A 115,343-nucleotide genomic window follows, 5' to 3' on the forward strand; every position below is an offset into this window, starting at 1 on the left:
CCAACATCATTCCGGTATCTTCATGCTCTAAAAGATGGCAGTGAGCCATATAAGGATGTTGTTGAGTTGCAGGGTGTTTAAATTCGACTAAAATTTCACTCACCTGCCCTTCCACTTTAACAATATCTTTCCAACCTTGGCGATGAGGCTCTACGGCTTGGCCATTTTCTTTTAGGATACGAAAACGTGTTCCATGAACGTGGAATGGGTGCAACATCATATCGCCACGCCCAGAAACGACCCATATTTCTTGTTGATTCATAGGGGCATTGAATGCAGGATGAGTCATTGAAAAAACCTGTCCATTAATGGTATTCGCGTTATGAATATCTAAACCATCAGAACCTGAACCACAATGGCCACCACTTCCCATTTTGCCATTCATATTTCCATGATTCATATTTCCATGGCTCATATTACCCATCATTGCACCATGACCGCCCATATTACCCATGGCCTGGTCGCCATATTTTTCGCGTAACATCATCATACCTTGCATGTCTAAACGCATATCCATCATTAAATGGAAACGGCGGCGATTTAATCCAGCAAGAGAAGGGATCGCAGATATTGCTGCAAGCGTTGATGGCAGGACTCCGTCTCCCTTAGTCAAAGTTGTTTCAATACGCAGTACTGGCAAAGGCTGGTCAAATGGTGCGATTGTCATACCCATTTGCCCGACAGGTAGCGTAACCAAATCGAATGCGCGACCATCGGAGGCGTCAATTAATACTTCAAAACGCTCTCCCATCAAGATAGGCAATTCTGTGACTGCAATCGGTTCAGCCAACAAACCACCATCACTTGCAATGACATACATTTTACGTCCATCACTAGTGGAAATGTTTAAACTTCTCGCATTGCAGCCATTTAATAACCTTAAGCGTAGCCAACCTTTTGGGGCAACATGTTTAGGGTAAACAGCTCCGTTCGTCAACATGATGTCTCCGAACCACCCCACTGCAGCGCTCATTACATCAAGCTGGTAATCAATTTGCCCATCATCTTTTAAGCGTTTGTCTTGCAAAATGACAGGAACATCATTGACCCCCCAATCACTTGGTAAGCCGTGTTTTGTGCTGTCATCATCTTTAATTAATACAAGACCAGCTAACCCCATCGCCACTTGGTATCCGGTTTTTCCATGAGTATGTGGATGAAACCAACATGTCGCTTCACTTTGGTTTACCGTAAAATTCACTTTACGGCTTGCTCCCGGCTGAATTATCGCTTGAGGCCCACCATCTTGTTCACCTGAAATCTCTAAGCCATGCCAGTGAACGGTTGTATCCTCAGCCAATTGATTCACAATATTGATATTAACGCTTTGCCCATTTCTTAAGCTAATCGCGGGGCCCAATAAATTACCGTTATAGCCCCATGTTGTTGTTTTCTTTCCCGGAACAAATTGCGAAACACCTTGTTGGATAGCTAACTGAATGTTGCCTTGTGCATCTGGTTCAACTAGCGGGGGGATCGCTAATTCAGGGTAGTTTCCCGCTGCGACCGCGATGCGGCTCCAAATAGGCAGCGCACTTGCAGCATATGTGATAGCACTTAATTTCAAAAAATCGCGACGTAGCATTGATAACCTTCCTTTTATTTATCAAATCAATAATCATCAGTGGTGTAATTTATGGCAAATTACACTTTCGAAGCAAAACATGGTTTAATGAAGGGATGATAAAGCCTCCCCTTACAGGAAGGTCAATAAAACCACTCTTTAAATGTGGGTTTATTACATGGATTTAAGAAAAATATAGTTGACTAACAATTCTATTCTTATGCTAACGTAACTTGACATAGAAAACAGATAGAATATCGAATGCGCAAATTTATATTGATGTCATGCTTAATGACTCTGTTAGGGATAACCAATTCTGCCAGAGCTCTTTCTCCCAATGAAGCTGAAGATCTTGCTGATCTTACGGCTATTTTTATTTATCTAAAATATGATTGTGGGTATTCACAAATCCCTGATAGGGAAATTGAACGTGCTATCGTTTACTTTGCTAAAAGTAATAAATGGGATCTTAGTAACTATAATGCGGAAAAAATGACCGCTCTTAACAAAGAAAGTTATAGTGACCTAAAAGGAATACCACTCACCGCTGAGTTTAAATGTCAGTCCCTTGCTCGCGATTCGCTAGGCCTTTTTGCTTACGTTAAATAGGCAAATGAGAAAGCCCATCAAGAAAACATGCCTAAACATAGTCTGCATGTTTTCTTTCTTTACTCTAAATTATTATTCCTTTTTTGCCTTCGTTCTTGCCAAAAAAGCACTAGCGATGGAATACTTTGAATAATTACCATTCTGATAATATGGTTTGACATCACAAAGCCGGCATCTAAATTCATCGTAATTGCTGCGAATGTCATTGCTTCCATACTTCCCGGCGCCCAAGCTAACAATAATACGGAAATGTCATAGCCGGTGATCCAAGATGCAAATACCGTGATAAGAAAAGTCAGCACGATATTTACCACCACCACTTGGGCTGAAGAGTATATATTTTTAATCAACGATGAAAGTGGAAAAACAATGAAATGATTACCAATATTCATCCCAATCAAGACCATACTGAGTTCAGTCAGCATCAGTGGGAAATTCAACGGGATATCAACCCAACTTTGAATGAGTGTTGCCGCCGCTAATGACGTTAACATAAAAGGCGCAGGGACTCTTAAACGCTGTAAAATTATCCCTGAAATAACACCGACAGCAACAATCAACAGTAACCACCCCGTTGAAACTAATGTGAGTTCAGGAAATTCGATTATTGGTTGCGGATCACCATCACTACCAACAACAATACCGGCTAATAAAATAAGAATAATTAAGCGAATAGTATGGGAAATAACAATTTTTTGAGGTGGTGTATGGGTATGGTCAGTTAATGCGAGAATTGCAGCCATCGCACCGGGGACAGAGCCAAGCATCGCCTCTTGTTTTGTCCAACCGACTTTTCGGTAAAACCAAAAAAAACTGAACGAAAATTGCACTGCCAAACAGACAACTAGCATCAATAATAAAAGAAATAAATTGTCTGCTTCGTTAAGAGATACTTGATTAAACATCAAGCCGACAGAGGTTCCCAGTGTGACTTGAACAAAGGTAATGGTATGTTTAGGAATAGCGAACGAGATACCAAAACGATGAAAAATGATAATCGCAATGATCGGGCCAAACATCAATGCAAGGGGAATTCCAAGATAGGTAAGCCCACCACCGATTAAAGCACAGATGGAAATCCCGCCTATCATTTTTAGTAATTTCATCATATGGTATTAACCATTACGTCTTTTATCACCCTAATTTATATCACATTATTTAAGCCATATGGCTTTAGTTTTTAATTATTTATCCCCTTAGTGATATCTATCAGTATTTATCCATTTATTAGGTTTTGATCTAGTTATTTTAACTTAGTGTCTAAAAAAACGCTCTAACATAAATTAACATGGCGTAGTAACAAAACTATTTTTATTTTCATCATTTTATATTATCAGCACGAGCTTGATTCATAATCGCTTTGGACATCCATTGGGCTAATTCTGTTACTTGAGCGTCATCCATTTTCCAAATATCTTTTAAGACTAAAAATATTTCAGAACCATAAATAACAGAAAAGGCTCGAATCACTCTATCGATAATTTCTTGCGGATAGTCTGATTTCATTGGCGATGTCACCATCGCAAGGATTTCTTTACGATTACCACGTTCTAGGCGCTTATCTTGAAGACTTTGCGGCGTAGCTCTACCCTGCGCCCACTGCTGTAATGATGCTTGTAACGCAGCCCGTAAAACCCCTTCATGTTCAAACATACGAGGAAAAGCATAGGTCAATAACTCATCAATACGCTCTTCAGTTTGCTCACTTTGCGGACGCCAAGTTAAAATTGGACCTAAACTTTCATTAACCGTTGCGGTAATTAAATCGGTTTGTGTCGGAAAATAACGATAAGCTGTCGCACGAGACACTCCCGCCTCAAGCGCTAATTCCGAGACAGAAGGCATCGCCCCTTTTTCAAATAGGTCTAAAGCTGTCGTAACCAATAATACATAGGTCCGTTTTCGTGTTCCTTTGTACTCTGTGAGTGTGTGAATTTTAGACATTAATTTATCCTTAAAATACTGCCAATTACTATAAATTCAGTTAGCATTAATGAAAACATATAAGTGTGAATAGGTAAATGTACTTGATTGATAATTTGATAAGACTTATCTCAGGAGATGATTTTAAAGATAATAGCAAAAATCATAATAATCACATTTAAATCTTTTAATTTTCCACACATTTTCAAAACACTCAAAACCACAAATAAAAAAATCATAATTTTCAATCAGATAAAAAACAAAATCCAATATCTCTTACAATAAAACAAAAAATGAGACTGCAGTCTCATTTTACAATTAAATCAAATGGTACTATAGTCTCATTTTGATGAAAAATTCAACGCTCGTTTTACTCTGAAAGGGTTGTTCTATGAAAAAACATCCGGGTTTTATTTATGTTGTAACGACGCTTGACACAAAAAGTGCTGAACTATTTTATGTCAGTGAATTAATTAAAAAAGCCGGATTAGCGGTACGCACCGTTGACCTGACAACACAACTCACGCAATTAGAAAAAAACGCAGATATCAGCGCACACACCGTTGCAAGTTTTCATCCGCTAGGTGCTGAAGCCGTTTTCTGTGGTGATCGTGGTAAAGCCATTGAAGCCATGGCACACGCTTTCAGCCTTTATCTTGCCGCACAAACCGATGTCGCTGCTATCCTTGGTTTAGGGGGGTCAGGTGGAACCGCTCTCATAACACCCGCCATGCAAGTATTGCCTGTAGGTATTCCAAAGTTAATGGTTTCCACGATGGCATCAGGGGATATTTCTGGTTATATCGGTGCGAGTGATATTTCGATGATGTACTCCGTTACTGATGTATCAGGTTTGAATATCATTTCCCGCAAAGTATTAAAAAATGCGGCCAATCAAATCGCAGGAGCCGTTTGGTTTGATAGCGAAGAACAACCTCACGACTTAAAACCTGCCGTTGCCCTAACCATGTTCGGAGTAACGACCCCGTGCGTACAGACACTTACAACACAGTTAGAAGCGCAATATGACTGTCTAGTTTTCCATGCAACAGGTAGCGGTGGTAAAGCCATGGAAAAACTGATTGATAGCCAGTTACTGCATTCAGTTTTAGACATTACAACCACCGAAGTGTGTGATTATTTATTTGGTGGCGTATTAGCGTGTGATGAAGACCGTTTTGGAGCCATTGAGCGTACTCAGACTCCGTGTGTGATGTCTTGTGGAGCCTTGGATATGGTGAATTTTGGCCGTCCTTCCAGCGTGCCAGAACACTACCAAAATCGCTTATTTTATCATCACAACGCTCAAGTCACTTTAATGAGAACGACCAAAGAAGAAAATCAGCAAATGGGTCGTTGGATTGCAGAAAAATTAAATCGTTGTCACGGTGAAGTGCGCTTTATCATCCCAACAGCAGGATTTTCAGCATTAGATGTTGATGGTGCTCCGTTTTGGGATCCTATCGCAGACCAAGCCTTCATTGATGCTTTAACCGAAAATCTAATCATAACAGAGAAAAGACAGCTTATTTTGAGTCCTTATCATATTAACTCCTCCGAGTTTTGTGACCAGGTTATTCAGCTACACCAGGAAATTTCGAACAAATAATAGAGGTTAATTATGAAACATAACCGCGCAGATTTATTAAAAAAATTTAGAGACATGATTGCTCGGGGAGAACCAATCATCGGCGGTGGTGCGGGCACTGGGCTATCCGCAAAATGTGAAGAAGCGGGCGGTATTGATTTAATCGTTATCTATAACTCTGGTCGTTACCGTATGGCAGGTAGAGGTTCACTTGCCGGCTTATTAGCCTATGGCAATGCGAATGAAATCGTTATGGATATGGCAAAAGAAGTTTTGCCCGTCGTAAAACAGACTCCTGTCCTTGCAGGTGTAAATGGAACAGACCCATTCTGCCAATTTGATAAATTCCTTGATGATATCAAAGCGACAGGCTTTGCAGGGGTGCAAAACTTCCCTACCGTCGGGCTAATTGATGGTAATTTTCGTGCTAATTTAGAAGAAACAGGAATGGGTTATGGGTTAGAAGTTGAAATGATCCGTCTAGCCCATGATAAAGATTTACTTACCACGCCTTACGTTTTTAGTGCTGAAGATGCCATTGCGATGACTAAAGCCGGCGCTGACATTATTGTGCCACACATGGGGCTAACGACTGGCGGGAATATTGGCGCAGAAACGGCATTGACGCTCAAAGATTGTGTGCCATTAATCAATGAATGGGCAAAAGCGGCAAAAGCAGTACGCGAAGATGTGATTGTTCTGTGTCACGGTGGCCCAATTGCGACACCAGAAGACGCTGAATATATTTTAGCTAACTGCCCTGATTGCCATGGTTTTTATGGTGCCAGCTCAATGGAACGTTTACCAACAGAAGTCGCACTAACCGCAACAACACAAAAATTTAAATCAATAACTCGCTAGGCCTTTTTATTTTTACTTTTTGTATTGCCAACACCAGGCGCCTACTTCGGTAGGCGTTTTTTATTTTTTCGCCCCTGTCATCTTGAGCGTGACATAATAGTTATTTCCCTTTTTCCTGGTAAATAGAACGTCCTTTGCATAAAAAATGCATTAAACAAGCCATAAATATAGGCATACCAAAGTAGAGCACACCAAAGGCAAAAGCTACATGGGGTTTATCCGGGAATTCACCACCACTAGAAATACTCGAATAATAGCCAATCGACCTTAAATATTCAGGCGTTAACCCACCATAAGGCACGAGGAAAGATAAAATTAATACCAAGAAAATACAGAACATAAAATTGAGTGCCATTAATGCTGAATAGCCCATATTTTCTGAACGTTCTTGCTCTGTTCGGCTGGTTAAACCAAAAAGCATTCGATTGGCAACAGTGGCACTGTATAAATATAAAATTAATGGGGAATCACCTAATACTGACATATTTATGGCCAGCGCAAAAAGACCATAAAAAAGAGCAAATAGCGTTAATACTCGCCAATCACGAAATACCGCCATAAAGACGCCTGAGTGAACTAAAATAAATTCAAAAATCAGGATCAATGTCAGGTTATAAATAATTTCTACCGTATAGTATTCAGGGAAAAACCATACCGATAAAATAAAGCCGACATAAAATAATGAAAAGCCGTAATTTATTATTTTAGAAAAAACACGAATAATGCTGAAAGAATACGAATTTTCCTTCACACTTTTTACTGATGATTGTTTTGGGAAAAAACCTTGGTGCTTATCTTTCTCGTTCCTTGGCGGTTTTACCATTACCTCACTCCATGCCATCAATATCACTTTATTAATAAGCTACTTGATAATATAAAAAATAAACAGTGGCTAAAATCTGAATGACAAATTAAAGAGAGGATAAAGTGTAATAAATATCGACAAGATGGCATGAACGTAAAAACGCCATGCCACAGATAAACTAAATTGAAATTAAACCAGTTTCGCGATCAACGTATCTAAGTCACCCTGTAAGAAATTCACGGGTGGTATTTCAATTACAGTATATGCGCCTGCAGCTTGTTTCATCGTTGCACGTGCAGCAGAAACCATAAATTGAGATGTCAGCGCGGGGTTATTAATACGCATTGAATATTCGAATAATTGATTGTGTGTTGCTCCAGAAACCCCTTTATGGGTCATGTGCACACCGTGTCCAACATCTTTCAATGCATCGATACTATCAACTTGGCGAATATGTGTTTCATCAGAAGAAAAATAGCTATCTGCTTTAATCGCTTGAGCCACTTCATCAAACTTCGCACCAGCGTCTAATTCAATGTACACCATACGACGATGAACCCCAGTTCCTAGTGGAATAGTCACGGACAGCGCATCTTTCACGCCATCAATAGCCTTAGCCGCTACACTATGCCCCATACTCATCCCCGGTCCAAAGTTTGTATAAGTCACACCTTTAGGAGCCATGGCTAACATCAATGTACGCATAATTGAATCCGACCCCGGATCCCATCCCGCAGACACAACTGCCACGCTATTATGCTGCTTCGCGACATCATCTAAGCGATGTTTTAAAGCCACGATATCTGAATGCACGTCAAAGCTATCAACCGTATTGATTCCCAAACTTAAAATTTTTGCGGCTAATGGCCCGATTGCACGCGTAGGTGAACAGAGTAGCGCAACATCAATTTTTCCTAGTTTTTCAATATCATCGACCACTTTGTAGGATGAAAGCTCAGCAGGAATATCTTGTGTATTACGACGAACTATCCCGACTAACTCAAAATCTTCAGCGGCCAGAACAGCTTCTAGTGCATAGCGACCAATATTGCCATAGCCCACTATTGCTGCTTTAATTTTTGTCATTTTTGCTCCTATACAGTTCTGATGTTGCTTATTAAATTATTTATAGCGAAATTGAATTTAACAGAATAATTAAAAGTAAACAAAACATTAGCCTCATTAAATCAGATGCATTTTAACCCTATTTTCATTGTTGAAATCCATGTAGAATTAATCCCCCAGAAAGCTTTCCCTAACATTCATGAATATAAAGGTTCTCAATGCATCAATCCGATGTGACTGAGCGGTCACTCTTTTCGCTCAGCTGGCCAATTTTTATCGATATTTTTCTTCATTTGGCCACATTATTAATTAATACCTATATGGTGAGTCACGTTTCTACCGCCTATCTTGCCGCTATGGGGGTAGGAAACCAAGTATTTGATTTATTTATCACTATTTTTAACTTTATCAGTGTGGGGTGTAGCGTTGTTATTGCCCAGTACCTTGGAGCAGGCCGCCGAGAAAAAGCCAGCCAAGCGATTCATATTTCAATCGCTTTTAACTTTATTCTTGGTTTTTCCAGCGCATTAGTTGCGTTATTTTTTGGCTATAGCATTTTAACTATTATGAATATGCCATCACATTTAATGGCTGATGGTTATACCTATTTACGTATTTTAGGGATTTGTTTAATTCCTGAGGCAATTTCAATTATTTTAGCGGCTTGCTTACGAGTATATGGTAAAGCACAACCCGCAATGTGGGTCACATTAATTGCTAATGTGATTACCGTATTTGGTAACATCATTGTTCTTTATGGGTTCTTCGGCTTACCACAATATGGACTTGAAGGTGTTGCTTGGTCAACTGTTGTTGGGCGTATTGTTGCCGTTATTTTACTCTTCTGCCTACTGTTTTATGGGTTAAGGATCAAATTTGTCCCACTGATGTTAATACACTGGTCACGGAAAATGTTGGGTAAAATTCTACATATTGGATTACCCTCTGCAGGGGAAAACCTCGTATGGATCCTCCATTTTATGACTGCATCTGCGTTTATCGGTCTCATGGGAGAAACATCTCTTGCAGCACAAACACTCTATTTCCAATTGTCATTGTTTATCATGCTGTTTGGGATATCTATCAGTATTGGTAATGAAATTATGGTTGGCCACCTTGTTGGTGCAAAGCGATTTGAAGATGCTTTTAGGCGCGGCGTAAAGAGCCTTAAAATGGGTTTTTACGTAACAATTGGTGTTGTTATCGCCTTTTGGTTATTTCGTGATCCTATCTTAAATAATATTACGGATGACCAAGGTATTATTCAGGTACTGCTGCCATTGTTTTTACTCTCTGTTTTCTTAGAGCCCGGCAGAACAATTAATATCGTGATGGTAAACGCATTACGTGCCTCAGGCGACGCTCGCTTTCCGCTATGTACTGCCATTATTTTTATGTGGGGCGTCGCTATACCGTTAGGCTACTTCTTAGGTATAAAAATGGAGATGGGTCTCTTAGGTATTTGGCTAGGTTTCTTTGCTGATGAATGGCTGCGCGGCTTAACCAATGCATGGCGCTGGCGTTCACGTAAGTGGCAAAGTAAACGCCTTGATTTAGAAAACTAACCTTTTTCACTTATCACTGGGTCCTGCCCAATTTCATAGGCAGGACTTTTGTGACCAAGCTCAACGTTAGAAATATTTCATTTTTATAGCTCAAATGAGAGATAATATTTCTCCCCACTCTCTTTAAATCCCCTAACTTAGTGAAGTTTTTCTCCAGACTGTTGTTTAAAATAATAAAAACGAAAAAGAGTTTATTAAGGGGACTTGCCATGCATGCTCAATCACAACCACTACTTTGGCAATATTTTATCAATGCAGTAAAACAAGAAGTAAAACCTGCCTTAGGTTGTACTGAGCCTATTTCATTGGCATATGCTGCCGCCAAGGCCGCCTCATTACTTGATGGATCTGTGATCCGTGTTTGTGCGTTTGTCTCCCCTAACCTCATGAAAAATGGCATGGGTGTAACAGTACCCGGAACAGGTATGGTTGGTTTACCCATCGCAGCAGCCCTTGGTGCAATTGGGGGAGATGCCGAAGCCGGTTTAGAAGTATTAAAATCTGCCTCTGCGGATGCTATTACCTTAAGTAAAAGCATGTTGGCGCAAGGAGCGATTACCGTTGATATCAAGCACCCTTGTGATGATGTCATATACTCCGAAGCCACGGTATATACACAAACTGGATCCGCAACCGTTATCATTGCAGGCTCTCATACGAATATTGTTAAAATAATTCATAACAATCGCACCATATTTGATGCCACGACAGCTCAACCTCATCATGAGTCCCCCGTTGACTGTGCCGCAGACGTCCCACTGCCGCCAGTCAACGCAAAATCGGTTTATCAATTTGCTACCGAAGCCCCTTTAGATGATATTCGTTTTATTCTTGAGGCGGCCCATTTAAACGAAGCCTTATCTCAAGAGGGCTTACGCAATGTTTATGGCTTACATATTGGCAAAACATTGCAAACTCAGCGGGACCGTGGTCTGCTTTCAAAAGACTTAATGTCTGAAATTATGATCCGCACCTCAGCAGCCTCTGATGCACGAATGGGAGGGGCGGTATTGCCGGCCATGAGTAATTCAGGATCCGGTAATCAAGGTATTGCGGCAACCATGCCGGTGGTTGTCACGGCTGATTATTTGCAATCTTCTGAAGAGCAACTGGCTCGTGCGTTAATGTTGTCACACTTAATGGCTATTTATATTCACAATCAACTTCCTGCATTATCAGCACTTTGCGCAGCTACAACAGCCGCAATGGGTGCCGCCGCAGGGATTGCTTGGTTATTAGAATCTCGCTATGAAGTGGTCGCTATGGCAATTTCTAGCATGATTGGTGATGTTAGCGGCATGATCTGTGATGGCGCATCAAATAGCTGTGCAATGAAGGTTTCCACCAGTGCAAGCGCAGCTTATAAAGCCGTGCTAATGGCATTAGATAATAGCTGTGTTAAAGGGTCGGATGGTATTGTTTCTGATGATGTCGACCAGTCCATTGCCAATTTATGTTCTTTAGCGGCGGGTTCAATGAAGCATACTGACGTGCAAATTATTGAAATTATGGCCGCTAAAGCACGTCCTTAACGCCGTAGCGTTGTTGGCTACATTCGCCAACCCTAGTCACATACTTGTGTATGCCCCTAGGGATTGGCTTTTTTGCCACACGGCACTAAGACTTTGAACTTCTTTTTTGAATTGTTCTACTTTGAATCAACGTCTATTTCACTTCCAGTGCCGCAAATTTCTCACGGATCATCTCTTCGGGTAGGTCTATACCAATAAACACCAAGACGCTGCGGCGTTGTTCATCAACTTCCCAATCCCTATCCCAATCTGCGCTATAAAGACGCTGAACACCTTGGAACAATAGGCGTTTTGGCTCATCGACAATAGAAAGGATGCCCTTATAACGCAGCAAATTATCTGCAAAGCTAAGCAATAGATCTTCCATCACTTGAGAAACGGCCATCAGCTCTACAGGATAATCAAATTCGAGAACAATCGAGCCCACTTCATTTTGCTGCTTAGGAGCAAAACGGAATGTCGGTTGTTTGACATTCAGTTGCGAATCCAATAAAAAGCCTTCGATGTCCAATAATAAATTCAGGTCGATATCACCGTGAATAACGGGGTAAATCGGTGCTCTTGCATTAATTCGTTGTAAACGTTCAATTAAAGCTTCGTTATTTGGCTCAATATCCGTTTTAGTCAATAAAATGCGGTCTGCATAGCCAATTTGCGCTTGAGCAATGGCGAAATCATTCAGTTGTTTATCCGCATGAACAGCATCCACTAGTGTAATAATACCGTCTAATACATAACGTTCACATAAGACTTCATGGGAAAAAAAGGTTTGCGTGATGGGGCCGGGATCTGCCATACCCGTGCATTCAATGACAAGACGGTCAAAATCTAATTTTCCATTATCAAGGCCATCTAATAGGTCTAATAAGGCATTTTCTAATTCATTCGAACGACTACAACAAATACAGCCATTACTTAATGTGGTAATTTGTGTCGCACGATCACCAATTATTGCGTTATCAATGGGGACTTCACCGAACTCATTTTCAATTACTGCGATTTTATGGCCATGCTCAGCATGAAGAATATGGCTAAGGAGAGTTGTCTTACCAGCACCGAGAAAACCGGTTAAAATTGTTACGCTAATAGGTTTCATTATTTCCCTCACACTTCATTGATTAACAGCAGCGAAATCCGCCTTTACCGCTACCACCATAACGTGCATCTTGCCTTTCGCGAAAAAACTCTTTGTATGTCATCAAAGGTTTATCTGGGTGATTATCACTCATATGCTGTACATAGGTATCATAATCAGGAATACCAATTAACATTCGTGCTGCTTGTCCAAGGTATTTTCCTGTTTTGCCGAGATTTCCAAACATCAGGCTCTCCAATACAAATGCCCTACATCATGATGTACACAATGTAGGGCGACCTTTCATTTACTGAACACCTTTAGATGTTCAAATTCGTTGAAGGGTGACTTAATGTGAAGATGAAACTTTCACGCCCTCTTTAGGTACAGGAACATAAGGTGTTTCTTTGTCTGTACGCTCTGGGTTTTTGTGTGCTTTCATCCCAACACGGATACCGTAGAAAATGATACCGTAGACAACCACTAAGAATAGAATACTCAGGCCTGCGTTGGTGTAGTTATTAATAATAATGTGATTCATATTAGTAATTTCTTGTGCAGTTAATTCTGCACCACCTGCCGCAATCTTATCTTTATAAGATTTCGCTAAGTATAAGAACCCTTCCAGTTGTGGGTTATCACTGAATAATTTCAGTCCCAATGCCCATGTTGTACAGATTAATAGCCAGACCGCAGGTAAGACAGCCACCATAATGTATTTACTGCGTTTCATCTTAATCAATACAACTGTACTTAAGACTAAAGCAACCGCGGCTAACATTTGGTTCGAGATACCGAATAGAGGCCATAGGCTCTTAACACCGCCCAGTGGGTCAACAACGCCTTGATACAATAAGTAACCCCATAACCCAACACAGCCTGCTGTACCGATGATACCTGCAACCAGTGAATCGGTTTTCTTCAAGAACGGAACAAAGTTACCTAATAAATCTTGCAGCATAAAGCGGCCAGAACGGGTTCCTGCATCCAATGCGGTTAAGATAAATAGAGCTTCAAACAGAATACCAAAGTGATACCAGAAGCCCATATTTGCCGCAGGCATGATTTCATGGAAAACATACGCAATACCTACTGCTAATGTCGGCGCACCACCTGCACGGTTTAACACCGACGGCTCACCAATATCTTTAGCTGTTTGCATGATTTGTTCAGGTGAAATCACAAAGCCCCATGAACTCACTGTAGCAGCTGCATGAACAGATACATCTTTGAGCTGAGCCATGATAGCTGCGCCATCTGGGCCACCCAACTCATGCAAGTTAGGCATTGTAATACCCAACGCTGCCGGTGGTGTATTCATTGCAAAATACAGACCTGGTTCGATAATAGAAGCCGCTACCAGTGCCATAATCGCAACAAATGACTCCATTAACATTGCGCCATAACCGATGTAACGCGCATCTTTTTCGTTTGCTAATAACTTAGGTGTGGTACCTGAAGAGATTAACGCATGGAAACCGGATACCGCACCACAAGCGATGGTAATAAATAAGAATGGGAATAGAGTACCTTTCCAAACAGGGCCGGAGCCATCAACAAATTGCGTGACTGCTGGCATTTTTAATTCAGGGTTTAGAATAACGATACCAATCGCTAAACCAACGATAACCCCAATTTTCAGGAAGGTCGCTAAGTAGTCACGAGGCGCTAAAATCAACCATACAGGTAATAATGCTGAAATAAACGCATAACCCACTAACGCATAAGTGATCGTCGTGTCTTTGAATGTCAGTGCTGGGCCCCAGTATGGGTCGTGAGCAATCACGCCACCAAACCAAATGGAAGCCACTAAGAGAACAATACCGATAACAGAAACTTCACCTACGCGTCCCGGCCGGATATATCGCATATATATCCCCATAAACAATGCGATAGGCACCGTTGACACAACGGTAAAGACACCCCATGGGCTTTCTGCCAAGGCTTTCACCACAATCAATGCTAATACAGCAAGGATAATGATCATGATTAGGAAGCACCCAAAGAGCGCCAGCGTTCCCGGAATCGGGCCAAGCTCCTCTTTAACAATTTCCCCTAATGATGCACCATTACGGCGTGATGAAATAAATAACACCATGAAATCTTGCACCGCACCGGCTAACACAACCCCAGCTAGTAACCATAAGGTACCGGGTAAATAGCCGACTTGAGCTGCTAAAACGGGCCCGACTAATGGCCCAGCCCCTGCAATCGCGGCAAAGTGGTGACCAAATAGAACGTTTTTATTTGTCGGAACATAGTTTAGCCCATCATTGTTAATGACGGCAGGGGTCGCACGTGTTTCGTCCAGCTTCATTACTTTCTTAGCAATATATAAGCTGTAATAACGATATGCGATGAGATACACCGCCACAGAAGCGACAACAATCCACAGCGCACTAATGTGCTCACCGCGTCTGAGTGCAACAACCCCTAAACAGACTGCACCGATTATCCCGAGGATCATCCACGGAATGTGCTTTAAAATACCATTTTTGTTCATAGAACACCCTTCTGAGGTAAAACGAACATGCCATTGATTTTGTATTAACCACCTTAAAAAATGATATCGCTGTGTTTTCGTTGCTTATCATTTATCGTGATGGCTTTTTAATTGGCAGTGGTTGAACTGTATTAAATCTAAAAATTGAGCTCTGCCATGGTCTATATGGTATGAAATTACACACCGCAAATGATTAAAATTAGGCTAAGTGGTGACATAGGGAATTAAGCGGTTTGTTTTTTACTTTGAATGGTTTTCAGGGGGAATAAATGGAGCTAAAAATGTGATCTATATAACTATTTCAATTTGTTTTCAATAAGTTAAAAATTTAGGCTAATATAGTCAAAATGAGTATTATTGTGAATAAACCTAACTAATATCGTAAAAGCCTAAAATTAATTCAGCTAAAACTATATAATATCGATGTACTATATTAGCGTGTAATTGTTGTCCAGTTACCACCAACCCACCAACTGTGTTCACCGTCTGTTTGTATTTCACATCCGATACCCACTTTCGCTTTTCCTGTTTCAAAGGGATACGCGCAATCATAAATTGCATCAATCACTATTTCTCCTGTTATTGCGTCTGCAAAACCGATTTTATCTTCTTTACGTATTCGATATACCCCATCTTGCGCTTCATCAGGCCAATTATCAAAATAATAAAGTTGATAAATTTCTTCTCCTTTCAGGTTAAAAACTGCCGAACCTCCATTAAGTGATTCGCCTAAGCAATATTTGAATGAAGCTTCCGGCGAAAAACATTCAATTTTATCTTTTTCATTCGATAACCATAAGCTAAATTGTTGCTCCAGATTTTGCGCTGTTGATAAAACAGATATGAATCCTAGTGACATTAAACCCACTACATAATAAATCCTCATAACTCTCCTTACTCTACTTTACGCCTAATAGGTGATAAGAAGCTAGGCCTATCTACTTTGCTTCTATTGAATACTTGCTTAATAAAGATAGCGGATATCCTTTTCAGTGAAACTAGGAATAACGGTAAATAACGTTCTATATAAGAATAATCTCAAGACTAAATTTGAGTCGGTAACTAAAAAAATGACGAAGTAACATGCCATAGCAATTTATCAAACCAATTTATCCACATAGAAAACATGATCAAGATTAATTTAAGTGTTAATGATTTCTAATTAATTGGCGTTTTTATCACACACCGTAGTTATTCGTAACACTTTCCCCCCTCGCACCAGGATAGTGTGATATTTAGCTACAAGTTATGTATAAATATTAATTTCAGAATATTAAACTTTTTAAACGCAAAGATAACACGAATCTAAGCATATAAAACCAAAAACCAATCAATGATATCACTTAAGCCAATAAAAAAACACATAACCCATTGAAATAAATATCAATTAACAATTAGAAATCAATTAAAAAAACAGAAATTTGCATTTTCCACCTGTTTGACAACTTATATGAGTATTATTAATATTATCCACGTTCTCTGGTGAGTCAGTATTCACCAAATAAACATGACTACATTTTAAAATTAAGTTTTTTGTGACGAAGTTTATTATTTATCAAATAGCCAATATTAATAATATTATTTATTAATAGGTTATTTAAATAATAAATCCGACTTTCAAATATTAATTTAAAAACTAAAAGTCAATCTTAAATATAAAATTTTAAACATCTATTAATTTAAAAACTACATTCAGTTTTATCACATACTTAGGAATAATGATTATGAAATTTAATAAACTTGCTTTAATTGGTGCATTAACTGTTGCGACTCTTTCTTCTCAAGCTTTTGCAGCACAAGATGCAACTGTTAACTTTAATGCCCGTTTAGTTGCTGCAACTTGTGACATTAGTGCGTCTAAAAGTTTAATTAGTTTAGGAACACACTCAAACAGCAATCTTGATACTACCAAAGCATTATCTGAATCGAATTTTAACTTAGTTTTAAATAACTGCACTAAAGTATATGACGCTGATAACGGTGACAATGCAACTACAAATGCAACAAGCGTATCTATCTTAGCGACTGGTGAAACATTAACAGGCCATTCAGACATGTTTGCTGATGCTCAAGCATCACAAATCGGTGTTAAACTAGCAGCTGGTAAAGCGAAAACAGCAATGACGCCTAATGCAGCAACTGAAATTACAGATATAAAAATCACAGGTACAAATGATTATATCGTACCAATCGTTGCAAGTCTTCATGCTACTGCTGCTGATGCAGTCGCTCAAAACTTAAACGTACCTGTTACTTTTAGCGTAGCTTACGACTAATAAATTAGTTAATTATAGTCTACAATAAGTTTAGAGGATAAATCGGGTAGTACTAGTTTGCTACCCGCAATTTAAATTTAAATATAAGAGAAAAAAAATGAAAAAATTAAAATCTCTACTTTTTATCTTATTAACATTTTCATTTTTTGCTCAAGCGGGTGTCGGTTTAAGTCAAACCCGTATTGTAATTGAAGAAGCAACTAATTCCGCCTCTATTACTGCTCGTAATGAAGATAATAAAGCGTATTTAGTGGCCAGTTTTATTACACAGCAGTTAGATAGCAAAACACCATCCGAAGGTTTTTTTGTTATTACCCCTTCTATTTTTAAATTAGAACCTAAACAACGCAATGTCATTAAAATAAAAGCAATTTCGCAAAAATTCCCAAAAGATCGCGAAAGCATGTATTACTTTCACTCTAGAAATGTTCCTGAATCCAGTAAAGCTGATGGTGTAAAGGTGGGATTAGAAAGTGTGATTAAAATTTTTTATCGTCCTGCTAATTTGTCTATGCTCCAAGAAGATGCATTTAAAAATATAAAAGTAACCCAAGCCGCTAATGGAGTTAAGTTAATCAATAACTCACCTTACTATGTTAACCTGGCAGGGCTAACCGTTAATAAAAAGTCAATCAAACTGAATAAACAAAATAATGTCATTTCCCCTTTCTCTGAAATGACCATCACAAGCCAGAGCAAAACCGGGTCAGTAAAGTGGGCCGTCATCAACGACTTGGGTGGATATAATGAGTATCATGGGATCGTAGAGTAAAAGTATATTTGTGCTGGTCAAGCGATATTGTTCAACTTAGTGATGACACTCAGCAGATACATATTATTCAAAATCAAGTTAAAATCAGTGGTATCTATACAATTTAATTGTGATATTTTTTCGAAACAGAAGATACAACTAAAACGGGTTTTTCACTTGAATCCTGAGATAAAAACAACCAAAATTAACAGATAGTGAGTAATTAAGGAAACTTCTACCTTTCCTTCAATAAGCAAAATATTAGTTATAGAGTTAGTCTAGTGAAACGTAACAATAATGTTAAACCAGACATTTGGGATATTATCAGGATTGATAGACATGAAAAAAATAAAACAGTTATTACTGACTACTCTGATGGTGTTCATGTATTACCCTGCAATGGCGTCAGATGACTATAGCGTACACTACGAATTTTCTGTTTTATTTTTAGCTAAAACTTGTGAAATTGACGTTCCTAATGAAATTATATTGGGTAATTCATCAGGAGTGACGACAGTCAATGAAATTAAAAATGATACAGTTTCAAAAAACTTTCCTATTGGCTTAAGAAACTGTACCAGCACGGATCAAACAACAGCCGTCGTGTATTTAGCATCTGGAAATACCTTAACAGGCAGTAATAATTTCTTTAATGATGACCCTAATGGGGTGATTGGCGTACAATTATTAGATGGAACTCGTGTTATTAGTGTTAATCAAACGCCATTAGCCAAGCCAGATGCATCATCAATTATTTGGGATAACATAAAAACCAGTAGTGAAACAAAAGTGGTCAATGCTAAATTGCGTTGTGCCAAAACAGATTGTGAGCCAGATGAAGGTGATTTTTCTGCAACCTTAACTATTGGTTATTACGCCGATTAATAATTTATGCGGACATGACATGAAAAAAATAATTCAAACCATTTTAGCGACATTTTTTGTATCTCAAAGTGCATTTTCAGCGGTATCACTCGACCATTCTCGAGTCATATTTACTCAAGATGATAAAAGCCAAAGCATCACAGCATACAATAGCGGTGGAAAAAAATACTTATTACAAAGTTTAATTTTCTCAACGTTAGAAAGTGAAAATACACCGAGCGAAAATTTTACGATTATACCGCCGATTGTAAAACTTAAAGAAAACTCAAATACTGCACTAAAAATCATTCCTAAATCATTAGCTTCTCTCCCTAATGATCAAGAGTCCTTGTTTTATGTAATGACCAATTTCATTCCTGAGTCTAAACAAAAAAATAATGATGACAATGATAAGGTAAATACACGATTTAATTTATCAACCAAAATAGTGATAAAAATGTTTTACCGTCCGAATGGAATTGAAGGGCACGTTAATGACTACATTAATAAATTAACAGCGACTCAATCAGGAAATAAAATTATTATCAAAAATCCATCTCCTTATTATTTCACTTTAGTTAACATAAAAATGGATAAAGTGTCTTACGAAAGTGACAGAGCACCAATGGTCGCACCATTTTCTTCCATTGAATTGCCTGCAAATAATAAAGTTTCTCAAATAGAATGGGATATTATTAATGACTATGGCGGAGAAACTAAAGTTGAACCAATTGCATTAAAAGGTACACAAAAATGATAAAAAATAGTCTTCGCGCCCTCTGGTTTTTTATTTTTATTTTTCCACTTGTTGCAGTGGCAAATGGTCAGGCTGGATTTGATTTCGTATTAAAACGTTATGTTTATAACGAAAGTGATTCTGGTGGTATCAATATCGATATGACTAATGGAAATGCGGAAAGTTACTTAATGGAGGCTTGGATTTCCAATGTCGATGAAGAAACTTTGCTTCCTAAAATTGATAACACAAATGAGCGAGTACCATTTATTATTTTGCCTCCACTAAAAAAAATGGACGCAAATACACAAAACTCTTGGAATATTCGTCGAATTAGTAATCAAGTCAATGGCGTAACTCTCCCTAACGATCGGGAAAGTTTATTTTGGATTGGTATAAGAGCAATCCCGAGTGAAGAAAAAAACAAAAAAGAAAATAGCATTAATTTGAATATTGTCCCTAATTTCTACTTTAAACTATTGTACCGACCTAAAGAAATTGAAGAGTTAAAAACAAGTCAATTAGCAAAAGAAGTTAAACTTTCTCGCAAAGGAAATACTTTAACAATAGAGAATCCCACACCATTTTATTTAACATTCGATTATTTAAAAGTCGCTGGTAATATGATTAAAAATGGAGAAAGAGAAATAACTCTAGTGCCTTTTTCTACTCAGGAAATTACCTTAAAAAGTTCAAATCTAGGAAAAATCGAATGGCGTTTTACCGATGAGTATTTACTGGAATTACGTAACGAATCTATTGAGTGAACTTGAAAAATATAACATTCGGCAACAATAAATAACAAAAGGTGATGCAGTGAAAGGGATGAAATTAAACATAATTGCATTAGAGGTTTTTCTTTGCTGCTATGCAATGGCGCCCTCTTTCTCGCCTGCCGAATCATATTTTGACCCAGGCTTATTAATGCATGGGAGCGGGATTGATGTTTCTCAGCTCGATTTAAATGACTTTGCCAATAGCAATACTCTAACGCCGGGTAAATACGATGTCATGGTGAATGTCAATTTGATCCCTTCTGGGGAATTCAATATTGCCTTTGATAAACAGCCCGATGGCCAAATTATCCCTGTATTTACCGTGGGTGAGCTGAAAAAACTGGGGGTGAATACCTCTGCATTACCTAAATTAAGAGATCTTGGCGAAGAGGTTAAGATTGCAAAACTGTCGGACTATATTGCCGATGCGACTATCACGTTTGATGCTCAAACATTAACCGTGAATTTATCCGTGCCACAAATTGCGATGGTGCCTAATTTCGCAGGCTATATTCCCCCTGAATTGCGTGATGACGGTGTGACTGCGTTAGTCATGGACTATGTCTTGAACTACAGTAATAACCGTCAGTTAGCTCAACATAACCAAAAATCCAGTACCAATGATTCCCTATTTGCTAACTTAAATGCAGGGATCAACGTGGGGGCATGGCGCCTGAGAACCAGCTACCTGTACAACTACAGTAAAAGCAGTGGGGACTCAAGCAACAGTGATTCCAACTTCACCAACACGTATGTTTATCGCACCATTAATGCGATTAAATCTACCTTTCGCGCTGGTGAGATTTCAACAGGGGGCAATATCTTTGACTCCATTCCCATGAAAGGGGCAACGCTGAAATCTAACCCACAACTCGACCCTAGCAGCATGCAAGGGTTTGCTCCTGTGGTTGAAGGTTTTGCTAACACCAATGCCACCGTCACCGTGCGCCAAAACGGTAGCGTGGTTTACCAAACCTTCGTCGCACCAGGCCGTTTTATTATTCGTGATATCCCAGCCAGCGGGTTGGCGGGGGACATGGAAGTGACCGTGGAAGAAGAAGATGGCAAACAAACTGTCTTCACCCAAGCCTACTCTTCACTGCCGATGATGGAGCGCCAAGGTTCGTACAACTACGAGGTTTCTGCAGGACGCTACAATGGTGGAATAACGGTGGACTCTGAGCGTAAAACCTTTGCACTCGGTTCATTTAGTGTTGGTCTGCCTCATAATATCACCACCTATGGTGGGTTACTGGTCTCTAACGGCTATAACTCAGTGGTGGGCGGTATTGGCTTGTCTCTGGGCGTGCTTGGGGCGCTGTCCACGGACATTACGCATTCCGATGCCAAATTCTCAGGGAAAAACCTAAAAGGGCAGTCTTACCGTATTCGTTATTCGAAAAGCTTGCTTTCTACGGGAACCTCCTTTGACTTGACGGCGCTGCGTTATACCACCGAGAACTTCTATTCTTTCTCGGATTACAACAACGCGGGTTATGAGTTGAAAGATGGCTTGGCGCCTTGGACGGGCTCACGTCAACGTTACAGTTTCCAGACATCCATCAGCCAATCCTTTGATTCGTATGGCTCCTTATCACTGAGAGCCTCGAAAAATACCTATTGGGGAGGGCAGAGCTCTAATACCTCCGTTGGATTGTCCTATAACAACAACTTCCGAGGTGTTTCTTATAGCTTGGCCTACATGGTTGACCGCGTGAAAAGCTACAACAACAGCTGGCCAGAAAACCGGGTGGTGTCGTTCGATGTGTCGGTACCGTTGAGCCTGTTAACCAACAGTGAAATGGCGCAAACCATGAGTGCCCGTTACGGAATAAGCGTAGATAACCACGGTGATACACGCCACCAAGCAGGTTTAACTGGCAGTGCGATGAGTAACCGCTTCAGCTACGGCTTGTATCAAAACTATGACAGCCGAAATAGCAACTACGGAGGCAGTGTTAACGGGACATATTCCGGTAATAACGCCACGTTATCTGCGGGTTACAGCTACTCCGATACGAATCGCGCTATGAATGGAACACTCAGTGGCGGGTTAGTTGCGCATTCTGATGGCGTGACATTAGCCCCGAACGTTGGGGACACCATTGCTATCATTACCGCGGATGGCGCAAAAGGTGCCGCATTAACCATGGGCGCACAATTTGACCGCTTTGGTAATGCCGTGATCCCTCAGTTAGCCAGCAACACGGCTAACCAAATCGCGGTTAACGTTAATACATTACCGGATGATACGACATTTAAAGATACGTCCATGATGGTGTACCCAACAGAAGGTGCGGTGATTAAACGTCACTTCAGGACCAAAGTGGGTTATCAAGCGATGATTAACTTGTCGAATACGGGAAAAATGCCTCCGTTTGGCGCAATAGCCACATTAATTGCAGAAGACAGTGACGATAGCGATATCAACACCGGTATTGTCGGCTCAAATGGGCAGCTATACATGAGTGGATTACCGGATTCAGGGCGTATTCGCATTCAATGGGGAGGCAAAGCAGGCCAATGTACAGTGAATTATTCGGCATTAGAAAAAATAGCCGTCACTGCGGACTCTCCAGTGAGAACATTAAATACACAGTGCCAATAATAAGCATTACGGGATGATTCGGTCCCGTTTAATAAATGAAAACATGTTAAGTGGTCACTTTAAAATAATCGAAGCAAGCAGCTATTACGACAGTATTGATGGGGCATTTTAAGTAGAGTAAATCATCGTTATTATCTTAATAGACAAGCGCTCACTCAATTAAAGTGAATGAGCAAAACCTTATCAAAATCAACCAGAAACGCACACTGTATTAGCGGTTTTTTTAGCCATATCTAATGCACTTTCAATAGAATCAGCAATCGCCAAAGCAACACCTAGTCGGCGAGTTCCTGCTATTTCCGGTTTACCAAATAACCGTAATTGAGTATCTGACCCTAATGCTGTACCTATATTGGAAAAAACGACATTTTGACTATGTAAATTGGGTAAAATAACAACTGAAGCGCTCGGCCCATATTGGCGAATTATACCTATTGGGAAACCAAGAAATGCACGAACATGTAAGGCAAATTCAGATAAACTCTGTGAAATAAGAGTCACCATCCCCGTATCATGTGGGCGAGGTGAAACTTCATTAAAAATGATATCGTCACCACACACGAATAATTCAACACCAAATATTCCATATCCCCCCAAAGAGGTAACAATTTTCTCAGCAACGTCCTGCGCTTTTTTCAATGCAACCTCACTCATGTACTGTGGCTGCCAAGACTCACGATAATCTCCTTTTTCTTGTCGATGCCCCACTGGTGCACAAAAGTGAATACCATCTACCGCATTGACCGTTAACAATGTGATTTCAAAGTCAAAATTGACCATTTTTTCAACAATAACACGTCCCTGCCCTGCTCGCCCACCTTGTTGTGAGTAATCCCAAGCCTGATCTAATTCATCTTGAGAACGGATCACACTTTGCCCCTTACCTGATGAACTCATTACGGGCTTAACAATACAAGGAAAACCAATTTTCGTTGCCGCGGTGACAAAATCAGGTTTACTATCCACAAATTGGTATTCTGATGTTGGTAGCTTCAGCTCTTCTGCGGCTAATCGGCGGATCCCCTCTCTATCCATAGTCAGAACAATGGCTTTCGCAGACGGGACCACTTTTTGCCCTTGCTGTTCAAGTTCCATTAATACCTGTGTCTCAATCGCTTCAATTTCAGGTACAATAATATCGGGTTTTTCAATTGAAATGACTTGCTTCAGCGCTTCGCCATCAAGCATGTTTATCGTATAACTACGGTGCGCAATATGCATTGCAGGTGCATTATCATAGCGATCAACTGCAATAACTTCGATGCCCAACCGTTGACACTCAATCGCCACTTCCTTGCCTAACTCCCCAGCACCTAACAACATCACTTTTGTTGCTGATTTACACAGTGCAGTACCTAATTGATTCATAATTGATGCCCCTACCGACAAAAAGTTAATGCCAATTATATACGCAATCGTTTGCTTTTACTATCAAGGATAAAAGGCCACAAAACAACAAACTCATAAGTACTTGATAATAATATCAATAAATTAATCTAGTGGTGTTTTATCACGCCCTGTAATAAAGGGTTCTTTATGTGAAAATTTAATATATTGTTTGCGTAAAATAGCGAACACACAAAACATTAAACCAATCCAGATAAGTGAAAAACTGATGCCTTTAACCCAATCAAATAGCTCATTAAATAAAAATACGGCTAATAAAAATTGAATTGTTGGTTCTATATATTGTGCCAATCCGATCACCGTTAATGATGTTCTTTTAATTGCAGCTGTAAAAAAGAGCAACGGAATTATCGTAACAGGAGCGGCCAACATATAAAGAATTTTGATTTGCCAATCGCCTTGTGCTACTTCACTTAAACCATTAGATACTAACCACCACGTGATCGCTATTGCGATAGGAAGTAGCCAAAGTGCCTCTAGAAATAAAGACGTAATCACATCAAATCGAATAAATTTACGAATTAACCCATATATCGCAAATGCACTCCCCATAACTAACGCTAAAATAGGTAACTCGCCATACTGCCAAATTTGGTAACCAACCCCCGCACAAATAAAAATAACAGCCATTTTTTCTGCGAGAACAAGCCGTTCGCGAAGAAACAAAACCCCCAGTAAAATAGAAAATAATGGATTAATAAAATACCCAAGGCTAGCGGCTAACACCTGCCCATGAGTTAATGCGTAGGTAAATGTTGTCCAAGATATCGCCATCACCGACGAACTAAATAAACAGAGGATTATCGACCGTTTATCAGACCATACCTGGCGCCACAAAGATTTGTTTTTAATAATTAAGCGAACAAAAAAAAGTATCGGTACAGACCAGATAAGACGTTGTGCAAGCAGCTCTAAAGGTTCAGCACCGGGAAGTAAACGATAAAATAATGGTGTTATTCCCCATAAGATATAGGAAAAAATAGCAAGAGCTACTCCCGAACGAAGCAACATAATTTATCCACAATACGATCTGATTAAATAATATTAGCTTCGTATCATACGCCAAAATGCAGAAAATAAAACTTCTTAGAAACAACGATTTATTGGTAACTCAAAAAATCAATTGAATAGCAGTTTATTAGGTTTAATTTTCTCAACAAAATTAAAAAGAATCACGTTCTAATAAATCGCAAGCAACATATTCAACACAATTTTGCTGCCGTTCCTCTATGATATGCAAAGCGGCTTGTTGGCCTAACTGATAGTGCGGCAACACAACTGTACTTAATGGTGGATAAAACAGTTCTCCAACACCTATCATATTATCATAGCCAAGTACTGCAATATCTTTAGGGATACGCAAACCATGACTAAGCAGTACTTGATAAGCTAAAAAAGCAATACGATCATTTCCACAAATAATGACATCAAAATCTGGTTTTTTATTATCAAAATGACTATTAATTAAAGCTATCACATCTAAATAGTGTTCATCACCTAACTCTAAATGGTATTGCTGAAGCGATGATAGCGGCAAATTAGCCTTTGTCCATGCAGACTCCACGGCTTCACGGCGCATTTTTCCAGCTAGAGTCTCTTGTGGAATATAAAGACAGAGAGGATTCCGATACCCTTTCTCTATTAAACGATTTACTGCATTAAATTGACCATTAAAATCATCTGGCACATAAGCTGGAAATTGCCCTTTTTTATCTATGCAATTAGCTAACACCAAACGATTATTATGTAATGCTTCAGGAATAGTCACTTCTCGAAGCCCCATTGTTGTATAAATAATACCATCTGGTCGCTGAGATAATAGTTGTCGGACAGCTCTTTCACTGTCTTCACTGGATGTAATATTAACAACAAAGCTACTCCAGCCAAATTGCCTCGCGGTTTGCTCTATGGATAGAATGATTTCCACAGAAAATGGGGTTGTTGCTGTATCCAGGGCCAAAACGCCAACTGTTGAAACCCGAGAACTTTTTCCTCTAATCTTTCGTGCAGAAAAATCAGGAATATAATTGAGTGACTCAATAGCTTGTTGGACCTGTTTCAAGGTTTCAGGTCTTAATAACTCAGGGTTATTAATTGCCCGTGATACTGTCATTAATGAAACATTTGCAAGTCGCGCTACGTCTTTTAAAGAAGCCATTAAGGATATCCACTCATCAAAACTGGGTGAAAATAAATTCTAACATGTTAGATATAAAAAGTACTTAATCTTCGTCAATTCACAAGTTAAGTACAACCACCTAAGAAAATAGCATAAAGTGCACATCTAAGACTTTTTATGACTAATGTTTTAAGATACTATTGATTAGCTTTAACAGTATTTCTGTCTATCACATTATGCTAAAAAACACATTTAATAAGTAAATTCACCTAAAATGTTACACATCATTAATCGAATATTACTCAATGACACAAACTTTAACTATTGTTTCTATTTTTATATTAAATTTAACTAGATGATGTTTTTAATATAAATTAATGTCGGTAATACATTATAAAAAAAACAACGATCAGTAGAAAATATTATTGTGAAATTTAAATTTCACTTTATTTATCTACGTATTTTATCAGATTGATATGAATATCAAATCAGTTTAACAGGAGTATGGTGATGAATAACACCATTCATGTAATTGTAGAAAGTGATAATGTCTTTAAGAATAAACTGAAATTAATGATGGAATCTTTTGGCTTTACCTTTAGATTTTATAATAATGAAGAAGTGTTTGTGAGTAATTATACTTACCCTAATGAAGATAATGTAAAAGAATGCATTTTATTATTCTTAAACAATGATGAAAATCGTATTAGGCGATTAACCAATATAAAGAATTCATTTGGTATTGTTCCCTTCATTGTGCTTGCCGAAGAGCCTTCAGTCAGTTTGTGTCGAGAGAGTTTCAAAGCTGGGAGTTTTGACTTTTTTCCCTTTCCTTTCAAGGAGGTTGAAATTTTAAACTCCATAAATAGTGCAACGGAATTGTTTTTAAGCTTGCATGAAAAGCATAAGAAATATACTCATCTCTCTGATAAGTTTAACCGTCTTTCAGTTAGGGAAAGAGAAATTATGGATATGATCTTAGAGGGCAATACAAGTAAAGAAACAGCTGAAAAGCTGTCTTTATCACCACGAACTGTAGAGGTTCATCGCTCCAACATTTATACAAAATTAGGTATTAAATCGCTACCACAACTTATTCAAGAATACGAATACATCAACACTTATCCTAAATATTTTTAATTCATATGATATGTTTACTTTTTTATAGCGTTATTATTTCTGATGGTTTTATTCTAAACCATCAGAAGTTAATTATATGAGGGATACGAAATATACTATATTTTAGATAAGTATAGATTAAAGTTCTGTCAGTTCTGAAATAAAATTTTATCTTCATATCTGATAAACAACAGCTTCACTCTATTATTGATAAAAAATCAAGTAACTTGATAATTCGAATAGGAATAATAACTGCTAATACTTACAAGATAAAATAATATTTTTTTGGGTTATTGAAATACGATTTAAGATAAAATGTTTTCTATCACACCATTTTTTAGTAAGACAATAACCTTTCTCGCTCCTATTCACCCATCATAAATCTAAAAAAAAAAAGCTAAAAACAACATACTGCTTTACCAAATCTCTGCATAATGAGCATCGTTTTCATTTTCTTTTCTCGATACATCAAGTAACGATATTAGCAGGTAGGTTATGCTTTATTTATCTATTGGCTATTTTTCAAAATGTTGCTATGTCTTGCGCGCTTCGCTATTTTTGCTTTATTGTTGCCCACAAAAATATGCGAAAGCGCTATTTTTTTATTTTTCAAAACACATGAGAGAAGCTATTTGTAGTCTTTAATATTAATTTCGTATTGCTTTAATTTGCGCCATAACGTTGTCCGTCCCATATTGAGGACTTTATGCATTTGCTGAATTTTACCTTTACAAGCTTGCGCAACTTCAATAATCAACGCTTTCTCAACTGAGTGAATATCCAAGTTAGCGAATCGTTGCTCTTGCTTATCGACCTTAAAATTCCCTTGTTCATAATAGTGAAATTTCAATTTTTCACTCACTTCTCTTGCTAAAGATTGCGTAAGCGCTAACAAAACATTGCAACAATTCTGAGTTGAAGATATAGCGACAACTAATACCGTCTCACCTGTGTGTGAATACACTGGCGCTAAATAATAAAAAATTCCATGTAGCTCAATTGGAGCTGCGTATAACCTAACTTGCGCTCCACAAGTTAAATTATCTGATAACAAGTTTGCTATTTCAAAATTACCGCTAAACTCATTACTAAGCCAAAGCGTTTTTCCATCAGCACTAATTAGGGAACTACAAATATTGTTATCATGTAATGAGGCCAATCCATCCTCAATGGTTGTATAAGCAAGCTTCACGATATTTTCGTAATCATATGAATTATAATTACTTTTTATTACAGGTGTTGTAGTTGGAAATGTTAAATGGGTTGACATAGTTATCCTTATTCTTCGATAAGAGTTATCTGATTATGTCAACTTACCATTTAATTTTTATATTCTAGATCAAGTTATTAATTGATAGATTTAAAACCATTGATCCACATCAATTTTACAATTAAAAGCAGTATATCAATGTGCTAAAAAACAAAATGGCTAACTTAATTTACCTAAGTTAGCCACCTAGACTTTTAGAACGCTTTCATCAAATTACGAAGTAACGATACTCCCCCACAGATCATATTCATCTGCATGCTCAACGAATACTTTCACTATGTCTCCTGCGCTAACTCCAAATTCACCATTAAGATAAACCATACCATCAATTTCTGGTGCATCAGCCATACTACGGCCAATCGCACCTTCATCATCAACCTCATCAATAATAACCAAAATTTCTTTACCAATTTTATCTTGTAATCGCTGTGTAGAAATTTGCTGTTGTAATTGCATAAAACGATGATAACGTTCTTCTTTAATCTCTTCAGGGACTTGATCAGCTAACTCATTCGCTTTCGCACCTTCGACAGGACTATACTTAAAGCAGCCCACTCGATCTAACTTAGCTTCTGACAAGAAATCTAATAGCATTTGAAAATCTTCTTCTGTCTCACCAGGAAACCCCACAATAAAGGTTGAACGCAAAGTGAGTTCAGGGCAAATTTCACGCCAACGTTTAATGCGCTCAAGTGTTCTTTCAACAGCACCAGGGCGTTTCATTAATTTTAAAATTTTGGGACTTGCATGCTGTAACGGAATATCTAAATAAGGTAAAACTTTGCCTTCTGCCATCAATGGAATGACATCATCAACATGTGGGTAAGGATAAACATAATGTAAACGCACCCATACCCCCATTGAAGCAAGTTGTTCACATAACCCCACCATGCTGGTTTTTACAGGTTGCCCATCCCAAAAACCTGTTTTATTTTTAACATCAACACCATATGCAGAAGTATCTTGCGAAATAACCAGTAGCTCTTTTACGCCTGAAGCGACCAAACGCTTAGCTTCATTTAACACATCACCGATTGGGCGGCTATCTAAGTCCCCTCGCATAGAAGGAATAATGCAAAAAGTACAACGATGATTACACCCTTCCGAAATTTTTAAATAAGCATAATGTTTCGGTGTCAGTTTTACCCCTTGTTCTGGGACTAAACTCAAGAAAGGGTCATGTTCTGGCTTTGGAACATAGTGGTGCACATGGTTAAGTACCTGCTCATAGCTATGTGGGCCGGTGATCTCCAATACTTTTGGATGCACTTCACGAATTTGGTTCTCTTTCGCACCAAGGCATCCTGTCACAATCACTTTACCGTTTTCATTCAGTGCTTCCCCTATCGCTTCTAACGATTCCTGCACTGCACTATCGATAAATCCACAGGTATTCACAATGACTAAATCAGCATTATCATAGCTTGGAACCACTTGATAACCATCTGTGCGTAATTCAGTTAAAATACGTTCTGAATCAACTAGGTTTTTTGGGCAGCCAAGAGAGACGAAACCAATTTTTGGTACCGGATTAGTATTTTGCGACATAGCTCACTTCTTTTATTGTGTTATAAATATTGTTTTAAAAAATGGGCGAAATTTTACCTGAAGAATAGCGGGAATTGTATAAATTTTTATCAAAAATAATCTGTATTTAGGGCTCAAATAGGAAATGGAAATCTTGCTGATATAGGCGATTTCTACAAAGCACTCTTGTAAAAATCACCTAAAAAATATCAATCAACGATTCACTGAACGAGCAATACGTGAATACGTGTGCCGAACGCCTCGGATCACAATACTATAGTTTAAAATATTCTCAGGTAATGCAATTCCGTTATATCCTGAATCACCAATGTGGTGTAAATCTGTCCCAGCCATTTTGCACATTAATGCAATTTGCCGAATAGTTTGCAGATCTGCACCTTCTTGAGAAGTGCCAATCGCCGTCATTGTCATCACACCTTGAGAGTGACAATAACCCACCATTTTTTGCACAAATTCTAACGAGATCCCAGGGACCGTTCCCGGTGCTGGGAGCAAAATGATATCTGCACCACTGTTAATAAAAGTACGAATATCATCTTCTGTGATGAGTTGCTCAGCCGAGGCATTCAAAACCCCCGCAGCGTGCATTTTTCCTGTGATAAGCACAATATCTTCACCCACAACAGCTTTAAGCTCTTTAAGACTCTGGTTAATTTCCTGATTAGTGACGCCATTTCCAGGGTTTCCCGTTAAAACAATGATATCTGCGCCCATTTCTTTTAATTTCAGGGCATTTTTTACTGTTGCTAATCGCCCTTCTGACATTTTCCACTGCGCATCTTGTGTCGGATTATTAAAGCCCTCAGGTACAGGCTCTAAATTAACACCGATTGCTCGTCCCGTTAAACGCTTAAGTGTGCGAATGATTTCCTCAGGTTCAACCCCTTCGGGCAGACCTTGCATAATCGGTTGATTAACATCAAAAACATTCAGCAACAGGATATCGGCACCTTGGCTTGCGGCTAATTCAGCATTCGTCACTGTCATTAATACGGGTTGAATTGTACCTATGGTTTCAGAAACCAAAATTCGCCCTTCACTTGCTTTAATTGATTCTAATAGGTTCTTTTTATTGAGTTTTGCAATTTCTGAAGCAGAGCAATCAAGATAACGTCGTTGCATGGCTATACCTTTATTTTCAACAAAATGAATGATGTGTTCTTTCGCAATAAAATTCACACCTTCAAAATATATCATGTAGACAATAATAAACTGCCTAATAGAACACATTATTACCAAGTTATTTTTTAAAGAATAATAACTTTTTATAACGCTTAGATTTTTATATAAAAACAACCCTTTTTAGCGGCGAGTCATTTACTTATCGTAAATTACCACTTGTTTTTTAGTAATAGTAATGATTATCATTACAGCTCTATATCACTTATGGTAAGGACGAAAATAATGAAACTCGCCTACAAAGCTGCTGTTTCAGGTCTCGCGTTGTTTTCAATCTCTGCATTAGCTCAAGAGTACCCTCTCGGTCACCCTGTGATCAAAAACGGAATGGAAATCCAAGGTGTTTATCTACAACCCATTACAATGGATACCGAAGAAGGCCATCATGCGATGTCTCACTTAGCGGCTGATAAAGCAGATGTCCACTTAGAAGCAGATATCCACGCGGTTGAAGATAACCCAAATGGCTTCGCAGAAGGTGATTGGATCCCTTACCTAACCATTGAATATTCGGTGACCAAACTCGGTGACAAACCACAAACTCAAACGGGCACATTTATGCCTATGGTAGCCAGTGATGGTCCTCATTATGGGGAGAACATAAAATTAGATGGCAATGGTAAATACCGTGTCACCTATAAAATTTATCCACCATCACACAATAAAGATGTCGCCTTTGGACGCCATATTGACAAAGAAACGGGTGTGGCACCTTGGTTCCAACCTTTCGAAGTCTCTTGGGACTTTGACTACGCAGGTGTTGGCCGTAAAGGTAGTTACTAATTTTAATCGAAATTAGCTAAGGGCTTAACCAAGGACATTTTCTTGCGTAAGCCCTTTTTTGTTTGTACTTATTAAAGGATAAACCAAGCCAAAATGAAAACATTACTGAGTTTTTTACTGGTTATCGTTTGTACAATAATTCCCCTATCTTCATTAGCGGCCGAAAAATACACTGTCGAATTAGAAATGAAAAATGGTGATCTCATCCCACGTGTTCTGGAAGTCCCCGCAAAAACGATTATCCGAATCAAAATTACCAATACAGGCACTGAGCCCGCAGAATTTGAAAGCATTCAGTTAAGAAAAGAAAAAGTTTTAGCACCTGGAGCAAGTTCAGTTGTTGTTATCGCCCCCCTAAAACCCGGTACCTATTCTTTTTTTGATGACTTCCACCTTTCTCACCCCAAAGGCGAGATCATTGCGAAATAAAAGGATTTAATATGGGACAAGTTCTATTTGTTGTTTGGCGTGAAAGCTTTGAGGCGCTACTTGTCATTGGCATTATTTATGCGTGGATTAAACGCCACCCTGACGCACAAAATGGTATGAAATACCTTTGGGCTGGCGTCGCTATCGGGGTTATTACCTCCATCTTACTCGCACTTCTGATTTATGGCGTATTCAATGTCCTTGATGATACGGGGCAATCACTGTTCATGATTTTTATGGAATTACTCGCCTGCGTTCTGATTGTCCAAATGGTGTATTGGATGAACAAACATGGCAGCTCAATGAAATCAGAAATTGAATCAGGAATTAGCCGTAATGCTGCTCATCATAACTGGTGGGGAGCCGCATTGATTATAGCCATTGCCATCGCCCGTGAAGGGAGTGAGATCGTCGTCTTTTTATCTAGCTTTATTATGTCACTCACTACATCTAATGCGTCGGCTTTCTTTATCGAGGTAGGTGGTGGGATTGCAATTGCAGGCCTTACACTTTATATCTTCTTATTAACAAATCGCTTAGTTTCGTGGTCTATCTTCTTTAAAGTTACAGGGGTTATTCTATTATTCCTCGCATTATCTCTGTTACTTAAAGGTGTAGAAGAAAGTGCAAACTTACTAATCGAATATGATTTTACTATCCCTGATTTTTTAATTTACCCCGCTTGGGATACAACTGTATTTCTTGATGATTCTGGTATCGCTGGCAATTTTATCTCTTCCTTCTTTGCTTATCGTTCACAACCTATTTGGCTCAGCGTCATTACCTTTGTCCTTTATTGGGCTATTGTGATCCCATTGTTTGCTCGGAGCAAACAAAATGTCTAGCTCACTGAGACGGAATATCAAATGGATATCTTTTAGCTTAATATTCAGTGTTTCGCTGCCTACTTTGGTTCAAAGTAAAGCACTGAGATCCCCTGTGCAAACAGGGGATAACATCATTATTGCTAAAGGGGATATACCTACTCCAGAAAAATATCAACATGCAATCCAAACCTATCTAATCTTTGCTAATACTGAGCTGGCAAAAATGGTCACACAGTTGGAATTATTGCAACAGAGTTTACAGCAAGGAAAGCTACAACAAGCTCAAACTGCGTATATTCAAGCTCACCAGCACTATGAAACCGTGCGCCCTATCATTATTTTATTTGGTAATACAGATAGGACAATTAATCCAAGAGCCGATTATTTTCTCGATAAAGAAACCGATTACCGATTTACAGGGTTTCATCTTGTTGAGTACCAATTATTTAAGCAAAAAAATGCAAAACTTGCTTTAGTCGCAAACCAAGAGCTATTACTCAAAGGGCGTGATTTATATAAACGAGTAGCAACCGAAACCATTGAAATACCAAAGCTCTTACAAGCCTCAGCTGATTTTATTGAAATGATCTTAGAAACGAAATTGGGTGGTAAAGAAAATATCTACAGTTTGTCTGATTTAACTGATATTGCCGCTAATTTAAAAGGATCACAAAAAATCATTGAGATTCTTAAGCCTTTTATCACGCCAGAGACACTTCAAAAGATACAGAAAAATGACCAACTGATTAACCAAATAATGCAGCCATATCAAGCTTCAGATACCACATATCAACCTTATAGCCAATTACAATTAAAAGACAAAATGGCGCTTTATTCATTACTCACTCAGCAAGCTGAAACCTTAGCGAAATTACGTGCTGAGCTCGATGTCGATGTTTACTATAAATATTAAGGCATATATTTATGCAAGCTAAACTAAGAAGTATATTGCAAACCAACGGAATGTCTCGGCGTAATGCCCTAAAAATGCTCGCAGTTAGTAGTGCCGTTTTGGCAGCCCCAACATTAAAAGCGCAAGGGAAAATCGCCAATTGCCAACTCTCCTATGACAAAACAATTAATTATATTGGGCTGCATCAAGCTGGTGTTTTAACGCCTGAACCCAAAAATGCCACCTTTGTCGCATTTAATATCACGGCGAATTCCGTGGAAGAATTACAGACTGTGTTTACTTTACTAACTCAACGTATTGCTTATTTAACCCAACCCCAAAAAGAGTCTTTAATCAATAATGATAAAATGCCTCCCGCAGAGTCAGGTATTCTTGGAACACAACAACAACCCGACTCACTGACCATCACCGTTGCTTTAGGAAATTCTCTTTTTGATAACCGGTTCGGCTTAAATAAAATTAAGCCTAAACATCTTAGTGAAATGACCAGTTTCCCTAACGATCGACTAGAACAAAAATGGTGTGGTGGTGATCTCCTTTTGCAAATATGTGCGAATAGCCAAGAAAGCGTTATTTATGCATTACGTGATATTCTACGGCATATTTCTCCTTACAGCTTTCCCCTCTGGAAAATCGACGGTTTCTTACCCGCACGAGACATTGATAACCACTCAACTCCTATCAACCTTTTTGGTTTTAAGGATGGGACAGGAAATGCGCCTGCCGATGACAATTCGTTAATGAACGAATTAATATGGATAACAAAAGGTAGCCAAGAACCATCTTGGTGCGACGGAGGGACATACCAAGCAGTACGCCTTATTCGCTTTAATTTAGAGTTTTGGGATAGAACACCATTAGAAGATCAAGAAAATGATTTTGGCCGACATAAAGACTCAGGAGCACCCATCGGCATGAAAAATGAGCATGATGATCCTGAGTTTGAAAAAGATCCTCATGGTGACCGTATTTTATTTGATTCCCATATGCGCCGTGCAGAGCCTCGTAACCCTGAACGTTATACCGCAAAACTAAGGCGAAGAAGTTATAGCTATTCACTGGGGTTAACCGAAACAGGAACTCTCGATATGGGCTTAGTTTTTGTCTCTTTTCAACAAAATTTAAAGACAGGCTTTATTGACACTCAAAAACGGCTCAATGGTGAGCCACTTGAACGTTATATTAAGCCTTTTGGTGGAGGGTACTATTTTGTATTACCTGGAGTCCAATCGGCACAAGACACACTTGCTGAAAAAATGTTTACAGCCTTAAAACAAACTAGCTAATTATATTTATAAAATGGAAGCTCTTATTGCATTTGCCGTAAGGGCTTTATTCGAAGCGATATCATTTCTTTTTAATTAAACACAGTATTATTTTTTACGTTCCTTCACATTCGCTTCAACTTCCTACTTCTAGTCCTCTGGTATTGGCGCAACTATTTGTTTAGCTTCCACCACTTTATTTACAGCACGATAAGCCTTATCGTATCCGGTAGCATTTAAAGTTTTAACACCACTACTTTCTGTATACTTAGTAGTCATATTCTTATATTGATTTCGGGAAAACGATTAATTAAGAATAATTTTCCAATTCAATGCAAATAAGCAAATACATCTATGCCATTACTCTCTTAACCAAATACCATTTTCTCTTACTACATTAATTTCTTGAATAAAATGATTATACTTTCTATTTTCTGCAACAGAATTTGATGCAGCGCTTCGAGCCTGCTCCTGAACTAATTCTGTGATAGCATGGTGGAATTCTTGGTTTAATTCTTTATGAATATTCACATCATCGGTATTTTTTAACTGTGTAACTAACTGAATTAATTTTTCGGCCTTTACCTGTACATCCTCATTATCAAAAGTAACTGTTGGGATTCCGTACATAAATACCACATTGATAGAATCTGTAGCTTCATGATTAGCAGGATCCGGCAATAAATTTTGTCCGTATTCATTATCTAAATAGACAATTAATTCATGTTTATCAAAACACTTGGATTTAATATTTCCATCTAACTTATCATCATAAAGTGTAATTGAATCAGGAAAGTTTTCGCCAATCGGATAGCTACACCTAAATATATTTCCATCAATAAGCGTTGCATTAGAGCTGTGAACCGGTAGCTCAAGCTCATGTCCATTAATCGTAATGGGGTAACTCGCAGGTTTAAACCTATCTTCTTTGCCATCAATGGCATAAACTTCAGACAATGTGTAATAAACAAAATTATTTGGGTTAATAATACCGCCAGAGTTATTTTCAAAAACAAAAAAATCTGTCACATGACCTTCATCACTTTTTAACTGGTGTAACCCACTAGAAAGTAAAACTACCCCTTTATCATCGGGTAAAACGTCATAATCTTTACCATCTAGCGTAAACGTAATAGTGTTTTCACTTGGATTACTATAATAAAACTTGCCTTTACCACTTAAAAGATCCATATCATCACAAGCAGAAAGCAACATAACTGCAAAGACAAAACAGCTATATTTTAGTATAGTATTCATAGTGTTATTCCAAAACTTTTTAAAATTAATTTATTAACTAAAAACACCAGAGCTATCCATGATGCTCTTTAACATATTATTGTCGGTATTAGAGACCATTATTCAGTTATTCGAATAAAATAACTTTACGATAAATGCGATAATAACCAAACCTAGTGGATATATCTCATACGTTATTTTCACGCAATACTTTTAGCAATACCTGAAAAACCTCATTCATTAATGGTGTCGTTTGCTGGCTATTGCGAATTAAAGCGACTGTGCGCGTTAACTCAGGTTGTTGTAATTGCAAAACTTTCAATTCAGGGTCACGTAAATGTACAGTATAAAGCTGAGGTAAAATAGCAATCGCTAATTTCGAACGAACTAAGCCATATAAGGTTTCAATATAATCTACTTGATAACGAATATTTAATTTTAGTCGGTGACTTTCCACCGTAGCAGCAACTAAACGTTGAATATTTCCTTTCGAAAATACGGCAATATCACGATTATTTAGCAATTTCCACGGTAAGTGAAACGCATTAACAGATACAGGGTCATCATGATGAATAACGGCAACAAAAGGGTCATCCTGCAATGGAAAGATATTTAAATTTTGAGGCACTGAGCTATCTAACACACCAATGCCAAAATCAATTTCATGATTGATAAGCTTTTCCACCAAAGCGTCATTCGTTTGGTCATAAAATTCAATATTAAGCCTCGGAAAATATTGAGTTAATAATTCAGGTACTGCTGGAAATAGCAAAGAACTTACGGAAGGAACTAACCCAATACGTAATGTACCATCCCCTCCCTCTACGATGATTTTCTGAATTTCACTAAATGCACGGTGAGAAACACTCAGAATTTGCTGCGCATATGGCAAAATTGCAGCGCCTAGCTCCGTTAATGTTACGGATGAAGCGGTGCGATTAATTAACTTTCCTCCAATAACCGTTTCTATTTGCCGCAAAGCACTACTCAAAGCAGGTTGGCTCACCGCTAGACGATTTGCTGTCTCGGTAAAATGACGCAGTTTTGCTAATGTTACAAAATACTGCAGTTGTTTGAGCGTGAGTGCTGGCAGTCTCTGCCAAGGTTCTATCATAATAATGTACTTTTATTTTTATTGGGTTAGCCAATATATCTGTTCATTATAACCATTTCTTATCGCATGATAAATTTTATCATCTTGGCAAACGTTTGCGTTACTCATAAAGTAACAGTCATAAACTGTAGCAATGGTAACTTTATGTGCATAACAAAACAAAATAGGCGTCATGTCATTCAATCCGCTAAAGGTGAAAAACCTTTTGACCTTTTACTTGCTAATGCCAATATTGTCGATATGGTCACAGGTGAAGTTCGCCTTGCAGATATCGGGATAACCGACAACCTAATTGCTAGCGTTCATCCTACAGGAACTCGTACTGATGCAAATGAAACCCATGATTTATCTGGCTATTTCATTTCACCCGGCTTAATAGACACTCACGTCCATTTAGAGAGCTCACACTTACCCCCTGCTCGTTATGCAGAAATAGTTCTAGCTCAAGGAACAACAGCTGTTTTTTGGGACCCCCATGAACTTGCCAATGTATTAGGTTTAGAAGGTGTACGTTATGCTATTGATTCTAGCCGAAATTTGCCGCTAGATGTTATGGTTGCAGCCCCTTCATCAGTGCCATCAACACCTGGCTTAGAAATGTCTGGTGCGGATTTTGCTGGGAATGAAATGTCAACCATGCTGAGTTGGCCGGAAGTCCGCGGTGTGGCTGAAGTTATGGATATGTTTGGTGTGCTCCATGGCAGTGATAGAATGGAAGAAATTTTAAATGCAGGAATTACATCAGGCAAACTTATAGAAGGCCATGCAAGAGGTTTAAAAGGGGCTGATCTCCAAGCTTATCTGGCGGCTGGCGTCACCTCTGATCATGAATTAACTTCGGCTGAAGATGCCCTTGAAAAGCTGCGTGCAGGTCTTACGTTAGAAATTCGAGGCTCACATCCTTATCTCCTTCCCGATATTGTTGCCGCATTAAAATCTTTACCTCATTTATCATCACAAATTACGGTATGCACAGATGATGTGCCGCCCGACATGTTGATTGAAAAAGGAGGAATTATTGCGTTGCTAAACCTTTTAATCGAGCATGGAATGCCGGCAACTGACGTACTGCGCTTTGCCACATTCAATGCGGCAATACGCCTACAACGCCATGACCTTGGCCTGATTGCAGCGGGGAGAAAAGCAAATTTAGTCATTTTCGATTCATTGGAAATATTAAGAGCACAAGCTGTGTATGTATCAGGACAAAAAATTGCAGAAAACAACCAACTTATTAATACGTTAAGTATCCCTGATAATATTTTACCACCACGCGATACCATGCGACTTTCGCCAATAACCCCAAATGATTGCACATTAAAAATTGATGAAATCAATAATGGTAGCGCGCGTTTACGTCACATTCGTGGAGCACGCTTTACCCAGTGGGGAGAAATTGACGTACAAATCAAAAATAGCGTGGTACAACTGCCGAATAATTTCAGTCTTATTCGAGTTCAGCACCGTCACGGCCGCCACGATGCTTTACCTCAAATAGCCTTACTTGAGGGTTGGGGGGAATTACGCGGAGCCATTGCAACTAGCTATTCGCACGATTCACATAACCTCGTTGTGCTTGGTCGTGATCCTGATGATATGGCCACTGCCGCTAATTTATTAATCGAAAGTGGTGGAGGTATGGCGTTAGTACAAAATGGCAAGGTTTTAGCTCATGTCGCTATGCCAATTGCCGGTATGTTATCTGATTTACCCGCAACTGAACTAGCCGCTCAATTTCGTCAATTACGTGAATTAAGTAGTCAAATCGCAGATTGGGAGCCGCCATATCGAGTCTTTAAAGCCATTGAAGGAACTTGTCTTGCATGCAATGCGGGACCGCATTTAACTGATTTAGGATTAACTGATGGAACAACGCGTCAAATCGTTAACGCAATCATCCATACTGTTAAGCACGCTTAGAAAACTATAAATATCAAAAATAATAATAGGAGAGCCAATTAATGGCTGACAATTCAATAGATAAGCCAACATCAGGGAGTTGGCTGGAAAGATGCTTTGCTTTACGTGAGCGTGGAAGTTCAGTGAAAACAGAGTGTTTAGCCGGAATTACTGGTTTTTTAGCCGCGGCTTACCTTCTTGTGGTGATCCCCGGTTTACTTGCCGCTGGAGGGATGGATAAAGGCGCAGCAACCACTGGAACGATTATTGTCTTCGTTATTGCCAGTTTATTAATGGCATTCTACGCAAACTTACCCTTTATTGTTGGCCCCGGTATCGGAGGCTCTGTTCTTGTCGGAATTACTCTCGCGGGTAGTGAAGGCATTGACTGGCAAATAGGGCTAGGCATTGCTTGTTGGTCAGGGATCTTATTTTTTCTATTAACTAAATTTGGCTTGCGTGAAGTCGTTACACGCTCTGTCCCTCAATCAATTAAACTCGGATTAACTGCATCAATTGGTCTTTTCGTTGCCGTTTTAGGCTTTCGAAATGCAGGATTAGTCCTCGCTAACCCAAAAACAAATGCATTAATGCTTGGTGATTTCCTTTCTCCTGGAGCGTTAGTCGCACTCGCAGGCTTTTTCATTGCCATTGCTCTACAAGCTCGCAAAATACCAGGCGGAATTTTATGGGCAATTTTATTTGCCACCCTTTTGGGTATTCCATTTGGCGTCACAAAATTACCTGAAAGTTTTATTGGTATTCCACATTCTGTTGCCCCTGTCTTAGGCCATGTTGATTTAATTGGCGCACTAAATATCGCGTTTCTCCCTTTCTTATTTGTCTTTTTTGCCGCTGAATTTTTTTCAACGATGGGAACAACATTAGCCGTTGGCGGAGAAGCCGGTTTATTAGATAAAGAAGGTAATATGCCAAATATTAACCGCCCTTTTATCGTTGATTCTATTGCTGCTGCATTAGGCCCGTGGGTAGGTATTCCTGCGGCAACTGCACTCATTGAGTCCTCCGCTGCCGCAGAAGCTGGGGGTAAAACAGGTATGACCGCCCTTGCTGCTGCCTTTATGTTTTTATTAATGCTGTTATTTACGCCTATCGCATTGATGATCCCAGCCCAAGCCACAGCTCCAGCTCTAATTTTAATTGGACTAAATATGTTCAGCGGTTTACGAAAAGTGGACTTAGGCAATTTTACTGATGGCTTACCAGTATTAATGATGGTGATGATTACGCTAATCGCTAATAGCTTTGGTACGGGTATCGCCGGTGGGTTGCTATTCTATATCTTAATTAAAGCCGTTGCTGGCAAGTGGAGAGAAATTCCAATTAGCTTGTGGATCCTTGCAGTACCTCTTGTTTATTATTTCTCAACATTAGTAAAACACTAATACCACGAGTGCCAGAAAAGCCGATTTTTCCACTGTCGGCTTTTCTATTCTAATAAATTTAGTTCAAAACTGCATGAGCTTCTATTTCTATTAACCATTCCGGTAAGGAAAGCCCTGAAACAATAACCCAAGAAGATGCAGGTGGCATATTTGGAAATTTTTCTTTTAATGCTCGCGCAATATCAGCTTGTTCCTCATGGCTATTAAAGCCCTCTTTAATATAAATACGTAGCATAGCCACATGAGATAAATCGCCACCGGCCTCATGCAATACATGTTCAATATTAATTAATGATTGCACGGTTTGTTCGTAAATTCCCCCAGCAACAGTTTCTTCCGCAGCATTCACACCAACCTGGCCTGATAGAAATAATTGTCGGGTTCCCGTTGTTTCTACGGCTTGGCTAAAGCCATACTGCAAAGAATTAAAGACAGATGCTGGATTTATCGATTTTTTAGTCATTTTTGTTCCATCGTGAATAAAACAGTAAGGCAGTATAAGACCTTTTCTTTTCAATTCATTAAAGATCAGGCAAACGTTATTTGATTGGTATTAAAAAAGCATCAAAAGACACACTGGCTATGTGCATCTAAGAATAAACACGAATACGCTCAGCTAAATAGTTCGCACACAAGGTGACTTCCACCTGTTGATTTTCCCAATCAACAGAAATACCAGTTAAATAGGCCTTTTTCGCTACCAGTAACACCGAGGCCAATTCCACTGGCATGAGTTCTATTGCCCAAATGGCAGCCTCATCCTTTGATATAAATAGTCCCGTTTCCATGGTGTACCACATGCGTGCTAATGTCAGTAAAACATTACGCTCATCACCTTTTAGAGATAACTCTAAATTAGGGAGTGAATCTAACATAGCTCGGCGAATATCATGCAGGCCAACAATAGGTAAGCCGTATATTTCCTTGTGCCATAAACTTACTGCTTCTTGTGACGCTTGGGCTAACATTAATGTGAATTCAGGGTCTTGAGTTTGTCCTTCAAATACCCCTTGCTCGTACTCTGTACGTAACCACTCTCCATAAATTAATTCACATTTTGCAGGATAAGAAAGCATGTTTAATTCACTTGTTAAGAATACAACAATTTCCAGTGGTCGCCGGCCTTTTAGATCAATCGGATATAAGCCCGAAATATCCATTAAATCTCGTACAAGTTGTTCACGGCAAAAATCAGTCACGGGGCTATCAATCACCACAAGTAAATCAATATCACTCATTGGCCGTAACCCACTAGAAACAGAGGAACCGTGTAGATAAACTGCAATTAATGAATCAGAAAAATGTTTTCGCAGAATAACCAATGCTTGTTCTGCTTGGGGGGGAGTCACCATCATATCGCTCCTATCATATTTAATGATACTAATACTATTATAAATAGTAATTAAAATAATAATTTTAATAAAAGCAATAACTAAATCACTGACTTATTTTTATGATATAAATAAATTGGTTAAAAACCAAGCTATAATATTTAAATAGAATTACACTATTATTTTAATGGATAATATTCGCATTCGTTTCACTGAGGTTAAAAGCAATTAATCGTTCAGATACTGAGCCCAAATGACATGTCCAAGACATCAATTTTCATTTGAATTATTAAATAAACTAAAAGCTCATTCTACATCATGTAGCATTACTCCTCTTCTTCTACAATTGCTAAGCGTCTTACATGCGACACATCACACTTCTCATCATTTATATTGAATACGGCTTTATAACCACGAGATAAAACCAGTGCAAATATTAATCACCACATAAATGATACCCAAATACACACAAAACAGAAAAAACCATAATTAACAACTAGTTAAATTAAAAACAAATAATTTACTACGGGATTTAATGACTCGACAAATGAAAAAATAAGAATGTCGCAGTTAACTAAAAGTTATAGATACCCAAACAAAACTCATTGTTAAACAAAAGTTACGCAAAGTAATTTAATTTATCGCTAATGTTAAATAACAACGGTGAAAGTTCTGGTAAACTAACTTGAGGTAAAATAATGATCCTAGATGCCAGCTACACTTTATTAGTCGCTTGTTTGGCGCTATTGATTGGTATGTTTGTTGTAAAATACACTCCTTTTCTACAAAAAAACCATATTCCTGAAGCCGTTGTTGGCGGTTTTATTGTTGCTATCATCCTATTAATTGTCGATAAAACAGCAGGATACTCATTTACTTTTGATGCTTCACTACAAAGCATTTTAATGATTACGTTCTTTTCATCAATTGGATTGAGCTCAGATTTTTCGCGTTTAATAAAAGGCGGTAAGCCACTTGTCTTATTAACTATTGCGGTGACTATCTTAATTACGATTCAAAATACCGTTGGTATGGGAATGGCAGTCATGCTTAACGAAAGTCCATTTATTGGTTTAATTGCAGGCTCAATCACACTTACGGGTGGTCACGGCAACGCAGGAGCTTGGGGACCAATACTGGCTGATAAGTATGGCGTGACTGGTGCTGTTGAATTAGCTATGGCATGTGCAACCCTAGGTTTAGTATTAGGTGGGTTAATTGGCGGCCCTGTTGCTCGTCATTTATTAAAAAAAGTTTCAATCCCTAAAAGCACTGAACTCGAAAAAGAAACAATCGTCGAAGCTTTCGAACAACCAAGTGTTAAACGAAAAATTAATGCCAATAATGTTATTGAAACCATCTCAATGCTGATTATCTGTATTGTTGTCGGTGGCTATATTAGTGAGTTTTTTAAAGATACTGTCATGCAATTACCAACCTTTGTTTGGTGCTTATTTGTCGGTATTATTATTCGTAACGTCTTAACCCATGTATTTAAGCATGAAGTTTTTGAACCAACTGTTGATGTTTTAGGTAGCGTTGCCTTGTCATTATTCTTAGCAATGGCGCTAATGTCCTTAAAATTCGGTCAACTAGCCAGTATGGCAGGCCCTGTTCTAATTATTATTGCCGTACAAACCGTGGTTATGGTTCTATTTGCAACGTTTATTACCTTTAGAATGATGGGCAAAGATTATGATGCAGTTGTTATTAGTGCTGGGCACTGTGGGTTTGGAATGGGAGCAACACCAACCGCAATAGCAAATATGCAAACAGTCACTAAAGCATTTAGTCCTTCTCATAAAGCCTTCTTAGTGGTACCAATGGTCGGTGCATTTATTGTCGATATTTCAAATAGTATCTTAATTAAAATCTTTCTCGAAATTGGTACGTACTTTACCTAGCGCACAATCATAAAGGCCAGGCTATAACCTATGTATATAGCCTGGCCTTCGCTTTTTTATCTCTTTTTAATTTATACCGCCAAATTTCCTTCACCATTTTCAGTACAAAATGAAGAGTTGTTCAGATTAATTTGTATTAATTCGGTAGAATATGCGAATTAATACCAACAGTCGGTTTCTGTGAGTAAAGGCAAATAATAGGTTTCTGAAAATGAAATTAAGGCATCTCGATATTTTTTATGCGGTCATGACCTGTGGTTCTTTAACCCGTGCAGCGGAGGTTTTACATATATCACAACCTGCGGCAAGTAAGGCCTTAAAACATGCAGAGCAACAACTTGGCTTAGTCTTATTCCAGAGAATAAGAGGAAAATTAATTCCGACTGCTGAGGCAAACCTACTATTTGAGGAAGCCAAAGAAGTTTATCATAATTTAGATAGGCTCAGAATTTTAGCACAAAATTTATCACGTGACCCACAAGGTAAATTAGCCATTGGCTGCTTACCTAGCTTAGGGCTGAACTTAGTACCTGAAGTAACCGCACAATTTATAAAAAAACATCCCAATATCAAACTCACGATCGGTACACATCATACAACGGATATTCTACAACTATTAACTCAACAAGATCTCGATATTGGTATTGGCTTTAATCTTGAAATTGAAGGGGGGATTACTGTTCTACCCATTGCGGATATCCCATTGGTTTATGTGGATAGCAAATTACCACTACACTCCCCTGTGTCCCTCACTGATATCGACCAAGAGCGTTGGATCCACCCTGGGTCTGATTCCTTATCTCAGCTATTACAAAAACGTCATGAGTTTGCAGAGTCAAATATTAGTGTGCACACCTACCATATGGCAGCAGAATTTGTCCAAGCTGGATTAGGCTGCAGTATTACCGATATTTTTTCAGCCGAGCACACATTACCTGAATCGATGATTTATCCATTACAGGAAGGTTTACACCTTGCCGTATCTGTTTTTCATCGAGCTGATAAGCCATTAACCAAAGCCGCACAGAATTATGTTAACACCTTGGCATCCACACTCGAAAAAAGAAATAAAGTAGTTAACTAAAAGTTATACTCTGGTAATGAAAACTCAATTGTTTAGTTAGCTTATTCACCGTTAAATAATAACATCTTGGTTTTTATAGGTTACGGATTATTATGACTAAACATGTGGTGGTTATTGGCGCAGGTGTTATTGGTTTAAGCACCGCCTATGCATTAATTAAAGCAGGCCAAACCGTAACATTAGTTGAATCAGATACCGATGTCGGTATGCAAACCAGTTTTGCTAACGGTGGGCAGCTCAGCTATCGCTATGTATCTCCCCTTGCTGATGCAGGTGTTCCTTTACAAGGCTTACGCTGGATGGGAAAAAGTGACTCACCTTTAAATTTAAAAATAATGCCTTCATTACAACAATGGTCTTGGCTAGCGCAATTCACATTAGCTTGTAACCGTAAAACCAATAAAGTTAATGGTGCCCATCTTTTACGTTTATCACTCCTGAGCCAAGAAATAATGAATAAATGGCGTAGCAATGGTGATATCGCTGATTTTGCTTGGGAGAAATCAGGGAAATTAATTATCCACCGTGATAATAAAAGTTTCCAAAAAGCCAGTGAAACGGTTAATAAACAATTTCAAAAAGTATTAACGCCCGCTGAAATTGTTGAACTAGAGCCTTCTTTAAAAAATATACAGTCTCAGCTAGTAGGTGCAATATATGCCCCTGATGATGAGAGCGCTGATTGTTATTTATTCTGTAAAAATCTACTGCAATATTTACTCACACAACCTAAATTTAAACTTTGTTTGCAGCACAGTGTTAAATCTTTCATTACACAAAATAACGAAATCACTGGAATAGCGACTCACCAGGGAACGATCCAAGCTGACGATTTTATTGTTTGTGCAGGAAATGGCAGCCGCGAATTATTAAAACCACTGAATATTAATGCTCCTATTTTAGGGTTAAAAGGGTATAGCCTCAGTGTTGAATACCCACAAACTGAGCATATTGTTCCGAAAATTAACGTTACCGATTACGCCAATAAAATTGTCTATGCCAAACTAAATGACCAACTACGCATTGCTGCAATGGTTGATATTGGCTATGACAATCAAGGTTTACGTGAAAATAGAATACAAGCACTCAAAAATATTATAAAAAATACCTTCCCTGAATTACCCCAAATTAACGATGCTGAAAGTTGGTGTGGCTTACGCCCCTCAACACCAAAAGGCCCTCCTCTATTAGGAAAAACTGCCTATAAAAATTTATGGCTTAATATTGGACACGGTAGTTTAGGGTTTACTCTTGCCGCAGGCAGCGCGGAAATATTAACCCAGCTGATAACAAAACAAACATCCCCCATTTCTTTAACTGGATTAACGAGGTAATCATGTCCATCAAACGTAACAACCCGAAACCACGATTAGCAGACAGCGTTGAATATGCAGGGGTAGTTTATTTATCAGGGCAAGTACCTAATGACCTAACCGGTGACATAACTCAACAAACATTTGAGGTTTTAGCGAAAATTGATTCTTTACTTGCTGCAAGCGACAGTAATAAAACTCGAATTCTATCTGCTCAAGTTTGGATTAAAGATATGGCAAGGGATTTTTCAGCGTTTAACGCTGTATGGGAAGCATGGATGCCCGTTGAAAACAGCCCAGCCCGCGCTGCTGTTGAAGCTAATATGGCTCGAGACCAAGTGCTTGTTGAAATAATGGTAACAGCCGCTAAATTTTAATATTACATTTAATAATAGCAGTGAGGTCTTATAATAAAAATCTACTGCTTTTATTCGTTCTTTTTTAATTCATCCTATCAAATAGTCCCTCACTATATTTTAATTTAACAAATATACTCAATCCTATTACGAAGAATAATATTTTATTATTTCTCTCATTAACTAGTATTATTTTTATAAACATAAAAATCACAAGACTGTTATTAATTAATAATTGGAGAAATAAAATGAACGAAACTGTGATTGAATATATTTTATCTAAACTATATGACTTAGGAATTGAAGATATTTTTGGTGTACCAGGTGATTATTCCTTTCCTATTAATGATACGGTTTGTACAACGCCTTATTTACGTTGGGTTGGTAACTGCAATGAGCTCAATGCAGCCTATGCCGCCGATGGGTATGCAAGAATAAAAGGAATGGCCGCATTATCAACAACATTTGGTGTTGGCGAGCTAAGTGCGCTAAATGCAATAGCGGGCTCTTTTGCAGAAAGATTACCGATATTTCATTTAGTTGGGATGCCACCAAGTCAATCACAACAAAACCAACGCATTGCTCATCACACACTAGGAAATGGAAACTATGATGCATTTTATAAAATGAGCCAGCATATTGTCTGTGCTCATGCCATCATTACCCCTGAAAACTGTATTGAAGAGACTGAACGGTTAATCATATGCGCCTTACATGAACGCCGACCAGTTTATTTTGGATTACCTGCTGATTATGCAATGCAGCCTATTATCAAACAAACTAATACATCCTTATCATTTGCCCCCAAAAGCTGTTTAAAAACGTTAAAAACGACAGTTAATCTGATAATTAATAAATTAATTAATAGCAAACAAGCCTGCCTATTAGCTGGCTCTATCTCTTTACGTTTAGGGTTAGAAAAAAATTTACAAGACCTGATTGAACATACCCAAATTCCCTATACAACCCTCTTTATGGATAAGAGCGTGTTAGATGAAACTAACACACAATATATGGGAATGTATGCAGGTGATTTTATCAATCCACAAGTGACTTCATTTGTAGAAAGTTGTGATTGTATTTTAAATTTCGGCACAATTATGTCAGATTTTAATACGGCTTGTTATACCTCAAATATTAAAGCTGAAAACATCATCCATATTATGGATAACTACGTAATTATAGATGACCAATGCTACAATAATATTTATATGAAGGATATTCTTCTAGCCTTAAAGAATAATCTAATATCTCCTACTCATTATCCTTTTAGTCAAAATTCATTCCCAAGAGCACAATCACTTGGGGAGCCAATAGTTTCAGCCACAAAAGAAATAACGGAAACATTCTTATACCCTCGATTAGAAAAAATGCTCAAACCTAACGATATGATATTTGGTGATATAGGCACATTCACCATGGGCTTAGCATTTGCACTTTTACCTAAAGGGGCGTCTTTTCAAACGCAATCTTTATGGGGATCAATTGGTTGGGCGACGCCTGCCGCATTAGGTGCAGCCTTAGCATCTCCCTCTCGTCGTATTATTTTAATAACCGGTGAAGGTGCTCATCAATTAACTATGCAAGAAATTAGTCAATTTTCACGATTTGGATTAAAACCCATTATTTTTGTTCTAAATAACGATGGCTACCTTATCGAGCGACTATTTTGTCGAGAACCTGAATATTATTATAACGATGTTGCTAAATGGAATTATGCACAGCTACCTTCGGCACTTGGGTGTGATGATTGGTATTGTAAAAAAGTAACAACCTGCGAGGAACTCAATGACACCTTACTGCATATTGAAACTCTGGAGACCGCAGCTTACATTGAAATAATTACCGATCGGTATGATGCATCAAAATATTTGGTGAAAATGGGAGAGGCGATTACCTCCATATATTAACTACATTATTTGTAGTTAGCTCCGCCATCTAAAATGGCGTGAGCTATTAGAAATAAAATTACGTTATATTAAATAGTTAATTTATACCCATCAATTTCTTAGTTTTATATGCAGTCTCTGATGAGGTCACGCCATTTTTATAAGCAACGATGTCGGCCATTATCGCTAAAGCAATTTCAGGTGGTGTTTTGCTACCTATCGGAATACCAATGGGGGCATGAATACGCTTTATTTCCTCTTCCGTCATCCCACCAGATGCTATAAGACGTTCACGACGACGAGCACTCGTTCTTACTGATCCCATTGCACCAATGTAAAAAGCCTCTGTATTAACCGACTCCATCAGAGTTAAATCATCAATTCGGGGATCATGGGTTAAGGAAACAATGGCAGTATTTGGAGAACAACCTTGTTCTTCTAAATAGCGGGCGGGAAATAAAGAAACAACCTCAACTTGGGGTGGAATTTGTGGTGCAAACCGCGCTATTTCGTCTTCTCGGTGATCGCAAATAATGACCTCAAAACCCAATGTTAAGGCAAAATTAGCGCAATAGGCTCCGACAGTAGAAATTCCTGCGATAATTAACCGAGGAGGAGCTGCAATATATAACTGAATTTTATCGCTATCACGCGCTATCTGTGTTGGTTGCTCTGATTTATTAGCTATATGAATTTCACCGCTCTGCGGCAAAGTGACTTTCTTGATAATGGCCGAATAACCCAATAGCGCATTGTGGATCTCAACAAGGTAATGAAGCGATTTTTCATTATTGGGTAAATATTCGATCAAAACATCTAAGCTGCCATCACAGGGCAAGTTGACTTTAGTTTCAATCCCACCTCTCCCATAACGAACAACTTGGCTGTGACTAACATAGTCAATATTTTTGATTCGTTGAATAAAATCTTCCTCAATACAACCACCTGATAAAGAACCAACATACTGACCATCTGCCTTTGCAACAAGAAGTGAACCTGGGCTACGAGGGGAAGAACCATATGTACTTAGCACCGTACACAACCATATAGGCTCTTTTTTTATCCAAGAAAGGGCTTGAGAGATAACAAAAACATCTTCACGCAACATATTCGTTCCTTAATCGTTATCAACACTCGGATAATCAATATCTTTTACAACATTTTCATCATTTATGTTTAATTGATAAACAAGGTTGCGACGTAATATTGATTTCGCACCATCATCACCTACTAGATTAATTAATTCCGTATAATACTTCGCAGATATTCCCACCGGATGGCCTGGTAAACCATTATATACTGGCCTGACTAATGTATGGTGTTTTAATTTATTCGCTACACGGGTAAATAAATGACTATTGATATATGGCATATCCGCCAAATGAATTATCCACCCATCTAAATTTGAAGTGTTTTTAACACCAAATGCGATTGATTCACCTAGCCCATTACTATTTATCAACGAGTATGGAATATTAAATTGTAAACAATTATTAATAACACCTTCATTCTCAGGCCGTGTCACTACATGCACAGGAAGCTCACTATCGATTGAATTTAATAGTGTTTTCTCAAAAACTGTATTTTTTTCAAGCATGAAATTCAATTTACTTCCTGTACCTCCAGCATTTTGAAAACGTTCACTTTTTCCTGCTGCCAATATTAAAATACCAATATTCATAGTTTTTATTTTAAATCGATATACTGATTGCGTATCCCATAAATAAAGTATATTCAGTAAGATCACAAGAACTACTTATCATTAATTTGAAAATTATTAAGAGAGGTATAATATAAATGTGACACGAGTAATTTTTTCGATGTGACTATAAAAATAAAAATACCGATGTAATAATAATAAGTGTAAGGGTGTATTATGAGCAAAAGCAATGTCGAACTCTCCCGCAGACACTTTCTAAAATGTGCCGTTATAGCGGGAATATCTGTTTATTTAGCCCCTTTGTATAGCCGTGCTTTTGATGTGCTATTCGAAGAAAAAATCCTTCAATCTCCTGACTGGAACCCGGTCGACAAACAAATCAAATTTCGTATTGATGGGTTTGCCAAAGTCCAAGGGGAGAAAGTCTTCGCCAGAGACATCCGTGCACGAGATATCCCTCACTGGCCAAAACAGCAAGGTCATGCATTTTTACTCCGCGTGACTCAAGCCGATAAAATTTACCAAGGCTTTAACCTTGATCGACTAAAAAATGGCCTGATGCCTGACCGCATCGTAACCGCAAGTGACTTAGAAAAAGATGGCGTTGCTTTTCCTGAATTTTATGGTGATGATTTATTGCTTCCAGAAGGGAAAACTCCCGCTTACCTTGGCCAAGCCGTCGCATTATTGATTTATCATGATTTTGCTAAATTCCGTTTTGCCAAAGAAACCTTAAAATTCCGTGACGATGTTATCCAATACGGCGCAGTAACTGGCCCATTAGAACGAGACCCATGGGGAACCTACCGTGGCGTGCGAATTGGCAATGAAAATCCTTATGAGCCAGATATTTATTCAAGCCTAAAAGATATGCCAATCTCCCCTATTGGCATGAAAAAGCACTTACCCGTTTGGCCTGAAGGTCGCGAAGGCGGAAAATTAGATCAACAAGGCATGCTATATGCTGATGAGCTCGCTAAACAACTGGAAAACCCACCGGAAGACTGGTTAGTGCTCAAACGAAAATACTTTTCTCAATCCATTGATACTGCTGCCTTAGAGCCTGATAACGCTAACGGTTGGTACGACGCCAAAACACAGTCATTCCATCTTGTTATTCCGACACAGTCCCCTCAGGAAGTTGCGGAATCATTACCAGAGATGTTGGCAAAATCGCATTTCCCAGTTAAACAAATTTTCCTACACCCTTGTTTTACCGTTGGTTATGGTTCTAAAGACCACACTCCATTCCCCTATTATGGTGCGATGGCAACATTATATGGGGACGGAGTTCCTATTCGTCTAGCTAATGACCGTTATGAACAATTTCAATCCACCATCAAACGCCATGCTTTCGATATGGATTACACCTTAGCGGTTAATAAAAAAACGCATAAAATTGAAGCCCTTTCAGCTTCTTTCATTGGTGACGGCGGTGGTCGCTGTAATTTTACGCCTTCCGTTGTTATGGTCGGGGCTACAGGTGCCCAAGCTATCTATTATATTCCCCGCAGTGATTTATCTGCAGTCGGTATTGCATCAAGAGCGGTCGATGCGGGTTCAGCTCGCGGTTATGGTACTTTACAAGCCATGGCAGCAACCGATATGTTAATGGAAGAAGCCGCAAAACTCCTCAAAGCTGATCCCATCGAGTTCCGTCTTAAAAATATCATCAAATCTGGGATGAAGAATACCCAAGGGGCAATTCCTGGCGGCGCAATTCGTGCCGATGAAGTGTTAACCCGCTGTGCTGCGCACCCAATGTGGACTGACAGAGCCAAACGTAAAGCCGACTTCGAAGCGAAAAATAGCGGTAAACTATTCGGTACAGGGATTTCTTGTGTGCAAAAAGACTTCGGAACAGGCGCGGAATCCTCCTTTGCTCGCGTAGAACTTACCCCCGAGGGTAAAATTGCCATTTACCATAGTGGTGCAGAAATTGGTACAGGTATGTCTACGTCCCAATCGGTGGTTTGCGCTAAATGGTTAGGAAAGCCTGCGGAACAAGCTCACTTTTCCGTTGTTGATTGGTCAATTTTACCGATGATCTCAACAGGTAACCCATTTGCTATGTCACAAGATGAGCAAAACCACTTAGCACAAAACCCATTATGGACACCGAACTACTGCTCACCTGCGAGTGCCAGTAATTCCGCCTATTATTTCACCCATAGCACCGAAGCGGCAGCGCGTCTTATATTCGAACATGGGTTATGGCCAGCGGCTATGTCAATTTGGCAAGAAGGCATTGGTGGCGGGCAAGCTGCTCCTCTCGTTGTTCGCCGTGAGGATGCTCGTTGGGTTGCTGAAGGCTTAACCGCTGATGGGCTTGAGGTGCTTAGCTTACCGCGCTTAATTGAACGCACTTTTGCAATGGGCGGGGTAACTGGCGCAGTGTGCCACGTATTTAACCGCTGGCAATGGGCTGAAGCCGATTTTCCTATTCAGGGTGAAACCCGCCGTTTACCGATTGATGGGCTATCGCTACGATTTGCCGATAAAGAATACCAAGTTTGCCACCGCGAAAAAGCGTATTACCCTGATACACAAAGAAATAATGCCGGAGTCACTTACTACAGTGCCGTCGCTACCGTTAGCGAACTATCCATTGATAAAGCGACTGGGCAAGTCGAATTGCTGAATCACCATAGCGTGGTGGAGTGCGGTAATCTTATCGTTCCACAACTGGTTTCAGGGCAAATTCAAGGTGGATTAGCAATGGGTATCGGCCATGCGCTCCATGAATATTTACCTCTCTACGAAGATGGCCCTGGTAATGGGACATGGAACTTCAACCGTTATCATCTCCCGCTTGCCAGTGACGTTGCTGTTTGGCAACAAACCAACGAAGTCTTACCCGGACTTTCGGACACTGACCCGCCGAAAGGCGTTGCTGAGGTTGTTATGATCCCGGTGGTTTCATCCATCGTCAATGCCATTGCAGATGCAACTGGTCATCATTTCTTGCATTTGCCTGTACGCGCAAAAGACATTTTAGAGGTAATATCATGAGCCTAAATTTCCTTCCCCTTACCTTAACCATTAATGGCCAACAGTATGGACCAATGGACGTGCCTGAAGGCCTCATGATGATCGACTTTCTTCATGAATATGTTGACCTAACAGGTTCTCGACTAGGCTGTGGTCAAGGTATCTGCCATGCTTGCGTTGTTATCTTAGATAATCCATCCGGTACCAGCGAAGAGATCCGTACCTGCATTACTGGCGCACATTTTTTCAATAATAAAAGCATCCGAACTATCGAAGGGGCTGCCACCAAAGAAGAAAACGGGGAGGTAAAACTATCCCCAGTTCAACAAGCTTTTGTTGAACATTTCAGTTTTCAGTGTGGCTACTGTACCCCAGGTTTTGTAAATGCAGCGACCGTATTTATTGAAGAACTTCAGCGAAACCCGATTGCAGAAGCAGACTTAGAAGAGGCTATCAAACAAGCTCTAAATAACCATATTTGCCGTTGTACGGGCTATGTCCGCTATTATGAAGCGGTACGCGATGTGGTTCTGGCGACTCCTGGTCTTATTAAGGAGGCAGTAAAATGATCAAACGAATTATTTTATGGTTGATAGCCATCGCTATCATCGTTTGGGCGGTGCTCTACTGGTATGAAAGCCGTACCTTAGATGGCCCGGTACAAAAAGTCACCGCGACTCCCCAAGAAATTGAGCGAGGTCGTTATCTCACATTGGCCGGTGACTGCGCTGCGTGCCACACCAGTGCTGATGGCGCACCATTAGCCGGTGGTTTTCCACTCGATACCCCATTTGGTACCATCTACAGCAGTAACTTAACGCCTTCAGCTGACTTTGGTATCGGCCGCTGGACAAAAGATGATTTTTATAAAGCACTGACCCAAGGTATCTCTCCACCGAGTAAAAATCTTTATCCGGCAATGCCTTACACATCCTATAAAGGGATCACTCGTGAAGATTCTGATGCTATTTACAGTTATTTGATGAGCCAACCCGCTGTTGATGTCGCGCCACCTGAAAATTCATTGCCATTCCCACTAAACCAACGTATGGCTATGATTGGCTGGAATTTATTGTTTTTTAACGATAAACCACTCCCCGATAGCTCACAAGGTAGCTCCTCTGAATGGCTACGTGGCCGCTATTTAGTTAATGTATTAGAGCATTGTGCCGAATGCCATACCCCAAGAGGGAAATTGGGTGAAATGGATTTGGATAACTTTATGAAAGGCGGTGCATTAGGCCGTTTTATGGCTCCAGATATTACCCCGAAAGCGCTTGCAGAACGAGGATGGACAAAAGAAGATTTACAGCAGTTTTTCATGACTGGGCTCACGCCGCAAGGTTCCGCCTACAGTGATATGCACCCTGTAATTTACCTGAGTTCACAACATTTAACTCCAGAAGATAATAGTGCCATAGCCACCTATTTAATGGGCGATAACCCACCAGCCACTTCACCATTAAGGATGGGGGAAGGTAACGCACAAGGCCGCCAAATTTATTTAGAAACCTGCTCCGGCTGCCACTCCTATGATGGTAGCGGCAAACCGAATGTGGCGGTGGCTATGAAAGGGAATTCAACATTACGTGATGCGGATAGCACTAACCTAATTAACGCTATTTTAGATGGTTTGCCTGAACAACCGTTTCCTAATAACCAAAACATGCAAAGCATGCCGGGGTTTGCTAATAAGCTAAATGACCAACAAATTAGCGAGTTAGTGAACTTCCTTCGCGTTCAATGGGGAGGACAGCCTGCCGATGTCACCCCTGAGCAGATTAAATCTTTACGTCAATAATGACAAAAAATGAACTATCGGGCTTGTTCGTATTTAACGAGCCCAATAGTTTTCTATTTAATAACCGAATACAAATATACTTTATATAATTAAATGCATATTGATTTAATTATTCATTAATAAGAATTGATGTCATTTACATAAATTATATTCTAATAAAGCTCAGTTATTTTATTCAACACTGTCATATTAAGATGACTCCAACAATATTATTCACTTTGTTTTATAAATCCCCTTATTGATTCTTGATATATCATTATAGATACCCATAATATTTGTGTAACTTACTGAGCTATCTGATATTAGCCATCGAATTGTGAGCTAATTTAGTCGAAATAAAACAACCTTATAGTACATGGCTAAAAAGTATTATTTATCTCCATTGTTCATAATAAAAACCCTAAAAATATAATCAGGGAGCACACCATGTCGGGACATATTTCTAGACGCAATTTCATCAAACTAGGCACTATTGCGGGTATTGCAGTGATGGTCGGCAAACTCCCTTTTGCGATAGCAATGGAGCTCGATTCTGATTCTCCATCAACGGATTGGATTGGTCAAAACGGTAAAGCACGTTTTCGTTGGGATGGCGTTGAAAAAGTCACTGGGCGTAAAAATTTTGCTCGTGATTACCGAGCTAAAGACATCCCCGGCTGGCCCAAAAAACAAAGCTATGCCTTTATGTTAAAAGCGACAGAGGCAGATAAAACCTTTGAAGGCATTGATATTTCAATGTTAGGGCCAAATCTACAACCTGATAAAGTTGTTTTACAAGAAGACCTTATCCGTGATGGCTTAAATATCCCTCAAGACACCAGTATGGGGAAAGGCTTCTATGGCACCAATATTTTAGTGCCCCTAGGAGATACCCCACCGATTATTGGCCACCCTGTTGCTATCTTGATTTATCATGATTTCGATAAATACAGTGCGGCACAGCGGATGTTACGCTTTGCCACAAACACCGTAAAATATGGAACGGTGACAGGGCCAAAACCGCCTGCTAACTACGGTGCAGCACGGTACGTGCGTATCGGTGGTGACACCCCACTGTCGCCTTCTATTTTTTCTCCTTATCAAGATTCAGGAATTAAAGGTGGGTTTGATGGCAATACCCCTATTTGGCCACCTTATGACCCCAAACACGCCATTTCTATTCCACCCGTCATCCGTAAAGATCGTGGTGGCGGCTTTATTCAAGCCCTACATCAGGCAGAAAAGAGCCCTGATAAACAAGAAAAAGCGATGGATTACGCACGGCAAATTGAGCAAGAAATCGCAGCCGCTCGCCAGAACCCTGATAAGTTTGTGATTGAACGCCATGGTTTTTCACAATCCATCGATCCTTGCGCGATGGAGCCTGATAACTGTAATACTTGGTATGACGCACAAACCAAAACGCTGCATATCTTAACCGCAACACAATCTCCTGCCGGTGTCGTCAATGCTGCTGCTGAGCTATCTAAACACAACAAATATTTTTCCGTCGAAAACATTGTGTTATTAACCGGTTCTACTGTTGGTTACGGCTCAAAAGACTATTCAGTTTTCCCGTTCTATTCGATGGTTGCCAGTTTCTACGCTGATGGCTTACCTGTTCGCATGGCAAATGACCGCTATGAACAATTCCAAATGGGGATGAAACGCCACTCTATTGAGATGGATGTCACCATTATTGGTGATAAAAAAACCGGTAAATTTGATGTTTTAAAAGGCACTTATAACTGCAATGGCGGCGGCCGTGAAAACCTCTCCGTTGCTGTATCCCACGTTGCAGTACGTGGCGCCCAATCTATTTATTATTTCCCTAAATCAGACCTCACCGCTCTCGCCATGGCCACTCCGGCTGTCGAAGCGGGCTCAATGCGTGGCTTTGGTTCCTTGCAATCGATGGCTGTCACTGAATTGATGGTCGATGAAATCGCTCACAACCTCAATATTGACCCAATCGAACTACGCCGTCGTAATGCCATTTTAGAAGGTTATCCGAATACACAAGGCGGTGTTATCGCCGGTGACCCTCGCAATGTCGAAATGTTAAACCTCGCGGAAAAACACCCGATTTGGGTCGAACGTGAGAAAAACAAAGCCGATTATGAAGCGAAAAACCCCGGTAAGCTATACGGTGTTGGATTCGCACAAGTGCAGCAAGTTTATGGCTCTAGTGGCGTCCCAACCATTCTTTCCCTCGAATTTGATATCAATGGCAAACTAACAATGCGCCATTGTATGCAAGAGATTGGTACCGGTGGTACAACCGCACAGCAAGTGATGGTGTGGCAAGCACTCAGCAAAGCCCCTGATGTGGTTGAGTTTGGTGTAACGGAATTTGAAGAACTCCCACTCAAAACCAGTTGGGCAGATCAGAAAAAACAAGACGAGTTGTCCAAAACGGATCCCTATTGGACGCCGGCTCTGATCCCTGACATGAGTTCATCGAGCGGTGTTTATTACATTGGGTTCGGCACGCGCCAAGCGGGTCATTTTTTATTGGAAAATACCCTCTGGCCTGCGGCCAAAAGTATTTGGAGTGAAGGCCCCGGCGGCGGTGCGTTCAACGGCCTAAATGTCGAGTTTGCGGATATTCGTGTCGGCCCAGAAGGTATTGGCGGTGGCGGAATGAAGCCCATTCCTTTTGACATTTTAGCCAAAAGAGCCCATGAGATGGGGCTCATCACCGGGGTTGCTGTTCACGGCTATTCCAGCTGGCAGTGGGCTCGTGCAGAGTTCGATATCCCAACTGTGGGCTTAAAAAATCTGCCTCTTGATGCGATATCCGTTCGTTATGGCGAGGGTGCGCCACAAGAGCTGAAAAAACAGATGACAACTGGCGGTTACCATTTTATTAAACGTAAAATTGCCTATTATCCACCCACACAACGCGCAAAAGCAGACCCCACAACGGTCACACCCGCTTCTTGCCTCGTTGAACTCAACGTCAACACGATGACGGGTGAGGTCGATATCATGCGCCACCATATGATTATGGATCCCGGTACGATGATTGTCCCTGAATTGGTTTCAGGCCAAATTCAAGGAGGTACAGCAATGGGTATCGGCCATGCATTGATGGAAGAATTACCACTGTATGAAGATGGACCAGGTAATGGGACATGGAACTTTAATCGTTATGTCCTACCGCGCGCAAAAGATGTGGCAGTTTGGCAGCAAACCATTGATTACTTACCTCCTCTCTCAGAAACTTCGCCACCAAAAGGCATGGCTGAACTGGGGATGATCCCTATCTTACCTGCGACGAGTAATGCATTAACTCATGCGACAGGCAAGCGTTTCTACGAATTTCCTATCACGGTAGATAAAATTAAAAAGGCACTCTCATGAAAATCAACAATGCCGTTCCGATTATTGAGCGCAAGCCACTAACACTGACCATTAACGGCCAAAAAGTTGGTCCTATTGATGTCCCTGTTGGGATGCCAATGATTGAGTTTCTACATGAATACCTAGACCTCACTGGCACCCACTTTGGTTGCGGACAAGGGATCTGCCATGCTTGCACCATTATGGAAATCCAGCCCGATGGCACAACGGTTGAAAGCCGCACCTGTATCTTTGGTGCCCATTATTTCAACAATAAAAATATTGTGACCATCGAAGGGCAAGCCAAACTGGATGAACAAGGCAAAGTTGTTGAATTAACGCCAATTCAACAAGCTTTTATCGAAAACTTTTCGTTCCAATGCGGTTATTGTGCGCCCGGTTTTGTCACGGGCGCGACGGTATTTCTTGATAAACTTAAGAAAAACCCAGTGAAACGTGACCAACTCGAACATGCGATTGAAGAGGCTCTCAATGAGCATATCTGCCGTTGTACAGGTTATGTACGCTACTATGAAGCTGTGAGGAAAGTCGCTCTCGACACTCCTGGCTGCGTGATCGACTAGGGGGAAACATCATGGCTAAATCCAGCTCTCTACGTAAAAGCATTTATATTATTATCTTATTATTCATAATATTAATGCTTGCGATCCTGTTTGGCGCTTTTCGTACCTCCAGTATCGGCCCTGATTTAGATAAACCGCTGACCTCAGAAGAAGTCGCCAAGTTACTGCCTAGAGGGCAAGAACTGGCAACCGCTGGGGATTGCTTTGGTTGCCACTCATTACCTGAAGGCCCATTGGCTGCGGGTGGTCGTGCTATCGGAACCCCTTTCGGTACCATTTACTCCACAAATATAACGCCTGATAAGCAATTTGGTATCGGTAACTATACCCGTGCTGATTTCCATCGTGCTTTAAAAGACGGAATTGGCAAAGAGAGAGGTAATCTCTACCCTGCGATGCCGTTTGTATTTACCCATATGACCACATCGGAAGATATTGATGCCCTGTATGCTTATGTGATGTCACTTCCACCAATGGCGGTGCCAAACAAAGAAAATACCGGGGTATTTGTCCTACCCGTTCGCCCATTTATGAACTTCTGGACTTTGCTCAACTTTCCTAAACAAAATGCGCCCCATGACCCCCAACGCTCTGCCGAGTGGAACCGTGGCGCGTATATTGTCGAAGGTTTGGCACACTGCGGTGCTTGTCACTCACCACGTAACCTAATGATGGGCGTCGAGTTTTCACGGTCACTCCAAGGGGGTGAAGAAGCGGGTTTAGCGATCCCTGATATCACGGCCGAAGCGCTTTCTAAGCATGGGTACGATACCGCCTCTTTGAGCCAGTTTTTACTGACAGGCAATGCCCCACAAGGCTCTGCATTTGCAGACATGAGCACAGTAACCCACTTTTCCACCAGTCAGATGAAAAAGAGCGATGTAGATGACATGGCGATTTATTTGATGACCGATAAACACGGAAAAATACTCGGAGCCAAAGCCCCACCTGCGCCATTACCGGAGGCAAGTTCACCAGAAGTGGGTGATGTCAGTCAAATCATGGAAACGGGCCGCTTGATGTATATGTCTACCTGCGCAGGCTGCCACGGGATCACCGGAGAAGGTGTGCCAAATGGTATTCCAGCGTTGAAAGGTAATGCCATCCTAGCCATGGATAGCCCTGAAACCTTTATCAGTGTGGTATTAACCGGTATTCCAACCACCACCTTCCCGAATGGACAACGTATGTATGCCATGCCAAGTTTTGCCGATGATTTAACGTCTCAAGAAATGGCAGATTTAATTTCATGGGCACGTGCTGAGTGGGGAGGGCAAGGTAAACCCGTCACCGCCGAACAAGTTGAAAAACTGAAAAAAGCGGCTCAGTAACTAAAATACTCCTCGGCGACTTATATTAGTTCAAAGAGGAGATATTACATAATTTACCATATCACTTATTCAGCGCTGGCACCGCCAATGGTTAGAGAATGTTTACGAGTGGGCAGGTCAATTACGCACAGTGAATATTAGCCAAATTTAGTCGCAGATGTGATGGCGGTACAAGCTGGTTTTCAGCCGTTAGATTACGAAAGTTGGACTCAACACCCCGAGCAGTACATTGCAGCAATCCACGCAGGGTTAAACCTTAACTATGAACCTATGAAATATTGGGTTAATAAAGCCTTGAAAGCGAACTAAATCGCCAGTTTCAAATGTCCAAACTTCTCACGTTTCGCTTTCATTTCTTCTTCAAGGCGACGAGACTCCTGCCCTGTTTCAATCGCTGTAGAGGTTACTACCGAACGAATGAGCTGGGTGCGAGTTGGTCTTGTTGCTTGAATTAATTCATTCTTTTTCATGGTAGTCTCACTTCAAACTGGTGATAGTGCGTTTTATCACCGTTGTTTTATATGGCAACATAAAGCTCGAAGTTAGATTTTTCTCTTCAGATATGGCTCTGATGCTATCCATATAACATTAAAATAATACTTATCAACATTAAATATTTTTTATATATTAGAATCACTTAATACAGATAGTAAATCAGTGCTAATTCCATATTTCTTGAATTCTTGCTCTAAGATAGCTAACTGGCGGCCTTTAATATCATAATTGTATCCATTGGCTAAACATGCCCACTTCATCTTGCTGGGTAAATATTGCAATCCTGTACCTATCTCAAAAGAACGGCTCCCCACTTTGGCAGTTTTATACGCTTGTCGATATTCAATAATCAATGGCATTTTGCTAATTATCTTGACGCCCACATCCATCAAATGGGAGATAAAATTAACTATGCCACTACAAAACAGTAACGCCTTATCACGTTCCCCTGAAGTTAGATACATAAAATTTAGGATAAGACAAAACCTAATTTACCTTATCTTAATTTGACGATATATTTATATTCAAAATATTTACCAACTCAAACAATGTGCAGTAAAGCATCTTTGTTTTCCAACCAAGATAGTCATAAATATATTGCCAACGATAAAAGGGAATTTGAATGAGTCACGAAACGCGTTGTATTTTTTCCGAAGGTAGTGTCATTCTACCTGAGGGCTACAAGGAACAAACCGTCAATATCCTAATTTCCCCCACTGGCAATGCAGTTAACATTTCTCGGGATGACAAACCCACTGATGAAACCTTTGATGACTATGTTGCTCGCCAAAAGCAACTTTTGCAACGCGCCTTGAAAGATTAGCAACTCCTTGAAGAAAAGCCTTCCGTGCTCGGTGAGGATGGTATTCACGGCCATCTTATCAGTTCACGCTACCGTCCGAACAAAAAGCAGCAAGTCTATCAAATTCAGGCCGTTTACCCTTTCAGTAATACCCAAACCCTGATTTTTACAATGTCATCGCCTAACGCCTTTAACGATGAGCAATGGGCATGGATGAATACCCTGCTACTTAGCTTTCAACCAAGAGGGTAATCGCCATGCCAGAAGCGGCCAGAGTCGGGGACGTCATCGGTCACTCCAAATCAATGTGGGGCATGCTTGTCGGTACTGTATTAGGTGCCGCTATCGCCATTGGCGGGGCTATGCTTTCTGGTTTTTTGATGGGCGTCGGTATTGCTGCAAGCTGTATTGGGGTCGGTGTGCTTGCCATTGGTGCTTCACTGGCAGTCGGCTATGGCACGGGGCTACTGGCAGAATGGGTACGGGATAAGTGTGTTGAAACGGGGTCTAAATCGTTAAGTCCCTGTGGAGAAATCAAAACTGGCTCTCACAATGTTCGCATTAATGGTAAACCCGCCGCCATGTCCACGCGCAGTCAGGTCAACTGTGACAAAGAAAATAGCCTGCGTCAAATGGCCGAAGGCTCCGGCTCGGTGTACATCAATGGGTTTCCCGCTTCTCGGGTCGGTGATAAAACCACCTGTGATGCCACAGTGATGGAAGGCTCCCCCAATGTCAGAATTGGCGGCGGTACGCAAGCAACCGAAAATATTGAGCCTGAAATTCCCTATTTGCTCACCACCGCCTCTGACCTCACTATGTTATTCGCCGGCTTTTTGAGCTTTGGTGCTGGCACAACGAAAGGCCTCGGGGCAATAGCGAAGTTATGGAACAAATTACCAGGCAGTGCCAAAATAGGCCGCTTCTTTTGCCGTTACGGCAAGGTGATTGCAGGTTTGGGGATGGGAATACCCGCTTTGGGCATCCTGTTACGTCCCGTCGAAGTCATTGGTGGGCAAAAAGTATTAAACGGTGAAGAGGAGCTGGATTTTACCTATGAGTCTGAATTACCGCTTTACTGGCAACGCAATTATTTAAGTAGTTATTGTTATGACGGCGTACTCGGTCGAGGCTGGAGCTTCTTTTGGGAAAGCCGATTAATTAAAACTGAAGACGGCTTTGTTTGGCAAAACCTGTCGGGGGATATCCTCCCATTTCCAGATATTCCACTCGGGTACCGTAGCTTTTGTGAGGCTGCCCAAGGGTGGATAATCCATAATGATGATGACAGTTGGACGTTTCAGGATGCGGGTGAGCTACGTTACCATTACCTCCCTTTTGATAACGAAGGTCAAAGTCGATTAAGCCATATTGTTGATAATGTGAGTAACGAGCAGCGTTTCCACTACAATGAGCAGCATCAACTGATTCAAATTACCGGTTGCGGTGACCTGAATATCACTTGTGAATATCAATCCTTTGAGCTTGAAGAGACCACAGTATCACGCCTCACTGCCGTGTATCAGATGAACGCCAATCAAGTACGTCGTCGGCAATGTGCTTATTTTTATAACGAGCACGCTCAATTGGTGCGTGTCGAACAGCGCACTGACCACCCTTACCGCCAATTTGGCTGGACAGATGCAGGTGTCATGGCTTGGCATACCGATAAATATGGCTTACGCAGTGAATACCGTTGGGAATTCACCAACGATAATCTCTGGCGTGTGATTGAAAACAGGACCAGTGAAGGGGAGTGTTACCGCCTCGAATACGATGATATCAACCTCACACGAACCGCATACTGGCAGGATGGCACAACTGCCTGTTGGCAACTCAATGATGACTATCAGATTATTCAGTATACTGACCGTACAGGCATCCAAACCGAACTCCTGTGGGATGAATTCGGGCTACCGTGTGGCTGTCGCAACGCTGAAGGGCATACCCAAACCAGCGAATGGGATGAGCTCGGGCGACTACTCAGTTTAACTGATGGTAATGGCAACCAAACCCGCTGGCAATATCAAAATGAACGCGAACGCCTTATCACTGCCTTCTGGCCTGATGGCACTGAATCGCGTTTAGACTATGACCGTTTTGGGCGGTTAATCAAAGAAATTTCGCCTCTGGAGCAAACCACCGAATACCGCTATGACTTTAACAGTACGCTAAGGCCAACTGCTCGCATCGATGCCAAACAAGGCCGCAGCGAATTTCTTTGGACAAAGCGGGGGCAAATATTGCGTCACCTTGACTGCTCGGGCAAACAACATATTTGGCGTTATGATGATGAGGGGCGCGTTGTTTCTCAAACCAACGCCTTGCAGGAAGCTACCGAGTACCAGTACGATGAGGCGGGGCGTCTCATTCGCATCGTGTTGCCCGATGAGTCAACCGTACAACTCGCTTGGAATGCCGCGGGGCTCCTCACCCATCACCAACGCAATGACAATACCCCGCGTCAATGGCAATACAACGCCTTCGGTCGCGTCACAACGGAAATTGATAAACTCGCTCGGCATATCCATTACCATTACAATGCTGAGGGGGCATTAATTTCAATTGAAAATGCCAATGGCGGACGCTACCTACTTAACCGTGATGCCGAAGGCCGGCTCGTCGAGGAAACCCGACCGGATGATACGCTACTGCAATATCGCTATAACAGTTTCGGACGTTTAGCCGAGGAAACTCGCCTAGGCGACCGCGTGTTCCCTTCCCCTGCTCGCACGGTGTTGTTGCAGTATGACCCCGCTGGCAACCTTGCTAAACGGGAAACCTTCACCGATAGCTATCAATACCAGTGGGATAGCCTAAACCGCTTATTGGTGGCGTCGAGGCAACCGAATCAACTCGGCCTTGAAATGGGCTTGCAAGCGAACCGAGTTCACTTCACCTACGATGCCCTTGGGCGTATTACCCGTGAGCAAACGGGCGATGATATCGTCGAATTTGCTTACGATGAACTCAATAACCTGAGCCGTCTGACGTTACCTCAAGGTGACAGCCTCAACTGGCTCTATTACGGTTCAGGGCATGCGACTGCCATCAATCACCTTGTTGAGGGTACACCGCACTTAATCACCGAATTTGAACGCGATAACCTGCACCGTGAAATCAGCCGTACCCAAGGTACTCTGACACAATATCGACAGTACGATAAACTGGGGCGGACGATAAGCACCTTCAGCTCACGCGATAAACAGCATCCACTCAACGGCATTGCCTCATCACGAAAATGGTTCTATGACGAACAAGATAACCTTGGCGCGATGGAAGACCATTATCGGGGCTGGGTGGAATACCTGTATGACTCGGAACAGCGACTGAAAAAAGTCGCCAGTGGCGAAAACATGGATGCAATGCTGTTCTATGACCGTGCGGATAATCTGTTAGAGCGTCCTCAATCAGAAATCGAAGCTCAAACGCCAGATCTAAGCCCACAAGGGGATAGGCTACTTCAATTCCAAGGCTGGCAATATCGCCATGATGCCTATGGTAACGTGATTTCACGCGGACACCCTAACCAAGCCAAACAAACTTATCAGTATGATGGGGATAACCGTTTAATTATCGCCCAGACCAGTGACATGAAAGCCCAGTATCACTACGATGCACTGGGTCGCCGTATTCATAAAGTGGTCGAATCACGGGCTCATGGCAAGCTAACACGCCACGAAACTCATTTTGTCTGGCAAGGGCTGCGATTGCTGCAAGAGCAGGATATCAATACCGGTAAACACCAAACCTATTGCTACGAAGAACACGGCAGCTATACCCCACTCGCCGTTATCGTGAAGCAATCCGCAGGCTACCGTTATTACTGGCACCACAGCGACATTAACAGTGCCCCACTCGACGTCACCAATGCACAAGGCAATACGGTGTGGTCAGGGAAATATGAACGCTTTGGTTTTGTTCGCAGTAGCCCATTGAGTTTCTACTCTGACCCAGAGCGCAAAATGGAGTCCTTTGAGCAGAACTTACGCTATGCCGGACAGTATTTTGACACTGAAACAGGATTGCATTTTAATACCTTCAGATTCTACGACCCACAAATAGGCCGTTTTATCATGCCTGACCCAATTGGATTATTGGGTGGGATAAATCTGTATCAGTATGCACCTAACACTCTGGGATGGATTGATCCTTGGGGATTATGCCGACGTGGTAATGCAGCGACTAAATCACATATGGATGATGTGCGGGATCAGTTTAAGAGAGATAATTTCGATTCTGTTAGTCATACACGAGGGGGGCGAGATGCGGTGAGTGGCGCAGAACAACCCGAAACCTATTTAAAACCATTAGACCCTGCCAAAACCGGTCGCAAAGGTGGTTCTTATACAGATATGACGTTTACCGATGCTAAAGGTCGTACCGTTTATATTCAGACGGTAGATAAAGGTAATATAAACGGAATGACTCAACGAGAATGGGATAATGCTGTTCGCATAACCCAACAAAACCCAAATGCAATCGTCATAACCGTACCTAAAGGTAACACTTTACAGCCGGGAGCACTAAATACAGATAATATGGTCCCTGGGACCGTGACTCAACGATAAGGTATAGTATATGCCACCAAAAAATAAAGTGGTTGCAATTGAAACATTCATGACCAAAAAAGATGAGGCTGATTTTTCTTTAGCGCTTATCTCATCGTTCAATGGTATAAAGTTCATTGACAATCACCCTTGGAGCACTCCTCAACCGCAACTTAAAGACTCAATTTCTTCTTGCTATGCTGCGTTGAACTCTATGGTTACTATTTTAAATGAAAATATTATTGATTTAGATAGTTATAGCAAATATTTGGTTAAACAAAGCTCAAGTGGCTCATGTTATACCGGCGCTTCAATAGGTAAGGGATTAATAAAATTCTTGCATTCAAAAGAAGCTGATTATGCAAAAGGGGGGTTATCGAATGGAAGTATTGATGCTTCTTATTTCCCTGAAACTGATCCTGAAACAGACATATTCGTTAAATCGGTTTGGAAAATATTTAAAAAAGGTGCCAAAAAAGTTTATCTGATAGATCCTGAAACAGGAGAATTAAATACGAAGCCTGAGACCCGTTTCTTTGCTTGGCCTGATGCTGCAAAGACTTATGACGGAACAGATGGTCGCTATTTAACAAATCATGCCTTTGCTTATTTTGTCGCTAAACCTTAGTTTTTTCTAAAACAATAGCATTTTTACCCAGCACGAAACCCATTTTGTCTGACAAGGGCTGCGATTGCTGCAAGAACAGGATATCAATACAAGTAAACGCTAAACCTATTGCTGAAGTGATCCCCAATAATTGGGCTACCAATTACTGGGGTCTTTTTGTGTCAAAATACAGCCGTGATTTAAACATTATCATTGCTAACCAATATCTCGCTAGTTTCGCCTATTACGTGTTTGTTATATTCATTAAGATCGCATTAAGGAAACAAAAAATGAATACATTGCCCACTTGAACCTTAGCGCCTCAACCATCAATTTCTCGCACGAGTGCAGACTCATAGTAATAAGACTTATCTTGCAGTCTAGATTTTTATCTTGAATTTGCATATTCCTAATATGAGGTAAAATCCAGAACAACATGCCTACATAAATTTCATTTTTAGTCATCAATTTTACCTTTGTATCACTAATACATATTTCAGACACTTTATCACCAAATGCACGTTGCTCCCGATAACCTCAACGTAATACCATAGAGAAATCCATGGCTAACTCGTTTGCCTACTCTCATTTGAGACGATCTGTGGTATTTTAGTCTCTGAACACCTCACAGAATTTAGTTAACTCAATACGTTAGAACAGACAACATTATGACTGATAAGCAAAGTTTCGAATCCCACACACCAATGATGCAGCAGTATCTAAAACTAAAAGCACAACATTCAGACATACTGCTGTTTTATCGCATGGGTGACTTCTACGAACTGTTTTTTGATGATGCTAAAAAAGCGTCTCAACTGTTAGATATTTCCCTCACCAAGCGAGGTCAATCCGCAGGGCAGCCGATCCCTATGGCGGGTGTTCCTCACCATGCTGCAGAGGGTTACTTAGCTAAATTAGTACAAATGGGTGAATCCGTCGCCATTTGTGAGCAAATTGGCGACCCAGCGACCAGTAAAGGGCCAGTTGAGCGCCAAGTAGTACGCATTGTGACACCAGGCACCATTACCGATGAAGCCCTATTAAATGAAAGGCAAGACAACCTTTTAGCCGCGGTATGGCAAGACCAACAAGGTTTTGGTTTCGCAACATTAGATATTACCTCCGGTCGCTTTATTATTAGTGAAATTGCTGACGAAGAGGCATTACAAGCCGAACTGCAACGCACCCGACCTGCTGAACTTCTATACCCCGAAGATTTCGGCAGTATGGCATTAATTGAACACAATAAAGGCTTACGTCGCCGCCCATTATGGGAATATGAGCTTGATACTGCAAAACAACAGCTCGGTTTACAGTTTGGCACGAAAGATTTAATCGGTTTTGGGGTTGAAGATGCCCATAAAGCGCTCAGAGCCGCAGGTTGCCTATTGCAATATGTAAAAGATACTCAGCGTACTTCACTGCCCCATATTCGCAGTATTGTGATGGAAAAACAAAATGATAATGTCATTTTGGATGCAGCGACTCGTCGCAATTTAGAAATCACGCAAAACCTTGCCGGTGGTACAGAAAACACACTTGCCGCCATTTTAGATATGTGTGTGACCCCAATGGGTAGCCGTATGCTAAAACGTTGGCTACATGCCCCATTGCGTAATATTCAAGTATTAAATAACCGCCAACAAGCTATTAGTGCATTGCAAGAATGCGGTTTTGAATTGCAACCATTTTTGCGCCAAATAGGGGATTTAGAACGTGTATTAGCACGCTTAGCACTACGTTCCGCACGCCCACGCGACTTAACTCGTATGCGTTACGCATTCCAGCAATACCAAGATATTCATCAAATACTAAGCCAATCAAGTTGTTCGTATTTACAAGCTCTTCAAAATCGTATTGGTCAATTTGATAAGTTACAAGACTTACTTGAAAAAGCGATTATTGATGCGCCACCTGTATTGGTACGCGATGGCGGTGTTATCGCCCCGGGTTATAATAGTGAACTCGATGAATGGCGCGCTCTTGCTGATGGGGCAACCGACTACCTCGATAGACTCGAAATTCGTGAAAGAGAAAAGCTGGGGATCGATACCCTAAAAGTCGGTTATAACGCAGTTCATGGCTACTATATTCAAGTTAGCCGCGGTCAAAGCCATTTAACGCCTATCCATTACGTCCGTCGCCAAACGTTAAAAAATGCGGAACGCTATATTATTCCTGAACTCAAAGAGTATGAAGATAAGGTATTGACATCAAAAGGAAAAGCACTCGCTATTGAAAAAGCGCTGTATGATGAGCTGTTTGATATGCTATTACCTCATCTTGCTGCGTTGCAAACCAGTGCTGAAGCACTCGCTGAGCTAGATGTCCTAGCCAACCTTGCGGAAAGAGCACAAACTCTAGGCTACGCTTGCCCACAACTGACTGAGAAACCGGGTATTCAAATTACCGAGGGTCGCCACCCTGTAGTAGAACAAGTGCTTAGCGAACCGTTTATTTCCAACCCATTATCGCTGTCACCGCAACGTCGTTTATTGATCATCACAGGTCCAAACATGGGCGGTAAAAGTACCTATATGCGCCAAACCGCATTGATTACCCTGTTAGCGTATATCGGTAGTTTCGTCCCTGCCAGCAAAGCAGTGATAGGCCCAGTCGATCGCATTTTCACCCGTGTCGGCGCCTCGGATGACCTTGCATCTGGCCGTTCAACATTCATGGTGGAAATGACAGAAACCGCTAATATTCTTCATAATGCAACAGAGAATAGCTTAGTGCTAATGGATGAGATTGGTCGCGGGACTTCAACCTATGATGGTCTTTCTCTTGCTTGGGCTTGCGCTGAGAATTTAGTGAATAAAATCAAGGCAATGACATTATTTGCAACCCATTACTTTGAATTAACAACACTCCCTGAGAAACTCGAAGGTGCGGTCAATATCCATCTCGATGCTATTGAACACGGTGATACCATTGCTTTTATGCATAACGTTCAAGACGGTGCCGCTAGCAAAAGCTATGGCCTTGCTGTCGCTTCTCTTGCCGGTGTACCAAAGGATGTGATTAAACGGGCAAAACAAAAACTTAGAGAACTTGAAGTTATCTCAAACAATGCCAATGCGAGCCATGTGGATAGCGCACAACTGAGCTTTTTAACCACAGAAGATGTCGAGCCATCACCAGTATTAACGGCTCTAGCTGAAATTGATCCAGATAAACTCACTCCACGCCAAGCCCTAGATTGGATTTATCGGTTAAAGGATATGGATAACTAACATGGATGAGTATGCACAGTTACTCGCACCAATCAGGCAGTTTCTGCAATGTGAAACACCTGATGCGTGGGTAAAAAAAGCGAGTTTGCCTGAAAACTTGCCCATTATCTTAAAAGACCATTTATTATGCGAGTTAAAGGCCGCGCAAAGTGCGATGTTTTTAATTCGCAAGTATGCTGTCGATAAAGACAGTGCTGCAGTGCTACTTGAATGGTTTAAACCTTATGAATCATTTGCTTATGATAGGGTTGGTGACATCCATACATTAAGAAACAAAAATCAGGTTTCTAAACAAATATTGGCAAAAAAACAATCACCTTATAGTCAAGATTTAATTGATAAAATGGTCCTGCTAATCAAAGAGGAACTTCATCATTTTTACCAAGTTCTAGAGATTATGCATGAACGTAATATTCCATACGATGGCATCACTGCAGGCCGTTATGCTAAAGGGTTGTTGAGCCATGTCGACCCCCATGATCCAAAAACCTTAGTTGATAAACTAATTATTGGAGCTTATATCGAAGCACGTTCTTGTGAGCGTTTTGCTAAATTAGCCCCATTTCTTGATGAGCAGCTGGCAAATTTTTATATTTCATTATTACGCTCAGAAGCTCGCCACTATCAAGATTATTTGCACTTAGCACAATTAATTAGCAAACAAGATATTACTGAACGAGTTAATTATTTTGGCATTATTGAAGCTGAATTAATTTCAACACCGGATGACGATTTTAAATTTCACAGTGGTGTTCCCATTAATTAAGCTCACTCTCTATTCTTTACATATAAAAACCCCTATAAACATTAGCTTATAGGGGTTTTTAACTATCGAATCAACATCTACATATTAAATATCGACTCTAAGGTCAGCTCTTCTCCATGTAAAATATCTTTCAATCGCTTTAAACCTTCGACTTGGATCTGGCGAACACGTTCTCTTGTTAACCCTATTTCACGGCCAACTTCTTCTAGAGTTTCCGCTTCATAGCCTAAAAGCCCAAAACGTCGTGCTAAAACCTCCCTTTGTTTTGGGTTCAATTCATATAACCACTTAACAATATTTTCTTTTAAGTCATTATCTTGAATTGTATTTTCTGGACCTGAATCATTATCATCAGACAATACCTCAAGCAAAGATTTCTCTGAGTCCCCTGCAATTGGCGTATCAACAGATGTGATACGTTCATTTAAACGTAACATCCTACTGACATCTTCGACAGGTTTATCTAGCTGCTCAGCGATCTCTTCAGGGCTTGGCTCATGGTCCAACTTCTGGGCTAATTCACGTGCAGTACGGAGGTAAATATTGAGTTCTTTAACGATATGAATAGGAAGGCGAATAGTTCGAGTTTGATTCATGATAGCGCGTTCGATCGTTTGACGGATCCACCACGTTGCATATGTTGAAAAGCGAAACCCCTTTTCTGGATCAAACTTTTCAACGGCACGAATTAACCCAAGATTTCCTTCTTCTATCAAATCGAGTAATGCAAGGCCTCGATTATTATAGCGGCGTGATATTTTTACAACGAGACGAAGGTTGCTTTCTATCATACGCTGTCGTGATGCGATATCACCACGCAATGCACGTCTTGCATAGAAAACTTCTTCTTCTGCTGTAAGGAGTGGTGAGAACCCAATTTCACTAAGATAAATTTGAGTGGCATCCAGAACACGCTGACTTGTGTTCTGGAGTAAATCCATTTCGTCATCTAGCTCAGTAACCAGATCCTCTTCTTTAAACTGACTCTCATCAAAAGTGTCATTTAAATTACTTTCATCGAGGTCATTGTATAACTCGTTAACTTTCAGCGAACTTTGGCTCATCAGTGACTCCTACCCTAGATAATGCGGGTAGAATGCCAAAACACTCTACCCAGTTTATCGCTGCGGCAAATAGCGCAACGGGTTTACTGATTTTCCCTTGTAACGAATTTCAAAGTGTAGTCTAACCGAACTAGTTCCAGTACTACCCATAGTGGCTATTTTTTGACCCGCAGTGACGTCCTGCTGATCACGCACAAGCAATGTATCGTTGTGAGCATAAGCACTTAAGTAGTCATCGTTATGTTTTATAATTATTAGATTTCCGTATCCACGCAAAGCATTACCTGCGTAAACGACTTTTCCTGGCGCAGCAGCAAGCACAGCTTGACCACGAGAACCGGCGATATCTACCCCTTTGTTCCCGCCTTGAGCATCAGAGAAACCTTCAATCATTTTCCCTTCTGCTGGCCAACGCCATTTTATTGACGAATTATTTGTACTGCTGACTGCAGTAGAAGCGGTTGTTGTCGAGGTTGTTGTTGTCGTTGAAGCCTGTGTCGCAGGTTTCTTATTATTAGGCAACATCTTACCTGAATTTTGACCACCACTGTTTGCAGGATACTCATTAGTTGTTCGAAGATCAACCGCTTGCTGATGACTATTTGATGAATTTGCCGCTAATTGAGTGTTCGAGTTCACATTTGTGTTACCAATATTAATAACCTGCCCTACATTTAGACTGTAAGGTTCTGGTATATTGTTTCTCGATGCTAACTCACGGAAATCATTACCGGTTAAGTATGCAATATAGAATAATGTATCACCACGCTGGACCGTATAACTATTACCGCTATAACTGCCTTTTGGAATACTGCCATAGTCACGGTTGTATACTATGCGCCCTTCACCATTAGTTGTTACCGGTGCTGAACTGCGGCTTACAGGCTGAGTATTTGTATTACTTGATAAATTTGGACGAGACGATGGCATTGCCGTGCTCATACCCGTATTTGGTGACGAGGCCGGTGTCGTCCTTTGCACCGTTGGCTGGCTAGATTGGCTATCATTCACACTCGAAATAGGTGCTGCTGTATGATACGGTGTAGAACAACCTGCCAATAGCGCTCCGCTAAATGAAAAGATGACGGCCCATCGAATTCTGCTTATAGGGCTAACAATTTTCATGCTTCTTCTCCCGTGAAGAAAAATCTGACGTAACAATTCAAAATAATGTCAGCAATAGAGTTATCATAAAATATTTCACTTATTAAAGCAGAAATACAAAATAGTGAACAAGTTAAATATATTAAAAATATAACAATTTGAGAAAATGACTAACAGTTTAAGCTATTCCCTCAAATTCAGCTGGGTAAAATATCATATTTGGAATAGTTTTACTGCTATTTGCGTTAATGAAACCTTTACAATGATATTTAATTTAAATCGATTATTTTTATAATCATTTTTTTAAATACCATTGCAAATAGGTTAAAGGAGGTCACCGGCAACCAATGGGACAAAACGAACTTTTTCAATAAAATTCGTATGGTAATCATTACCACGTCGAGTAATTAGCTTCAGCGCTTGTTCTTTATCACCGACAGGTAAAACCATTCGCCCACCATCTTTTAATTGCCCCAATAGTAGAGTTGGTATTTCTGTTGGTGCCGCAGTAACTATGATGGCATCAAAAGGCCCTTTTGATTGCCAACCTTCCCAACCATCACCATGGCGTGTTGAAATATTATGTAAATCAAGCTGTTTCAGGCGCCGCTTTGCGGCCCACTGCAAGCTTTTTACCCGCTCAACAGAAAAAACATGCTTAACCAAGTGTGCCAATACTGCAGTTTGATACCCTGAGCCTGTCCCTATCTCGAGAACGTGATCATCCGGTGCTAAAGCCAATAGTGCCGTCATTTTAGCAACAATATACGGCTGTGAAATAGTTTGCCCATGACCAATAGGTAATGGGATATTATCATAGGCTTTATGGGAGAGCGCTTCATCCACAAACCGTTCCCGAGGAACGAGTGAAATGGCATCTAATAGGCGCTCATCGTGAATTCCCTGTTGGCGTAATTGAGCCAAAAGTTCTTTCATGAGCCCTGTATTCATTTTACTGACACTCCTGATTTTTCAAGCCACTCTTCCACTAATGAGTGTGCTTTATAAGCGGTTAGGTCAACTTGTAATGGGGTGATTGAAACATACCCATTTTTCACGGCTTCAAAATCCGTTCCAGGACTGGCATCACGAATTTCCCCAACGGGACCTAACCAATACAATGTATTCCCTTTCGGGTCCTCTAGGCTATATACCTCAGAAGCGGCATGACGACTACCACAGCGAGTGACTTTGATACCTTTAATTTCTTCGTATGGGATATCAGGCACATTAATATTTAAAATATTCCCTGCTCGCAATGGGTTCGTCTGCAAAAGAGCGAGGATCTCGCATGTCACTTTAGCCGCACTTTCATAATGCGTTTCCCCATCTAACGATACCGCAATTGACGGTAAACCTAAATGGCGGCCTTCTGTTGCCGCTGCAACCGTGCCTGAGTAAATAACATCATCCCCTAAATTAGGGCCACAGTTGATACCAGATACAACAATATCAGGACGTGGGCGCACCACTTTATTCACCCCAATATAGACACAATCTGTTGGTGTGCCTTCCTGTACAGCAAGGTCGCCATTACTTAGTGTTTGAATTTTAAGTGGTTTATCTAATGTTAATGCGTTCGATGCCCCACTACGATTGCGATCAGGCGCAATCACCTGAACATGATAATATTGGCGTAGTGCAGCTGCAAGAGTTTGAATTCCCGGCGCATTTACCCCGTCGTCATTACTCAATAAAATCTTTAGCATCGACATTATCCTGCCCATTTTGATTAATAATTTCTCTCACAACACTGGTTGCAAAACAACCCGAGTTTAAGAAAAAATTCAGTTTTACCGTCGAGTCATCCAACCATTCCCACTGTAAGTCTTGTGGCTTAACAACTATCGCCCTTCTAGCTGAAGAAACTCGTTCGCGCTGCATTAAAGAGATAAAGGGTTGGTAATCCGCTAAACACTGAGTTTCAAATGCCTGAGCTTCATCCTGAGTTCCCAACGCACCATCACCGGGTAATGGCGCGGTAATGCTTAACTCGTTGGACTCTAAGCGAGGTTGCAATGTAGCAAACTCATCTTGTGTCGCGACAAACCAACTCCCTCTGCCCGTTAATTGCAATGCATCACCTAACATCACGTGTTGGGCAGTATTATTTGCAATACGTTCACTTGCCACATGATTAAACATGGCACTACGCGCAGCAGAAAGATAGAAGCTACGCTTGTTGCGTTCACGCACGTTGATTTCTTGGTTTGCCCAACGCAACGCTTGCGTTAAATTTTGCCCGTCACGTCCAAAACGTTGTTCACCGAAGTAATTAGGTACCCCTGATAATGCAACTTTCTGTAAACGTTGTTCGACATCCTTCGCATCCGAAATATCACGCAAGGTTATTTCGAACTGGTTTCCTTTCAAGGAACCAATACGTAATTTACGTTTTTGCCGAGTGACAGCCAGTATTCGGCAGCCTTCGAGTTGCCAATTCGAAAAAACAGGCGTTTCTTTACCTGGCATTTGCAAACAGAACCACTGCTCCGTTACTGCATGCCTATCTTTTAAACCTGCGTAACTGACCGCTCTCGCTGAAATTTTAGCAAATTTTGCGAGTTGTTCAGCAACAAACACTGTATTGCAGCCTGTTTTTTCCACACGAACCATAACATGTTCGCCTTCGCCATCTAGCTCAAAGCCCAAGTCTTCTTTGACGATAAAATCTTCTGGGACACTTTTTAATGTGCCAGAAGATAATGGCTTACCATGCAGGTACTGAACATTCATTACTTTCATTACTATTATCTTTTATTAAAAGAACAACCGCAGCACAGGCAATGCCTTCTTTACGACCCACAAAACCTAATTGTTCTGTCGTGGTCGCTTTCGCATTGACATCATCCATGTGGCACTCAAGATCTTCGGCGATATTCACACGCATTTGAGCTATGTGTGGCAACATTTTTGGCGCCTGAGCCATGATAGTAATGTCAATGTTACCAATACGATACCCTTTAGCACGTACATGGCAAAATGCGTCTCTCAATAGTACTCGGCTATCCGCCCCTTTATAGGCAGGGTCAGTATCAGGGAATAATTTACCGATATCCCCTAATGCAGCTGCGCCGAGAATTGCATCGGTTAACGCATGCAATACCACATCACCGTCAGAGTGCGCAAGTAAACCTTGTTCATAAGGGATACGCACGCCACCAATGATGATAGGGCCTTCGCCACCAAATTTGTGTACGTCAAAACCGTGTCCGATTCTCATTTTTTTTTCCTTAATTGTTCATTCTTGAAAGATAAAATTCCGCTAAAGTGAGGTCTTCTGGGCGCGTCACTTTTAAATTATCAGCGCGGCCAGCCACTAACATCGGTTGATGGCCGCAATATTCTAGCGCAGAAGCTTCATCGGTGATTACTGCGTTTTCTTTCAAGGCTTTACTTAGACAATCCCGTAATAATATTAACGGAAAAAATTGTGGTGTAAGGGCATGCCATAACGCTTCACGTTCAACGGTATGGTCAATTAATTGACTGGCTGTTGAGCTGCGTTTCATGGTATCACGCACTGGGGCAGCGAGGATCCCACCACAACAATTTTGTTCCGCTGCTAATTGAATAATTTCATTTAAATCTGATTGATGAAGGCAAGGACGCGCAGCATCATGTACTAATACCCAGCAATCTGAAAAGTTGGGGTTAGTGATTAAAAAATCCAGACCTGCTAATACTGAATCGGCACGCTCTTTGCCACCAATAACCGTCGTCACACGAGGGTCATTAGCAATTGCAAGTTGCTGAAAATAATCGTCTTCCGCACTTAAAGCAACCACAATCTCTTGCACTTTATCATTTTCAAGCAATGCGCTTATGGTGTGTTCAATGATTGTTTTACCTGCAACCTGCAAATATTGTTTTGGGCACTCTGCATTCATACGGCTACCGACCCCAGCCGCAGGGATCAATGCAACAATTTGCGGGAGATTGTTTTGTGGGGCATGGTTTGGATTTGTCATTATTGAATTCTTACATCAGAAATTATCAGGCTAATGGGTATACTATTTTGACATCATATTATTGTGTCTATTTCTGGTTATTACTTTCTTTAACCATTCGATAAAATGACTCTCCGGGTTTGATCATCCCAAGCTCAGTTCGAGCTCGTTCTTCAATCGCATCTTGGCCATCATTTAAGTCATTGATTTCAGCGAATAGCTGTTCATTACGCATTTTTAAGCGCGAATTTACAATTTCCTGAGCAGCGACATCATCTTTGACTTGTACGTAGTCATGTATGCCATTTTTGCCTAACCATAAGGAATACTGTAACCAAGCTAATATCGCAATTAATAGTAGCGTTAATTTACCCATTTTGCCCCCTGAAATGATTTGCTAATCATCCCATAACTCAACGATTGACGCTACTGTGATACTAAAATTGTGATAAAAAGTCAGATTAAGTCGGTTTTTGATCCGCAAAATACCGCCTTATTTTACCATCGGATAAAATAAAGGGGGTATTTAAGCTGTATTAATAATCTAGTTGAATGACATGATTGCGCAATAAAAGCGCAATAATTTGGGAAAGGGAATCCGAAATCGGTTGCTGCCCATCCAGATGCAGCTCAGGGTGTTGCGGTTCTTCATAAGGGGAGTCAATTCCGGTGAATTGTTTAATTTTCCCTTCCCGCGCTTGTTGATATAACCCTTTAGGGTCTCGCTGTTCACAAATACTTACCGGGGTATCCACGTACAACTCAAAAAATTGATCGGGTTCAAATAAGTCACGGACTTTCTGCCTATCGTCTTGAAAAGGTGAAATAAAGGCAGTAGCAACAATTAACCCTGCATCAACCATTAGCTTCGCCACCTCCCCCACTCGACGGATATTTTCTTGCCTATCAGCCTCATTAAACCCTAAGTCGCCGCATAAACCATGGCGAATATTATCGCCATCCAGTAAATAGGTTTTCATTCCCATGGACGTAAGTTGGTGCTCTATTGCCCCCGCCAATGTTGACTTTCCTGAACCTGATAACCCCGTGAACCACAACACGGCACCTTTGTGGCCATTATTACTCTCACGTAACTGGCGAGTTACTGCATGTTGATGCCAAACAATATGGTTTTCTTTTGTCATCCGTGCTATTTCCCACCCAATACATCGCGCGCACCCCAATGTGGGAAATGGCGGCGAACTAATTTATTTAGCTCAATTTCAAATTCACTAAAATCGCTGGGTTGTTCAAAGACAGGGGCTTGTGTTTCACGGACTAAGCCCGCTCCGACAGTCACATTGGTGAGTCTATCAATAAAAATCATTCCGCCTGTGTCTGCATTGCGTTGATAGTTTTCCAGTAACAATGGTTCATCAAAGGAAAATTCCACTAAACCAATCCCATTTAACGGCAGCTCTGTCGCCACTTTCTGCGTTAAATTATTGATATCAATTTGATATTGAATATTTTCCACTTTTGCCCGACTGCGTTTTCCTGCAATTTTAATATCCAGTTGCTGGCCTTGAACTAACGACTGTTCAGACATCCATACCACATCGACAGAGGCATGCTGTGTGCTTTGTAAGATTTCATCTTGTGCGACAATCAAGTCGCCACGACTAATATCAATTTCATCCTCAAGCACTAATGTAATCGCTTCCCCTGGCACCGCAAAATCTTGTAACCCTGAAAATGTCACAATTTCTTTGATTGCTGAGGTAGCACCGGATGGCAATACTTTGACCTTTTGTCCCACTGCCACAACCCCTGATGATAATGTTCCGCTGTATCCACGAAAGTCTAAATTTGGGCGGTTCACATATTGCACAGGGAAACGCAAAGCTTGCTCCGAGGCTTTTTGTTCCACTTGGACATTTTCCAATATCGATAATAATGTATCACCTTGATACCACTTAAAATTATCGCTAGCATTCACAATGTTATCGCCATCAAGGGCTGAAATAGGGACAAACCATACCTTTAAATCAACCGGCAATTCCGTCGCAAACTTTTGGTAATCCTGCTTTATTTTGTCAAAAGTGGTTTCACTGTAATCCACTAGATCCATTTTATTGACAGCAACAATAAGATGGCGGATCCCAAGTAATGTGCTAATAAAACTATGTCGACTCGTTTGCTCCTGTACCCCTTTTCGAGCATCGATCAACAAAATAGAAAGTGAGCAAGTTGATGCGCCTGTCGCCATATTGCGCGTATATTGCTCATGGCCGGGGGTATCCGCAATAATAAACTTGCGCTTTTCTGTTGAAAAATAACGATAAGCTACATCGATTGTGATCCCCTGCTCACGTTCAGCAGCAAGGCCATCCACCAGCAAAGCAAGATCAAGCTTTTCCCCTTGAGTCCCTATCCGCTTACTGTCACTTTGCAGAGTTGACAGCTGATCTTGGTATATTTGGCGAGTATCATGCAGTAAACGGCCGATTAAGGTGCTTTTACCATCATCCACATTGCCACAGGTTAAAAAACGCAATAATCCTTTTTGTTGCTGCGCCAATAAATAAGGCTCTACACCACCTTGCTGTTCAATTTGATGAGCGATTGATTCATTATAAACGGCTTGTGCCATGATTTTTCTCCTGACTTTGCGTATTCACCTTGCCCACTAAAAATAACCTTGGCGCTTTTTCAACTCCATCGAAGCGGATTGGTCGCTATCAATCAGCCGCCCCTGCCGCTCACTTGTCGTGGAAATCAACATTTCTTCTATGATCTCAGGCAGCGTTTGTGCTTCTGATGGCACAGCTCCAGTCAGTGGCCAGCAACCTAATGTCCTAAAACGCACTTTTTGCTGGCTAACCACTTCGCCAGGTTGTAGGTCAATACGGTTATCATCTACCATTAATAAAGTCCCATCCCGCTGAATAACTGGTCGTTCTTTTGCAAAGTACAGGGGAACAATGTCGATATTTTCCAAATAGATATATTGCCAGATATCGAGTTCAGTCCAATTTGATAGTGGGAAAACACGAATACTTTCTCCTTTATTGACCTGCCCATTGTAGTTATGCCATAGCTCAGGCCGTTGGTTTTTAGGATCCCAACGATGAGATCGGTCACGAAAAGAGTAGATCCGCTCTTTTGCACGTGATTTTTCTTCATCACGACGAGCACCACCAAAAGCAGCATCAAAACTGTACTTATCCAAAGCCTGCTTTAAGCCCTCGGTTTTCATAATATCAGTGTGCTTAGCACTGCCATGCACAAACGGGTTGATCCCTAATTTTTCCCCTTCAGGGTTACGATAAACAAGTAGCTCAAAACCATATTTTTCTGCCGTTGCATCACGAAATTCGTACATTTCACGAAATTTCCACCCTGTATCAACATGTAAAAGAGGAAATGGGAGCTTTCCTGGATAAAATGCCTTGCGTGCTAAATGCAGCATCACGGAAGAATCTTTACCAATAGAATACAGCATCACTGGGTTAGCAAATTCGGCGGCAACTTCACGAATGATATGAATACTTTCTGCTTCTAACTGCTGTAAATGAGTTAATTTTTTGTCGTTCACGATAGCCCCTTACTTAAGCCAGTTCCAATACGGCACTGCGCCATCTTATATCTTCAGTTTGCGAACCAAACCATGCGAGTTGTTGGTGCAATGCAGCCACTTCACCGATCACTATCAAAGCAGGAGCAGGAGCCTGCTGCGCTAATGTTTCGAGCTCATACAATTTGCCAGTTACGACTTTTTGTTCACGTCTTGTACCACAGCCGATAACCGCTACAGGGGTATTTTGAGCTCGGCCGAATTGGATTAATTGCTCACTGATTTTCGCGGCCTTCACCGTCCCCATATAGATAGCTAAGGTTTGATTTCCTCGGGAAAGTGCCTGCCAATCGAGTTCAGTTCCATTTTCACGGCAATGCCCCGTAATAAATGTAATGCTTTGTGAATGTTCACGGTGAGTCAGCGGAACCCCCGCGTAAGCGGCTGCACCAATTGCTGCGGTCACACCCGGAACCACTTGAAATGGGATCCCCGCTTGCGCTGCAACTTGTAGCTCTTCTCCCCCTCGCCCAAAAATGAAAGGGTCCCCCCCTTTAAGGCGCACGACTTTTTTACCTTGTTGAGCAAATTTCACGATCAGCGCATTGGTTTCTTCTTGAGAAACGCTATGAGCCCCTGCACGTTTACCTACGCAAATCTTGTCTGCATCACGGCGAACTAATTCAAGAATTTCTTCGCTAACTAAATGATCATATAAAACCACTTCCGCGCTTTGTAAAACCCTTAGCCCTTTTAACGTGAGCAACCCTGCATCCCCCGGCCCAGCCCCCACTAAAGTTAATTCACCGTGGTTATCTGGCTCATACAGTTGTCGCTCCAGTTGTTGCTCCGCTTCGCTGAATTGCCCTTTTTCAACTAAGGAGGCAAAACGTCCACTAAAACTTTTTTCCCAGAAACGTTTTCTTTCACGCATATTCATTAACGTTTCTTTGACTTTATGACGCCAGCGGCCGGCTATTTCCGCCATTTTCCCCAAAGACGTTGGCAACATCGTTTCCAATTTTTCTCTGAGTAAACGTGCTAATACAGGCGCAGTCCCCCCTGAAGAGATCGCCACAATCACTGGCGAGCGATCGATAATAGAAGGGACAATAAATGAACATAATGGTTGGTCATCGACGACGTTAACGAATATTTTTCGCTCATTCGCATCATAGAAAACCTTTTCATTCAGTAATGCATCATCCGTTGCAGCAATAACCAGAAAAGCATCATCTAAATGAATAGTTTGGTAATCTTCTGCTAACCAAACAAATTTATTTTGTTGATATTCAGTTTGAAGCGGAGTACATAACGTTGGTGAGATGATCACTAAATTCGCTTGTGCTTTTATTAGCAATTCTGCTTTTCGTGCCGCGACCACACCGCCGCCAATTAACACGACCTTTCGCGTGCGGACATCGACAAATAACGGTAAATAATCCATCTTGCTCACCCATCGTTATATAAACTGATTATAAGAAATATAAAGTTGACTATATGGTTTCAGACAATAGGTTTGAAATGACAAAAAGCTCTTTCTTGTAACTGAAAAGCATAAGCCAGAAAATTCACATAAAAACCATCAAAATAAGTTAATTTTAAACAAAATACACAAAACTTAACGCAAACTGCTAATTTTCATAATAAAAACAAAAATAATAAAAATAAAGAGATGCTTATTTTTAATAAAAACCATCCCTTTGTAATTAAACAAATATTTCATCAAGTCTGCTATTATTTACAATCTAAACTCAATTCATGGCTTAAAGAATGATTAACCAACAACGCTGTGGGTTGAATTATGACGAATATTTAGTTTTCATGAAGCCCACACTCACGCTTTAACCCAAAAAAGCGCGTATCTTCTTCATTCATTCCCTCTTCCCATTTGCGAGTCGTATGCGTATCACCAACCGATAAATACCCTTGCTCCCACAGAGGGTGATAAGGTAAACCATATTTTGTTAGGTATTCATAGACTTGCTTATTGTTCCAATCAATCACGGGTAAAACTTTAAAAATCCCTTTTCCGATACCTAACACAGACAAATTTGCGCGGCTTGCTGACTGCTCTCGCCGTAACCCCGAAAACCAAGTTTGTGCCTGTAACTCATTTAAGGCCCTTTCCATTGGCTCAACCTTATTAAGCTGATTGTAGCGTTCGATGCCCTCAAGGCCTTGCGTCCAAAGTTGTCCATACAGTGCTTCTTGCCAAGCAGGTGACTGCTTTGCTCGATACACCTGTAAATTTAAATTCAATTTATCTGTTAACACTTCAATAAACTGATAGGTCTCTGGAAACAAATAACCGGTATCCGTTAAAATAACCGGGATATTAGGCATAACCTGCGTCACCATATGCAATGTCAGTGCCGCTTGGATCCCAAAACTGGAAGACAACACAAACTCAGTCGGTAAGTATTCAACCGCCCACTCAATGCGCTGCAATGCAGTCATGGCATCTAACTGGGAATTAAACTCAGCGAGATAAGCGACTTGGTGAGGCCTATCGAGCTCGATGAATGTTGTTAGTTCAAGTCGGCTCATACCGCCTCCTTAACCTCATAAAAATCAACAGCAGAATTCAATACGGGCTTAACAACATGGGTACGAATAACAAAATCGCCAAATCCTTCATTAGGTAGACGGTTTTTCGCCCAATTACCGATTAACTCATCCAAAATAGCTAAAATCTCTGTACTAGTGATATTTTCACGGTACATACGCGGAATGCGAGTGCCAATGCGATCCCCACCTAAGTGTAAGTTATATCTATCCATCGCTTTACCGACCAGCCCTACTTCCGCCAGCATCGCTCGTCCACAGCCATTAGGGCAACCCGTTATCCGTAGAACGATATGTTCATTGGCGACTTGATGAGCGGCCATGATATTTTCCACATGACTAATAAATTCAGGTAAAAAACGTTCCGCTTCTGCCATCGCAAGTGGGCAAGTTGGAAATGAGACACACGCCATGGAATTTTCACGTTGCGCTGTAATTTCATCACTCATTAACCCATGAGCTCTGGCAATCGCTTCAATTGCCGCTTTCTCACTTTCGGGGACACCCGCAACAATTAAATTTTGGTTTGCAGTTAAACGAAAGTCCCCTTGGTGAATACGTGCAATTTCAGCCACGCCGGTTTTTAATGGCTTATTTTCTAAATCAATCAATCGGCCATTTTCAATAAACAATGTTAGGTGCCAGCGATTATCAATTCCTTTAAGCCAACCAATCTTGTCACCGCGTTCAGTAAATTCATATGGACGAATAGGTTCGAAAACTACGCCTGAGCGCCTTTCGACTTCAGCTTTGAAAGTATCAACTCCCACTCGCTCAAGGGTGTATTTGGTTTTTGCATTTTTACGTTCAGTACGATTTCCCCAATCCCGTTGGGTAGTCACTATCGCTTCTGCAATCGCTAACGTTTTCTCTAATGGAATAAACCCAAACTCACTGGCTAAACGAGGAAATGTTGCGGTATCGCCATGAGTCATCGCAAGGCCACCGCCCACCAGCACGTTAAAACCGATCAATTCCCCATTTTGGGCAATCGCGACAAAGTTCATATCATTTGCATGTAAATCCACATCGTTTAATGGCGGGATCACGACAGAGGTTTTAAATTTTCTTGGCAAATAAGTTTGCCCTAAAATGGGCTCTTCATCCGTTGTCACTATTTTTTCTTTATCTAACCAAATTTCCGCGTAAGCACTTGTGCGCGGTAATAAATGTTCAGATATTTTCTTTGCCCATTCATAAGCTTGTTGGTGCAATTCAGATTGCACTGGGTTAGAGGTACATAACACGTTACGGTTAACGTCATTCGCCGTTGCAAGGGCATCTAAACCAACGTGACTTAACATTTGATGGGCAGGCTTTACATCCCCTTTTAAGATGCCATGGAACTGAAATGTTTGCCGATTCGTAATGCGCACACTGCCATACAGCGTGTGGTCCGTGGCAAACTTATCAATATCCAGCCATTGCTTGGGGGTAATAATGCCCCCCGGTAAACGACAACGCAGCATCATTGCATGGCGAGGCTCGAGTTTTTGTTCCGCCCGCTCGGCACGAATATCACGGTCATCTTGTTGATACATACCGTGAAAGCGAATCAATAAGAAATTGTCGCCTTCGAAACCACCTGTTAACCCATTTTTGAGGTCATCTTTAATTGTTCCACGTAGGTAATTACTGTCTTGCTTCATGCGTTCGCTGTCTGCAAGTTTACCTTCGACAATTAAGGGCTTTTGTTGTTGTTCATTGCTCATTAATAAACATCCCTCTGATAACGGCGCATTACGCGCAACTCACTTAAAAATTCATCGGCTTCTTCACTGTCCATGTTCCCGTATTGGCTGACGATATCTAATAATGCCTGTTCGACATCTTTGGCCATGCGGTTTGCATCACCACACACATAGATGTGGGCCCCTTCTTGTAACCATTGCCAAACTTCTTCACCTTGTTCACGAAGTTTATCTTGTACGTAAATTTTCTCTTGCTGGTCGCGAGACCACGCTAATGAAATATGGGTTAATAAACCGTCTTTGACATAGCGCTGCCATTCCACTTGGTAGAGAAAGTCGTCAACAAAATGTGGGTTACCAAAAAATAACCAGTTTTTGCCTGTCGCACCGTCATTGTCACGCTGCTGTAAAAAAGCGCGAAATGGCGCTATCCCTGTACCAGGGCCAATCATGATCACAGGCGTATTTGGGTCTTGTGGTAGACGGAAGTTATCATTGTGCTCAATGAATATACGGAGTTCATCATCCTCATTTAAGCGATCAGCTAAGAAACCCGAAGCACCGCCAGTTCGCGCCTTACCATCAATCTCATAGCGGACAACGCCAACCGTTGCATGAACTTCATCTTCCACCTCGGATTGGGAAGAAGAAATCGAGTACAAACGAGGGGTTAACGGGCGCAGTAGGTCAACAAATTCTTGGGCAGCAGGCTGAGATGCCGCTTGGCGTACCATATCGACGATTGGCGTATTTTGTGCGTAGTGCAAAATAGCGGCTTTATCGCTAATTAATGACAATAGTGCATCGTCTTTTGATAACTGAGCGTATTTTTCGACAATCACTGGGGTATTTTGTGTCAGTTCTAATTGATAAATCAGCGCATCACGGAATGAATGACGCTGTGAGCCAATAAAGACTTCTTCATCACCTTGCAGCCACAATAAAGCCACCAGCTCATCAACTAAAGCGGGGTCATTATCGAACCAAACACCTAGCGCATCACCCGGTTGATAACGTAAACCAGAGTCACCGAGGTCAATTTCAATATGGCGAACATCTTTTTGTGAGTCGCGGCTGGTGATCTTTTGATTGCTCAGTAGCGATGCAGTTAATGGTGCCGTTTTACTATAAGGTGATGAATGAATTTCATTGATACTTCCTGTTTGAGTCGCCAATAATTGGCTATCACTTTGAGCAGGAACGCGAGCTTTTAAAATCTGCGTGAGGTTTTCAACCCATTCATCTGCAACCGCTTGGTATTCAACATCTGCATCAATTCGTTCCGTTAATGATATCGCCCCTAATGATGCAAGCTGAGAATCGAAATCTTTACCCGCTTGGCAAAATTTTTCGTAAGAGGAGTCTCCCAGCGCGAAAACCGCATAGCTAGTTTGTGATAAATTAGGCGCTTTTTTAGAATGAAGGTATTTGTACAACGCAACCGCCTCTTCGGCGGGTTCACCTTCACCCTGCGTTGAGGCGACAATAACCAACACTTGCTCTTGGTTGATTTGTTTGAATTTATAATCCCCTGCATTCACCAAATTCACACTAATTTTCTCCCCCACCAAGCGCTCTCTGAGCTGCTCAGATAGGCGACGTGCATTTCCTGTCTGTGACGCAGAGATAATAGTGACGGTATCTTGAGTAACAACAAGCGTACTGGCTGATACATCAACTTGCGTGTTCTGATTTACCACTCCCCACAAATAACCAGAAAGCCATGCGAGTTGATGAGATGAAAAATCATCAACGGCTGTCTGTAAACGTGTTAATTGCTCAACAGATATTGGCAGCGCCGCTAATGGCGGCTGTTTTTTTGTCATTATCTTGTAACCCCAGCGTTATTCATCTTTGATTTAAAAAAACGATGCCATGTCATTACCCAAAAAAGACTGACAACCTAACACCTACTCATTTCCCCAAATAATTAGGGTAATAAAGCAAAAAATACCGCAGTACCTGAAACATATAGGGTATGCAGTTAGGTTATAACAACCCTAGATATTGGGATAAGAAACGATAGCCATAATTAATAACTAAAAAGCCTAAAGCAATTAACTGATGGATCATATTGATAAAAGCGGTTAACGCTATTTTGGTAATTAAAGATATTTTCACCTAAAAATGCAGTACAATACGCTGTTTATTCACAACAAGGAGCCACATATGAGCACAACAATCTATAAAGATTTCACTTTCGAAGCCGCCCATAAACTTCCCCATGTTCCAGAGGGTCATAAGTGCGGCCGCCTCCATGGGCATTCTTTCATGGTGCGTTTAGAAATCACTGGTGAAGTCGACTCACATAGTGGTTGGATTATTGATTTTTCCGATGTAAAAGCTGCATTTAAACCTATTTGGGAACGCTTAGACCATCACTATTTAAATGATATCGAAGGGTTAGAAAACCCAACGAGTGAGGTATTAGCCCAATGGATTTGGCAACAAACTAAGCCTTTACTACCCTTATTAAGTGCGGTTACCGTAAAAGAAACCTGCACAGCAGGCTGTGTCTATCGTGGAGAAGCTTAAAAGGACAAGCACTAAACAAGTCATATAATATAGGGATACACGCTCCTCAGGCCGCTGACTTAGTGGCAAGCCTAATAGGTTTTGAACATAAATGAGGGGTAAATCCCTATATCCTTTACCTTTGACTCATTACCAATATCAACGCCTAACGCTGCATAGAAAGTTTCCTAATTACCTTTAATAGCCGAAATTCGAAAAAACCATACGTTATTAAGGATGAGGTTAAGGCAAGAAACAAATAGTGGCTAGCATTTCTCCTTTTAACATTAAGGACATAAAAACTTTAATTTGACATAGTGCATTAAATTATAACCTGATCTATTATTTACCATTATTTACTTTTAATAAGGCAGGGAAAATGCATTTATTTCAGCAAACACCAAAATCCAGAAGGCGTTATGGACTGGCCGCATTTATTGGTCTAATCGCTGGTATCGTTTCTTCATTTGTCAAATGGGGGGCTGAAGTCCCATTACCGCCAAGAAGCCCAACGGATATGTTCAATGCAGCTTGTTCGCCAGAGACGCTGATCCGTGCAGCGGAACAAATAGACTGCTCACGTAACTTCCTCAATCCACCTTATATATTCTTAAGGGATTGGTTAGGCATTGCCGACCCTAACTCTGCAGTTTACACCTTTGCTGGGCACGTTTTTAACTCTGTGGGGGTTACTCACATCATATTTTCTATCGTATTTGCTGTCGGATATTGTATCGTTGCTGAAATATTCCCTAAAATTAAGTTATGGCAAGGGTTGTTAGCGGGTGCACTGGCGCAATTATTTGTCCATATGATTTCATTCCCTCTTATGGGGCTAACCCCTCCACTTTTAGACCTGCCATGGTATGAAAATGTTTCAGAAATATTTGGTCATTTAATTTGGTTCTGGTCTATTGAAATTATTCGTCGTGACTTACGTAACCGTATTACTCACGAACCAGATCCTGAAGTACCATTAAACCAACCTTTTAGGTAATTTAAAGCCCCCCAATGCGTGTTTTTTAGCGCTTGGGGGTTACTAAAAATCATTGCTATTTTTTATTATTGAATATCCAAATATTTATGTGTTTGAATCGATAAACGCCAGTTGCGTTGAATACAGGTTTCAATACACAATTTTGTTGCTGCCGCTTTTTGGCTGATTGGCTGTAATGCTACTACAGGAGGCGTTTCGGCAATACGTAATGCTAAAATTTTCTCAAGTGCTTCTATATCTTTTTCGCGAGCAACAGGGTGTTTAATTTCATTGGCCCGATTCACTGCTTGGCTGATCACCTGTAGTCCTCCTTTCATACCGACTTTTGGTGATACAGTAACCCATGTGTTATCAGTGCATTGAATAGGGTATGTGCCACTAGTTTCAATTTGGCATTGATATCCATGCTGTTCTAATGTCTCAGTCAATGGCTGTAAATCATAAATACAAGGCTCACCGCCTGTAATAACAATATGCTGTGCGCTGAAGTGCTTTTCTTTCATTAACTGAATCAATGCCTCACTATCTGACATCGCCCATGCATCTGAATCAATCGTTTTAAGTGCGATATCCCCTAGGGTAGATTCTTTATCTTGTTCTATTTCCCATGTTTGTTTGGTATCACACCAACTACATCCAACTGGGCAGCCCTGCAAACGAATAAATACGGCTGGAACACCAGTAAAAACCCCCTCTCCCTGAATGGTTTGGAAGATTTCATTAATTGGGTATTTCATATCACTCCTAAAATAGTTAGCTGAGCACGCATTATATTGCAGATATCTATCTCACGAACAAGGAAGTTTGTGATAATGTAGCCACCTTAGGGTTCAATAAAGTACGTCCGACTTAATAAACAATACCGAAAGCCTATTCGGAACAATATATCGAACGAAGAAAAAGACAGGAAAAGACATGCAAAGTAGTGAACAAAATCAACTCAGAAAGGGACTGAGTGTTCGGCACATTCGCTTTATGGCTTTAGGATCAGCGATTGGTACCGGCTTATTTTATGGTTCTGCTTCCGCAATTCAAGCGGCAGGGCCTGCAGTTCTCCTCGCTTATATGGTCGGTGGTGCTGCTGTATTTATGGTCATGCGAGCCTTAGGCGAGATGGCAGTGCATCATCCTGTACCCGGTTCGTTTTCTCACTACGCTAGCCATTACATGGGCCCCCTCGCTGGTTTTTTAACTGGCTGGAACTACGTATTTGAAATGTTGGTCGTCTGCTTGGCCGATATTACCGCTTTTGGGATGTACATGGGGTTCTGGTTCCCACATGTCGACCAATGGGTGTGGGTATTAAGTATCGTGCTATTTATTGGTGCGCTCAATTTATGCCATGTTAAAATTTTCGGTGAAATGGAATTTTGGCTGTCTATCGTGAAGGTCTCCGCTATCATCGCAATGATTGTTGGTGGTACCTTCTTAATGTTCTACGGTTTCGGCCAAGAAACTGACCATGCGGTGGGTATCCAAAATCTATGGGTGCACGGTGGCTTTATGCCAAATGGTATTGAAGGCGTTATTGCGTCTTTAGCCATAGTCATGTTCGCATTTGGCGGTATTGAAGTGATTGGTATTACTGCCAGTGAAGCGCAAAATCCAGAGAAAACCATTCCAAAAGCAATTAATGCCGTTCCAATCCGTATCTTACTATTCTATGGGTTAACATTGTTCATTTTGATGTGTATCTATCCGTGGAATCAAATTGGTCAAAATGGTAGTCCATTCGTCCAAATTTTTGATAGCTTAGGCATTCAATCAGCGGCAAATATCTTAAATATCGTGGTGATCACTGCGGCAATTTCAGCGATTAATAGTGATATTTTCGGTGCTGGTCGCATGATGTATGGTATGGCACAAGACAAACAAGCACCAAAAGTCTTTACCAAGTTGACTAAAAGTGGGGTACCTTGGGTCACTGTACTGGTGATGTCTGTTGTCATGTTATTAGGCGTTTATTTAAACTACCTACTTCCAGAAAAAATCTTTGTGATTATTGCGTCAATCGCAACCTTTGCGACCGTTTGGGTCTGGTTAATGATCCTGCTATCTCATGTCGCAATGCGCCGCCAAATGAGCCCTGAAGAGGTTAAAAAACTGAAGTTCCCAGTCCCATTTTGGCCAGTTGGCCCTGCAATTACTATCGCATTTATGGTCTTTGTTATCGCACTACTTGGCTTCTTTAAAGATACACAAGTTGCCCTTTTAGTTGGGTTTGCATGGGTCGCGATATTGAGTGTGACCTTCTTTGTCATGCGTAAATTTCAAAAATCTTAATCGACTAAAGTATTCGTAGAGTAAATTTAGGCCCTATATTTATATGATATAGGGCCTTTTGTTACCTATTTTGGTATCAAATGAGCGCTTGCCTAATATCGGCAATCAAATCATCAACACTTTCTAATCCAACGGATAAACGAATAAGCCCATCACTAATCCCATACTGTTTTCGTTCCTCTGCAGTATAAGTAGAATGGGTCATACTTGCAGGGTGCTGAGCCAATGACTCACAATCACCTAAGCTAACCGCACAAGAAAATAGCTGTAGACGGTTCAGAAACTGCTTACCCGCCTCAAGTCCCCCTTCAAGTTCGAAAGCAATCATCCCTCCAGGTAACTTCATCTGCTTTTGAGCTAATGCATATTGTGGAAAACTCGATAAACCCGGATACATCACTTGAGAAATCTCAGATAGTGAAGCCAAATATTCTGCAACTTTCTGTGCATTCTCAACCACTCTTTCCATTCTGATTGGAAGTGTTTTCATTCCTCGCAATATCAGGTTTGCATCGTGAGGGGATAGGCATGCTCCAGTCATATCTTTCAGCCCAACCAATCTGATTTGTTTCGCTAATTCCTCAGTTGTTATAACAGCGCCAGCCATCACATCACCATGTCCATTCATATATTTAGTCAATGAATGAACAACAATATCTGCCCCAAGCTCAAGGGGTTTTTGAATGTAAGGGGTACAATAGGTATTATCTACAGTTATCAATATTTCTTGGTTATTTGCAATATTATATTGGCGAACGATATTACTCACTGCACTAATATCAACTAAACGCATGTTTGGGTTTGCAGGTGATTCGAAAAATATCATCCTTGTTTTTTCAGTGAGCTCTTGTGCCACATGATTTGGATCACTCATATCAATGTGACGAACTTTGATACCAAAACGAGCCAACCCATGATGAAAGAACGCATATGTACAGCCATAAACCGTCATGTCAACTAACAACTCATCTCCAGGGCTCAGTAATGTCCAAAGCGTCGATGTTATTGCCCCCATCCCTGAAGAGAATGCAATTGCTGCATCTCCCTCTTCTAAATCAGCAAGTCGCTTTTCCAATAAACTTAATGTCGGATTATTTATTCGTGTATAAATATAACCATTCGATTCACCGCTAAAGCAGGCTGCACCTTCTTCAACACTATTAAATACGTAGGTTGAAGTTTGATAAATGGGAGAAGCTAGTGCCCCTAAATTTTCAGCTGCATCATAGTAATTATGTATCACACGCGTATCAAAAGAATACTGTCTATCTAATATCATACCACCTCCGAAATATTACCCCTCTTGGGGTGAAGATAATCGAGAACCCATTATTTGCAAGGTTCGTAAAACGGTACTAATTCCACGTAATGTATTTGGATCTTTTAATAAAGCATATACCGAGCGAAAATTTGGATTTTTACTATTATATACCTCTTCCATTTTAGCCATATTATAAGCCGTACCGAACTCCCATATCGGTGATAAAGTATCCTCAAATGAATTTGCCAGTTTTTCTACCGTGCTATTATCAGTAATGTCAATAAGGTCAGAAATTAGAGAAAGTAAATCAACAATATTATCTAAACGATTCAATTGTAAAAGCGGTGCTAATTTGTCTGCGAAATGATCACCCGACTCAGAATTAAGAAGTTCAATTAGTTTACTTTGATTTTCATTATTAGACATTTTGATTTCCTCCTTAAACTAAGCCACGAATAGCAGCCCAATAAATACCTCTATTAAAGCCATTTCTGAGTAATCCTCCTAATTTAGTCGGAGGTGTAGGAATAACATCGTGTTTATAATCGTATTGTAAAGGCATTCCTGCTGTTAATCCCATTTGAGCAACGGCTTGAACTCGCCCATCATAGATAGCCGCGGGATAACCATAAATTAATTCACCACAAATATTATCGGCTATAATCGCAGCTTGATTATGGCAGCTTCCACCCGCTTTACTGATCGGTAAATCAACGGTGTCACCAATAACATAAACACCATCGACACCATAAACTTGCATTGTTTCGTGGTCAGTTGGTAACCATCCTTCACCATTATTATGTTCACTCAATCCTGTATTAATAACCGCTTCAACCGCAGTAATAGGAGGAGTACTAATCAATAAATCGAAATTTTGCTCGTCCCCTTCCTTCGAATAAGCTATTTTCTTATCTGGATCAACTTTATCTAAAGTAAATCCTCTCTGTGCCTTAATATTTTTAGCAGTGAATACTTCGGGAATAACTTCACAAACAGGTTGCTGCATAAATAAACAGTTACGTAATAATTGTGAAACGGTTGGATATGTATAAACGATTTCAATATTATCCCTGACTCGACGTTTTCGTAAAAACTCATCAATCATTAACGTTGTTTCCATCGGTGCGATACCACACTGATGAGGCACATTAGGTGTTTCAGGGAATGATACCGTAATAAAAATTCGACCTTTTTCAATCTTAGCAAGTTGGTCAGCTAGCTTTCTTGATGCTTCATAAGCATAAAAATGGTTACCGATATCTTTTAAACCTTGAATACGCTCAGGTTTAGGTACGCAACCTGTCGCTATCACAAGAAAATCATAATTATATTTTTTTCCATGTGTTGAGTTTAGCTCTTTATTTTTAAAATCAAAGTATTCTATTTTATCAATGGCTAACTCTATTTCAGGCCTTAACAGCTCTCTTTCTGGACGGCTTAATTCATCCTTAAAAAATAAATTAAAAGCAACATACATAAATGCAGGTTTATAATAATGGATTGGATTATCCGTAATTAATGTTATTTTTATTTTCTTTGAAAAAATTTCTTTACTCAATTTTCTAGCGAGTGTATTTGCTAGCATCGTCCCGCCCGTTCCACCGCCAACAATAACTATATTTTTCATCACATTAACCACCATTTATTTATGCTTTATACTCTATACAATTAACCCTTCATTTATAAATATAGTTCAAGGTAAATTAATGCTAATATAATAATTAGAATATAATTTAAAAAATAACAATTAAAACTAATCACTTACATATATAAAACCTCTTGAATAAGTTGATTTTAAAAATTATAATCTAGGAAATTATATTATATAAAAACCATCTCACTTAATAAGAATAATGTCCAACAATATCCCAACGAAATAAAACATCTTCAAAGACTTGGCCATATCCAATATTGTGCATCACTAAATAATTCTGTGTATTTGATGACTTTCTCGAAGTTACAACACCGATATGTGGCCGACCATTATCCAAACGCCAAGAGACAATATCGCCAGGAATATAATCACTGGCATTCTTTGATATAGGCTTATTTTTCCCTTTTCGTGAGAAAAAAGCCTCTAAATTAGGTACGCGACGATGATCAATATTTGTATCTGGCTTACGCAATCCCCACATTCGTTGACTGGGGTATTGGCGAAAATTTGCTTTCATGTCTTCATGAACTAATTGTTGCAAATCAATACCAATTTTTCGGTAGCTTCGTATAACCACATCAGAGCAGACACCGTATTGTTCGGGCACATCACCATTCGGATAAGAAATTTGTCGATAAGATGGGTCATAAATAACTAAACGAGGCAACTGTTCCGCATGTTTAGCTAACAATAAGCTAGACCCATTAGCTATTTGTGCAAAAAAGAAAAAGATATATAAAAGCGATAATTTCAATCTGATGTCCCCAATAAAAAGAGTTCATCAAATCTATAATTAAATGCGAGGGAAAATAAGGGAGATAATCTTAATTACTTAGAAAGCGTAAATTTGGTCATAATAGGGTTATGATCAGATGCATCTGTCGGTAGTACAGTGCTATCTTTAACCTTCAATCCACGATAAAACACGTAATCCAAAGGACGCCCAAAAGCCTTAGTCCGGTAATCATCACTAAATGCTATTTCTTTTAGACCCACACTACGAATAAACCGTTTTAATGCATTTACCCGTTGTCTACTCCATGCATTAAAATCCCCCGCAAGGATCACTGGCCCCACATGTTTAGCAATATGAACACCCAATTTATTTAGTTGTCGCGTATATACATCCACACCAAAACTGAAGTTAATTGCATGAACATTCGCGACCATCAAGTGCTTCCCATCTGGTAACGGGTATACTGTAATCAGCGCAGATTTAGCCAGTCGTAACAGTGGTTCTTTTTCTCTTAAAGGACAGCAATATATCGGATGTGAAGCAGCGAGCGTCATCACGCCAGCTGGATGAGGTGAAAAAGGTAATGCAGGTACTTGGTCAGCAATTAATTTATGTGATGCAGCAAAAGATATTAGCTCAGGTGACATTTGAGCCTCTTGCAACAAAATAAGTTTTCTATCCTTCACTAACTCATTAAGAGTGGGCTTCCAATTTGGCCTCTGCTGTTTGTAAATATTCCATGTAACCACATCAAGAGTTTCACCCGCAGCGAATAGAGGTAAACCTATTGGAAGTGATTCACCCAACATATGTACAGACATAGGCTGAATTCGTTTAGCGGGCTCACCTGCAATATACCGAACAGAATAGGTTCTTTTTGCCAAATTTGAAGTCCCTATATCACAGAAAAATAATGAAAATCTTACACTTTTTGATTAATTACTGGTTGTAGTATATCAAATTTGAGTAGTTATAGCTTATCAAATTTATCCCAATATCCACCCTACTCATAAGGTTTTTAACCTTTTTCACTAAAACGTTCTGTTCTTATCTGACTTTCTTACGAAATGATAACTATTTAATTATTCGCTACTTTATACCCCCTCAATCGGATCCACCATCTAAATAAACCTGGAAACACCCACTCTAATTTATTTTTCTCTCATTTTATCTCCCCCTTATACTCCTTTGCTACCAAAAGAGATGTGAGCTGTTACTTACTAGTTTATATCCAGAGCTTCCATTCATGATCACAATACCACCGAGTGTTATCTACCAATTGCTTGACTTAATTCTCTTAACTCATGCTGCCTAACCCCACACTCAGCACTTGTCTCCGCGCACTTTTCAACATGTGAGCTGTTACTTACTAGTTTATATCTAGACCTTCCATCATGGCGCTAGTAGATAATCACTACCACACCATATCCAGTTAATTTTATTGCAATTATGAACACTAATTAAGGAACAAGTGAGTTGTTACTCACTACTTTAGTTTCAGACCTTCCATTCACAGTAGTAATAGATAACCACCACATCATATCCCGTTAATTTTACTGGGATTAACTACGATTAAATCAATAATACGTGAGCTGTTACTCACTATTTTGGTTCCAGAGCTTCCATTCACAGCAGTAATAGATAACCACCACCACACCATATCCCGTTAATTTTATTGTAATTATGCACACTAATTAAGGAAAAAGTGAGTTGTTACTCACTACTTTAGTTCCAGACCTTCAATTCACAGCAGTAATAGATAACCACCACCACACCATATCCCGTTAATTTTATTGCAATTATGCACACTAATTAAGGAACAAGTGATCTGTTACTCACTACTTTAGTTTCAGAGCTTCCATTCGAAGTAGTAATAGAAGGAACAAGTGAGTTGTTACTCACTACTTTAGTTCCAGACCTTCCATTCACAGCAGTAATAGATAACCACCACCACACCATATCCCGTTAATTTTATTGCAATTACGCACACTAACTAAGGAACAAGTGAGCTGTTACTCACTACTTTAGTTCCAAACCTTCCATTCATGATCACAATACCACCGAGTGTCATCTACCGATTGCTTGACTTAATTCTCTTAACTCATGCTGCCTAACCCCACACTCAGCACTTGTCTCCGCGCACTTTTCAACATGTGAGCTGTTACTCACTACTTTGGTACAAACCGTTATATTCGCTTCAATAATAGGTAATCACCAGCTAATTACATCCAGTTAATTTTACTGGAATTAACTACGACTAAATCAATAATACGTGAGCTGTTACTCACTACTTTGTATCATGAACTTCCATTTGCGATAGTTATCTTCATGATTACGATGGTTATATTCATGACTAATCGCCCTGCGTAGAAGGATTAAATTAAGTGAGTCGTTAAGTTGGAGTTGGGAGTTGGGAGTTGGGAGTTGGGAGTTGGGAGTTGGGAGTTGGGAGTTGGGAGTTGGGAGTTGGGAGTTGGGAGTTGGGAGTTGGGAGTTGGGAGTTGGGAGTTGGGAGTTGGGAGTTGGAACATTAAGGGACTTCACTTCTAACATCAACAATTAGTTCATTACCCCTAAACGCAAAAAAGCCACCCAATGGGTGGCTTCTTCACTAATTTAATGTCTGGCAGTTCCCTACTCTCACATGGGGAGACCCCACACTACCATCGGCGCTACGGCGTTTCACTGCTGAGTTCGGCATGGGGTCAGGTGGGACCACCGCGCTATTGCCGCCAGACAAATTCTGTTTGTTTCCGTTTAATGTCACTTTTATGCACTAAACCAGAACCTCAATCTCAAACAAGCTGTGTGTCCTTCACCTCTCGGCTTCTCACTCGCTATCAAAAACAACCCAATCTCTCTAAAACACCTTCGGTGTTGTCAGGTTAAGCCTCACGGTTCATTAGTATTGGTTAGCTCAACATATCGCTATGCTTACACACCCAACCTATCAACGTCTTAGTCTTAAACGTTCCTTTAGGACCCTTAAAGGGTCAGGGAAGACTCATCTCAAGGCAAGTTTCCCGCTTAGATGCTTTCAGCGGTTATCTCTTCCGCACTTAGCTACCGGGCAATGCCATTGGCATGACAACCCGAACACCAGTGGTGCGTCCACTCCGGTCCTCTCGTACTAGGAGCAGCCCCTTTCAATCTTCCAACGCCCACGGCAGATAGGGACCGAACTGTCTCACGACGTTCTAAACCCAGCTCGCGTACCACTTTAAACGGCGAACAGCCGTACCCTTGGGACCTACTTCAGCCCCAGGATGTGATGAGCCGACATCGAGGTGCCAAACACCGCCGTCGATATGAACTCTTGGGCGGTATCAGCCTGTTATCCCCGGAGTACCTTTTATCCGTTGAGCGATGGCCCTTCCATTCAGAACCACCGGATCACTAAGACCTACTTTCGTACCTGCTCGAGCCGTCACTCTCGCAGTCAAGCTGGCTTATGCCTTTGCACTAACCGCATGATGTCCGACCATGCTTAGCCAACCTTCGTGCTCCTCCGTTACTCTTTGGGAGGAGACCGCCCCAGTCAAACTACCCACCAGACACTGTCCGCACCCCGGATAACGGGGCAACGTTAGAACATCAAACATTAAAGGGTGGTATTTCAAGGTTGGCTCCACGCAGACTGGCGTCCACGCTTCAAAGCCTCCCACCTATCCTACACATCAAGGCTCAATGTTCAGTGTCAAGCTATAGTAAAGGTTCACGGGGTCTTTCCGTCTTGCCGCGGGTACACTGCATCTTCACAGCGAGTTCAATTTCACTGAGTCTCGGGTGGAGACAGCCTGGCCATCATTACGCCATTCGTGCAGGTCGGAACTTACCCGACAAGGAATTTCGCTACCTTAGGACCGTTATAGTTACGGCCGCCGTTTACTGGGGCTTCGATCAAGAGCTTCTCCTTACGGATAACCCCATCAATTAACCTTCCAGCACCGGGCAGGCGTCACACCGTATACGTCCACTTTCGTGTTTGCACAGTGCTGTGTTTTTAATAAACAGTTGCAGCCAGCTGGTATCTGCGACTGGCTTCAGCTCCATCCGCGAGGGACTTCACCTAGCGCCAGCGTGCCTTCTCCCGAAGTTACGGCACCATTTTGCCTAGTTCCTTCACCCGAGTTCTCTCAAGCGCCTGAGTATTCTCTACCTGACCACCTGTGTCGGTTTGGGGTACGATTAATGATAATCTAGAGCTTAGAGGCTTTTCCTGGAAGCGGGGCATGAGCTACTTCATCACCGTAGTGACTCGTCATCGAACCTCAGCATGTAGTGAACCGGATTTGCCTAATTCACCTGCCTACATTCTTAAACCGGGACAACCGTCGCCCGGATAGCCTAGCCTTCTCCGTCCCCCCATCGCAATTATCACCAGTACGGGAATATTAACCCGTTTCCCATCGACTACGCATTTCTGCCTCGCCTTAGGGGTCGACTCACCCTGCCCCGATTAACGTTGGACAGGAACCCTTGGTCTTCCGGCGTGCGGGTTTTTCACCCGCATTATCGTTACTTATGTCAGCATTCGCACTTCTGATACCTCCAGCATACCTCACAGTACACCTTCACAGGCTTACAGAACGCTCCCCTACCCAACAATATTTACATATCGCTGCCGCAGCTTCGGTGCATAGTTTAGCCCCGTTACATCTTCCGCGCAGGCCGACTCGACCAGTGAGCTATTACGCTTTCTTTAAATGATGGCTGCTTCTAAGCCAACATCCTGGCTGTCTGAGCCTTCCCACTTCGTTTCCCACTTAACTATGACTTTGGGACCTTAGCTGGCGGTCTGGGTTGTTTCCCTCTTCACGACGAACGTTAGCACCCGCCGTGTGTCTCCCGTGATAACATTCTTCGGTATTCGTAGTTTGCATCGAGTTGGTAAGTCGGGATGACCCCCTAGTCGAAACAGTGCTCTACCCCCGAAGATGAGTTCACGAGGCGCTACCTAAATAGCTTTCGGGGAGAACCAGCTATCTCCCGGTTTGATTGGCCTTTCACCCCCAGCCACAAGTCATCCGCTAATTTTTCAACATTAGTCGGTTCGGTCCTCCAGTTAGTGTTACCCAACCTTCAACCTGCCCATGGCTAGATCACCGGGTTTCGGGTCTATACCCTGCAACTCATTCGCCCAGTTAAGACTCGGTTTCCCTACGGCTCCCCTATACGGTTAACCTTGCTACAGAATATAAGTCGCTGACCCATTATACAAAAGGTACGCAGTCACCCCACCCCAAAGCACATTCACTGCTTGTTTTGTGTGTTGGGCGTCGCAAAAAGCGCTCCGCCAACGCGTGTTGAATGTCACTTCAAAGTTGTCCTCAACACCAGAAAATGCTTTGGTGGTGGGGCTCCCACTGCTTGTACGTACACGGTTTCAGGTTCTATTTCACTCCCCTCGCCGGGGTTCTTTTCGCCTTTCCCTCACGGTACTGGTTCACTATCGGTCAATCAGGAGTATTTAGCCTTGGAGGATGGTCCCCCCATATTCAGACAGGATAACACGTGTCCCGCCCTACTCGTCGAGTTCACAACACTAACACCTTCGGATACGGGGCTATCACCCTTTACTGCCGGACTTTCCAGACCGTTCTCCTGATGCTAATGCTGATTAAGACTCTGGGCTGCTCCCCGTTCGCTCGCCGCTACTAGGGGAATCTCGGTTGATTTCTTTTCCTCGGGGTACTGAGATGTTTCAGTTCCCCCGGTTCGCTTCGTTTGACTATGTATTCATCAAACGATAGTGCAACGAATTGCACTGGGTTTCCCCATTCGGAAATCGTCGGTTGTAACGGTTCATATCACCTTACCGACGCTTATCGCAGATTAGCACGTCCTTCATCGCCTCTGATTGCCTAGGCATCCACCGTGTACGCTTAGTCGCTTAACCTCACAACCCGAAATTGTTTCAACGTTCACCTTACTGTCATGGCTGTGCGTGCATTCCTTCTTTGTTGGGCAGTGCTCGCAATGCTCACATACTTATGTATGCTGCGCTTGCTGTGCGCTGGCCGCCGCGAAGGACTGACTGCTCGCTCATGCCACTCGCTAAAGTGACCGAAAATTTCAGGTCTGAAATTTTGAGAGACTCTCACATTGTTTAAGCGATAAACAATGTGCGTTGTTTTCAATTTTCAGCTTGTTCCAGATTGTTAAAGAGCATAATTATTCGCAATAGACTAGTTGACTAATCTATTCTGAATAATCAGAAAAATTTATGGTGGAGCTAAGCGGGATCGAACCGCTGACCTCCTGCGTGCAAGGCAGGCGCTCTCCCAGCTGAGCTATAGCCCCATAAAGGTATTTTCGGTATCGTCTTTTTCTTTTTATGAAAGAAATCAGTTATAAATTGAATTCAGGCAAGGCATAGATTGGCGAAGCTTACGTGGGTAAGCGAGCTAATCTATAACGAAGCATCAATTCAATTTTGGTAGGCCTGAGTGGACTTGAACCACCGACCTCACCCTTATCAGGGGTGCGCTCTAACCACCTGAGCTACAAGCCTATCGATACCGCTACTCTATTTCATCAGACAATCTGTGTGAGCACTTCACAAAAACACTTCAATGGTAAGGAGGTGATCCAACCGCAGGTTCCCCTACGGTTACCTTGTTACGACTTCACCCCAGTCATGAATCACAAAGTGGTAAGCGCCCTCCCGAAGGTTAAGCTACCTACTTCTTTTGCAACCCACTCCCATGGTGTGACGGGCGGTGTGTACAAGGCCCGGGAACGTATTCACCGTAGCATTCTGATCTACGATTACTAGCGATTCCGACTTCATGGAGTCGAGTTGCAGACTCCAATCCGGACTACGACGTACTTTATGAGTTCCGCTTGCTCTCGCGAGGTCGCTTCTCTTTGTATACGCCATTGTAGCACGTGTGTAGCCCTACTCGTAAGGGCCATGATGACTTGACGTCATCCCCACCTTCCTCCGGTTTATCACCGGCAGTCTCCTTTGAGTTCCCGACCGAATCGCTGGCAACAAAGGATAAGGGTTGCGCTCGTTGCGGGACTTAACCCAACATTTCACAACACGAGCTGACGACAGCCATGCAGCACCTGTCTCAGAGTTCCCGAAGGCACCAAAGCATCTCTGCTAAGTTCTCTGGATGTCAAGAGTAGGTAAGGTTCTTCGCGTTGCATCGAATTAAACCACATGCTCCACCGCTTGTGCGGGCCCCCGTCAATTCATTTGAGTTTTAACCTTGCGGCCGTACTCCCCAGGCGGTCGATTTAACGCGTTAGCTCCGAAAGCCACTCCTCAAGGGAACAACCTTCAAATCGACATCGTTTACAGCGTGGACTACCAGGGTATCTAATCCTGTTTGCTTCCCACGCTTTCGCACCTGAGCGTCAGTCTTTGCCCAGGGGGCCGCCTTCGCCACCGGTATTCCTCCACATCTCTACGCATTTCACCGCTACACATGGAATTCTACCCCCCTCTACAAGACTCTAGCTGACCAGTCTTAGATGCCATTCCCAGGTTAAGCCCGGGGATTTCACATCTAACTTAATCAACCGCCTGCGTGCGCTTTACGCCCAGTAATTCCGATTAACGCTTGCACCCTCCGTATTACCGCGGCTGCTGGCACGGAGTTAGCCGGTGCTTCTTCTGTCGGTAACGTCAATCGTTGTTGATATTAGCAACAACGCCTTCCTCCCGACTGAAAGTACTTTACAACCCTAGGGCCTTCTTCATACACGCGGCATGGCTGCATCAGGCTTGCGCCCATTGTGCAATATTCCCCACTGCTGCCTCCCGTAGGAGTCTGGGCCGTGTCTCAGTCCCAGTGTGGCTGATCATCCTCTCAGACCAGCTAGGGATCGTCGCCTAGGTGAGCCATTACCCCACCTACTAGCTAATCCCATATGGGTTCATCCGATAGCGCAAGGACCGAAGTTCCCCTGCTTTGCTCCTAAGAGATTATGCGGTATTAGCCACCGTTTCCAGTGGTTATCCCCCTCTATCGGGCAGATCCCCATACATTACTCACCCGTCCGCCGCTCGTCAGCGGGAAGCAAGCTTCCCCTGTTACCGCTCGACTTGCATGTGTTAGGCCTGCCGCCAGCGTTCAATCTGAGCCATGATCAAACTCTTCAATTAAAAGTAGTCTGATGCTCAAAGAATGTCTTACTGACCGTAACGTTCTTTTGTTCGGCTAACTTTGTCGGCTTCGCATCGCTTCCCCTCGCCGTACCTAAGTACTGCCTCGGGTTATCTCTGCTTGCCTTCGCGTTATCCTTCCAAAATAAGCGTTACTACCTTATTTCATATATATGAATTAACGTGTTAGTCACTCTTCAAGACTTAAAATCAAATATTTTTTTGATAGTGTCCTGTGAGTGCCCACACAGATTGTCTGATAAATTGTTAAAGAGCGTTGCGACTAAATCTTTCGATTTTCGACTTCGAGGTCGTTGTCGCGAGGAGGCGTATATTACGTTTTCCTCCGTGAGAGGAAAGCAATTTTTTGCTTTTTCTTTTCAGAATCTCTCGCTGCCGTTTCAGTGTTCATCGCGCTTTGCGTTGTCTTGTTCCCGGTCAGTGGATGCGCATTATAGGGAGTCAGAAAAATCTGGCAACCCCTTTTTTCATTTTTTTATTCAACTGCTTGCTTATCACTCAAAACGACTACTTTTTGATTCTTTTTAGTGCTTCTGGCAGTTCGGCAATACTATTAATAACAAGGTCTGCATTATTAATTGCCTCATCTGTGACTGGCTCGCCACTTTTTACTAATACGGTCGTACCGACGTTAGCACCTTTACCTGCTAACATATCAGCCAGTTTGTCACCGACCATAATGGATGAAGCCATATCTATCTTTAAAAAGTCTTGTGCATCTAATAGCATTCCAGGTTTTGGTTTACGACAATTACAGTCTTGGCGATATTCTTCTACTGTAGCTTCAGTATGATGAGGGCAAAAATAAATACCGTCTAAGTCAATACCGCGATCTGCTAATGACCAATCCATCCATTCTGTTAGTTGCATAAACTGGTCTTCTGTATAAATTCCCCGACCAATACCTGACTGGTTGGTTACGATAACTAATGCATAGCCCATCTTTTTTAATTCAAGCATTGCTTCAATTGACCCTTCGATAAATTCGAAGTCATCAATTTTATGCACATAGCCATGATCGATATTAATTGTTCCATCTCTATCTAAAAAGACTGCTGGGATCCCGTTACTCACCTGTTTGCTCCTAAAATTTAGTATTTTTTTAGTATCTCATGAAAAGAAATAAAAGGAGAATAGAATAAATAGAACAATCTTTATTGACTTAGACGTCTAGACGCCTTAACATCCAACCTTATTAGATACACTATCTAAAAACAATTCAGATAAAGTTAGAAACTATAAATGATAAAGCTCTCAAATATTAATAAAGTTTTCCAGCAAGGAAGCCGTAACATTCAAGCACTTACTGATATTAGCTTGCATGTGCCTGCTGGTCAGATCTATGGCGTTATTGGTGCTTCAGGTGCAGGTAAAAGTACGCTTATTCGTTGCGTAAATATGCTTGAACGTCCAACTTCAGGCCAAGTTATTGTCGATGGACAAGATTTAACATCGATGACTGAAAAAACGTTGACGAGAGCACGTCGCGGCATTGGCATGATTTTCCAACATTTTAACCTGTTATCTTCACGTACTGTTTTTGATAACGTCGCTCTTCCTTTAGAACTAGATAATACGCCTAAAGAAAAAATTAGAGAGCGTGTGGATGAATTACTCGATTTGGTTGGGTTAACTGAAAAGAAAGATGCGTACCCAGCAAACCTTTCTGGCGGGCAAAAACAACGTGTTGCTATCGCTCGCGCATTAGCTAATTCGCCTAAAGTATTGCTCTGTGACGAGGCAACAAGTGCATTAGACCCCGCGACAACTCGTTCAATTTTAGAATTATTGAAAGATATTAACCGCCGATTAGGCCTAACTATCTTATTGATTACTCACGAAATGGATGTTGTAAAACGTATTTGTGACCAAGTTGCTGTAATCAGTGGTGGGCAATTAATCGAGCAAGACAAGGTGAGCGAAGTATTCTCTCACCCGAAAACACCTGTCGCTCAAGCGTTTATTCAATCAACATTAGTGATTGATATTCCAGATGATTATAAAGAACGATTAAAAACAGAGCCTGGTAAGGACTCATCACCATTACTCAAGCTTGAATTTACAGGGCAGTCTGTTGATGCGCCTTTAATTTCAATGGCTGTACGCAAGTTTGATATTGATATTAATATTTTAAGTTCACAAATTGACTACGCGGGTGGCGTAAAATTTGGGGTGATGTTAGCCGAGCTACATGGCATTAATGGTGGCATTGAATCCACAATTGCATTTCTGAAAGAGCATCACGTGAAAGTAGAGGTTTTGGGTTATGTCTGAGAGAATGATTTATCTGCTGATTAACGGCACAATTGACACTATCACAATGACCTTTGTTTCCGGCTTTTTGGGTTTTGTTTTAGGTTTACCATTAGGTGTATTGCTCTATATTACACGCAAAGACCAGGTCATGGAAAATGTAGGGTTATATCGAGCTCTTGCCGTTGTCGTAAATATTTTCCGTTCAGTGCCATTTATTATTTTACTGGTTTGGATTATTCCATTAACTTCGTTTCTTGTTGGGACGACTATTGGCTTAAAAGCGGCAATCGTTCCTTTAACAATTGGCGCTGCACCATTTATCGCTCGTATGGTTGAAAATGCGTTATTAGAAATTCCAAGCGGTTTAATTGAATCAGCCCGTGCGATGGGTGCAACTCCTCTTCAGATTATTCGTAAGATTTTGATCCCAGAAGCATTGCCAAGTTTAATTAATGCAGCCACTATCACGTTAATTATGTTAGTCGGATATTCTGCAATGGGTGGCGCTGTTGGTGCCGGTGGTTTAGGTCAAATCGCACTACAATATGGCTATCAGACCTATAACCCTGTAGTGATGAATACCGTTATTGTTCTCCTCGTCATTTTAGTAAACCTTATTCAGTTTGGTGGCGAGTATTTAATGAAAAAAGTTTCACATCGATAGTTAGTAAAATAGCTGCGCCATTAAGGTGCTTATAACGTCCGTTTTAAAGGGGTAAACCAATGTCTATTAAATTAAAATCTATCGCAGTTGTCGGCGCGCTATTAGGCACACTCATTCTCACTGGTTGTGGTGAAAAAGAGAAAGATGCCAACAGCATCAAAGTTGGTGTGATCATGGGCAAAGAATTAGAAGTTGCTGAAGTCGCACAAAAAGTTGCTAAAGAAAAGTATGGTTTAAATGTTGAGCTCGTTTCATTTAATGACTTCGTTTTACCTAATGAAGCGTTGAGTAAAGGCGATATCGATGCAAATGCATTCCAACACAAACCTTATCTTGATCAGCAAATTAAAGATCGTAATTATAAATTAGTTCCTGTCGGAAATACCTTTATTTATCCAATTGCGGCTTACTCTAAAAAAATCAAGTCGGTAGATGAACTCGCTGATGGTTCACAAATTGCGTTACCAAATGACCCAACTAACTTGGGCCGTTCATTACTGTTACTACAACAACAAGGGTTAATTAAATTAAAAGATGGTACTGGCTTAATGCCGACTGTTTTAGATGTGGTTGAAAACCCGAAAGACCTGAAATTTGTTGAGTTAGAAGCGCCTCAATTACCTCGTGCTTTAGATGACCAAAAAATTGCATTAGCGATTATCAATACAACTTGGGCAAGTAGTGCTACACCTAAATTAACCCCAGCAAAAGATGGTTTATTTGTTGAAGATAAAGATTCTCCATACGTAAATATTATTGTTGCTCGTGAAGATAATAAAGATAACGAAAATGTGAAGAAATTTATTCAAGCATATCAATCGGATGAAGTTGCAAATAAAGCAAATGAAGTCTTCGATGGTGGTGCAGTTAAAGGTTGGTAATCTTTTTTATTATTTAAAAAACGATTAAAATACTAGACGGCTTAACGCCGTCTAGTATTTTTTGTAATTTATAGACTATAAAAACAACGCGGCATTATTTTGAATAATATAAGAAAGGTATAACTTATGAGACTGTTATTGCTCACTTTGGTAACATTTGTGTTAGCCGGGTGTGGAATTAACCAATACACGAGTCCAGGGCAAAATAAAGGTTTCACTAGTATGAAATTGTCTAAACCTGTACCGAAAGTAGCAGAGCCAGACACAGCAAACGTTAAATTAATGAACAGCCCAGAAGAGTTATTAGGGATGCCTTTCAAAGATTTGGGTGTTGTCTCCGGTGAATCTTGTCGAGAAAGCGTTCAAAGCCCTCCGGCAAATTTAAATACCGCAAAAAAAAGCATGTTATCACAAGCTGCCTATATTGCTGCTGATGCCGTACTTTTACATCAGTGCCAAACAATGACCTCTCCGGGTTGCTATCAGGCAACAATTTGTGAAGGCAGCGCATTACAAATTGTTGAATAAATATCTTATGCAATCTTTTCAGTTTAATGTTATTGGGCACATTGAATCTCCGTATAAAGAAAAGTTTGCAATCCCTCGCCAACCTGGACTTGTTCAGGCTGGTGTGGGCCGCTTACATTTGCATTCGCCATTTAACGACCCTAATTCAGTACGAGGACTCAATCAATTTAGCCATGTGTGGGTTTTATTCGTTTTTCATCAAACGATGGAAAATGGTTGGAAACCACTCGTGCGTCCTCCAAGACTCGGGGGGAATGAAAAAATGGGTGTTTTTGCGACTCGTTCAACTTTTAGGCCAAACCCAATAGGTATGTCACTTGTTGAATTACGTGGAATAACAATCAAAAACAACCAGGTGATCCTTGAGCTTGGCAGCCTTGATTTAGTTGATGGCACCCCGGTTATCGATATAAAACCTTATTTACCTTTTGCTGAAGCAGTATCAAACGCAACCGCAGGATATGCACAAGACACACCTTCAGATGATATGCAGGTTATATTTACCCCACAACTAGAAACTGAATTAGATGTTTATCAAAATCAGTATCCGGGTATTAAACAATTTATTTCACAAGTCTTAATGCAAGACCCTCGCCCCGCATACAAAAAACAATCTACTGAAACACGTGACTATGCCGTTCATTTATTAGATTTTAATATTCGTTGGCGAGTAATTGATGGTGTGACTGAAGTATTCGCTATCGAACCATGCGAAAAATCACCTTAACCCCTTTTGGCAAGCCTCCGTCACTGGTAGACTAGCTCACTATATACCTTGGCAAATAAATCGTTTGCCATAACTTATTGTTCTAATGGAACCTATACAATGCGTACTAGCAAATATCTGCTCTCAACTCTAAAAGAGACCCCTGCGGATGCAGAAGTTATCAGCCATCAGCTGATGCTGCGTGCAGGAATGATCCGTAAACTTGCTTCTGGTCTGTATGACTGGTTACCCACTGGTGTGCGTGTTCTACGTAAAGTAGAAACCATCGTCCGTGAAGAAATGGAAAATGCAGGCGCTATAGAGGTATCTTTACCCGTCGTTCAACCTGCAGATTTATGGCAAGAAAGTGGTCGTTGGGAACAGTATGGTCCTGAATTGCTGCGTTTTGTTGATCGTGGTGAGCGCCCGTTTGTTCTCGGTCCGACTCATGAAGAAGTGATTACAGATTTAGTGCGTAACGAAATCACGTCTTACAAACAATTGCCATTGAATTTATTTCAAATTCAAACCAAATTCCGTGATGAAGTTCGCCCACGTTTTGGCGTGATGCGCTCGCGTGAATTTATTATGAAAGATGCGTACTCTTTCCACACTAGCCAAGAATCATTGCAAGAAACCTATGATGCGATGTACGAAGCCTACAGCAAAATTTTTACGCGTATTGGCTTTGATTTTCGTGCTGTTCAAGCTGACACTGGCTCTATCGGTGGTAGCGCATCCCACGAATTCCAAGTATTAGCGAAAAATGGTGAAGATGACGTCATTTTCTCTACTGAATCTGATTACGCAGCTAACATTGAATTTGCAGAAGCATTAGCACCAACAACACCACGTTGCGCTCCAACAGAAGAGATGCGCTTGGTGGATACGCCAAATGCAAAAACAATCGCAGAGCTTGTTGAACAATTCAATTTACCTGTTGAAAAAACCATTAAGACATTGATTGTTCATGCGAAAAAGGATTCAGGCCATTCACTTGTCGCTTTGCTAATTCGAGGCGACCATGAGTTAAATGAAATCAAAGCAGAAAAACATCCTTTAGTCGCTAGCCCATTAGAATTTGCCTCTGAAGCTGAAATTAGAAATGCGGTGAATGCAGGCCCTGGATCTTTAGGCCCTGTAAATATGCCACTGCCGATTGTTATCGACCGTAGCGTTGCAGTGATGAGCGACTTTGGTGCAGGTGCAAATATTGATGGAAAACACTATTTTGGTATCAACTGGGAACGTGATTTAGCATTACCACAATCTTTTGATTTACGTAACGTAGTTGAAGGTGACCCAAGCCCAGACGGTAAAGGTGTACTGCAAATTAAACGCGGTATCGAAGTTGGTCATATATTCCAATTAGGCACTAAATATTCAGAAGCAATGAAAGCTTCAGTCCAGAATGAGGATGGACATAACCAAATAGTCACTATGGGCTGTTATGGCATCGGTGTAACGCGTATTGTTGCTGCTGCTATTGAACAAAGCCATGATGACCGCGGAATTATTTGGCCGGATGCAATTGCTCCGTTCCAAGTGGCTATTTTACCGATGAATATGCACAAATCTTATCGTGTTAAAGAAGTTGCAGAAAAACTTTATGCGGACCTAAAAGCAAGCGGTATTGATGTGATTTTCGATGACCGTAAAGAGCGCCCAGGCGTGATGTTTGCCGATATGGAGTTGATTGGTGTTCCATACACTATCGTTATCGGTGACCGCAACTTAGACAATAACCAAATTGAATATAAATCACGCCGTAGTGATGATAAAGAACTGGTTGGCCTAGAAAATGTCATTAGCTTCCTAAAAGGTAAGCTCGGTAAATAAAATAGGTTAAAAGCTAGAAAATAAAGCCCAAATTTCAGTTAATCCATTGAATTTGGGCTTTTTCTTTAAATATCTCGGTACGAACCAATCTTAAAACCATCCACCAAAATCTGTGATTTTAAACGCTCAGATGTTAATACTTCCAATTCATTTAAACGTGGATAAGCATAGTTACTTTTTAGTAATTCATTATCAATAAAAGCAGGATGGCTCATAACTTCAATAGAGTTATTCCCTTGTGCTTTAGCTTCATTAATAATCTTCAAAAACAATGCTTCTGAAATTTCATCACCATAAAACTCACTGCTGAAACAGTCAGTGCTTGCCACTTGATATGATAATGGCGGCCAATTTTTCTCTAATTGGCGGTCAACTCGCAATGCAACGCCCTTTTCTTGGGCGAAAGCAACAACAATCGGAAAAATACCTTCTATCATATGGATATGATGATGACTATCAATATGGCTCGGTTTTCGACCAAAAATTTCGATAAATTTTTGATATTGCAGATTTAGCTCTTGTTCAATTTCAACCAATGGTAAATCATTAATATCAATATCCCAGAGCCATTTGCCCAACATCCCACCACGGCTAAGTGTCGGCATTGATGAGAAAGGCTTTCCCGCAGTTAAAACAAAATGCATACCCACAGCTAAATTCGGATTTTCTTGGCTTAATTTAGCCGCATGGGATATTGCGGGCATATTCATCATCGCGCTAGTCGAATGAACAACTCCATTACGATGAGATTCGATTATGCCGTAATTAACCGCTTCACAAAGTCCAAAATCATCGGCATTCACAATAAGTAATACAGCCATATGCTCTCCCTTAATACGATAAGCTATTTCGCTTATTAACCTTCTTGCTCAAGCTGTTGTATTGCTTTAGCAAAGTTCGGTAGATATTTTTTATGGGCGATAAGTAATTCCTTAGAAATTAAACGCGCATCGTTATCTGAGTGAATCAATGGGTTTAAATTCATCGCCAGTAACACATCATTAAACTGGCCATTTACTGCGGCTTTGCTAGTCGCAACTTCAAAATTTTTTAAGGTATAAATTAAGCCAAGGACTTTATCATCAAAATGTTTTACACGTGGATGCGGTTTTGCACCATCATGACCTAATATGCATGTCATTTCGACTGTCCAGTCTTCAGGGATATTACCAATATGTCCATAATGTGGAATATTAACGTAGTGCTCAGTTTGTTTGTCATTGTATATCGCATTGATGACTTCACAAGCCGCATCTGAATAATAAGCTCCACCTCGTAATTCAAGCTCTTTAGGTTTTACATCTAATGTCGGGTTTTTATATAGTTCAAATAATTGGTGCTCAACTTTTTGTACAATCTGTGCCCTAGCACCACCTTTATAATACTCACCAAGCTCAATCGCTAGCATTTCCTTCGGTTTAAAGTAATACAATAAATAGGAACACGGGATCAGATTTAACCCTCGAATTAACCCTTCATCAAAAGCAAGGTCAGTAATATTTTTAACTGAATTTGCACTTAACGTTCCAGAGGCAATACCCTCTAATAATTCATTAAAGCGCGATGAACCATTTACAATAACATCTTTGATAAAAACCATATGGTTTAAACCAAATAAATCGATAGATAATTCATCACTATTGGATAATTTTAAAACATCGGTAATAAACATTTTCATACCGATTGGGATATTACAAACACCAATAAAACGTTTGAAGTTGGTATGGCGATATACCGCCTCAGTTACCATCCCTGCTGGGTTGGTAAAATTAATTACCCATGCGTTAGGGCAAATCTCTTCGACATCTTTAATAATGTCAAAAATTACAGGTATAGTTCGTAGCCCTTTAAATAATCCACCAGCACCATTGGTTTCTTGTCCTAAATAACCATGTTTTAAGGGGATTGATTCATCTAATTCACGTGCTTTTAATTGCCCAACTCTTAATTGAGTTGTGACAAAATCAGCGTTTTTTAATGCTTCTCGCCTATCAAGCGTTTTAAATATTTTGAGTGGTATATTGGCATGTTTAACCATTCGCTCGCATAAATTATAGATAATATCTAATTTTTCTTTACCTTCTTCAACATCCACTAACCACAATTCAGTAATAGGTAATTCATGGTAACGTTTAATAAAACCTTCCAGTAATTCAGGAGTGTAGCTACTCCCTCCGCCAATAGTGACAACTTTTAATTTCTGTTTCTGAGTCATATTAACCTCATTGTACCTTTATAATAGACATAGAAAAGCACACCATCTTTATAAAAAAGATGGGTATGCTAGAGATTTTTAGAAATGGAAAGCTTATTTAGGTAATAATTTAACCTACCATTTTTTGTTCAACACTAAATAGATTTTTTCGATAATCACTCGGTGTTAATGAAGTTAGTTCTTTAAATTTTTTCACAAATAAACTTGGACTGCTATAACCTGATTCAAAAGCAATATCTGTAATTGAATAGTTAGTTATTTCAAGTTGCTTTTTAGCAAAATTAATTCTGATATCATTAATAATCTGCATTGGCGTTTTGCCATAATAACGTTTTGTTGCTCGGGTTAAGTATTCTTGTGATTTCCCCGTTATAGCGATCATATTTTGTAGAGCGCTTTCACTAAACATAGCGATATCATGCATTTCTTCCAATGTACTTTTTAACCACTGAGGTGCATCATCTCGCATACTTTTTTCACGATAATGACGTAATCGATTTACCACATTAAATGTAACTAATTCAATAAATTCATTAAATTCACTGTCGCGAAAATTTAACGATGCGATCACAGACTCTATATAAGCCATAAATTCATTTTTCAATTGATAGCCTTGTGATGCAACAAAGCAACTTGGTAATAGTGGTAAATAATGTTTATCAAAAAATGATTTGCTAATACCAACATTCAATATTCGTGTTGGCCCAAAATCATAAGCGCTTTCGTGATAAGAGCCTATCGGAAGAAAAATAAAATCCCCTCGTTCTAATAAAACTTTTTTTCCATTAATTATTTGGTAACAACGACCCGTTAAAACGATCATATACTCATAATAATCATGTTGATGCAGTCCACTTGCACTCTCAACTTTATTATAAATAAAGACATGAAAGGTTTTATTATTAAAAAGCTCACTTTCTTGAACTAGTTTAACTTCAGCATTAGTGTCGGTTCTATTCATCAGTGCCTGCATCATGGCTCCCTCTCTAATGGTTTAATTTTTCATGTAACTCAATTAACTCTGTAATTAATTCACGGGCTAACATGGCATTCATTAAATGATCTTGTGCATGAACAAGGACTAAGCTAACTTTGATCCGTCCTTCCCCCATATCACTTTCAATCAATTGAGTTTGCACTTTATGCGCCTCATTCAGCGAAGAGTGCGATTGCGCCATTAAACTTTTTGCTGTCTCATAGTCACCTTCTTTCGCCTTTTTTAATGCGGTATAAGCTAAGCTTCTTGCTTGCCCCGCATTAATAATCAGTCCCATAACAACTTCTTCAAGCTCATCCGTAGCGGTATCGTCTTGGATATCATTAAGTTCAAACATATTTTTATCTCTTTTTAATGGGAGGAGCACGCTCCTCCCTATTTTAAAACTTCAGTGCGTTAGCAATATCTTCTTCACTTTCTTCTTCATCGATTGTGTTTTGTGCTTTATTCGAAATCACAACGAATGGTAGATAAACGAGTACCGCCACACCAAGGTTAAATAATGCAAGTAATAAGGCAGCGATACTACCATTAGTATTGAAGAATGCAGCTAGCCCTGTTGGCATTGTCCATGGCGCGATATTCGTCACGGGTGGGATAATCCCTAAATAATAAGCTGCGACCATTATTCCAGCCAATAGAGGCTGAATAAGAATAAATGGAATAAACATGACTGGGTTCATAATGATCGGCAGACCAAAGATAATCGGCTCATTAATTTGGAAAATACCTGCTGGTAATGCTAATTTCGCAACCTGGCGATGATCGGCACGACGAGATGCAATAAAGATAGCAATAATTAATCCTAATGTAGCCCCGGTTCCACCTAAGAATACATAGGAATCAAGCATCGGTTTTGCCCACATATGGAAAGATTTACCCGCGGCAATCGCAGCGTCAACTGAACCATACTCTGCATATAAAGACACGTTTTCTAATGCCCACGGTGTCATTATTCCACTGTCTAATGCGGTTAATGCAAGAGAGCCGTGAATACCAAAGAACCATAAGAGAGACGTAAATACTACATATGCCCAGCCAACAACATTCCCCATAGAAGCAAGTGGTGTGGATACTGTGTCCATAATGATTTGGTGGAAATTACTACTAATGCCACTTAGTGCCCACGACACAATTCCCATAATCGATAAGATAATAAAACCAGGAATAAGTGCAGAAAATGAGCGTGAGACGGATGGAGGTACGCTATCTGGCAATCTAATCACCCAATTACGGCGAACAATAAAAGCGAACATTTCAGCAACGACTAGACCAAGAATGATCCCTGAAATGATATTTGCCCCACCGAGCCAATTAGCGCCAACAGCATAAGCACCATTAACGTCATAAGGCGTGACTGTCATAAAAGAAGCAACAGCCAACAAACCAGCAGCGAGTGGATCAACTTTTCTCTCTTCTGCAAGTGCCATTGCAATGAAGAAAGGCGCCATTAAGGACATAATCCCCAATGTCCCGTTATAAACATTTCCACCGATAACTTTAAAACCATTTAGTGTTTCTATCGTTGATGGCTCTAGTCTAACCCCCAAAGAATAGAAAAATGACCCTGTATCAAAACTCAGAAAAACATTATTAATTAACACAAACATCGCCCCAACTAAGGTCAGAGGCATAATTCGAATAAAACCATTCTTTATTGCATTAACATGAGGTTGCTTTCCCAATCTAACCGCGAATGGAAGGAGTACCTTTTCAAGCGAAGTGATAAAAAGACTCATAAAAATACCCTCAATTTTTTGAGTGTGCTCCATTCTTAACTTATTACGTTGTATTCATAGCGTTAGTATTGATGGAGTTATTATGTTGTAGAGGTAGTAAATAGCTTATGGGTATTAACTTGCTGTTTGTTTTTTTATAATTGCAACGGCGGCTTTTAGTACACCAAGCCCATCCACTTTTCCGTATAAGAGTGAATCAATGACTTCAACTGGCTTATTAGGTAATAATTTCTGAATATCCGATAACATCCATGCAATTTGCGGGCCCAGCAATATGACATCCGCATCGACACCTTTTTCTGAAGCTAAGCTTTCAGGGAAGGCTTCTATATTGACAGGTACATCGTATTTTTCTGCTTGCTGTCTCATTTTGTTAACTAGCAGTGAGGTAGACATTCCT

General features: G+C 40.8%; 94 protein-coding genes, 2 tRNA genes, 3 rRNA genes and 2 pseudogenes (2 of these 101 running past the window's edge). 45 read left to right on the plus strand and 56 right to left on the minus strand.

From position 1 onward, the window contains the following. Positions 1-1,585 carry the 5' portion of a multicopper oxidase CueO gene (cueO, locus tag M1E86_RS14785; RefSeq protein ID WP_213913865.1) on the minus strand. The gene continues 17 nt to the left of window position 1, outside the view, so only the first 1,585 of its 1,602 coding nucleotides appear in the window; the start codon lies at positions 1,583-1,585; the stop codon falls past the left edge of the window. 240 nt (positions 1,586-1,825) lie between these two features. Here cueO and M1E86_RS14790 point away from each other — a divergent pair, with 240 nt between their 5' ends. After that, entirely contained in the window at positions 1,826-2,173 is a 348-nt protein-coding gene (locus M1E86_RS14790) for a YacC family pilotin-like protein (RefSeq protein WP_125891610.1), read from the plus strand. A gap of 59 nt (positions 2,174-2,232) precedes the next feature. Here M1E86_RS14790 and M1E86_RS14795 read toward each other — a convergent pair whose 3' ends face one another. After that, positions 2,233-3,282 (minus strand): AbrB family transcriptional regulator, encoded by a 1,050-nt coding sequence (locus M1E86_RS14795; protein ID WP_213913863.1) that lies wholly within the window; start codon positions 3,280-3,282, stop codon positions 2,233-2,235. Between the two features lie 211 nt (positions 3,283-3,493). Then, positions 3,494-4,117 carry a TetR/AcrR family transcriptional regulator gene (locus M1E86_RS14800; protein ID WP_125891612.1) on the minus strand — a complete coding sequence of 208 codons (624 nt, stop codon included), beginning with the start codon at positions 4,115-4,117 and terminating at the stop codon, positions 3,494-3,496. A 370-nt stretch (positions 4,118-4,487) separates the two neighbouring features. Here M1E86_RS14800 and M1E86_RS14805 point away from each other — a divergent pair, with 370 nt between their 5' ends. Next, entirely contained in the window at positions 4,488-5,705 is a 1,218-nt protein-coding gene (locus M1E86_RS14805) for a Tm-1-like ATP-binding domain-containing protein (RefSeq protein ID WP_125891613.1), read from the plus strand. 12 nt (positions 5,706-5,717) lie between these two features. Beyond that, positions 5,718-6,545, plus strand: a complete 828-nt coding sequence (locus M1E86_RS14810) for a phosphoenolpyruvate hydrolase family protein (protein ID WP_213913862.1) — start codon at positions 5,718-5,720, stop codon at positions 6,543-6,545. Positions 6,546-6,645: 100 nt separating this feature from the next. Here M1E86_RS14810 and M1E86_RS14815 read toward each other — a convergent pair whose 3' ends face one another. After that, the gene (locus M1E86_RS14815; protein WP_213913861.1) at positions 6,646-7,368 is read right to left on the minus strand and encodes a hypothetical protein; all 723 of its coding nucleotides are present in this window, start codon (positions 7,366-7,368) and stop codon (positions 6,646-6,648) included. Between the two features lie 171 nt (positions 7,369-7,539). Beyond that, positions 7,540-8,436: a diaminopimelate dehydrogenase gene (locus tag M1E86_RS14820; protein WP_125891616.1), complete on the minus strand. Its 897-nt coding sequence runs from the start codon at positions 8,434-8,436 to the stop codon at positions 7,540-7,542. A 197-nt stretch (positions 8,437-8,633) separates the two neighbouring features. Here M1E86_RS14820 and M1E86_RS14825 point away from each other — a divergent pair, with 197 nt between their 5' ends. Then, a complete protein-coding gene (locus M1E86_RS14825; protein ID WP_125891617.1) occupies positions 8,634-9,980 on the plus strand; it encodes an MATE family efflux transporter in 1,347 nt (448 codons plus the stop codon). A 209-nt stretch (positions 9,981-10,189) separates the two neighbouring features. After that, complete coding sequence (locus M1E86_RS14830) at positions 10,190-11,512, plus strand: L-serine ammonia-lyase, iron-sulfur-dependent, subunit alpha (protein ID WP_213913860.1); 1,323 nt, start codon at positions 10,190-10,192, stop codon at positions 11,510-11,512. 133 nt (positions 11,513-11,645) lie between these two features. Here the strand turns inward: M1E86_RS14830 and yjiA are convergent, their stop codons facing one another. From yjiA to M1E86_RS14850, 4 genes are all read right to left on the minus strand, one after another. After that, entirely contained in the window at positions 11,646-12,608 is a 963-nt protein-coding gene (gene yjiA / locus M1E86_RS14835; protein WP_125891619.1) for a GTPase, read from the minus strand. A 22-nt stretch (positions 12,609-12,630) separates the two neighbouring features. Then, entirely contained in the window at positions 12,631-12,834 is a 204-nt protein-coding gene (locus M1E86_RS14840) for a YbdD/YjiX family protein (protein ID WP_125891620.1), read from the minus strand. 102 nt (positions 12,835-12,936) lie between these two features. Further along, positions 12,937-15,090, minus strand: coding sequence for a carbon starvation CstA family protein (locus M1E86_RS14845; RefSeq protein WP_213913859.1), 2,154 nt, complete (start codon positions 15,088-15,090; stop codon positions 12,937-12,939). 433 nt (positions 15,091-15,523) lie between these two features. After that, on the minus strand, positions 15,524-15,976 hold the full coding sequence (locus M1E86_RS14850; RefSeq protein WP_213913857.1) for a WG repeat-containing protein: 453 nt from the start codon (positions 15,974-15,976) through the stop codon (positions 15,524-15,526). Positions 15,977-16,814: 838 nt separating this feature from the next. Here M1E86_RS14850 and M1E86_RS14855 point away from each other — a divergent pair. The 6 genes from M1E86_RS14855 to M1E86_RS14880 all read left to right on the plus strand — a co-directional run bounded on the left by M1E86_RS14855 (position 16,815) and on the right by M1E86_RS14880 (position 23,101). Further along, positions 16,815-17,366, plus strand: a complete 552-nt coding sequence (locus M1E86_RS14855; protein WP_185746885.1) for a fimbrial protein — start codon at positions 16,815-16,817, stop codon at positions 17,364-17,366. A gap of 97 nt (positions 17,367-17,463) precedes the next feature. Next, positions 17,464-18,138, plus strand: a complete 675-nt coding sequence (locus M1E86_RS14860) for a fimbria/pilus periplasmic chaperone (RefSeq protein WP_213913856.1) — start codon at positions 17,464-17,466, stop codon at positions 18,136-18,138. 318 nt (positions 18,139-18,456) lie between these two features. Beyond that, on the plus strand, positions 18,457-19,002 hold the full coding sequence (locus tag M1E86_RS14865) for a fimbrial protein (protein WP_213913854.1): 546 nt from the start codon (positions 18,457-18,459) through the stop codon (positions 19,000-19,002). 19 nt (positions 19,003-19,021) lie between these two features. Beyond that, positions 19,022-19,738, plus strand: a complete 717-nt coding sequence (locus M1E86_RS14870; protein WP_213913853.1) for a fimbrial biogenesis chaperone — start codon at positions 19,022-19,024, stop codon at positions 19,736-19,738. Next, positions 19,735-20,484 carry a fimbrial biogenesis chaperone gene (locus tag M1E86_RS14875; protein WP_213913852.1) on the plus strand — a complete coding sequence of 250 codons (750 nt, stop codon included), beginning with the start codon at positions 19,735-19,737 and terminating at the stop codon, positions 20,482-20,484. The genes M1E86_RS14870 and M1E86_RS14875 overlap by 4 nt, the downstream gene beginning before the upstream one ends. A 58-nt stretch (positions 20,485-20,542) precedes the next feature. Then, positions 20,543-23,101, plus strand: coding sequence for a fimbria/pilus outer membrane usher protein (locus M1E86_RS14880; protein WP_426099146.1), 2,559 nt, complete (start codon positions 20,543-20,545; stop codon positions 23,099-23,101). Positions 23,102-23,290: 189 nt separating this feature from the next. Here the strand turns inward: M1E86_RS14880 and purT are convergent, their stop codons facing one another. From purT to M1E86_RS14895, 3 genes are all read right to left on the minus strand, one after another. Continuing rightward, positions 23,291-24,469, minus strand: a complete 1,179-nt coding sequence (purT, locus tag M1E86_RS14885; protein WP_213914287.1) for a formate-dependent phosphoribosylglycinamide formyltransferase — start codon at positions 24,467-24,469, stop codon at positions 23,291-23,293. Positions 24,470-24,592: 123 nt separating this feature from the next. Beyond that, positions 24,593-25,519 (minus strand): EamA family transporter RarD, encoded by a 927-nt coding sequence (gene rarD / locus M1E86_RS14890; protein WP_125894004.1) that lies wholly within the window; start codon positions 25,517-25,519, stop codon positions 24,593-24,595. A gap of 151 nt (positions 25,520-25,670) precedes the next feature. Further along, positions 25,671-26,666: a LacI family DNA-binding transcriptional regulator gene (locus M1E86_RS14895; protein ID WP_125894002.1), complete on the minus strand. Its 996-nt coding sequence runs from the start codon at positions 26,664-26,666 to the stop codon at positions 25,671-25,673. Between the two features lie 471 nt (positions 26,667-27,137). Here M1E86_RS14895 and M1E86_RS14900 point away from each other — a divergent pair, with 471 nt between their 5' ends. Next, positions 27,138-27,767, plus strand: a complete 630-nt coding sequence (locus M1E86_RS14900; RefSeq protein WP_125894000.1) for a response regulator transcription factor — start codon at positions 27,138-27,140, stop codon at positions 27,765-27,767. Between the two features lie 607 nt (positions 27,768-28,374). Here the strand turns inward: M1E86_RS14900 and M1E86_RS14905 are convergent. The 3 genes from M1E86_RS14905 to M1E86_RS14915 form a co-directional block, all read right to left on the minus strand. Continuing rightward, positions 28,375-29,016: a helix-turn-helix domain-containing protein gene (locus M1E86_RS14905; RefSeq protein ID WP_213914288.1), complete on the minus strand. Its 642-nt coding sequence runs from the start codon at positions 29,014-29,016 to the stop codon at positions 28,375-28,377. A gap of 213 nt (positions 29,017-29,229) precedes the next feature. Continuing rightward, positions 29,230-30,564: a 30S ribosomal protein S12 methylthiotransferase RimO gene (gene rimO, locus M1E86_RS14910; RefSeq protein WP_213914289.1), complete on the minus strand. Its 1,335-nt coding sequence runs from the start codon at positions 30,562-30,564 to the stop codon at positions 29,230-29,232. Between the two features lie 192 nt (positions 30,565-30,756). Beyond that, entirely contained in the window at positions 30,757-31,686 is a 930-nt protein-coding gene (locus tag M1E86_RS14915; RefSeq protein WP_125893994.1) for a haloacid dehalogenase-like hydrolase, read from the minus strand. A 282-nt stretch (positions 31,687-31,968) separates the two neighbouring features. Between M1E86_RS14915 and M1E86_RS14920 the strand changes: the two genes are divergently transcribed. From M1E86_RS14920 to efeB, 5 genes are all read left to right on the plus strand, one after another. Further along, positions 31,969-32,526 (plus strand): iron transporter, encoded by a 558-nt coding sequence (locus M1E86_RS14920; RefSeq protein WP_004913787.1) that lies wholly within the window; start codon positions 31,969-31,971, stop codon positions 32,524-32,526. 93 nt (positions 32,527-32,619) lie between these two features. After that, positions 32,620-32,955: a cupredoxin domain-containing protein gene (locus M1E86_RS14925; RefSeq protein ID WP_125893992.1), complete on the plus strand. Its 336-nt coding sequence runs from the start codon at positions 32,620-32,622 to the stop codon at positions 32,953-32,955. A gap of 11 nt (positions 32,956-32,966) precedes the next feature. Further along, the gene (locus M1E86_RS14930; RefSeq protein WP_213914290.1) at positions 32,967-33,800 is read left to right on the plus strand and encodes an FTR1 family iron permease; all 834 of its coding nucleotides are present in this window, start codon (positions 32,967-32,969) and stop codon (positions 33,798-33,800) included. Then, on the plus strand, positions 33,793-34,695 hold the full coding sequence (locus M1E86_RS14935; RefSeq protein WP_213914291.1) for an imelysin family protein: 903 nt from the start codon (positions 33,793-33,795) through the stop codon (positions 34,693-34,695). Before M1E86_RS14930 ends, M1E86_RS14935 begins: the two co-directional genes overlap by 8 nt. An 11-nt stretch (positions 34,696-34,706) precedes the next feature. Continuing rightward, positions 34,707-35,981 (plus strand): iron uptake transporter deferrochelatase/peroxidase subunit, encoded by a 1,275-nt coding sequence (gene efeB, locus M1E86_RS14940; RefSeq protein ID WP_213914292.1) that lies wholly within the window; start codon positions 34,707-34,709, stop codon positions 35,979-35,981. Positions 35,982-36,320: 339 nt separating this feature from the next. Here the strand turns inward: efeB and M1E86_RS14945 are convergent, their stop codons facing one another. Beyond that, the gene (locus M1E86_RS14945) at positions 36,321-37,217 is read right to left on the minus strand and encodes a hypothetical protein (RefSeq protein WP_125893985.1); all 897 of its coding nucleotides are present in this window, start codon (positions 37,215-37,217) and stop codon (positions 36,321-36,323) included. A 166-nt stretch (positions 37,218-37,383) separates the two neighbouring features. After that, positions 37,384-38,310, minus strand: coding sequence for a LysR family transcriptional regulator (locus M1E86_RS14950; protein ID WP_125893983.1), 927 nt, complete (start codon positions 38,308-38,310; stop codon positions 37,384-37,386). Positions 38,311-38,454: 144 nt separating this feature from the next. Between M1E86_RS14950 and M1E86_RS14955 the strand changes: the two genes are divergently transcribed. Further along, positions 38,455-40,230, plus strand: a complete 1,776-nt coding sequence (locus M1E86_RS14955) for an adenine deaminase (RefSeq protein WP_213914293.1) — start codon at positions 38,455-38,457, stop codon at positions 40,228-40,230. Positions 40,231-40,271: 41 nt separating this feature from the next. Continuing rightward, positions 40,272-41,615, plus strand: coding sequence for an NCS2 family permease (locus M1E86_RS14960; RefSeq protein WP_213914294.1), 1,344 nt, complete (start codon positions 40,272-40,274; stop codon positions 41,613-41,615). A 58-nt stretch (positions 41,616-41,673) separates the two neighbouring features. On the opposite strand, the gene M1E86_RS14965 is transcribed toward M1E86_RS14960, so the two are convergent. Together M1E86_RS14965 and M1E86_RS14970 are read right to left on the minus strand one after the other, a co-directional pair. After that, positions 41,674-42,078 (minus strand): Rid family hydrolase, encoded by a 405-nt coding sequence (locus M1E86_RS14965; RefSeq protein ID WP_213914295.1) that lies wholly within the window; start codon positions 42,076-42,078, stop codon positions 41,674-41,676. Between the two features lie 127 nt (positions 42,079-42,205). Continuing rightward, positions 42,206-42,970, minus strand: a complete 765-nt coding sequence (locus M1E86_RS14970; protein WP_213914296.1) for an aminoglycoside adenylyltransferase domain-containing protein — start codon at positions 42,968-42,970, stop codon at positions 42,206-42,208. Positions 42,971-43,644: 674 nt separating this feature from the next. On the opposite strand from M1E86_RS14970, the gene gltS reads away from it, so the two are divergent. From gltS to M1E86_RS14995, 5 genes are all read left to right on the plus strand, one after another. Further along, a complete protein-coding gene (gene gltS / locus M1E86_RS14975; RefSeq protein WP_213914297.1) occupies positions 43,645-44,850 on the plus strand; it encodes a sodium/glutamate symporter in 1,206 nt (401 codons plus the stop codon). A gap of 211 nt (positions 44,851-45,061) precedes the next feature. After that, positions 45,062-45,934 carry a LysR family transcriptional regulator gene (locus M1E86_RS14980; protein WP_125893971.1) on the plus strand — a complete coding sequence of 291 codons (873 nt, stop codon included), beginning with the start codon at positions 45,062-45,064 and terminating at the stop codon, positions 45,932-45,934. 92 nt (positions 45,935-46,026) lie between these two features. Next, complete coding sequence (locus M1E86_RS14985; protein WP_213914298.1) at positions 46,027-47,268, plus strand: D-amino acid dehydrogenase; 1,242 nt, start codon at positions 46,027-46,029, stop codon at positions 47,266-47,268. A 2-nt stretch (positions 47,269-47,270) separates the two neighbouring features. After that, positions 47,271-47,624 (plus strand): Rid family hydrolase, encoded by a 354-nt coding sequence (locus M1E86_RS14990; RefSeq protein WP_213914299.1) that lies wholly within the window; start codon positions 47,271-47,273, stop codon positions 47,622-47,624. 227 nt (positions 47,625-47,851) lie between these two features. Further along, on the plus strand, positions 47,852-49,513 hold the full coding sequence (locus M1E86_RS14995) for an alpha-keto acid decarboxylase family protein (protein ID WP_213914300.1): 1,662 nt from the start codon (positions 47,852-47,854) through the stop codon (positions 49,511-49,513). 76 nt (positions 49,514-49,589) lie between these two features. Here M1E86_RS14995 and M1E86_RS15000 read toward each other — a convergent pair whose 3' ends face one another. Beyond that, positions 49,590-50,600, minus strand: coding sequence for an XdhC family protein (locus M1E86_RS15000; protein WP_213914301.1), 1,011 nt, complete (start codon positions 50,598-50,600; stop codon positions 49,590-49,592). Between the two features lie 9 nt (positions 50,601-50,609). Continuing rightward, positions 50,610-51,173 (minus strand): nucleotidyltransferase family protein, encoded by a 564-nt coding sequence (locus tag M1E86_RS15005; protein WP_213914302.1) that lies wholly within the window; start codon positions 51,171-51,173, stop codon positions 50,610-50,612. Between the two features lie 195 nt (positions 51,174-51,368). On the opposite strand from M1E86_RS15005, the gene M1E86_RS15010 reads away from it, so the two are divergent. The 7 genes and pseudogenes from M1E86_RS15010 to M1E86_RS15040 form a co-directional block, all read left to right on the plus strand. Then, positions 51,369-54,164, plus strand: coding sequence for a xanthine dehydrogenase family protein molybdopterin-binding subunit (locus M1E86_RS15010; protein WP_213914303.1), 2,796 nt, complete (start codon positions 51,369-51,371; stop codon positions 54,162-54,164). Then, positions 54,161-54,712 carry a (2Fe-2S)-binding protein gene (locus M1E86_RS15015; protein WP_213914304.1) on the plus strand — a complete coding sequence of 184 codons (552 nt, stop codon included), beginning with the start codon at positions 54,161-54,163 and terminating at the stop codon, positions 54,710-54,712. Before M1E86_RS15010 ends, M1E86_RS15015 begins: the two co-directional genes overlap by 4 nt. Then, positions 54,709-55,944, plus strand: coding sequence for a c-type cytochrome (locus M1E86_RS15020; protein ID WP_125893957.1), 1,236 nt, complete (start codon positions 54,709-54,711; stop codon positions 55,942-55,944). Before M1E86_RS15015 ends, M1E86_RS15020 begins: the two co-directional genes overlap by 4 nt. A gap of 426 nt (positions 55,945-56,370) precedes the next feature. Beyond that, on the plus strand, positions 56,371-59,289 hold the full coding sequence (locus M1E86_RS15025; protein ID WP_213914305.1) for a molybdopterin cofactor-binding domain-containing protein: 2,919 nt from the start codon (positions 56,371-56,373) through the stop codon (positions 59,287-59,289). Next, on the plus strand, positions 59,286-59,852 hold the full coding sequence (locus M1E86_RS15030; protein ID WP_213914306.1) for a (2Fe-2S)-binding protein: 567 nt from the start codon (positions 59,286-59,288) through the stop codon (positions 59,850-59,852). Before M1E86_RS15025 ends, M1E86_RS15030 begins: the two co-directional genes overlap by 4 nt. A gap of 11 nt (positions 59,853-59,863) precedes the next feature. Beyond that, positions 59,864-61,183 carry a cytochrome c gene (locus M1E86_RS15035; protein ID WP_426099147.1) on the plus strand — a complete coding sequence of 440 codons (1,320 nt, stop codon included), beginning with the start codon at positions 59,864-59,866 and terminating at the stop codon, positions 61,181-61,183. A 55-nt stretch (positions 61,184-61,238) separates the two neighbouring features. Continuing rightward, positions 61,239-61,492 (plus strand): annotated as a pseudogene (locus M1E86_RS15040) (hypothetical protein); the annotation flags it as partial. Here M1E86_RS15040 and M1E86_RS15045 read toward each other — a convergent pair. Next, positions 61,489-61,653 carry a hypothetical protein gene (locus M1E86_RS15045; RefSeq protein ID WP_185746940.1) on the minus strand — a complete coding sequence of 55 codons (165 nt, stop codon included), beginning with the start codon at positions 61,651-61,653 and terminating at the stop codon, positions 61,489-61,491. The pseudogene M1E86_RS15040 and the gene M1E86_RS15045 overlap by 4 nt on opposite strands. A 150-nt stretch (positions 61,654-61,803) precedes the next feature. Next, positions 61,804-62,037, minus strand: a complete 234-nt coding sequence (locus M1E86_RS15050; protein ID WP_213914307.1) for a hypothetical protein — start codon at positions 62,035-62,037, stop codon at positions 61,804-61,806. A gap of 263 nt (positions 62,038-62,300) precedes the next feature. Here M1E86_RS15050 and M1E86_RS15055 point away from each other — a divergent pair. The 5 genes and pseudogenes from M1E86_RS15055 (at position 62,301) to miaE (ending at position 71,639) form a co-directional block, all read left to right on the plus strand. Next, positions 62,301-62,732: pseudogene (locus M1E86_RS15055) on the plus strand (DcrB-related protein). Positions 62,733-62,737: 5 nt separating this feature from the next. Then, positions 62,738-67,051: an RHS repeat-associated core domain-containing protein gene (locus tag M1E86_RS15060; RefSeq protein WP_426099148.1), complete on the plus strand. Its 4,314-nt coding sequence runs from the start codon at positions 62,738-62,740 to the stop codon at positions 67,049-67,051. Between the two features lie 10 nt (positions 67,052-67,061). Then, on the plus strand, positions 67,062-67,658 hold the full coding sequence (locus M1E86_RS15065; RefSeq protein ID WP_125893949.1) for a hypothetical protein: 597 nt from the start codon (positions 67,062-67,064) through the stop codon (positions 67,656-67,658). Positions 67,659-68,305: 647 nt separating this feature from the next. Continuing rightward, the gene (gene mutS, locus M1E86_RS15070; protein WP_426099149.1) at positions 68,306-70,873 is read left to right on the plus strand and encodes a DNA mismatch repair protein MutS; all 2,568 of its coding nucleotides are present in this window, start codon (positions 68,306-68,308) and stop codon (positions 70,871-70,873) included. Between the two features lies 1 nt (position 70,874). Then, positions 70,875-71,639, plus strand: coding sequence for a tRNA isopentenyl-2-thiomethyl-A-37 hydroxylase MiaE (gene miaE, locus M1E86_RS15075; RefSeq protein WP_125893910.1), 765 nt, complete (start codon positions 70,875-70,877; stop codon positions 71,637-71,639). 77 nt (positions 71,640-71,716) lie between these two features. Here miaE and rpoS read toward each other — a convergent pair whose 3' ends face one another. The 15 genes from rpoS to cysJ all read right to left on the minus strand — a co-directional run bounded on the left by rpoS (position 71,717) and on the right by cysJ (position 87,359). Further along, the gene (gene rpoS, locus M1E86_RS15080) at positions 71,717-72,703 is read right to left on the minus strand and encodes an RNA polymerase sigma factor RpoS (RefSeq protein ID WP_125893908.1); all 987 of its coding nucleotides are present in this window, start codon (positions 72,701-72,703) and stop codon (positions 71,717-71,719) included. Between the two features lie 54 nt (positions 72,704-72,757). Then, entirely contained in the window at positions 72,758-73,828 is a 1,071-nt protein-coding gene (gene nlpD / locus M1E86_RS15085) for a murein hydrolase activator NlpD (protein ID WP_125893906.1), read from the minus strand. A 303-nt stretch (positions 73,829-74,131) separates the two neighbouring features. Beyond that, positions 74,132-74,758 carry a protein-L-isoaspartate(D-aspartate) O-methyltransferase gene (locus tag M1E86_RS15090; protein WP_213914309.1) on the minus strand — a complete coding sequence of 209 codons (627 nt, stop codon included), beginning with the start codon at positions 74,756-74,758 and terminating at the stop codon, positions 74,132-74,134. Then, a complete protein-coding gene (gene surE, locus M1E86_RS15095) occupies positions 74,755-75,516 on the minus strand; it encodes a 5'/3'-nucleotidase SurE (protein ID WP_125893903.1) in 762 nt (253 codons plus the stop codon). Before surE ends, M1E86_RS15090 begins: the two co-directional genes overlap by 4 nt. Beyond that, positions 75,494-76,552 carry a tRNA pseudouridine(13) synthase TruD gene (truD, locus tag M1E86_RS15100; protein ID WP_213914310.1) on the minus strand — a complete coding sequence of 353 codons (1,059 nt, stop codon included), beginning with the start codon at positions 76,550-76,552 and terminating at the stop codon, positions 75,494-75,496. Before truD ends, surE begins: the two co-directional genes overlap by 23 nt. Then, positions 76,518-77,030 carry a 2-C-methyl-D-erythritol 2,4-cyclodiphosphate synthase gene (gene ispF, locus M1E86_RS15105; RefSeq protein WP_004260732.1) on the minus strand — a complete coding sequence of 171 codons (513 nt, stop codon included), beginning with the start codon at positions 77,028-77,030 and terminating at the stop codon, positions 76,518-76,520. The genes truD and ispF overlap by 35 nt, the downstream gene beginning before the upstream one ends. A 10-nt stretch (positions 77,031-77,040) precedes the next feature. After that, the gene (ispD, locus tag M1E86_RS15110; RefSeq protein ID WP_125893899.1) at positions 77,041-77,778 is read right to left on the minus strand and encodes a 2-C-methyl-D-erythritol 4-phosphate cytidylyltransferase; all 738 of its coding nucleotides are present in this window, start codon (positions 77,776-77,778) and stop codon (positions 77,041-77,043) included. 67 nt (positions 77,779-77,845) lie between these two features. Then, positions 77,846-78,133: a cell division protein FtsB gene (gene ftsB / locus M1E86_RS15115; protein WP_004260736.1), complete on the minus strand. Its 288-nt coding sequence runs from the start codon at positions 78,131-78,133 to the stop codon at positions 77,846-77,848. A gap of 160 nt (positions 78,134-78,293) precedes the next feature. Continuing rightward, positions 78,294-78,902: an adenylyl-sulfate kinase gene (gene cysC / locus M1E86_RS15120; RefSeq protein WP_125893897.1), complete on the minus strand. Its 609-nt coding sequence runs from the start codon at positions 78,900-78,902 to the stop codon at positions 78,294-78,296. A 5-nt stretch (positions 78,903-78,907) separates the two neighbouring features. Next, entirely contained in the window at positions 78,908-80,350 is a 1,443-nt protein-coding gene (gene cysN, locus M1E86_RS15125) for a sulfate adenylyltransferase subunit CysN (RefSeq protein WP_426099150.1), read from the minus strand. Positions 80,351-80,386: 36 nt separating this feature from the next. Next, positions 80,387-81,295: a sulfate adenylyltransferase subunit CysD gene (gene cysD / locus M1E86_RS15130; protein ID WP_125893893.1), complete on the minus strand. Its 909-nt coding sequence runs from the start codon at positions 81,293-81,295 to the stop codon at positions 80,387-80,389. A 13-nt stretch (positions 81,296-81,308) separates the two neighbouring features. Further along, positions 81,309-82,721, minus strand: coding sequence for a siroheme synthase CysG (gene cysG, locus M1E86_RS15135; protein ID WP_125893891.1), 1,413 nt, complete (start codon positions 82,719-82,721; stop codon positions 81,309-81,311). Positions 82,722-83,089: 368 nt separating this feature from the next. Next, on the minus strand, positions 83,090-83,824 hold the full coding sequence (gene cysH, locus M1E86_RS15140; RefSeq protein ID WP_213914312.1) for a phosphoadenosine phosphosulfate reductase: 735 nt from the start codon (positions 83,822-83,824) through the stop codon (positions 83,090-83,092). After that, on the minus strand, positions 83,821-85,554 hold the full coding sequence (gene cysI, locus M1E86_RS15145) for an assimilatory sulfite reductase (NADPH) hemoprotein subunit (protein ID WP_213914313.1): 1,734 nt from the start codon (positions 85,552-85,554) through the stop codon (positions 83,821-83,823). The genes cysH and cysI overlap by 4 nt, the downstream gene beginning before the upstream one ends. Next, a complete protein-coding gene (gene cysJ, locus M1E86_RS15150; protein WP_213914314.1) occupies positions 85,554-87,359 on the minus strand; it encodes an NADPH-dependent assimilatory sulfite reductase flavoprotein subunit in 1,806 nt (601 codons plus the stop codon). Before cysJ ends, cysI begins: the two co-directional genes overlap by 1 nt. A gap of 343 nt (positions 87,360-87,702) precedes the next feature. Here cysJ and queD point away from each other — a divergent pair, with 343 nt between their 5' ends. Next, the gene (queD, locus tag M1E86_RS15155; RefSeq protein ID WP_125893883.1) at positions 87,703-88,068 is read left to right on the plus strand and encodes a 6-carboxytetrahydropterin synthase QueD; all 366 of its coding nucleotides are present in this window, start codon (positions 87,703-87,705) and stop codon (positions 88,066-88,068) included. A 358-nt stretch (positions 88,069-88,426) separates the two neighbouring features. Beyond that, a complete protein-coding gene (locus M1E86_RS15160) occupies positions 88,427-89,044 on the plus strand; it encodes a YagU family protein (RefSeq protein WP_125893881.1) in 618 nt (205 codons plus the stop codon). Between the two features lie 65 nt (positions 89,045-89,109). On the opposite strand, the gene queE is transcribed toward M1E86_RS15160, so the two are convergent. After that, entirely contained in the window at positions 89,110-89,781 is a 672-nt protein-coding gene (queE, locus tag M1E86_RS15165) for a 7-carboxy-7-deazaguanine synthase QueE (RefSeq protein ID WP_213914315.1), read from the minus strand. Positions 89,782-89,959: 178 nt separating this feature from the next. On the opposite strand from queE, the gene M1E86_RS15170 reads away from it, so the two are divergent. Then, the gene (locus M1E86_RS15170; protein ID WP_213914316.1) at positions 89,960-91,327 is read left to right on the plus strand and encodes an amino acid permease; all 1,368 of its coding nucleotides are present in this window, start codon (positions 89,960-89,962) and stop codon (positions 91,325-91,327) included. 76 nt (positions 91,328-91,403) lie between these two features. Here the strand turns inward: M1E86_RS15170 and megL are convergent, their stop codons facing one another. From megL to gmhB, 11 genes are all read right to left on the minus strand, one after another. Continuing rightward, entirely contained in the window at positions 91,404-92,606 is a 1,203-nt protein-coding gene (gene megL / locus M1E86_RS15175) for a methionine gamma-lyase (RefSeq protein WP_248466923.1), read from the minus strand. 15 nt (positions 92,607-92,621) lie between these two features. Next, positions 92,622-93,014, minus strand: coding sequence for a hypothetical protein (locus M1E86_RS15180; protein ID WP_213914318.1), 393 nt, complete (start codon positions 93,012-93,014; stop codon positions 92,622-92,624). Positions 93,015-93,027: 13 nt separating this feature from the next. Then, positions 93,028-94,215, minus strand: coding sequence for an NAD(P)/FAD-dependent oxidoreductase (locus M1E86_RS15185; protein WP_213914319.1), 1,188 nt, complete (start codon positions 94,213-94,215; stop codon positions 93,028-93,030). 214 nt (positions 94,216-94,429) lie between these two features. Beyond that, the gene (locus M1E86_RS15190) at positions 94,430-94,975 is read right to left on the minus strand and encodes a DUF1287 domain-containing protein (RefSeq protein ID WP_413776253.1); all 546 of its coding nucleotides are present in this window, start codon (positions 94,973-94,975) and stop codon (positions 94,430-94,432) included. 95 nt (positions 94,976-95,070) lie between these two features. After that, positions 95,071-95,862, minus strand: a complete 792-nt coding sequence (locus M1E86_RS15195) for an endonuclease/exonuclease/phosphatase family protein (RefSeq protein ID WP_213914321.1) — start codon at positions 95,860-95,862, stop codon at positions 95,071-95,073. A 1,737-nt stretch (positions 95,863-97,599) separates the two neighbouring features. After that, positions 97,600-97,715 (minus strand): 5S ribosomal RNA (gene rrf / locus M1E86_RS15200). A 144-nt stretch (positions 97,716-97,859) separates the two neighbouring features. Next, positions 97,860-100,877 (minus strand): 23S ribosomal RNA (locus M1E86_RS15205). A gap of 328 nt (positions 100,878-101,205) precedes the next feature. Continuing rightward, positions 101,206-101,281: transfer RNA gene (locus tag M1E86_RS15210), tRNA-Ala, on the minus strand. A gap of 134 nt (positions 101,282-101,415) precedes the next feature. After that, positions 101,416-101,492, minus strand: a tRNA-Ile gene (locus M1E86_RS15215). Positions 101,493-101,557: 65 nt separating this feature from the next. Continuing rightward, a 16S ribosomal RNA gene (locus M1E86_RS15220) occupies positions 101,558-103,097 on the minus strand. Together the 16S, 23S and 5S rRNA genes with 2 tRNA genes alongside form the textbook arrangement of a ribosomal RNA operon. A gap of 528 nt (positions 103,098-103,625) precedes the next feature. Next, positions 103,626-104,192 carry a D-glycero-beta-D-manno-heptose 1,7-bisphosphate 7-phosphatase gene (gmhB, locus tag M1E86_RS15225; RefSeq protein ID WP_004915273.1) on the minus strand — a complete coding sequence of 189 codons (567 nt, stop codon included), beginning with the start codon at positions 104,190-104,192 and terminating at the stop codon, positions 103,626-103,628. Between the two features lie 168 nt (positions 104,193-104,360). Here gmhB and metN point away from each other — a divergent pair, with 168 nt between their 5' ends. From metN to proS, 6 genes are all read left to right on the plus strand, one after another. Next, positions 104,361-105,392 (plus strand): methionine ABC transporter ATP-binding protein MetN, encoded by a 1,032-nt coding sequence (gene metN, locus M1E86_RS15230; protein ID WP_213914632.1) that lies wholly within the window; start codon positions 104,361-104,363, stop codon positions 105,390-105,392. Continuing rightward, positions 105,385-106,038: a methionine ABC transporter permease MetI gene (gene metI / locus M1E86_RS15235; RefSeq protein WP_004257375.1), complete on the plus strand. Its 654-nt coding sequence runs from the start codon at positions 105,385-105,387 to the stop codon at positions 106,036-106,038. The genes metN and metI overlap by 8 nt, the downstream gene beginning before the upstream one ends. 59 nt (positions 106,039-106,097) lie before the next feature. Beyond that, a complete protein-coding gene (locus M1E86_RS15240; protein WP_213914633.1) occupies positions 106,098-106,919 on the plus strand; it encodes a MetQ/NlpA family lipoprotein in 822 nt (273 codons plus the stop codon). 126 nt (positions 106,920-107,045) lie between these two features. Next, positions 107,046-107,447, plus strand: a complete 402-nt coding sequence (rcsF, locus tag M1E86_RS15245; protein ID WP_125890266.1) for an Rcs stress response system protein RcsF — start codon at positions 107,046-107,048, stop codon at positions 107,445-107,447. A gap of 7 nt (positions 107,448-107,454) precedes the next feature. Further along, entirely contained in the window at positions 107,455-108,174 is a 720-nt protein-coding gene (tsaA, locus tag M1E86_RS15250) for a tRNA (N6-threonylcarbamoyladenosine(37)-N6)-methyltransferase TrmO (RefSeq protein ID WP_213914634.1), read from the plus strand. A gap of 99 nt (positions 108,175-108,273) precedes the next feature. Further along, a complete protein-coding gene (gene proS / locus M1E86_RS15255) occupies positions 108,274-109,992 on the plus strand; it encodes a proline--tRNA ligase (RefSeq protein ID WP_213914635.1) in 1,719 nt (572 codons plus the stop codon). 65 nt (positions 109,993-110,057) lie between these two features. Here proS and chbG read toward each other — a convergent pair whose 3' ends face one another. From chbG to M1E86_RS15285, 6 genes are all read right to left on the minus strand, one after another. Further along, a complete protein-coding gene (gene chbG, locus M1E86_RS15260) occupies positions 110,058-110,813 on the minus strand; it encodes a chitin disaccharide deacetylase (RefSeq protein WP_213914636.1) in 756 nt (251 codons plus the stop codon). A 35-nt stretch (positions 110,814-110,848) separates the two neighbouring features. Beyond that, entirely contained in the window at positions 110,849-112,207 is a 1,359-nt protein-coding gene (locus tag M1E86_RS15265) for a 6-phospho-beta-glucosidase (protein ID WP_213914637.1), read from the minus strand. 109 nt (positions 112,208-112,316) lie between these two features. After that, positions 112,317-113,183, minus strand: a complete 867-nt coding sequence (chbR, locus tag M1E86_RS15270; RefSeq protein WP_125890271.1) for a transcriptional regulator ChbR — start codon at positions 113,181-113,183, stop codon at positions 112,317-112,319. A 10-nt stretch (positions 113,184-113,193) separates the two neighbouring features. Further along, positions 113,194-113,541 (minus strand): PTS N,N'-diacetylchitobiose transporter subunit IIA, encoded by a 348-nt coding sequence (chbA, locus tag M1E86_RS15275; RefSeq protein ID WP_125890272.1) that lies wholly within the window; start codon positions 113,539-113,541, stop codon positions 113,194-113,196. A 43-nt stretch (positions 113,542-113,584) separates the two neighbouring features. Continuing rightward, positions 113,585-114,943: a PTS N,N'-diacetylchitobiose transporter subunit IIC gene (chbC, locus tag M1E86_RS15280; protein ID WP_125890273.1), complete on the minus strand. Its 1,359-nt coding sequence runs from the start codon at positions 114,941-114,943 to the stop codon at positions 113,585-113,587. Between the two features lie 114 nt (positions 114,944-115,057). Further along, positions 115,058-115,343, minus strand: partial view of a PTS sugar transporter subunit IIB gene (locus M1E86_RS15285; RefSeq protein WP_094961145.1) — the 3' portion only. Its footprint extends 35 nt past the window's final position; only the last 286 of its 321 coding nucleotides appear in the window; the start codon falls outside the window, past its right edge — the gene reads right to left on this strand; it ends in the stop codon at positions 115,058-115,060.

The sequence above is a fragment of the Providencia sp. PROV200 genome (assembly GCF_049901995.1).
Classification (GTDB): Bacteria; Pseudomonadota; Gammaproteobacteria; order Enterobacterales; family Enterobacteriaceae; genus Providencia; species Providencia rettgeri_E.

Bases quoted from the DNA above. Each gene is read 5' to 3' on its own strand.
- M1E86_RS15180 (WP_213914318.1), bottom strand. From the start codon at position 93,014: ATGTCTAATAATGAAAATCAAAGTAAACTAATTGAACTTCTTAATTCT.
- M1E86_RS15035 (WP_426099147.1), top strand. From the start codon at position 59,864: ATGGCTAAATCCAGCTCTCTACGTAAAAGCATTTATATTATTATCTTA.
- M1E86_RS14945 (WP_125893985.1), bottom strand. From the start codon at position 37,217: ATGAATACTATACTAAAATATAGCTGTTTTGTCTTTGCAGTTATGTTG.
- M1E86_RS15010 (WP_213914303.1), top strand. From the start codon at position 51,369: ATGAGCAAAAGCAATGTCGAACTCTCCCGCAGACACTTTCTAAAATGT.
- M1E86_RS14950 (WP_125893983.1), bottom strand. From the start codon at position 38,310: ATGATAGAACCTTGGCAGAGACTGCCAGCACTCACGCTCAAACAACTG.
- M1E86_RS14855 (WP_185746885.1), top strand. From the start codon at position 16,815: ATGAAATTTAATAAACTTGCTTTAATTGGTGCATTAACTGTTGCGACT.
- M1E86_RS15160 (WP_125893881.1), top strand. From the start codon at position 88,427: ATGCATTTATTTCAGCAAACACCAAAATCCAGAAGGCGTTATGGACTG.
- M1E86_RS14915 (WP_125893994.1), bottom strand. From the start codon at position 31,686: ATGCAACGACGTTATCTTGATTGCTCTGCTTCAGAAATTGCAAAACTC.
- purT (WP_213914287.1), bottom strand. From the start codon at position 24,469: ATGAATCAATTAGGTACTGCACTGTGTAAATCAGCAACAAAAGTGATG.
- efeB (WP_213914292.1), top strand. From the start codon at position 34,707: ATGCAAGCTAAACTAAGAAGTATATTGCAAACCAACGGAATGTCTCGG.
- M1E86_RS14810 (WP_213913862.1), top strand. From the start codon at position 5,718: ATGAAACATAACCGCGCAGATTTATTAAAAAAATTTAGAGACATGATT.
- M1E86_RS14900 (WP_125894000.1), top strand. From the start codon at position 27,138: ATGAATAACACCATTCATGTAATTGTAGAAAGTGATAATGTCTTTAAG.
- M1E86_RS14840 (WP_125891620.1), bottom strand. From the start codon at position 12,834: ATGTTTGGAAATCTCGGCAAAACAGGAAAATACCTTGGACAAGCAGCA.
- cysC (WP_125893897.1), bottom strand. From the start codon at position 78,902: ATGACAAAAGAAAACCATATTGTTTGGCATCAACATGCAGTAACTCGC.
- M1E86_RS14980 (WP_125893971.1), top strand. From the start codon at position 45,062: ATGAAATTAAGGCATCTCGATATTTTTTATGCGGTCATGACCTGTGGT.
- rpoS (WP_125893908.1), bottom strand. From the start codon at position 72,703: ATGAGCCAAAGTTCGCTGAAAGTTAACGAGTTATACAATGACCTCGAT.
- M1E86_RS14995 (WP_213914300.1), top strand. From the start codon at position 47,852: ATGAACGAAACTGTGATTGAATATATTTTATCTAAACTATATGACTTA.
- M1E86_RS14815 (WP_213913861.1), bottom strand. From the start codon at position 7,368: ATGGTAAAACCGCCAAGGAACGAGAAAGATAAGCACCAAGGTTTTTTC.
- miaE (WP_125893910.1), top strand. From the start codon at position 70,875: ATGGATGAGTATGCACAGTTACTCGCACCAATCAGGCAGTTTCTGCAA.
- M1E86_RS15170 (WP_213914316.1), top strand. From the start codon at position 89,960: ATGCAAAGTAGTGAACAAAATCAACTCAGAAAGGGACTGAGTGTTCGG.
- ispF (WP_004260732.1), bottom strand. From the start codon at position 77,030: ATGAGAATCGGACACGGTTTTGACGTACACAAATTTGGTGGCGAAGGC.
- M1E86_RS14880 (WP_426099146.1), top strand. From the start codon at position 20,543: ATGAAATTAAACATAATTGCATTAGAGGTTTTTCTTTGCTGCTATGCA.
- truD (WP_213914310.1), bottom strand. From the start codon at position 76,552: ATGAAAGTAATGAATGTTCAGTACCTGCATGGTAAGCCATTATCTTCT.
- ispD (WP_125893899.1), bottom strand. From the start codon at position 77,778: ATGACAAATCCAAACCATGCCCCACAAAACAATCTCCCGCAAATTGTT.
- yjiA (WP_125891619.1), bottom strand. From the start codon at position 12,608: ATGAAACCTATTAGCGTAACAATTTTAACCGGTTTTCTCGGTGCTGGT.
- mutS (WP_426099149.1), top strand. From the start codon at position 68,306: ATGACTGATAAGCAAAGTTTCGAATCCCACACACCAATGATGCAGCAG.
- chbG (WP_213914636.1), bottom strand. From the start codon at position 110,813: ATGGCTGTATTACTTATTGTGAATGCCGATGATTTTGGACTTTGTGAA.
- M1E86_RS15000 (WP_213914301.1), bottom strand. From the start codon at position 50,600: ATGTTGCGTGAAGATGTTTTTGTTATCTCTCAAGCCCTTTCTTGGATA.
- M1E86_RS14790 (WP_125891610.1), top strand. From the start codon at position 1,826: ATGCGCAAATTTATATTGATGTCATGCTTAATGACTCTGTTAGGGATA.
- M1E86_RS15050 (WP_213914307.1), bottom strand. From the start codon at position 62,037: ATGCCATTGATTATTGAATATCGACAAGCGTATAAAACTGCCAAAGTG.
- M1E86_RS14795 (WP_213913863.1), bottom strand. From the start codon at position 3,282: ATGATGAAATTACTAAAAATGATAGGCGGGATTTCCATCTGTGCTTTA.
- metI (WP_004257375.1), top strand. From the start codon at position 105,385: ATGTCTGAGAGAATGATTTATCTGCTGATTAACGGCACAATTGACACT.
- M1E86_RS15045 (WP_185746940.1), bottom strand. From the start codon at position 61,653: ATGAAAAAGAATGAATTAATTCAAGCAACAAGACCAACTCGCACCCAG.
- M1E86_RS14990 (WP_213914299.1), top strand. From the start codon at position 47,271: ATGTCCATCAAACGTAACAACCCGAAACCACGATTAGCAGACAGCGTT.
- M1E86_RS14805 (WP_125891613.1), top strand. From the start codon at position 4,488: ATGAAAAAACATCCGGGTTTTATTTATGTTGTAACGACGCTTGACACA.
- M1E86_RS14935 (WP_213914291.1), top strand. From the start codon at position 33,793: ATGTCTAGCTCACTGAGACGGAATATCAAATGGATATCTTTTAGCTTA.
- chbR (WP_125890271.1), bottom strand. From the start codon at position 113,183: ATGATGCAGGCACTGATGAATAGAACCGACACTAATGCTGAAGTTAAA.
- megL (WP_248466923.1), bottom strand. From the start codon at position 92,606: ATGATATTAGATAGACAGTATTCTTTTGATACGCGTGTGATACATAAT.
- M1E86_RS14895 (WP_125894002.1), bottom strand. From the start codon at position 26,666: ATGGCTTCTTTAAAAGACGTAGCGCGACTTGCAAATGTTTCATTAATG.
- M1E86_RS14845 (WP_213913859.1), bottom strand. From the start codon at position 15,090: ATGAACAAAAATGGTATTTTAAAGCACATTCCGTGGATGATCCTCGGG.
- M1E86_RS14985 (WP_213914298.1), top strand. From the start codon at position 46,027: ATGACTAAACATGTGGTGGTTATTGGCGCAGGTGTTATTGGTTTAAGC.
- rcsF (WP_125890266.1), top strand. From the start codon at position 107,046: ATGAGACTGTTATTGCTCACTTTGGTAACATTTGTGTTAGCCGGGTGT.
- cysJ (WP_213914314.1), bottom strand. From the start codon at position 87,359: ATGACAAAAAAACAGCCGCCATTAGCGGCGCTGCCAATATCTGTTGAG.
- M1E86_RS14830 (WP_213913860.1), top strand. From the start codon at position 10,190: ATGCATGCTCAATCACAACCACTACTTTGGCAATATTTTATCAATGCA.
- M1E86_RS14960 (WP_213914294.1), top strand. From the start codon at position 40,272: ATGGCTGACAATTCAATAGATAAGCCAACATCAGGGAGTTGGCTGGAA.
- cysG (WP_125893891.1), bottom strand. From the start codon at position 82,721: ATGGATTATTTACCGTTATTTGTCGATGTCCGCACGCGAAAGGTCGTG.
- M1E86_RS14920 (WP_004913787.1), top strand. From the start codon at position 31,969: ATGAAACTCGCCTACAAAGCTGCTGTTTCAGGTCTCGCGTTGTTTTCA.
- M1E86_RS15015 (WP_213914304.1), top strand. From the start codon at position 54,161: ATGAGCCTAAATTTCCTTCCCCTTACCTTAACCATTAATGGCCAACAG.
- nlpD (WP_125893906.1), bottom strand. From the start codon at position 73,828: ATGAAAATTGTTAGCCCTATAAGCAGAATTCGATGGGCCGTCATCTTT.
- chbC (WP_125890273.1), bottom strand. From the start codon at position 114,943: ATGAGTCTTTTTATCACTTCGCTTGAAAAGGTACTCCTTCCATTCGCG.
- M1E86_RS15060 (WP_426099148.1), top strand. From the start codon at position 62,738: ATGCCAGAAGCGGCCAGAGTCGGGGACGTCATCGGTCACTCCAAATCA.
- M1E86_RS14965 (WP_213914295.1), bottom strand. From the start codon at position 42,078: ATGACTAAAAAATCGATAAATCCAGCATCTGTCTTTAATTCTTTGCAG.
- chbA (WP_125890272.1), bottom strand. From the start codon at position 113,541: ATGTTTGAACTTAATGATATCCAAGACGATACCGCTACGGATGAGCTT.
- rarD (WP_125894004.1), bottom strand. From the start codon at position 25,519: ATGTTGCTTCGTTCGGGAGTAGCTCTTGCTATTTTTTCCTATATCTTA.
- M1E86_RS15025 (WP_213914305.1), top strand. From the start codon at position 56,371: ATGTCGGGACATATTTCTAGACGCAATTTCATCAAACTAGGCACTATT.
- M1E86_RS15030 (WP_213914306.1), top strand. From the start codon at position 59,286: ATGAAAATCAACAATGCCGTTCCGATTATTGAGCGCAAGCCACTAACA.
- surE (WP_125893903.1), bottom strand. From the start codon at position 75,516: ATGCTAAAGATTTTATTGAGTAATGACGACGGGGTAAATGCGCCGGGA.
- M1E86_RS15065 (WP_125893949.1), top strand. From the start codon at position 67,062: ATGCCACCAAAAAATAAAGTGGTTGCAATTGAAACATTCATGACCAAA.
- M1E86_RS14955 (WP_213914293.1), top strand. From the start codon at position 38,455: ATGTGCATAACAAAACAAAATAGGCGTCATGTCATTCAATCCGCTAAA.
- M1E86_RS15240 (WP_213914633.1), top strand. From the start codon at position 106,098: ATGTCTATTAAATTAAAATCTATCGCAGTTGTCGGCGCGCTATTAGGC.
- proS (WP_213914635.1), top strand. From the start codon at position 108,274: ATGCGTACTAGCAAATATCTGCTCTCAACTCTAAAAGAGACCCCTGCG.
- M1E86_RS15090 (WP_213914309.1), bottom strand. From the start codon at position 74,758: ATGAATACAGGGCTCATGAAAGAACTTTTGGCTCAATTACGCCAACAG.
- gltS (WP_213914297.1), top strand. From the start codon at position 43,645: ATGATCCTAGATGCCAGCTACACTTTATTAGTCGCTTGTTTGGCGCTA.
- M1E86_RS14875 (WP_213913852.1), top strand. From the start codon at position 19,735: ATGATAAAAAATAGTCTTCGCGCCCTCTGGTTTTTTATTTTTATTTTT.
- M1E86_RS14860 (WP_213913856.1), top strand. From the start codon at position 17,464: ATGAAAAAATTAAAATCTCTACTTTTTATCTTATTAACATTTTCATTT.
- M1E86_RS15185 (WP_213914319.1), bottom strand. From the start codon at position 94,215: ATGAAAAATATAGTTATTGTTGGCGGTGGAACGGGCGGGACGATGCTA.
- rimO (WP_213914289.1), bottom strand. From the start codon at position 30,564: ATGTCGCAAAATACTAATCCGGTACCAAAAATTGGTTTCGTCTCTCTT.
- M1E86_RS14925 (WP_125893992.1), top strand. From the start codon at position 32,620: ATGAAAACATTACTGAGTTTTTTACTGGTTATCGTTTGTACAATAATT.
- tsaA (WP_213914634.1), top strand. From the start codon at position 107,455: ATGCAATCTTTTCAGTTTAATGTTATTGGGCACATTGAATCTCCGTAT.
- M1E86_RS15005 (WP_213914302.1), bottom strand. From the start codon at position 51,173: ATGAATATTGGTATTTTAATATTGGCAGCAGGAAAAAGTGAACGTTTT.
- M1E86_RS14850 (WP_213913857.1), bottom strand. From the start codon at position 15,976: ATGAGGATTTATTATGTAGTGGGTTTAATGTCACTAGGATTCATATCT.
- M1E86_RS14905 (WP_213914288.1), bottom strand. From the start codon at position 29,016: ATGTCAACCCATTTAACATTTCCAACTACAACACCTGTAATAAAAAGT.
- cysI (WP_213914313.1), bottom strand. From the start codon at position 85,554: ATGAGCAATGAACAACAACAAAAGCCCTTAATTGTCGAAGGTAAACTT.
- M1E86_RS14970 (WP_213914296.1), bottom strand. From the start codon at position 42,970: ATGATGGTGACTCCCCCCCAAGCAGAACAAGCATTGGTTATTCTGCGA.
- M1E86_RS15265 (WP_213914637.1), bottom strand. From the start codon at position 112,207: ATGACTCAGAAACAGAAATTAAAAGTTGTCACTATTGGCGGAGGGAGT.
- M1E86_RS14800 (WP_125891612.1), bottom strand. From the start codon at position 4,117: ATGTCTAAAATTCACACACTCACAGAGTACAAAGGAACACGAAAACGG.
- M1E86_RS15020 (WP_125893957.1), top strand. From the start codon at position 54,709: ATGATCAAACGAATTATTTTATGGTTGATAGCCATCGCTATCATCGTT.
- metN (WP_213914632.1), top strand. From the start codon at position 104,361: ATGATAAAGCTCTCAAATATTAATAAAGTTTTCCAGCAAGGAAGCCGT.
- M1E86_RS14865 (WP_213913854.1), top strand. From the start codon at position 18,457: ATGAAAAAAATAAAACAGTTATTACTGACTACTCTGATGGTGTTCATG.
- cysN (WP_426099150.1), bottom strand. From the start codon at position 80,350: ATGGCACAAGCCGTTTATAATGAATCAATCGCTCATCAAATTGAACAG.
- queE (WP_213914315.1), bottom strand. From the start codon at position 89,781: ATGAAATACCCAATTAATGAAATCTTCCAAACCATTCAGGGAGAGGGG.
- M1E86_RS14930 (WP_213914290.1), top strand. From the start codon at position 32,967: ATGGGACAAGTTCTATTTGTTGTTTGGCGTGAAAGCTTTGAGGCGCTA.
- M1E86_RS14825 (WP_125891617.1), top strand. From the start codon at position 8,634: ATGCATCAATCCGATGTGACTGAGCGGTCACTCTTTTCGCTCAGCTGG.
- M1E86_RS14820 (WP_125891616.1), bottom strand. From the start codon at position 8,436: ATGACAAAAATTAAAGCAGCAATAGTGGGCTATGGCAATATTGGTCGC.
- M1E86_RS14870 (WP_213913853.1), top strand. From the start codon at position 19,022: ATGAAAAAAATAATTCAAACCATTTTAGCGACATTTTTTGTATCTCAA.
- queD (WP_125893883.1), top strand. From the start codon at position 87,703: ATGAGCACAACAATCTATAAAGATTTCACTTTCGAAGCCGCCCATAAA.
- ftsB (WP_004260736.1), bottom strand. From the start codon at position 78,133: ATGGGTAAATTAACGCTACTATTAATTGCGATATTAGCTTGGTTACAG.
- cysH (WP_213914312.1), bottom strand. From the start codon at position 83,824: ATGAGCCGACTTGAACTAACAACATTCATCGAGCTCGATAGGCCTCAC.